Raw genomic sequence first — 104,014 nt, 5'->3', positions numbered from 1 at the left:
TTTGATGAAGTCGCACCAGGGACAGTCGAGGCCGTCGCCGCCCCCCCCCCCGGGGGCGGCGCGGCGCCCGCCCCCGCCCACGGCGGCCGGCGCCGTCGGGGTGTACGCCCGGGTCGACCTCGTGCGAGGCCCCGACGGCGCCCCGGTGGTCATGGAACTGGAGCTGATCGAGCCCAACCTCTTCCTGACGGCCGCCCCGGGCGGAGTCGACCGCTTCGTGGCAGCGGTCGCCGACCTGGTGGGGGCCGGTTGAACCGTTCCGTTCGACCTAACGCCGGTACACCCGGAGCTGGGACACCTCGTACGACATCTCGGTGGCCGAGGGATCCGGGGCGGGGTGGTACCTGCCGGCGCATACCGACAGGTTGACGATGAGGTAGGCGCGCCAGGTGCGGCCCACCCCCCTGCCGTCGCTGAAGACGCGGGCTCCGTTGACCCACCAGACGACCGAGTTGCGACCGAACTCGACCTTCAGGTCCACCCAACCGCCGGGTCGCACCGAGGGGTCGCGGTGGTAGCGGTGGGCCTCCCGTACGTGGTTGGACAGCTCCAGCAGGTCCGGGTTGTCGGGGTGGTACTCGAAGACGTCGATCTCCTGACCGCCGTCGCGCCAGGTCCAGATCGCGGGCCACGCTCCCCGCTCGACCGGCAGTTTCACGCGGGCTTCCAGTACGTCGCCGGTGCGCACCATGAAGCCCTCGTCGCTGCCCTCGGTGGTGAGCAGGCCGCTGTCCCACTTCCCGTCGGGGCGCAGGGTCGCGCGGAAGACGCCGCCGCGGCTGTAGGCGGGGTTGGCCGTGAGGTGGTCGAGCTTGTTGTCGCGCGGGTTGACCGGGCCGCCGCCGGGATACGCCCACGAGCGGCCGGCGATCCACTGGGTGGGGGAGGTGAAGTCGGCGGTGAAGACGGGAGCGCTGCGCGGCGTGATGACCGCCGATCCACCGCCCCCCTTGGGAGTGAGACGGCGCGTGAGGCGCCGCAGCCATCCGGGTGAGTCCGTGTCCATGAAACAGTTCTGCCCACGGCGAGTGGAATCCATCCTCCGTTTCTCACGGTACGTGATGGAATGAACGCGGTGCGCTACTTCTGCGGCGGGATCGTTGCCGGGGCGCGAGGGGGTGCGCGAGGATGGGCGCGTGTCCGACGTGAAGCGCGAACTCGACCAACTGATGAGGACGTTCCTCGGCGCGTTCGACAACACCGGAGGTGGTAGGCCGCGGTTGGAAGCGGTGCGGGAGGTGTTCATTCCGCAGGGCATGATCATCAAGAACGTGGGGGGCGAGACCGTCGTCCACGACCTCGACGGGTTCATCGCACCCCGGGAGAGGATCCTCACCGACGGCACCCTGACGGAGTTCCGGGAGTGGGAGGTCGACGAGCGGACCGAGATCTTCCAGTCGATCGCACACCGGTTCAGCGAGTACCGCAAGGCGGGTTGCCTCGACGGGACGTGGTTCGAGGGTCGGGGTCGCAAGACCACCCAGTTCGTCCGGACGCCCGCCGGTTGGCGGATGAGCTCGATGGCCTGGGACGACGCCCCGGCCGACCCCGCGTGCATCGGGCCGCTCGCGCCGACCGGAGAGTGAGCGGAGCCGGGAGCAACGCAACGCCCGGGTGAACGCCGTTCCCGGTGCGCGGGCCGCGATGGCCGTGGAGTGGTGGCCGCGGCGGCGGGTGGACGGGCGCGGACAGGACTGGACGGTCACCGCCGCCGCCGGGCATGGAATGTGGACACCGCCCGACCCGAGGCTGTGCGTCATGAACCAAGGACGCACGAAGGGCGAGCCCGCCGCCCCACCCCGTGGCCGCCACCGCGCTCCTCGCTCTGCCGCCGACCGCCCCGCCCGCCGACCCGCCCCGCCCGCCGTGCCGGCGGCGCCCGACGGGGGACCGCAGCCGCCTCCGATCCCTCGTCCGGAGTGCCGTCCGCTACTGGATGCTCGCCGTCGCGGGCGGCGGCGCCTACGTCCTCGCCGCGGCCCTCGAACACCGGCGCCTGCGCACCCCCGCGTGGCTCCCGCGCTCCGAGGGTCAGGGCCGCAGGCCGGCCCGCCTGAGGGCGACCCCGGCCAGTTCGCCGATGACCTCCCGGTCCCCGCGCCGCCAGGCGTCGGCGAAACCACCTTCCGGGGTCGGGAGCGCGGCGAGGTCGCCCAAGGGGCCGGTGAGGGCGCGCAGGGCGAGCAGGTCGGCGCCTGCGGGGGTGTCGCGCAGGCGCCCCACGGCGTTTCCGCGACGGATCCAGCGCAGGCGGGCGGGAAGCCACAGCAGCAGGACGACGGCCACCGGGACGATGATCAGGGCCGCCGTGGTCAGGCCGGCGACCTCGGCGACGGCGTCCTGGAGTGACTGCCCTGCTGCGGCGAACCCGTTACCGGCGTCGGCCGCGGACCGGAGCGGCTTGCGCAGCAGTCCGCCCACGAGCGGCACGTTCGCGGCCGCGTCGCCGGCGTTGCCGAGTTCGGTGGCGAGGCCCGTGCCCGAACTCTCGACCCGCCGCCCCGGCTCGGCCAGCATCATGATCGCGTCGTGGACGGTCAGGGCGAACCACACCGCGGCGGTGATCAGTGCCACGGCGATCACGTCCGCGAGGACCTGGCGGCTCCGACGGGCGGGGGTCTGTGCGTAGAGGCGCATCGGCGTGCTCCGAGTCAGGACGTCGAGGAGGACCGGCCCCGCCGGGCGGGACCCGGCCGGTCGCTCGACCGTACGCCGGACTCCGCCCTTCCGGTGCGCTGCGTCGACGAACGTCCCCGACGAGGCGCCACCGCGCGTCCACCGGAACCGGCCGCGCGCTCGCCCGCCCCCCGTGAGCGTGCGACCGCGCGGCCGGGGTCTCAGTACCAGCCGGTACAGCGCACGGTGCCGGTGGTGTCGTTCCAGGCGCAGGCCCGCATCACCCAGCCCGCGTCGTCGTAGGCCGGGGTGTGCGTGTCACTGCCGGAGGTGACCGTGGTCATGCCCATGGGGCCGGTCCAGGTCGCGCCTCCGTTGGCGGACCGGTCCACCCACACCTTGTCGCCGGGGTCGGCGTTGAGGATCCGGCCCCAGGCGCAGCGGCTGGAGGTGCTGTACCGCAGCTCGATCCGGATGGAGTCGACGCTGCCCGTCTTCTTCGTGACCGCGTTCGACGTCGAGCAGGCCAGGGCCGAGGCCGCGCCCGTCGTCGCGGCGGGCGCCGCCTGCGCCGCCGTACCGGTGAGCCCGAGTCCCGCCAACACGGCGACGCCCGCCGTCAGGACGCCCATCCTCTTGTTGATCCGCACGTGATCCCCCTGTGGTGACCGGTGAAGTGATCCGCACGCCGGGCGGCGTGCGTTCGGACCTCCGTACGGTCTCCCGGATGCCGCCGTCCGGGCGTCCACCGCACAGTGGACTCCGTGGGTAAACCCTCGCGTCAGGACCGCGCCCCGGACCCCTCCACCCCTGGTATGACGACCCCTTCGGGGGCCGCCGCGTACAGTGCGCCGATGCGCTTCAGGGTCTGGCCGGCGGACCGGCCCCGCTCCGTCGATCCGCGGTGGGCCGACGCCGCGTTGGCCTTGGGGGTGACCGCCGCCGCGGCCGTCGCCGGCCGGCAGTACACGCCGCCGGGCCGGCCCCCCTTCGACACCACCGCCTACCTGCTGACCGCGTGCGTCGCGCTGCCGCTCGCCGCGCGCCGGTCCGCGCCGGTGTTCGCGTTGGTGGCCTCCAGTCTCGGCTACGCCTGCTACCTCGCGGCCGGTTACCAACCCTCGCTGAACTTCTGGGCCCCCGCCGCGGCCCTGTACGGGGTCGCCGCCCGGCGTCCGCCCCGGACGGCCGCGGCCTGCGCCGCGCTGTGCGGGGCCGTCGTCCTGTGGAGCGGGCTGGCCGCCCCCGAGATCGGCCTGACCACCACGGTCGTGCAAGCCCTGGGCGTGCCGGCCGTGGTGTGGTTCTTCGGCAACGGGGCCCGCGTCCTGGACGAACGCAACGGGCAACTGGCGTCCCTGACCGCGCGGTTGCGTCGGGAGCAGGAGTGGCGCGAGCGGCAGGCGGTCGCCGAGGAGCAGCGGCGCATCGCCCGCGAACTGCACGACGTCGTCGCGCACCACATGGCCGTGATCAACGTACAGGCGGGCATGGCCGGTTACGTCTTCCCCACGGCTCCGGAGCAGGCCCGCGCGGCCCTGGGGACGATATCCGACACCAGTCAGGAGGCGCTGCGCGAACTGCGCCGCATCCTCACCCTGTTGCGCTCCGCCGCGGACATCGAGGACGGCGAGGCCGGCCGCGTCCCCTACGCCCCGATACCCGGGCTGGCCGGTCTGGCGGACGTGGCCGAGCGCGTGCGGGCCGCGGGGGTCGCCGTCGACCTACGGACGGACGGCACGCCCCGGCCGCTGCCGCCCGGCGTCGAGCTGTGCGCGTACCGGGTGGTGCAGGAGGCCCTCACCAATGTGATCAAGCACGCGCGGCACGCGGCCGTCACCGTCCTCGTCAGCCACCGCCCCCACGCGCTGCTGGTGACGATCACCGACGACGGCGCGGAGGGTGCCGACGACCGTCCGGAACCGGCCAACGTTGCGTCGGGACCCGGGCACGGGTTGATCGGCATGCGCGAACGGGCGAAGCTCTACGGCGGAACGGTCGAAGCCGGTCCACGGACCGAGGGGGGATTTCGCGTGTGCCTCACTCTCCCGATCGCGGCCGGGTCTGCGGCCGGACCGCGGCGGAACGGACCGCGGCGGAACGGACCGCCGGCATGATCCGGACCCTCGTGGTCGACGACCAGGTCCTGATCCGCGCGGGCCTCGTGGCGCTGCTGCGGGCGGCGCCCGGCATCGAGGTGGTCGGCGAGGCCGAGGACGGGGAGAGCGCGGTCGAAGCCGCCGTCCGCACCCGGCCGGACGTGGTCCTCATGGACATCCGCATGCCCGGCCTGGACGGCACCGCCGCGACCGAACGCATCCTCGCCCGGGCCGTGGACCCCCTGCCCCGGGTGCTGATCCTGACCACCTTCGACCTCGACGCGTACGTGTACGCCGCCCTGCGCGCCGGCGCCGCCGGGTTCCTCCTCAAGGACACCGGACCCGAGCGGTTGATCGAGGCGGTCACGGCCGTCGCCGAGGGCGACGTGCTCTTCGCCCCGAGCGTCACCCGCCGGCTGATCGAGGCCTACGTCAACCGCGCCGACCCGGTGCCGGACACCCCCGCGGGCCTGGACGTCCTCACGACCCGCGAGCGGGAAGTGCTGCGCCTGGCCGCGAAGGGGCTGTCCAACACCGAGATCGCCGAGCGGCTGTACATCGGCGAGGCCACCGTCAAGACCCACCTCAACCGGACCATGACCAAACTCGACCTCGACAGTCGCGCCCAGGCCGTGGTCGTCGCGTACGAGACGGGCCTGGTGGTTCCGGGCGCCCCGTAGCCGACCCGCGAGGTCAGGCGCCGGAGGCCCGGGAGCGGCCGCCGTCGGTGCACAGGGCCCAGATGATGAAACAGCTGATGGCGATGGAGATGACGGCCCAGATCGGCGTGTAGGGCAGCCACATGAAGTTGAGGACGATGCTGATGGCCGCCAGCACCACACCCACCGCTCGGGCCCACAGCGCGCCCTTGAGCAGTCCGGCGCCGACGACGACGAGCACGAGGCCGAGGATCAGGTGGATCCATCCCCAGGCCGTCACGTCGAACTTGAAGGTGTAGTCGCCCACCTGCGAGTAGACGTCGTCCCGGGCGATGCCGGAGATGCCCTTGATCACGCCGAGGACGCCCTCGATCAGGAGGAGGACCCCGGCGAACATGGTTCCGCTCGTGGCCCACGCGCTCCGGGCGTCGAACTCGTCACGTTCGCGGCCGCGCGGTGCGCCGGTGGGGGAGGTGGAAGGCGTTTGCTGTGCCACGGGAAGCTCCTTCGTGGGGCCGAGCGCCCGAAGGGGACGCCCGTCCAGCCTCCAAGGAGCGCCGTGCCCCTGACACCCGGACGCGTCCGTTCGGGTGACGGGCCGTCGTCCTCGCCGGAGGTCCGTCTCACTCCCTGATTACGGGATGGCACGCATTGGCGTTTTGTTTAAGCTGAGCGCCGCTCGTCCTCACGTCCCCAGGAGTCCCCGCATGTCCACGCCCCCGCAGCCGGGTTACGGCTATCCCCAGCAGCCCTACGGTCAGCAGCCGCCGCCCGCGCCGAAGCAGGGCATGAGCACCGGCGTGAAGGTCGCCCTCGGCTGCGGCATCCCCACCGTCCTCGGCCTGCTCCTGCTCGGCGGGTGCGCCCTGCTGGTCGGCGAGGCGGCCAACGAGGTGGGCAAGGAGCTGGACAAGAACTACGACAGCGCCTCGGTCGCCCCCGACGCCCAGGGCAAGCCCGGTGACGCGCCGAAGGCCGGCAAGGACGCGGACATCACCCAGGACGCGAAGGTCACCACCTGCGCGGTGGAGAAGGGCGAGTTCGACATCAAGGAACTCGTCGTCGCCGTCGACTACGTCAACAGCGGTGACCGCCGGTTCACCTACCTGGTCGAGGGCGAGATCCTCGTCAACGGTCAGAAGAAGGCCGACCTGACCTCGCTCGGCCAGAACCTCGCCCCGGGCCAGAAGTACACCGACGACAAGGCCGGCGTGCTCGGCTACGAGATCGCCCAGTCCGCGAAGGCGGGCGACAAGATCGAGTGCAAGATCCTCAAGGTGTCCCGCAACTCCTACTGAGTTTCTCCGCCTAGCCCCTTCGAGGCCCCCGCCGGTACGCCGGCGGGGGCCTCGTCGTCGTGAGCCGTGTCTCACCGGGGCGCCGGCGCTTGTATGTGCAACGAGTTGCATAGAAAGATTCGGGGCATGGCCCTTGAGCACGCGATCCTCGTCTCCCTGCTGGAGCAGCCGGGCTCCGGTTACGAGCTGGCCCGCCGCTTCGACCGGTCCATCGGGTACTTCTGGACCGCGACGCACCAGCAGATCTACCGCGTGCTCAAGCGCATGGAGGGCGACGGCTGGATCGACGTCCGAGAAGTGCCCCAGCAGGGTCGACCGGACAAGAAGGAGTACTCCGTCGCCGAGGCCGGCCGGACCGTCCTGTCCGCCTGGCTCGGCGAACCGATCCAGCCCGACAGCGTCCGGCACGAACTCGCCGTGAAGATCCGGGGGGCGGCCTTCGACGACGACCCCGCCGCCCTGATCCGCGAGGTCGAGCGGCACCACCTCGCGCACGCCGACCGGCTCACGCACTACCTGGCCGGCGAGCGACGCGATTTCACCGGCCCGGACGCCCCCGCCGCAACCGACGCGGGCCGCGAGCTCCAGCACGTGGTGCTCCGCGGCGGCATCGCCTACGAGCGGATGCAGCTCGCCTGGCTGGAGGACGTACTGGCCACCCTCCACCGGCTCGCCGAGCACTGACCCGCCCGGCTCCGGAGGCCGCCGGGAGCGGCCGCCGGCCCCGCCCCGTCACCATCCCCCGACCCGAAAGGCGCACACCGATGACCGACCCGCTGCTGTTCAACCCGCGCACCTACGACCCCGCGCACTTCGACCCCGAAACCCGCCGCCTGCTGCGCGCCACCGTCGACTGGTTCGAGGACCGGGGCAAGCGCCGGCTGATCGAGGACTACCGCACCCGTGCCTGGCTGGGCGACTTCCTGGCCTTCTCCGCGAAGGAGGGCCTCTTCGCGACCTTCCTGACCCCGGCGTCCGCCGCCGGCCCGCAGGAGACCGACAAGCGCTGGGACACCGCGCGGATCGCCGCCCTCAACGAGATCTTCGGCTTCTACGGCCTCGACTACTGGTACGCGTGGCAGGTGACCATCCTCGGTCTCGGCCCGGTCTGGCAGAGTGAGAACGCCGCGGCCCACCAGCGCGCCGCCGAACTCCTCTCCGAGGGGGAGGTGTTCGCCTTCGGCCTGTCCGAGAAGACCCACGGCGCCGACATCTACTCCACCGACATGCTGCTGACCCCGCAGGACGACGGGGGCTTCCTGGCCACCGGATCCAAGTACTACATCGGCAACGGCAACGCCGCCGGTCTGGTCTCCGTCTTCGGCCGCCGCACCGACGTGGAGGGACCCGACGGCTACGTGTTCTTCGCCGCCGACAGCCGCCACCCGGCGTACGGGCTCGTGCAGAACGTCGTCGACTCCTCGAAGTACGTCAGCGAGTTCCGCCTGGAGGACTACCCGGTCACCGCCGCCGACGTCCTGCACACCGGCCGCGCCGCCTTCGACGCCGCGCTCAACACCGTCAACGTCGGCAAGTTCAACCTCTGCACGGCGTCCATCGGCATCTGCGAGCACGCGATGTACGAGGCCGTCACCCACGCGCAGAACCGCGTCCTGTACGGCCGTCCCGTCACCGCCTTCCCGCACGTGCGCCGGGAGTTGGCCGACGCCTACGTCCGCCTCGTCGGCATGAAGCTGTTCAGCGACCGCGCCGTCGACTACTTCCGCTCCGCCGGCCCCGACGACCGCCGCTACCTCCTCTTCAACCCGATGACGAAGATGAAGGTGACCACGGAGGGCGAGAAGGTCATCGACCTGATGTGGGACGTCATCGCGGCCAAGGGCTTCGAGAAGGACACCTACTTCGCCCAGGCCGCCGTCGAGATCCGAGGGCTGCCGAAGCTGGAGGGCACGGTCCACGTCAACCTCGCCCTGATCCTGAAGTTCATGCGCAACCACCTGCTGGAACCCGCCGAGTACGCGCCCGTCCCGACCCGCCTCGACGCGGCCGACGACGCGTTCCTCTTCCGGCAGGGCCCGGCCCGCGGCCTGGGTTCCGTACGCTTCCACGACTGGCGTCCCGCCTTCGATGGGTACGCGGCCCTGCCGAACGTCGCCCGCTTCCGCGAGCAGGCCGACGCGCTGTGCGCGTTCGTCACCACCGCCGCACCCGACGAGGCGCAGAGCCGTGACCTCGACCTCCTCCTGGCCGTGGGCCAGTTGTTCGCCCTCGTCGTCCACGGCCAGCTGATCCTGGAGCAGGCCCGCCTGACGGACCTGGACCAGGACGTGCTCGACGAGCTGTTCGCCGTCCTCGTACGGGACTTCTCCGCGCACGCCGTCGAGCTGCACGGCAAGGACTCCGCCACCGCGCAGCAGCAGGCATGGGCGCTCGACGCGGTGCGCCGACCCGTCGTGGACGCCGACCGCTCGGCCCGCGTCTGGGCGCGGGTCGAGGCGTTGTCCGGGGCGTACGAGATGAAGCCGTAGCGGGCCGGGTCCGGACCGGGACCCGAACCCGGCCCCGTCGCGCGTGGCGACGGGGCCGGGGCGGCCGTCAGGCCTGGTCGCCCTCCAGCCCCTCCAGGCTGTCCATGAACGAGCTGACGGAGAACACCGCACGGCCGGGACCGGCCGGGCCGTAGCCGGGAGGGGAGCTCAGGCCGAACTCCTCCAGCGTCGCCCGGTAGGTCTCCAGCAACCGGATGTGGTATTCGAGCGGCGCGCCCAGCGGGTTGGCCTTGCCGAGCGGCGTCGTCGGCTCCGGGCACCAGGTGGTGAAGCGCGGCACGACGCCGTGCGACATGAAGTACCGCAGGCCCTCACGGGTCGACTCGATCGCCTCGCCGACCTTGGTGAAGCCGAAGGGCTCGGCCATCTCGATGCCCGCGACGAAGTTGGGGATCACGTTGCGCGGGCCGAACACCTCCGTGGACTCCAGGATCCGGCGGTGCCATTCGTCGCGGCCGACGTAGCGCTCCTTGCCCGGGCAGTGCAGTTCGAACAGGCGTCGGTCCCACACCTCGAAGTTGGGGTGGTAGATCCGGATGCCGTAGTCGTGGAAGCGCTGCACGTCGTCGCGGGGGAGGGCCTGGGCGACGACCTTCCCGGTCCAGCGGCCGGGGAAGCGCTCCTCGATGGCCTTCGCGTAGTGGCCGTAGAAATCGGCCTCGTCACGGCCGGCGACCTTGGAGGTGATCGAGCCTCCCGTGAGGGTGTAGGCCTTGGACGCGCCGGTCGTGTCGTACCGGTCGATGATCTCCAGGGCCTCCAGCACCTCCTCGACCGGCTTCACGCCGGTGTAGGGGCGACCCGCCGCCTTGTGCTGGCGCCAGTTGTGGTTGATGTCGCAGAACTGGCACTCCTCCTTGGCGCCGAAGTACTGGCACACCCGGAACACGGTCAGGTAGATCAGGTAGCCCCACTGGATCGTCGGCGCGACCTCCATCACGGACTTGCCGTTCGACAGCTTGTGCCGGTAGTACTCCGGCATCGGGGGCAGGCCGACGTCCGCGATCCGTGCGCCGTCCAGGTACAGGCCGAGCGTGCCGTCGTCGCCGCCGCGCACCACGTACGGGGAGTCCGGGTTGACCCGTACGGAGACGACGGTGCGGCGCAGGTCGTACGGGCCGCCGGTGAGGACGATCTCCTCGGGCGGCCGGTTGAGGGCGGCCGCGCCCAGCTCCGGCAGCGTGCGGTGGTCGAAGGAGAAGATGAAGTACGACTTCGGTTTGACGTCGCCGCTGCCGCCGTCGGCGGTGCCGCTGAGCGCGGACTCGTCGAAGGCCATGCCACCGCGCAGCAGGTCCTCCTTGATCACGGCTTCCCGGGGCACGTGGGGGAAACGGCCCATCAGGTCCTCGACCAGTGCGGTGCGGCTGACGCCGTCCGTGCCTTCTGCGTGCTGCTTCATTTCCGACTCCTCCAAGGTCGCGCGCCGGGGCGCGCGGGTGTGACGGCGGGCGCGGTGCCGTCGGCACGGTTCAGTTCGTCCGGACGTCCAGTGCCGGGGCCATCATCGCGAAGGCCCGCCCGGCCACCGCGGCCGGGTCCTGCCGGGCCTCGGCCCCGCATTCGCCGGCGCTCCACCGGCGCGGGGCCGCGTCGAAGGCGGTCAGCGCCATGCCGCCGGGCCCGCTGCCCCGTCGGCCGGGAACTGGACGACCACGTCCTCCTCGGACGGGGTGGGCGGTCACCGGCCCATCGTAACCTCATGCCTCGGACGGCATTCGGGCGCGTTGTGGCATCGAGTCCCGGCGACGTCGGAGCGTGCCGGCAACGCCGGATCCGGGCCGGACCACCGGCGGCGCGGCGGTCCGGGGCGGGCGGGAGCCGTCGGAGGGAGATGACCTACGGACGTGCGGTGCGCGTTCCCGGCTCCCGCTTGAGCCACCGGTCGACCAGGCTCCGCGCACCGGTGCGGGTGTCCGCCGGCGGGCGGGTGTCGGTGCGGGGGAGCGTCTTGGTGTCGACGTCGACCTCCGGCGCCGGCCGGGTCGCCCCGTCCGGGGTCGGCTGCTCCTCGACCGGGCGCGGCCGGCGCTGCCACCAGTGGTGCCGGCGCGGGTGTACGGCGCGGCCCATGCGGCGGCCGAGGAAGAGGTACCCGAGCAGGGCCCCCGAGGTGTTGAGGATGACGTCGTCCACGTCGAAGGCGCGCCCCGTGACCAGCGCCCCCTGGATCAGCTCCACGAGCATCATCACCACGGCCGTCGTGAGCGCAACCCGCAGCAGCCCGCGGGCCTGCGGCAACAGCACGGGCAGCAGCACCCCGAACGGCACGCCCAGCAGGATGTTCCCGCCGAGCTGCTTCACCGCGTCCTTGACGGACGCCCCTTCCATGTAGGCCTCGATCGACGCGCCCGGGTGGACGTTGCTGTGCACCAGGGCGGCCGAGGCCGCCGACGGCTCCAGGGTGACGCGGGCCAGGGCGATGCTGAAGAGGACCGTCCCCACGAAGGCGCCCAACATCGCGAGGACGCGCAGCGCCGGATGGGTGGGCGGCCGGCGCGGTTCCGGCGGGACGGACGGCTGCCTGCGCCGCCAGGCCCTGCGGCGGGGCTCGGCGGCGTTCTTCGGCTCGTGCATGGTCACTCCCTCGGGAACCGTACGGTTGCTGGCGGCCGTGTACCCCGCCGCGCGACGTCCACGCCCGCCCGCCGCGACCGGCATGGACATGGCATGGATGACCATGAATTGACGGGGCATCCGGTCCGCATGGAGACCACAGCGAACGACACCGCGCCGTCCGCCGGACCCGACGCGCGGCGCAGACGCCGACGCCGGGCGGTACGGGCCGCCGTAGCCCTGGCGGCCGTCGCCGTCCTGCTCCTGGTCGCCGGCCGGCTCCTCCAACTGCCCGGCCTCGGTGACCTCTTCGGGACCAGGACCCACGACCGGACCGGTCCCGCCGTCCTCACCTCCCTGCGCGACATGAGCCGGTTGGAGGGAGCGGCGGGTGACTACCAGGTCGTGGTGGACCTGGAACACGACGCCCCCTTCCTCCCGGACGCGGTCCGCGGGACCCGCACCCTGTACGTCGGAGCCGGCTCCGTCTCGGCCTACGTGGAACTGGGCGGACTCGACGAAAAGGCCGTCGCCGTCGACGCGGACCGGACCGCCGTGACGTTGAAACTGCCCCACGCCGCCCTCGGAACCCCCGCCCTGGACGCGAAGCGCTCGTACGCGGTGTCCAAGCAGCGGGGCCTGCTGGACCGGCTCGGCGACCTGTTCTCGGACAATCCCTCGGGCGAACAGGCCGTGCAGAAGGTCGCGGTCCAGCGGATCGACGAGGCGGCCCGCGCCTCCGGCCTGACGGGGCGGGCCGAACGGAACACCACGGCGATCCTGGAGGGCCTGTTGCGCTCGCTCGGCTTCGAGAAGGTCTCCATCTCCTACGCGTGAGCGCCGCCGACCGGGGCCCCGGCCGAGCTCACCGGCCCCGACCGGCGCCGCGCGGGTCGACCCGGTCGACCGGGTCGATCGGCGTGAGGACCCCGAGGCGGTCCTCGACCGCCTGCGCCGCCTCCAGGCACAGGTCCTCCCGGAAGGCCCGCCCGACGATCTGCACGCCGCACGGCAGCCCGTCGAAGACGCCGGTCGGCACGGCCACGGCGGGGACGCCCACGAAGCTGGTCACGGTGCACAGCCGCATCCCCGCGGCGACCCGGTCCCGGCCGGCCCGGTCGCGGGACTCCAGGCCCGGCTCGACGGGCGGCTCCGTGAACGAGGGCCCCACCAGCAACGGGTAGGAGTCGAGGAACTCCGCCCAGGAGCGCCGGATGTTCATCCAGGTACCCATCAGCCGGACGAGTTCCGCCGCGCTCGCGGGCGGGGTCCGTTCCATCGCCATCGCGATGTAGCGGTCTCCGCCCGCGCCGAGCAGCGTGCGCACCGCCGGCCAGGAGGGGGCGAACTCCGTCATGGTGATCCGGCCGTAGGCGTCGAGGGCCTCCTCCATGCGCGGAACGTCCGCCGGCTCGCACACCTCGTACCCGGCGTCCCGCAGCGCCCCGGCGGCGGCCTCGACAGCCGACCGGACCGCCGGGTGCACGCCGAGCCGGCCGGGGTCCGTCACCACGGCCACCCGCACCGGCTCCGGCAGGGCGCCGCCGTAGAGCGGTACCGGAACGGCCCGGGGGTCGCGCGGATCGGTGCCCGCCAGGACCTCGTACGCCAACCGCAGGTCGGCCACCCTCCGGGCCAGGGGGCCGTCGGTGACCAGCATCTGAGAGGCCGGTCCGGGGTCGTCGGGGCCCAGGACGCGGTGGTCCGCCGGGAACCGCCCCGTGGTCGGCTTCAGCCCCGCGACGCCGCAGAACTGGGCGGGGACGCGGATCGAGCCGCCGGAGTCGTTGCCCAGGCCGAGGGCGGCCATGCCCGTGGCGACGGCCACGGCGTCGCCCCCGCTGCTACCGCCCGGGGTCACGGCGGCGTCCCACGGGTTGACGGTGTCGCCGAAGAGCTCGCTGCGGGTGTGCATCCCCGCCAGGATCAGGGTGGGCACGTTGGAATGCCCGAGGGGAATGGCGCCGGCGGCGCGCAGCCGGGCCACCGGCGGTGCGTCGGCGGCCGCCACCAGGCCGCGGAAGCGGGGGACGCCGAAGGTGGTGGGCACGCCCTCGACCGGAGTGCTCTCCTTGACCGTGAAGGGCACCCCCGCGAGCGGCCCGAGCACCTCGCCGGCGGCCCGGGCGCGGTCGGTGCGGGCCGCGGCGGCGCGCGCCCGGTCGGCGATGACCCGGGTCACCGCGTTCACCGCAGGGTTGACCGCGGCGATGCGCTCCAGGTGGCTGTCGACCAGTTCCGCCGCCGACACCTCCCCACTGCGCACGGCCGCCGCCTGCCGGCCCGCCGACATCTTCCACAGGGCGTCACGCATGACCGTACCCGTCTTCCGTACTCGTTCCGATGCGCTTGTATCGGTACTGTATGCCGCCAACCGATACGAGCGCATCGAAAAAATGGCGGCCGGAGCCCCGCCTCCCACCCGCACCGCCCCCGGGCAGCACCTCACCCGGAGGGCCCACCCTGATGGACCGCCCGGTGGGCACCCACCAGGGTGGAGGTGGGCCACCTCCCGCCCCTGCCGGGCCGGGCGGCTCCCACAGCCGAGGAGACTGCCGATGCGCCGCTACCCACCGATCGCCGAACACGGCCTGATCGGAGACCTCCAGACCTGCGCGCTCGTGTCCTCCGACGGCGTACTGGACTGGTTCTGCTCCCCGCGCTTCGACTCGCCCAGCGTCTTCGCCGGCCTCCTCGACCACGACCGGGGCGGCCACTTCGCGATCACCGCCGACGCCGCCGACGTCACCACCCGCCAGCTCTACCTCGCCGACACCGCGGTCCTCATCACCCGCTTCCTCACCGCCGACGGCGTCGGCGAGGTCATCGACTTCATGCCCGTCAGCGGGGAGCACACCGCCACCGACCGCCACCAGGTGGTCCGCGTGATGCGGGTGGTGCGCGGGGTCGTGCGCTTCGCCCTGGAGTGCCGCCCCCGCTTTGACTACGGCCGGTCCCCCCACACCCTGACCCTGGACGCCGCCGGCGCCCGGTTCGACAGCCCGGACGCCACCGCCCACCTCCAGGCCGTCGGCCCGGTGCCGCTGGAGGCCGAGGGGAGCGACGTGCGCGCGTACGTCACCCTGGCCGCGGGCGAACGCGCCGCCGTCGTCCTGACCGTCCGCGACGCCGGCGGCGAGGCCCCCGAACCTCCGACCGTGGCGGGCACGACCGAGGCGTTCACCGCCGTGCACTCCTTCTGGCACGCCTGGATCGGCCGGTGCACCTACCGCGGCCGGTGGCAGCAGATCGTCAACCGCTCCGCCATCACCCTCAAACTGCTCACCTACGCGCCCACCGGCGCCCCCATCGCCGCCGCCACCATGGGCCTGCCCGAGCAGGAGGGCGGCGAGCGCAACTGGGACTACCGCTACACCTGGGTCCGTGACGCCTCGCTGTCGGTGCGCGCCATGCGCGACCTCGGCTTCACGCAGGAGGCCGACGCCTTCCGCGACTGGCTCGGGCAACGGCTCTACGACGGGGGCGCGCCCAACGGCGAACCGCTCCAGATCATGTACCGCGTCGACGGCGACCCCCACCTCACCGAGGAGATCCTCGGCCACCTGGAGGGCTGGCGCGGCTCGGCCCCGGTACGCGTGGGCAACGGCGCGGCCGACCAACTGCAACTGGACATCTACGGCGAGGCCGTCCACGCCCTCGCCCAGGTCGACCACATCACCCACGTGATCGGCTACGACGGCTGGAAGCGCTTCGCGGGCCTGCTGGACTGGCTGTGCGAGAACTGGGACCGGGCCGACGAGGGCATCTGGGAGACCCGGGGCGGCCGGCAACACTTCACCTACAGCCGCCTCATGTGCTGGGTGGCCTTCGACCGGGGCATCCGCCAGGCCGGGGCCAGCGCCCGCCCGGCCGACCTGCCCCGCTGGACCGCCGCGCGCGACGCCATCCTGGAGCAGATCATGACCCGCGGCTGGAGCGAGGAACGCGGAGCGTTCGTCCAGCACTATGACACGACCGTCCTGGACGCCTCCCTGCTGCTGATGCCCCTGGTCGGCTTCATCGCGCCGCAGGACCCGCGCTGGCTCGCCACCCTGGAGGCCATGGACGCCGAACTCGTCGTCGACAGCCTCGTCTACCGCTACGACCCGGCCGCCTCCCCGGACGGGCTGCGCGGCACCGAGGGCACCTTCTCCCTGTGCAGCTTCCTGTACGTGTACGCCCTCGCCCGCTCGGGCCGCCCGGGACAGGCGCGGTACGCCTTCGACAAGATGCTCACCTACGCCAACCACGTCGGGCTCTTCGCCGAGGAGATCGGACCCACGGGCGAGCAACTGGGCAACTTCCCCCAGGCCTTCACCCACATCGCCCTCATCACCGCCGCGCTCACCCTCGACACCGAGCTCGACGAGGCGGCCGGAAAGGGCTGAACCCCACCGGGCGCCGGTACCTCCCGGCGGGGGCCGCCGGAAGGACAGGCGATTTCCTGCCACCGCGACGTCGGGTTGGCCGGACAATCGTGGATCTCCCGCCCCGTATGTGGCAGTCTCGGGAAACCGCAGGGTGCGAACCGTGCTCCGCCGTCCCGTCGCGCCGGGGCGCCGACTTCGCCGAGCACCACCGACCGGAAGGCCGGTGACCGGAGTCCCTCCGCGGCAGCCGGGGCGACCGTACGGACAGCTGTACCCCGCCCCGCGACGAGGAACGCGGGAGGTTGTCCACCGGCGGCGGCCGGGAGCGTCACAGGTTCGTGGAACAGCGTCACAGGGGGAACTGGTGTTCAAGCAGCGGGAGATGCGGCGGTCGATCGCAGCCATGGCGCAAGCGATCGCCCATCTGGAAGCCCCCGTGGAGGGCGCGACGATCTGCCGCGCGCTCTGCGAGGCCATGGGCGATCGGCGCAACCGCGAGATCGAGTTCCGGACGACGTCCTTCCCGCCCGGCATGGCCAGCGGACTGGCGCTCGACCTCGGGTCGAGGGACCTCATCGTCGTGGAGGAGCGGACCGTACCCGAGCACCAACTCATCATCACCGGACACGAACTCCGACACCTGGAACTCGGCCACTGCCACCAGCACGTCACCGAGGGAACCGCGACCGCCCGCCTGCTGCGCCACGACTCGGACCTCCAGGACGTCGTCGCCTCCGCCCTGGCGATCGCCGGCCGCCAGATCCCTGCCCTCCTGCGGTCGGGCGGCACCGCGGCACGCCAACACGAACGCGAGGAACAGGCCGCTGAGCGGTACGGGCTCGAACTGGCCCACGCCGTACGGCACCTGCTGCGCGCACCCCTGCCCCACTTCCTCGACCGGGGCACCACCTCCGGCAGGATCGAGGTCGTCCTCGGCGGCCACGCCAGGCGGAGCTGACGCGACGGGCCCGGACCCCCGTCCGGCCGCGGCGCCGGGCGTCCCGGGCCGTTCCGTGCCGTAGCGGACGGGAGCGTCGATCACCCCTCCTGGAGGTAGGCGGCGATCATCGCGATGTCGTTCGCGACGCTCAGGATCCCGCTCGGGTCGGGCGTCGGCGTGGCGGCCCCGGTGACGCCCGCGTAGAACACGTCGAACCGGCCGTCACCCCGGTCCAGGTACCCGGCGATGGTCATCGCCCCCACCCCCAACCGGTCGTTGAGCGCGTCGTACCCGACGGCGGCCCCCGTCTTGGCGAACACCTTGCCGCGGGCCGGGCAGTCCCGGCAGTTGGTCGCGAGCAGCCCGTCGACGCCGAGGATCGGCAGCGCCTCCCGGAACCGCCGCGCGTCCGGGGTGCCCATCCAGTACGTCAGCATCTGGATCTCGGCCCGGGGCGTCGCCCGGTCCACGGGGTTCCCGCCCCGGCCGTCGAGCAACCGCACCTGCTCGCGGTCCACGCCCGCCCCGTCGAGGAACCTCGCCAGGACCGGGAAACCGTCCATGCAGGCGTGGCTTCCGGCCTCCACCGCCATCAGGCAGATCCCGAGGTTGGCGCCCAGGTTGTGGCTGACCTTCAGGATGAGCTCGGCGTAGTCCGCGTAGGGCGGCGACGTGTACACCGCCACCCGCGGGCTCCCCTCGTACGTCCGGGGCAGCGCGGCCACCGGGTTGGGCCCGGCCGCGTCCGCCGTGACCCGCACCCCGACCCGCCCGAGCGCCTCGATCAGCACGCGGCGCCCGAAGGCCGCCGGGTCGGCGACGGGGGACACCCGCAGCACCGGCGCGGCGCCCACCGCGATCGTGCCGGACAACCGGATCCGGGTGCCGTTCTCCGAGGCCGTCACGTCGATGGCGCCCGCTTCGCCCGCCGCGACCGTCCGCACCGTCGACGTCACCCGGTACGGGGCGACCCGTGGCCGCCAGTCCAGCCGGGCGGGGGCGTCCGGGCGGTCCCCGGGGGTGGTCAACAGGTCGATCAGGTTGTCGTTGATGATCAGCGGGGTGGGCATCGGGTCGAGCGTCGGGTCCGGTGCGAAGAGCCGGCTGTCGACGACCACGTCCCCCTCGACCCGGGCGATCCCCGCATCCCGCACCTGCCGGGCCAGCCGGTCGATGCCCGCCAGCGGGTCCTCCGGGGTGAGCGTCGCGCCGGGGACGTCGTTGGCGTAGGTGTGGTCGAGGTCGGTGAACGCCACCGTGCCGTCGGGGCGGGTCCTGCCGCCCATGGTCAGGTCGCCCTGCGCGACCAGGGCCAGGTTCCCGTTCAACGTGGCGCCGTCCCGCTCGCCCACCGCGTGGACGGGCGTCTCGAAGCGGTGCCCGGCGCCCAGGGTCTTCCACGGCCCGGACACGCTGAACAACTTCGCCGTGGAGCCCGGGATGAAGACCTGGTCCGCGAACATGTCGTGCACCACCCGACCGCTGCCCGCCTCGACCTGGAGGAGGCCCCACTGCGCGTTGCGGTACTCGGGCTTGCGCATGATCTCCGTGATGCGGGGGTCGAGCGGGTCCGAGCCGGGCTCGGCCGACACCGAAGGGGTCGGTGCGGCCGGTGGGGTCGGTGTGATCGGCCCCGACGCCGCACCCGAGGTCAGCGCGGCCAGCAGGAGGGCCGAGCAACCGGCGACCACCCGCCGTCGCGGGGACCACCTGGAGCCCTGCTGCCATGTCCGCGGGCCCTGTCCTGGGGCCCGGGAGTCTGTTTCCGCCATGCGGCACGCCCCGTTCGTCTCGACGGACTCCGGCCGCACCGGCGGGCCGGGCCCCACCCCCGGGATCAGACCAGCCTGGCACGCCCGCCCGGGGCGCGCACTCCGCCCGGGCGGTGCGGCGAGGTCAGGACCGCCACGGTGGGCCGCGCCCGCCCTACTCGGCGGGCGTACGGCGGCCTCGGGGGTCCCGGTGCTCCCCGTGACCGGTCAGGCGGTCACCGAGCGGGCTGCGCCGGTAGAGGACGTGCCGCCCGTCGCGGGCCCTGGTGACGAGGCCGGTCGCGTGCAGCACGCGCAGGTGCTGTGACACGGCGCTCGGGGTGACACGGAGACGGCGGGCGATCTCCACGGTCGGCAACGGCTCTTCGAGCAGGACGAGCAGCCGCGCCCGCGGCGCCCCCAACAGGGAGGCGAGGGCGGGCGCGGTGACCACCGGCGCGGATTCCCACAGCGTCGCCACCCCGCGGCTGGGGTAGGCGAGCGTCGGCGCTTCGTCCTGATCGACCGGCGGCGCCGGCTTGTGGGCGAACACGGACGGTACGAGCAACAGCCCCCGGCCCGAGGCCTTGACGTGGTGCCGGCTGACCATCCGGTCCACGTACAGGACGCCCCCCTGCCAGCGCAGATTCGGATGCATGTCGGCGAACAACAACCGGGCCCCACCCAGGGCCAGTTGTCGGGCCCGGTAGGTCATGTCCGCCTCCAGGACCAACCGCATGCGCGGCCACACCGGTTCGACGGCGACCGTGAAGTACCGGAGCAGCAACGCGCAGAGCTCGTCCCGCAGTCGAGCCACCGGGGCGTCGTCGGCGGCGAGGGCGTCGCGCAGTGCTCCGGGCAACGGATCCGGCGCGTGCGCGGCCAGCAGGTCGCGGCGGACCACGGCCGGGGGAGTACGGAGTACGACGGCCAGTTCGTCCGCGAACGACGCGTCGAAGCGGGTGGGCCGCGGCGTGAAAAAATCGGGCAGGGTGCGCCGTACCGGCATCAGCGACATCAACGTCTCGACGTCGGTCGCGTCCAACCCGCCGAGGACGGACCGGCGCCAGGGCAGGTGCAGCGCGGACAGCCCCGGCTCGCGCAGGACCCGAAGGCTCAGCACGGTCTCGTACAGCGGAGAGAGCGCGAACCGGGTGTCCGCGAGATCCTCCACGCCGAGTTCAAAGGTGATCATTAAGCGCCACGCTACATTCATTGGCGCTCGTGCGGGGGTGCCGTGAACTCGTCCCCATGACACCCACACCACCCGCGCGGCGCCCCGCCGGCGCGCTGCGGCCCCACCCCGCCGGCCCCGGGGCGGTGCGCTGACATGGACCGCCGGACGCTCCTGTTGCTCTCCCTCGCCTGCGCCGTCGGCGTCGGCAACGTGTACTTCCCCCAGGCGATCGGCCCCCTCGTCGCCACCGGACTGGGCGCGTCCCCCGATTCCGCGTCCCTGATCGTGACGGCCACCCAGATCGGCTACACCGCCGGCATCTTCCTCCTGGTGCCGCTGGGCGACCGGCTCCCGTACCGGCCCCTGTTGGTCACCCTGTTCGCCCTCACCGGAGCGGGCCTGCTCGCCGCGGGCTGCGCGCCGGCGCTGCCGCCGCTCGTCGCCGCGAGCGCACTCGTCGGCGTCACCACGGTGGCCGCCCAACTCATCGCCCCGCTGGCCGCCGGGCTGGTGGGCGAGGAGCGCCGTGGCGCGGTCATGGGCACGCTGCTCAGCGGCTCGCTGGCCGGGATGCTGCTCGCCCGCACCTTCGGCGGCACGCTCGGCGAACGGCTGGGCTGGCGGGCCCCCTATCTGGTCGCCGCCGCGGTGGTGCTGCTCCTGGCGGTCGTCCTCGCCCGCACCCTGCCGGCCACCGCCCCGCCCCTGCGTCGCCCGTACCCGGCGCTCCTGGCCGAACCCCTCCGACTGCTCCGTACCGAGCCGGAACTGCGCCGCTCCTGCCTCTACCAGGCCACCGTCTTCGCCGGATTCTCGGCCGTCTGGACCTGCGCGGCGCTCCTGCTGACCGGTCCCGCGTACGACCTGGACGTACGGGCCGTGGGACTGCTGGCCCTGGTCAACGCGGTGACGGTCGTCTGCACCCCGTACGCCGGACGGCAGGTCGACCGCAGGGGAGCCGACGCGGTCAACCTCGTCTGCCTGTCGGCGGTCCTCGGTTCGGCCGCGCTCCTGGCGGCGGGTTCGGGCGGCGGACCCGCGGGCCTGACCGCTCTGGTGGCCGGAACCCTGCTGCTCGACGTCGCCATGCAGTCCGGCATGATCGCGAATCAGGCCCGCGTCCTGGCCCTGCGCCCCGACGCCCGCGCCCGCCTCAACACCGCCTACATGACCTGCGCCTACCTGGGCGGCAGTGCGGGCTCCTGGCTCGGCGTACGGGCCTACGGCCTGGCCGGCTGGGGCGGGGTGTGCGCGCTGCTCGCGGCCCTCGCCGGGATCGGGCTCACCCGCCACCTGACGGCGACCCGCCCCGGCAGCCGACCCCGGCCGGACCCGTCGGACGCACGGCCCGGACCCCCCACAACGACGGCGCCCGCCGGCGGTGAGCGCCGGTGAACGCCGTGCGCGGCGTCAGTCGCCGCCGCCACCGCCTCCGCAGCCGCCCCCGCCACCGCAGGACGAGCCGCCACCGCAGCCGCCACCGCCGCCGTCCCCCCATGACCCGGACCGCCGCCTGCGCGACGACCCTCCGCGCCGACGGTTCCCCCGGGTCACCGAGAAGAGGACCACGACGAACCCGAACACGAAGATCATCAAGATCTCCATCACGCCACCCCCCGTACTCATTCCAACCGGATTGTATGAGCGGTATCCCCGCCCCGGCCGAGCGCTACGACGGACTTGAGCAACTCCAGAGCTTCGTCTGCGGAGGCCGCCCGGGCGGCGCCCGCACGGGTGGTGGGGAGGCGCCCGCACGGGTGCCGGGGCGGCGCACAAGGGGGTGCCCGGGCAGGTGCCCACGCAGGTGCCCACGCGGGTCCTGAGTAGGCGTACTCACGACAGCGGGCCGGGCCGCTCCCGATGATGGGCAACGACCCATCCGCACCGCCGCACCAGCGAGGTCCCGTGCTCACCCGTATCGCCGACGCCCTCTTCCCCGCCTTCGGCAGCCTCTCCGTGACGGCCGACCCCGCGGACCCCGCCGACTCGCTGCCGCGGGGCGCCTGCGTGCTCGTCGCGAACCACACCTCCCTCTGCGACCCCGTCGTCGTCGCGGCCGCGCTGCGCAGGCTCGGCACGGAACCCGTGATCATGGCCGCCGCCGGGCTCTGGCGGATCCCCGTCCTCGGTGCGGCCCTGGCCCGCGACGGGCACATCCCCGTCCACCGCGGCACCGCCCGCGCCGCCGAGGCGCTCGACCGGGCGGCGCGGGTCATCGCCGACGGACGTTCCGTCCTGCTGTACGGCGAGGGACGGCTGCCGACCCGCCGTGACCCGGGAGAAGAGGCCCCGGGTCCGTTCCGCAGCGGCGCGGCACGCCTCGCGCTGGCCGCCGGCGTGCCCCTCGTACCGGTGGGTCAGGCGGGCGCCCGACGGCTGTGCTCCGGAGGCACCGTCAAGCAGCTCGCCGGCGCCCTCACGGCGCCCGCCCGCCGCCCCCGTCTCCATGTGCACGTCGGTGCGGCCCTGAACCTGCCCGCTGCGGTTCCCGAGGCGAGCGCCCACGCCCATCGGGCCGTCACGGCGGCCTGGCGGACCGCGGTCGACGCCCTGGCCGCGTCCGGCGTTCGCTGACGTCGGTCCGCGTCGCCCGCCTTCACGGCCGGGCGCCCGCCTCCGGGCCGTCGGCCGGGCGGCGGGCGCGTCGAGTCATGGGGGAGAGGGGGTTAGGGGTGGTGGGGTCGTGCGGACCCTGGTTCAGGTGATGTCGGCGGAGACGGACCGGTCGGTGTGACCCTGGACGGCCGTCCGGAAGGCCTCCATGCAGGGGGTGCAGTAGCGTTCGGCAGCCGCCTCCCCGGCGGTGCTCCGGGCGGTGGCCGAGGGGGGCGCGTGCCGGCCGCAGAGGGTTCCCGAGGGGCCCTCCTTGGCGAGGACGTGCCACAGGAGTTCGCCACGGCCGTCGGGTGAGTCCGCGCGCATTTCGTACATGAGAATGCCCTTCGCGCTGGCTGGGCGGGCGAAAGGTCGCCCGTCGTCCATGAGAGCCCGGTTCGGCCGCAAGGGCCACTCGGCCTCGGCCGCCCGGGGGAAACCGTGGCGCGGGAGGTTTGAATCCCGCTCCGGCCGTACGTGAAACCGGCCGTTCGGGCGGGCCCGGCCGCGCGGGCGAGCGCGGGCGCCCCGGGCGGCGCCCGCGCCGTGGGGGCCGCCGGGGTCGCTCCCGCATTCGGATGAAACGCGCGCGGCGGGGTGGTCGCGGGTCACGGCGCCGGGGGTGGGGGTGGGCGAGGATGAGGGGCGGGCTGCCGAACGGGACCGTTGTCCGGTCCGCCCCGAGGACGGGCAGCGCTCCGTGACGGCAGCCCGCTCGGTCGCGGCCACCCCCCCGTCGTCGCCACCGCACCACCGGTGGCGATGGGCCCGACCTCCAACGTTCCACACCCGCAGCACACATGACGATGCGTCACCCCAATCACCTCGTTCCCCTGCGACGAAAGCTTGACCTCAAGCCCGGTTGAGGTCGCAAGGTTGCCCCAACGGCGGGCGCCGGAAGGTCCGGAGGCCCGAGCGGAGGGGGAACGTCATGCGCGTGACGGAGGTACGGGAGTTCGGTGGCCCGGAGGTACTGGTCGTGGGGGAGGCGCCCGAGCCGGTTGCGGGACCGGGGCAGGTGCTGGTCGCCGTAGCCGCCGTGGACACCATCTTCGTGGAGACGCAGGTGCGCGGCGGCTGGGGCCGGGAGTACTTCCCGCTCACCCTGCCGTACGTCCCGGGCGGCGGTATCACCGGCGTGGTCCGCGCGACCGGGGAGGGCGTTGACCCCGCGTGGACCGGACGCAGGGTGGCGGTGTCCCTCGGGCACACCGGCGGGTACGCGGAGTTCGCCGTGGCGAGCGCCGACGCGCTGGTCTCCGTACCCGACCAGGTCTCCCTCACCGACGCGGCGGCCCTCGTGCACGACGGCGTGACGGCGGCCAAGTTGCTGGAGGTTACCGGGCTCCGGGTTGGCGAACAGGTGCTGGTCATGGGGGCCTCGGGCGGCATGGGCACCGTACTCGTCCAGCTGGCGAAAGCGGCGGGCGCGCGCGTGGTCGGGGTGGCGCGCGGCGACCGGAAGACCGATTTGGTACGGGAGTTGGGGGCGGACGCCGTCATCGACGCCGCCCGACCGGACTGGGTGGAGGCGGCCCGGACCGCTCTCGGCGACGCGGGCGCCGACGTCGTCCTCGACGGGGTGGGCGGTCACGTCGGCGTCGCGGCATTCGCGTTGACGGCGGCCGGCGGCCGGTTCTCCGCCCACGGCGCCCCCACGGGCGGCTTCGCCCCCGTGGACCCGGACGAGGCCGCCGCCCGAGGCGTTCGACTGCTCGGCATCCAGGACGTGCAGATGTCGGCCGAGGAGCACACCGACCTGGTGGCGCGAGCCCTGCGGGCCGCGGCGGACCGGACGCTGCGCCCGGTCATCGGCGCCACCTTCCCCCTGGAGCGCGCGGCGGCGGCGCACGAGGCGATCGAGTCCCGCACACTCCTCGGCAAGGTCGTGATCACCGTGTGACGAGGGCCGGCCAGGTATGGACCTCGGCGCCGCCGGCCCGCGTCGAGGGGTGCTGCCGTGGTGCTGTTGACGTGGATCGCCGAGGTGGCGGACGAACCCCTGGTCCTGGAAAGCGCCGACCGGGGCCGGAAGTCGGCGACGAACACGTGGTGGCCGAGCGCGGACGAGGAGGACAGGGCGTCCCTGTCGGTCGCCGCGGTGGTGTCGGCGTTCGTGCGCGTGCCGCGCCTCACCCCGGGTGCGGGGCCCCGGAAGGCTTCCGGTCCGGTGGTGGTCCGGCGGCGGCGATGCGCTCCAGGTCCGTCATGAGGGAGTCCAACCACGAGGTGGTCGCGTAGTACAGGCGGGGCGCGCCGGGAGGTTCAGCGGCGAAGCCGTCGTAGGTCGGATCGCGCAGCGGGATCGCGGCGTACGGGGTGTCGCCGCCCGGGTCGAGTCGGGCCGACACGAGCAGCATCCGTCCCGCGACCCGGTCGCCGAGCGCGGTGACCGAATGCGCCGGCTCCCGCCCCATGGGCGGGGCGACGATCCGCTCGGGCGGTACGAGCAACCTGTCGGCGCCCCACAGCGTGTGGTGGCCGACCATCAGCGTGGCCTGCCAGTCCCGCCCCGACGCCGTCCGCCCCGCGGGTTCGCTCTGGTACTGCGCGTACGCGGACTCCGCCAGGATCAGCGCGGTGCGCAGCGAACGGTGGCCCGGGGCGCCGGCGACCGGCACCCGTACCCCGCCGGCGGCGATCTGGGTGGTGGTGGCCACGACGATCTCCGCCGCACCCCGCAGCAGCACCGCCACCGACCGTCGCAGTTCGGCCTGTGCGCCGCGCGGCCAGGCCAACAGGCCGAACACGGCGCCGATGGCGCTGCCTGTCAGTACGTCCAACAGCCGGAACTCGGCGAGCTGCCAGGTCGCGGGAGCCAACTGCGCGAACACCAGGGCGACCACCAGGGTGAACATCGCCTGGGCCCAGCCGACGCCCTTGACCGGCCCCAGCGTGAACGCGACCAGCATCAGCGGGGGCAGCGCCGCCGCGTACACGGCGATGTGCGTGCCCACGACGGCCAGCAGCACCGCCGCGACGAGGGCGCCGGCCAGGGTTCCGATGAGGGCCACCCGGACCGTGGAGCGGGTCTCCTCCACCGTCGTACGGGTCAACGTCAAGGTCGCCAGCAGCACCCAGAACCCGTGCGGCAACGTGTCCTCCCCGGCGATCACCCGCGCGGCCGCCAGCGCCAGGCTGAGCCGCACCGCGTTCTGGAATAGCACCGACCGCCGCGCCGCGTGCCCCGACAACCGGAACCACCACAACCGGGGAGCGCGCATCGTGGCGTACCAGAACCGGCCCGGCGCCGCCTGCGCCGCGCCCGCCCGGCCCGCCACCGCGATGCCGGCCGCCGTCGACATCGCCAGCGCGGCGTCGGCGGCCTCCAGGACCGCCGCGTGCCGGCGCAGCAGCGCCGGGGACGGATCCACCGCCGGGCCCCCCGCCAAGGCCGTACGGGCGCGCAGCAGCTCGGTGTGCGCCGCCACGGAGGTCGTCCGGCCGCGGAGCCGGTCGGACGTCTCCGCGGCGGCGTCCCGTACCGCCCGCAGTACTTCCAGGTCGGCCTGTCCCGGCTCCGCGCCGGCGACCGGCGGCAGCAGGGTGAGCCGGTTCAGCAGGGTCCGGGTGGTGAGGCCCGTGTGGGACAGGGCCCGCTCCCGTACGCCCGGCCCGGCCGGCCGCTCGGCCTCCGGCACCTGCGAGGGCCGCAGACGGGTCCCCGCCTCCTCGGCCACGCGCGCCAGCGGCTCGGGCACCGCGTACGGGGCTTCGGCCAGCGCCTGGGCGCAGCCGCGCGCGGTGTCGGCGGCCCGCGCGGCCAGCGCCACGTACGACACCGTCGGGGGATCGGGGAACAGGAACATCTCCGCCAGGAACAGCAGGGCGATGCCGACGGTCGTGCCCAGCAGTCGCTCGTCCAGGGTGTCCGGAGCGTAGGGCGGGAACGACGGCAGGATGTACATCAACTGCAACCCGGGCGCGGCGCCCGCGGGCCGCGGGCCGCCCACGGCGCTGAACGCCAGGGCGAAGCCCACGACCAGCATGCCCAGGACCGCGCTCCAGGTCCGTACGGACAGATAGGTGCCGATGGTGATCAGCACGCAGCAGACGGGCAGGAGCGGGAGCACCACCGCGGCGCGCTGGCGGCCCGTGCCGGGGATGTGCGACAGCCCGGCGAGGGCCACCGCCGCGAACAGCGCGTACGTCGCGCCGGTGGCCGAGCCGAACCCGTAGAGGAGCAGGTAGAAACCGGCACCGGCGGCCACGGTCACCCGGATCGACCGCCGGGCCGCCGCCGCGTAGGCGACGGGCAGTCGGCCCTTGCGGACGCCGCCCGTGTCCTGCGGATCACCACCCATGTCCCCAGGATCACCCCGCACCGGCCGACCGGCACGCGGCGGAGCGGGCGGCCCGCGCGGAGCGGCCGGCCCGCGACAACGCCGGGAAAAGCGGGCGCGCCGTCGTACGGCAGCCCGTCGGGGGTGACGGCGCGCCGTGGTGCGGGAGCCCGCCCCGTGCGCTACAGTGATCTTGTTCCTGCGGCCGCGAACAGCGGCGGCGGGACCTGCGTTGGTGGTCCAAGGAAAGACGCCCCGCTTCCCGCGGGGAAATGTAGGTGCAAGGCCTGCCCAGCGCTCCATGCGGAAAGCCCCGTTCTCCTCACGGAGACCGGGGCTTTCCGCCGTCCCGCCCCGACGCCTACGGCCGGGTGGCGGTGACCAGGTAGTAGTCCAGGACCCGTTCCTCCCAGGCGGCCAGGAAGTTCCTGGGCCAGGTGCCGGGGCCCCACACCCGCGCCAGCCAACGGTCCCAGCCGGGCCAGACGTGCGGGCCGATCGAGCGGCTGCGGACGTCGACGAGCCCCGCGCCGGTCAGGGCGTCGGCGAGTCGGGACACGGGCCGGGCGATGTCCAGGCCGCTGGCGTACGAGTCGAGCAGGCCGGCGAGCCGCTCGGCCTGGGCGGCGGTGCCGTCGACGGTGAAGAAGCCGGCGAGTGCCAGCCGGCCCCCGGGGCGCAGCACGCGGGCCGCTTCCCGGGCGAACGCGTCGAGGTCCGGGAAGTGCTGGACGGCCTCGACGCTGTAGAGGCAGTCGAACTCCCCGGCCCCGAAGGGCAGGTTCTCGGCGGCGCCCAGGGCGAACCGCAGCCGGTCCGGTTCGGCGGCCAGCAGCGGGGCGTTGGCCTCCCGGGCCCGCCGGAGCTGCTGGGGGTGGATGTCGACGCCGGTGATGGCAGCCGGCCGGTACTCCTCCAGGGCCAGCGCGCAGCCGACGCCGAGGCCGCAACCGACCTCCACGACCCGCCCGCCGCCCGGGGCGGCGGCGTCCAGGACGTGTCGGTAGAGGTCCTGCTCGCTGCGGATCCGGTCACCGTCCGACAGGGGCCCGTCGATGTCGACGGCCTTCCAGTAGCCGAAGTTGATGAACCCTCCGGTGAACACGGGCACGGAACTGAGGTCGGCCGGTCCGTACGTCTCCCACACCGCGGGCCGGACGGCCGGATCGGACTGCTGTCGGGACTCGCCTGTCAACGCCCCACCACCTCCGCGGACTCGGGGGCCGGTGCGGTCCCCGTACTGCCCAGTGTGGCCCGCGCGGCCCCGCTCCGACAGACCGCCCCACCGGCGTCGCCAGGACTCCCGCGACCGATCGGGTCGAGGCGGCCGGTGGACTCGTGCGAATCCACCGGCCGGGCATCCGGCCGCTCCGGAATCTCGTGGAATCACCCAGTGGGTCTCCCGCCGCCCGCGCGGATACGTTCGTGCGATGCGTGATCCACGGAGTGGCGGTATGGCGGGTGCGGTGGTGTCCGTACTGGTGGCGGCGGTGCTCTGGGGCACCGTGGGGCCCGCTCAGATCTGGGCGGGCACCGGCGCCCACCCGGTGTCCCTGGGGGCGGCCCGGATGCTGCTCGGTGGGCTCGTGCTCAGCCTGCTTACGGTACGCCCGGCCGGGCTGCGGACCCTGCGCCGGCCCGGCGCGGGCCGGTGGCTCGTGCTGAGCGTGCTGGTGACGGCCGCCTTCCAGGTCTGCTTCCTCCAAGCGGTGGAACGGACCGGCGCCGCCCTCGCGACCGCCGTCGCCTTCGGGACCGTGCCCGTGGTCAGCGGCCTGTGCGCGCGTCTGCTCTCCGCCGAACGGCCGACCATACGGTGGCTGTGGGGGACGGGCTGCGCGGTGCTCGGGATCGGCCTGTTGCTGCTGCCGGGCAGCGGGGCGCGCGCCGACGGGGTGGGCGTGGTCTGCGGCGTCGTGGCCGGAGCGAGCTTCGGCGTGTACATCGCCGCGACGAAGGCACTGGGCTCCCTGGGCGTCGACCTCGGGGCCGCGGCGCCGGTGAGCGTGCTGTGCGCGGGGCTGCTGGTCTCCCCGTACCTGCTGGTGGCCCCGGAGGGCCTGACCGCCCCGCGGGCGGTCGCGCTGATCGGCTGGCTGGGCCTCGGGACGACGGCCCTCGGCTACCTGCTGTTCACCCGCGGTGTGGGGCGCCTCGGCGCGGCCACGACGGGCACGCTGAGCCTGACCGAACCGCTCGTCGCCACCGTGCTCGGCGTGGTGTTCCTCGGCGAACGCCCGGGACCGCCCGCCGCGGCGGGCGGCGCCCTGCTGCTGGCCGGGCTCGTCCTCGTCTCCCTGCCCGAGCGGCGACGGGCGGTCGAACCGGACCCGGCGGACGCCCCGCAAGGAGCGGCCACCGGGTCCGGCGCACCCTAACGGTCCTGGTAGGACGTCATGTTGTCGCGCACCCGGGACGAGAAGAACATCGGTCCGATCGCATCGGCCCAGGCCATGCCCTCCAAGGTCAGCCCGAACGTCCCGTCCGTCTCCCGCACCCACCTCTTCTCCACCAGCGCGCCGAGCTGCGGCGCGAAGTCGTCCTCGAAGCGCGTCGCGAACTGCTGCTCGTAGCCGGCGGCGTGCAGACCGGTCGACTCCAGGAGCTGCTGGAGGACGTACATGCGGCGCCGCTCACCCTCGTCCATCCGAAACGCCCACTGCGCGCGCCGGAACTGCTCGGTCGGGGTGGCGATGTAGTCGTCGATGATGCGCCGCACCTCGGGCACGGCCACCGCGTAGTCGGTGGTGTAGTGCAGATCGGTGGTGAACGAACGGGCGCCGACGCCGAGTCCGACCATGCCGGCCTGCTGGTTGTACTCGCTGATGCTGCTGCCGTCGGCGTCCTCCACGGCCGCCGTCCCGATCCGCCGGAAGACCCGCATCGACGTCTGCTCGTACCCCGCCGACAGCAGGTGGTCGCGGCCGAAGCGGTAGAGCCGCAGCCGCTGGTCGTTCCAGTCCTGCAGGGTCTTGGCGTGCCTGCTGCTGAGCCCGGTCAACGGGCGCACGTACAGCGGGTACAGGTAGATCTCCTCCGGCTCCCACGCGAGCGCGGCTTCCAGGGACACCTTGAAGGTGCGCTCGGTCTGGCCGTCGATGCCGTAGATGAGGTCGATGTTGAGGATCGGGAACCGGGCCTCCTTCAGCAGGGCGAGCGCGCTCTCCACCTCCTCGCGCTTCTGCGGACGGACCGCGGCCCGCGCCTCCTCGTCGATGAAGGACTGCACGCCGATGCTCAGCCGGGTCGCGCCCCGCTCGGACAGGACGGCGATCCGGTCGGCGGTCGCCGTCGCCGGCGAGGTCTCCACCGACCACGAGGCGGCCTTCAAGTCGGCACCCATGACGTTCTCGCTGATGTCGCAGAGCCGCGTCAGCTCCTGCGCCGTCAGGTACGTGGGCGTCCCGCCGCCGAACGCGGCGAGCGTGAACCGGATCGGAGCGCCCTGCGCCTCCAACGCCTCCCGGGTCACCCGGGCCTGGCGCTCCAAGGTGCGCAGGAAGTCGCTCGTGACCTCCTCCGGGGCTCCGGTGCGGGTGAACAGGTTGCAGAACCCGCAGCGCATCTCGCAGAACGGTATGTGCGCGTAGAGCGACAGCGTGTCGAGCCGCTCCTTGCTCCACAGCTCGCTCAGCAACGGACCGTCCTCCAGCAGGCGGTAGGCCTTCTGGTGCGGATAGGCGTACACGTACTGCTCGTAGGGGGTTTCGGGCTCGGTGAGCGGGAGGGAACCCCGGAGGGCCGGCATCGGGAGCGGAACGGTCTTCGACATAGCGGGAACTGACTCGCTTTCGGATCGAACGGGCTCACTGTTCGTGACAGGGCGTCACTTTAGGTCGCCCCCCGCGCCGATCTCTGTAGTGGAATTCCCATGGAATGGCTTTCGCCGTATGGAGGTTCATATGTTCTTTCCGGAAGTAGGTCGCCTTCCTCCGTGAATGTCACCACCTGCGGGGTTCGGGAGGGTGGCGGTGCGCCGCTCGCCGGGATATTCGTGTCCGCCATGACCATCAAGAGACACCACACGATCACCAGGAAGCTCCTCATCGCGGCGGGCGGCGGCGGCGACGCCATCACGGCAGCGATGGTGCACTCCGCCCTGCACGGGGCCGCCGCCCCCGCCCTCGTCCTGACCTACGCCTGGGAGCGCCTCGTCGTCGACCCGGTCCCCGGGCCGCGCCGGACCACGGACTTCACCGGTACGCAGCCGGCCGGGCCCGATCTCGCCCTGGTCACCCCCGCCACCAGGCCCGTCGCTCCCGCCGGTTCGCTCCTGCCGCCGCTGGCCGCCGCGTTGCGCCCCCGGCTCGGGCTGCTGGACCCGTACGCCGGCGCGACCGGCCTCGCCCGGCAGATCGCGGCGGCCGCCCACTGGTGCGGAGCCGACCGGATCGACCTCGTCGACGTCGGCGGCGACATCGTGGCCCACGGCGACGAGCCCACCCTGCGCAGCCCCCTCGGCGACGCCCTCGCCGTCGCCGCGTGCGCGGCCACCGGCATCCCGACCACCGTGTACGTCGCCGGGCCCGGCCTCGACAACGAGGTGCCGCCGGCCGCCCTCATGCCCCGATTGGGCGCGCCCGCCTTCGCCCTCACCGCCGAGCACACCGAGGGCGTGCTCGGGGTGTTCGACTGGCACCCCTCCGAGGCGAGCGCCGTGCTCGTCGCCGCCGCCCGCGGGATACGCGGAGTCTGCGGCACCCGCGACGCCCCCGCGCCCCTCGTCCTGGACGAAGCCTCCCGAGGCGTCCACCGCCTCACCCTGCGGCGCACACTCGAACTCAGCCCACTGGCGCGCGCCTTGGCCGGCTCCACGTCCCTTGACGCCGCCGAGGAGGCCTCCCGTACGGTGTGCGGATTCTCCGAGATCGAACGCGAACGGCAACGCGCGGCCCATCCTGACGGGGTGCGGGCGCCGCAGGCTCCTGCCACGCCCCGGAGCGCCGAGACCGTCCGGGCCGGTTTCGCCGCCTGGGAACGCGCCGCGCTGGCCGAGGGCATCGCGTACGTCACCACCCGCCGGATCGTCGAGGAACTCGAACTCGGTCCCGCCGAAGCCGGGTTGTTGCTCGACGAGCTGCGCACCGGATCCCCCGAACGACGGGCCGCACCCCTGTGGAAACTGGCGGCCGAGCGAGTCCGGGTGCCGGCGCCGGGAGCCGTTCGGCCGCCGGACGCGGCCCGATGACGGCCGTACCCCGCCGACCCCCGCGCCGCCGCGGAGCAACCCGTAGGGTGCACAGGTGAGCATTTACGTGGTTGTCGGATTCGGGGCCGCCGGGGCGGCCACCGCCCGCCTGCTCGTACGACAGGGGCATGCGGTAAGGGTCGTGACCCGATCCGGCCGCGCGCCGGAGCCCGGCATCGAGCACGTCGCCCTGGACGCGGCGGACGCCGCCGGATTGGCCGGGGTGGCGGCGGACGCCGACGCGATCATCCACTGCGCCGCGCCGCCGTACGACCGTTGGGCGAGCGACCTGCCGCCGCTGACCGCTTCGGCGTGCGCGGCCGCGGAGACGACCGGCGCGGTCCTCGTCCTGCTCGGCAACCTCTACGGATACGGGCCGGTGGACGGCCCGATGACCGAGGCGCTGCCGCTGTCGGCGACCGGCCCCAAGGGGCGGGTCCGGGCCGCCGCCTGGGAGCAGGCCCGTACGCTGCACGAGCAGGGCCGGATCCGGGCCGCCGAGGTCCGGGCGTCCGACTTCTTCGGACCCGGCGTGGTCGACGGCGGCCACCTGGCCGCACGCGTCCTACCGCCGCTGCTGCGGGGCCGGCCCGTCTCCACGCTCGGCGACCCGGACGTGCCGCACAGCTGGACCTACCTGCCCGACGTGGCCGGGGCCCTGGCCGAGGCCGCCGGTACGGAGCGGGCCTGGGGACGGGCCTGGCACGTTCCCACCGAACCCGCCCTGTCGGTGCGGCAGATGGTCGACCGGCTGGCCGCCGAAGCGGGCACCGGGCCCATCGCGGTACGCGGACTGCCCTCGGCGGCGCTGGCCGTGGGCGGGCTCTTCTCGCCGCTGCTGCGCGAACTGAAGGAGGTCCGCTACCAGTTCACGCGGCCGTTCGTCATCGACGCGAGCGCCTGGGAGGCCGCCTTCGAGGTCCGGGCCACGCCGTTCGACCAGCAGGCCGAGGCGACGGTCGACTGGTGGCGGGAGAGAATGGCCGACACGGGCCCACGACCCTGACGGCGAGCGGGACCCCGCCTCGCGGGCCGGTCGTACGACCCGGGGGCGTACGGCCCGCCGCCGGGCGGCGGTGAGCGGCCGGGTCAGAACAAGGTGCGTTCGATCCGGCTGAGCATGTCCGTCCTGCGGGACGGCTCGCCCGTCGCGGCCGGGGCGCACTGCGCGGGGGCGCGACCCACGCGCTGGGAGAGGAGGTAGGCGATGACCTCGGCCTCCTGCTCCTGGACGTCGTCGTAGGTCGCGCGCAGGAGCATGTCGCGCACGAGGTCGGGATCGAGGTGGGGGAAGAGGAAGCGGGAGCTCGTCTCGTCCAGCCAACCGGCGCCGCGGTGGCGGCAGATGATGTGACCCAGCTCGTGCAGGACGATGTGCTCCTGGTGCGCGCCGGTCGTGTGGGCGTCGTAGAAGATCAGGTCCTCGTCGCGCGCGGCGACCCACATCCCGCACGGCTGGGACGCGGGCATCGGCATCGGGATCAGTGTGATGGGGCGTTCGCGGAAGCCGCCGACGTAGCGGCAGAGTTCGGCCACGTCGGCCCCCTCGGGCAGGCCGAGCGCGGCGATCCGCCGTGCGCCGTCCTTGCGGAGCTGTTTGAGGCGGCTGCGACGGTCGTGGTCGGCGGGCCGGCCCTTTCCCGGGACCCTCACTCCGGGTCCGCGGGGTCCGCGGGGTCCGAAGGATCGGTGACGGGCGGCAGGCCCTGCATCTGGCGGTACTGATCCATGATGGCCGTGATGGCTTGGAGGTTCTCCTTCTTCATCCCGGCCGCGCGCATCGCCACGGAACGCACGCCGGCCTGGCGCAGCGCCTCGATCGCGGCGACCTCGCTGAGCACGGACTCGGCGACCTCGTCGTCGAAGAAGTAGGCGACGGACACCCCGAAGAACTTCGCGAGGGCGGCCAGCAGATCGGGGGAGGGGTTGGCGCGCTTGCCCGTACGGAGCTGGGACAGGTACACGCCGCCGGCCTTGAGATCGGGGTTGGCCCGCTTCAGCTCGTCGGCGACCTCCGCGTTGGTCCAGTGCCTGCCCTTGGGGCGAACCGTCTTGAAGAGGTTGTCCAGGCGCACCGCCAGCACGGGCCGGTCATCAGTCTCGGGCACGGTGCATCTCCCTTCCCTCCACCTCCTCGGCATTGCTCTCAGCTATCCGTCAGTTTTGCAGATTAGCGGTCAGTTGACAATCTGCCCGCAGTCCGTCACCGTGGACCTCGCCGATAGCTGTCAGCTAACTTTGCCCACGGGGGTGGCCGAGTTGGCGAACAGGGGCGTTCGGCGCGTTCAGGGCCGGCCCTCGGGGGATGGGGGCCGGCCCTGAACCGTTCCGTCCGTGCGCCGGCCCGCTCGGTGACGCACTGGTAGGGGGCTCACCCACCGGGGGCTCACCTGCCGAAGGCGGCCCGCCGAGGCCTCACTTGCCGAGCGCGCGCTTGAGGGCTGCCTTGTCCATCGAGGAGCGGCCCTTGATGTTGCGCTGCTTGGCCTCGTTGTAGAGCTGATCCTTGGTGGGTCCCTGCGCGCCGCTGTGCGAGTGCAGTCCGCCGCGCCGGGACGAAGACATGTCCTGGAGCGAGGACCGGCTGGCGGTCTTGGACTCGCCCGCACGGGCCCGCTCCTTGTTGACGGTGCGCGCGGCGATCTCCTTGGCCCGCCCGGGGCTCTCCCCGCGCTCCTCGGCGCTCTCCTTGATGTGCTCGTACTGCCGTTCACGCTTGGGGCTGGAACCGCGCGGCATGGTGACTCCTCGGTTCGGCTGCGGGTCTCTGCGTGCTGCGCCTACCCGGGGCGTACGGCCGCATTCGCGCGTCGGCGCCGGGCGGGGAGGGCTGGGTCAGGCCCCCTCGTCGTAGGTGCCCGCCTGGACTTCGAGGGCGAGTTGTTGCAGCACCTCGATCGAGGAGACGTCGGTGCGGCCCGCGTCGTGCGCGATGGCGAGGCTGGTGAAGGCGAGGCTGAACCCGGACACCATCGTGTGCAGGGCCGGACCGAGCGCCACCGCGACCACCCGGGCCACCTCCTGGGGGGAGGCGTCGGCGGGTACCTTGATCGACGGGAGCATCTCGTTCAACAGCTGCGTGGCGACCCCGGCGGTCGGCCCGAAGTCGTCCTCGTCCTCCTCGCCGGCCTCGACCGTCCGCCGGATGTCCTGGGCCTCGGTCAGGATGCCGATCACTCGCTTGAGGACTTCAGCGCGTTCCATTCCCGCAGGGTAGCCCCGGGACGGCCGCCGGGGCAGGCCGTGTTCGGATGTTGGCGGGCCCCGCCCCGGCGGTCGGGGACGGCCGTTGTCAGTGCCGTCCCGCATGATCGGCGCGTCGATTCTTCCAAGGGGACGGTGGCGCCATGCCGATCACGAACGAACAGGTCTCGAAGCACGCGTTCCTGCGGCTGCTCTACGCGGACTCGTACTACCCCGATCAGGTCGTCGACAAGGCCAGGGCGATCCTGCTGCGGCTGTGCGAACGGATCGAGGCCGAGCGGCCCGCGGACCTGCCGGCCCTGTACGCGCTCACCCACGCCGCGACGGAGGAGTTCAACCTGCTGGAGGCGGATTTCGACGCCGCCGGGAGCTGCATCGAAACGGTGGCGCGGGAGGAGATCGCCGAGGACTTCTGGCGCGTCGCCGCTGCCTACGGGTTCCAGGACGCGGACATCGAGGAGCTGATCGCCCCCCGCGAATGGTGAGGCCCCCCGTGCCCGCGCCGTCGTGTCCGCCGGCGCCGTCACGTCGGGCGCGGTGTCAGCTGTGGGCCTGGCCGTAGTGGCGGGCGAACTCCTCCCGCTGAGCGGGATCACCGACGTACTTCGCGCGGTCGTACTCCGGCGCGCCCTTGATCTGCTCCTTGGTGCGGTCGACGTGGACCACCCGCTCGGCGGTGTCGATCCGCCGGATCGTGCCCGCCGGCAGCAGGACGTGCCTGCCGAAGATCCAGACCCCGGTGTCCACGACGAGGTAGGAGGCCCCGACGTCCTCGGAGTGCTTGTCGATCTTCCCGATCGTGCCGTCCGTCGCTTCGACCTTGTAGCCGATCAGGTCGAGGCCGGGCTCGTGGCCCGCGTCGCGGTGGTAGCCCCAGATGTCTTCCGCCGTCATGGTTCCCGCCTCACTTCGACCGCGTTCCCGGTCCGTCGTCCTTGCCCTTGCGCGGACCCGCCCAGCGCTTGCGTCCCGAGCCCGCGTCCTGCGTCGGCTCCGGCCGGTCGAGGCGGGCCGCCTCGTCCGTGTCGGCGGCGCGGGTGCGCTCGTCATCGGGACGGCCCGTGCGCGGTGGGCGCGGGGCGTGGTGGCCGTCGTGCGGTGGGACGCCTCCGGCGCCGCCCTGCTCTTCCATGGCTGCCTCCTACGGTGCCGCCCGGGCCGTGCCCCCCGGTGCTCCCGGTCTGCGAGTCCGCCCCAGGGGCGGCTGCCCGCCCGACCCCGGGCGAAACCCCACGGCGACGCGCGGCTGCATCGAGGGCCAGGGCGTTACGGAACGCGACCGGCGGGTAGGGGTGGCGTACGGGGTGCGGCTCGGCCACCCAGGCTGCGACGGGGTCGCACCCCGGCCCCGCCGCGAGACCCGCGTGGCGCCCGCGTACGGGCTACGCGCGCGCCGGGTAGTCCGTGTAGCCGCGGGCGTCGCCGCCGAAGAAGGTGGCCGGGTCCGGCGTGTTGTACGGGCCCTCGGTGCGCAGCCGGTCCGGCAGGTCCGGATTGGCGAGGAAGAGGGCGCCGAAGGCCAGCAGGTCCGCGGTGCCGTCCTCGATCAGGCCGAGCGCGCGGTGGTCGGTGGGTCCCTCGGTGGCCGGGTTCAGGACGAGCGGCCCGCTGAACTGCTTGCGCAGTGCGAGGGTCGCCTCCCGGGCGTCGGGCCCGGACTCCAACACGTGCAGGTAGGCGAGGCCCAGCCCGTCGATCTCCTTGACCAGCGTCTCGTAGACGGGCTGCGGGTCGGGCTCGGAGATGTCGTTGTACGGGTTGCCGGGGGAGACGCGCAGCGCGGTGCGTTCGGCGCCGATCGCCGCGGCGACGGCCTTGACCACCTCGACGGCGAAGCGGATGCGGTTCTCGGTCGGGCCGCCCCACTCGTCCGTCCGCAGGTTCGTGCCCGGCGCCAGGAACTGGTGGATCAGGTAGCCGTTGGCCCCGTGCAGCTCGACGCCGTCGAAACCGGCCTCCACGGCGTTGCGGGCCGCCTCGGCGTAATCGGAGATCGTCGCCCGTACCTCGGCGTCGGTCAGCTCGCGCGGCGTGACGAAGTCCTTGAGGCCCTCACCGGTGAACACCTGGCCCCGGGGCGCGATCGCGGAGGGGGCGACCGGTACCAGGCCGTCGGGCAGCAGGGACGGGTGGCCGATCCGGCCCGAGTGCATCAGCTGGGCGAAGATCCGGCCGCCGGCCGCGTGCACGGAGTCGGTGACCCGGCGCCAGGCGGCGATCTGCTCCGCGTTGTGCAGGCCCGGGGTGAAGGGGTAACCCTGTCCGACGGTGGAGGGCTGGATCCCCTCCGAGATGAGCAGTCCGGCCGAGGCCCGCTGGGTGTAGTACTCGGCGAGGAGGTCGGTCGCGAGGCCGCCCTGCGCCGCGCGGCTGCGGGTCATGGGGGCCAGGGCGATGCGGTTGGGAAGGGTGTCGCCCGCGATGCGTACCGGGTCGAAAGCGCTGGTCATGTTCGCCTCACAGATTATTGGTCGGCCAATGATTGGCTGTGGAAGCAGCGTACCTCATTACTTGGCCGGCCAAGGTAAATCTTTCCGGGCGGGTAAAGTTCATGGCGAAGGCCATGGACCGGACCCGCCGGTCCCCACCGAGGGAGGAGCGCCGCCATGACCGCGGAAGCCGCTCAGGAACCGCGCGCCACCCCCGAGTGTTCGGCGCCCCGCGCCGTGCTGGAGGGGCCGGTGAGCCACGCGATCAGCCGGGTGGCCCGCCTCCACCGGATCGCGGCGGGCCGGGCCCTGCGCGACCTGGGGCTGCACCCGGGGCAGGAGTTCCTGATGATGCACCTGTGGGACAACGGCGCCGTCCGCCAGTCCGAGCTCATCAAGACGGTCGGCCTGGACCCCTCCACCGTGACCAAGATGCTCCAACGCCTGGAACACGCCGGTCACGTGCGCCGCCGCCCCGACCCCTCAGACCGGCGGGCCTCGCTGGTGGAGGCGACGGACAGCAGCTGTGGCCTGCTCGTCGAGGTCCGCCGGGCCTGGGGCGAGCTGGAACGTCAGACGCTGGACGGCCTCGACGGGGCCGAACGCACCGAACTGGCGCGCCTGCTCGGCAAGGTGGAGGCGACCCTGTGGTCGGAGGTGGCCCGCGGCGGGGGCGCCGAATGCGGTGCGGCGGCGGGCGGCGAACCGGGCCTGTGCTGAGGTCCGTCCAGGCCGACGGACTGAGGTCCGTCCAGGCCGACGGGCGGGCAGCGCGCGGCCGTTCGGCCTGCGTTCGCGCCGTGGCCGCAACGCCGCCTCGGGCTCCCTGGGTCCGTCACACGCAGGGGAAGGCCTACCTCGGCCGCTTCTCGGTCGCCGGCGGAACCGCGACCGACGACCGCGAGGACACCGGCGGCATCGACGCCACCACCGCCCACCTCGGGCCGGCCTTCCCGCAGGGCGTCTTCATCCGCCAGGGCGGTTGCCATGGCGCCCCCGGCCAAAGCGGCAACCAGAACTTCAACTTCGTCCCGCTCCAGCGCATCACCGCGCTCTTCGGCTGACGGCCGCCGGCCTTCGCGCCCGGGAGCGCCGGCGCCGGCCGGCGCCGCCGTCACGGGCCGGTACGTCCGGCCTCGTACGCGGCGATCGCCGCCTCCACCCGGTTTCCGGCGCCGAGCTTGCCCGGGGGGCCTCCACCGCGCCCCCGACCAGCGCCGGCCCGGCGGCGATCTCGGTGTGGGAGAGCCCGGGCGCGACCTGGGCAGGACGTCGTGTCCCCGCCCGTGAGCCGTTCCCCCGGCCGCCGGGGCGGCGGCCCGCCCCGCGACCGGCCGCTGCTCCGCGGCCGGCGCCCGGTGCCGCCCGGTGGTTTCCGGAGGTGGGGGCGGGTAGGCGCCCCTGCGGAGACCGCTGACCTCCCCGCTCCGGCTGAGACGCGGGTCCCACAGCACCCGCGACGGCGCCCGGGGCGGTCCTCACCCCGATCGGAGGCCCCGCCATGGCCCGTACGCAGACCTCGCCGGAATCCCGATGTACGGGACGCCGCCCCGGCCGCCGCACCGGATCCGGCGCCGTGCTCGTCCGCGACTCCCGTCACGCCACCCCGTACGGCAGCACGCCCCTGCGCCCACGGCACGCGACCCCGACGGCGTCCTGCGTTCCCTCCGTCGCCCGCACCCGGTGAGGCCGCCATGTCACCGCGCCTGCTCCTCGTCGCCGGAGCCGCCTGTACCGTCCTGCTCGCCCCCGCCGCGGTTCCGGTGGCCGCCGCCGGCGACCCGGCCGAGGCCCGGGCCCGCAGTACCGGGACGGCCGTGATGTCCATCCCCGCCATCGGCCTGGAGGACCTGCCCGTCGTCCCGTACCAGGGCAGCCCCGACGACGCGCCGGGCACTCGCATCCAGGACCGGGGCCTCGCCGCCAGCCCGCACGGCCCCGAGGGCGGGGTCGGCCCCGGCGAGGTCGGCAACTACATCGTCACCGGCCACCGCGTCGCCGCCGGCGGACCGCTGCGGGACCTGCCGGCGCTGCCGGCCGGCTCCTCGGTGTTCATCACCGCCGACGGCGTGACGTACCAGTACACGATCAGCACCACCCGGACCACTTCCTTCCGACAGCCGGATTCCATGGCGGCGCAGCGCGCCGCGGTGCCCGGTTCGCCCGGCGCCGTGCCCGTCCGGGCGATGATCACCGTCACCACCTGCCTCACGCCCGAGGACGACGCGGCGGGCAACTTCTGGCGCGACGCCCAGAACAACCCCGAACACCGGCTCGACAAGATCGGCGTCCTCACCTCAACCAAGTCCTGACCGGCCCCCCCGCGGCCCTTTCGTACCCGACGCGGTGACGTCACGCAGGCGCGCCCGCGCGGCCCCGGGCTCAGCCGTCCCAGGCGGGTAGGTAGGCGCCGAGGAGGGCGAGCACCAGCACCCACGCGGCGAGCGTCACCGCGGCCGCGCCCACGCGGGGCAACAGGTGGTCGTCGTCCTCGGCCGCCGCGGCGGCTCGGCGCGGGGTCGGCACCCGGGCGCCGGACACGGCCACGACGCACGCCGCTCCGGTGGCCGCCTCCGACCGCTCCGGCTCGGCGAAAGCCCCCTCCGCCGGGCGCGAGGCCTCCGCGCAGTCCTGCTCCGGTGCGCCGCACCCGGGTGCGCGGCGGGCGGGCGGGGCCGTCGGGCGGGGCCGGCCGTCGGCGTGCTGGGCGAGGCCCTGGAGGAAGCGCCGGTAGGCCTCGCGGCGCTTGCCCGTCGGGGTGGTGCGTCCCGACTCCCAGGAGCGGACGGTGGCCGGCCGGACGCCGAAGACGAGGGCCACCTGGTGGGGCGTCAGGCCCCACGCCTCCCGCAGCCTGCGGCGTTCGTGGGGCTCGGGGAGGAGGGGGCGGCGGGTCGCGGGGCGGGCGGACGGCCGGGACAGCGTGTGCGAAGTCTTCATACCCGTAGGACAATCCGCCCGGTAGTCCGTGACGAGGACGGGCGCGGATTCACCCGTACGCCGAAACGCCCCTCGTACGAGGCCTGCGGCGCTCCGAGGCACCCGCAAGGTCCGGGCGCAAGGGGGTCGAGCACCTGCCCATTCCCGTGCCGCACGACTCCACGGACGGACCGGCTCCGGGACCTGCGCTCCGACGCCGGACACGGTCGACTGACGGGGTCCCGACGGCGTCCCCCGGCTTAGGCGGAGGGGGGCGTCGCGGGCGGCGGATCGTGCTCGGGCAGCAGCCCCAGGATGTCGAGGAGCGTCTGGAGGTCGGCGCGGTCGGTGGCGTGGGCGGCGACGGCCCTCCGGGCCGCCGCGCGGTCGCCCTTCCCGAACGGGGCGAGCAGGGACGGGTCGTCACAGGCGAAGGGGTCTTTCATGCCGCTGATGCGACCAGGCTCCCGGCCGATCCGCAGCCGGGCTTGCTCCACTTGGCCGCCGGTACCGCGCCGCGCACCCGGGTCGGGTCGTGCCGTCGGCAGGGGCGCCGGCGGTGAAGATCCGATCCAGGTGGTGGTGCAGGACGGCGACGGCCGATTCCGGGCCGCGTTGGCCGAGGAGGACGCTGGTGCCCGTCGTCGCGGTCATGGCGAGCAGGTTGACCGCCTCCGTCCGCGCGTTCGCGTCGGGATCGGCCGGCGCAGCCTGCTCGTGCGCCCGCAGCGTCAGTTGGAGCGGGTGGCGCGGCTGATCCCCGGGGCCAGGGCCGAGATCATCGCCGCGACCGGACACCGGCCCCAGATCGACCACCCCGACGTGGTCAACGCCCGGATGCGGGCCTTCAGGGAGGACGTCGACTCCCTCGACCCGCACCCCGGCGGCGTCGACGGGTGAACCGCGGGACGCGTCGCCCGTCGACGGGCGGGCCCCGGGCGGCCCTCGAAGCACCCTCAGATGATGTGGATGCGCTCCAGGGCCCCTGCCGTGTCCCGGATCATCAGCTCGTTGCCCTTGGCCCGCTCGCCCTCGATGAAACCGAGGAGCAGGACCGCGCGGTTGATGACGTCGGACTTGCTGACGCCGCTCGCCGCCGTGAGCTCCGAGACGATGGTGACCGCGGGCGGGCAGAGGGTCACCGAGTAGCGCTCGCTGTCGGGGTGGGAGGGGAGCTGGTCCATGGGACTGCCTTCCGGTCAGTGGGCTTGTGCACCAAGGATGCACCGCAAGTGCGCGGATTCGCACCGGATTAGGGGCGACCGCGAGGGCGCATCCGTGGCAGAGATGAAGGGCGCATCCGGTGGCAAAGGAAAGAGGACAGATCCTGACCGCTTCCCGGGGCAGTATGGACCTCATGCAGAAGACCTCGGCGCGGTTGCTGGCCCTGCTCTCCCTCCTCCAGGCACGCCGTGACTGGCCGGGGGCCCTCCTGGCGCAACGGCTGGACATCAGCCCGCGCACCGTGCGCCGCGACGTCGACCGGCTGCGCGAACTCGGCTATCCAGTGGTCGCCTTCAAGGGCCCCGACGGCGGCTACCGGCTCGACGCCGGCGCCGAACTGCCGCCGTTGTTGTTCGACGACGAGCAGGCCGTCGCGCTCGCGGTCGCCCTGCAGAGCGCCGCCGGTAGCGGCGCGGGCACCGAGGAGGCCGCGGCACGTGCGCTGACCACCGTCCGGCAGGTCATGCCCGCCCACCTGCGCCACCGCATCGACGCGCTCCGGATCACCGCCATCGAACAGCCGGACACAGCTACCGACGCCGTCGCCGGGGGCGTGCTCGTGACGCTCGGCGCAGCCGTCCACGCCCAGGAGGTCCTGCGCTTCGACTACGCGACCCCGGGCCTGACGGAGGCCGAACCCGGGGACGGACCCGGGGAGGGACCCGGTGGGCGCCGGGCCGCGACCCCACCGCGCCGAGCGGAGCCGCACCACCTCGTGACCCGCGCGGGCCGCTGGTACCTCGTCGCCTGGGACCTCGACCGCGACGACTGGCGCACCTTCCGCGTGGACCGGATCACCCCGCGCATCCCCACGGGGCCCCGCTTCGCCCGACGGGAACTACCCGGCGGCGCCGATGTGGCCGCCTTCGTCGCGGGCCGCTTCCGGGGCACCGACGGCTCGGGGGAGTGGCCCTGCCGGGGCGAGGTGATCCTCGACCTGCCCGCCGGCGTGGTCTCCCGCCACATCCGCGACGGCCTCGTCGAGGCACTCGGCACCGACCGCTGCCGGCTCGCCCTCGGGTCCTGGTCGTGGTCCGGCCTGGCGTCCGTCATCGGCAGGTTCGACGCCGACATCGAAGTGGTCGGCCCGCCGGAACTGCGGGAGGCCTTCGCCCACCTGGCCCGCCGCTACGCCGCCGCCGCGCAACCCGCACCGGCCGCCCACGAGGCACGCGGCGGAGGAAGGGAGTCAGCTCCCTGATCGGCGGGTAGTCGTCCTTCGAACGGACGGAACGGCGGCGGTCAGGGGGTCGCGCACATGTCCCGGAGCAAGGTTCCCGATTACGTGACCGGCCGCCACGGGCCGCACTGGACGCATTCCCTGCGCGCGGCCCAGCGGGCGGGCGCCGTGATCGTCGCCGACGACTCCGGCGAGTCCGTCCGTTACGAGCGCGCGGACGGCGGACCCGGCCGGTTCCGTCCCTGGATCGACGCCCACGGCACCCGCTACGACAGCCACGACGTCCACCCCGAGTGGTGACGCGGTGGTGGCGCCGGGGTGACGCCCTCCGCGCGGCCACCCGCCGTCGGCGATCGAGGTCGAGCCCGGCTCCTCAGCCGCGCGGGCGGCGCCGGCGCAGCGTGGTGTGCGCGAGGCAACCGGCCGCCGCGCCGACCACGTACCAGAACAGGTCGGGGGCGTTGAAGGTGGAACCGAGTACGAGGCGGGCGATGACGCTCCGCCGGGACAACTCCGCCGGCACCGGACCGAGCTGCAGGAACTCGACCGTCCAGCTCGCGGCCAGGGCCACGGCGGCCGCCCGCAGGGGCGTCACCCGCGGGGCGATCAGGACGACCAGCGTCAGCAGGAGCACGGTGTACAGGGCGTCCCCGCCGTACTTCGCGACGTCTCCGCCGGCCACGGCCCTGAGCCCCAGACCCGCACCGACGGTCACCGCCGCGGCCAGGGCCGCCGCCGCACGGGTGCGCGCCGGATCGGCGACGGCGGGGAGGTCCGGGCTCGTGGCGGGGGAGATCACCGGGCCATCCTGCCCGACGCCGCCGCGTTCTCCCCGCCCCGGGCCCGGGCCGCCCCGTCTCAGTGGCGGCCCCGCCAGCGGGCGATGAGCTCGGCGGGAGTCCGCGGCGAGGGGTTGCGTTCGGCGGGCCAGTCCTCCTCCGGCGTGAGCGGAACGTTCGGCATGAGGTAGCGCATGCCGTCCCTCTCCAACACGCACAGGGGTTCGCCGCCCGGGACGTCGGGGCGTTCGAGACGGATCAGGAACGGCTGCGGGCCGGCGCCCGCGATCTCACCCCGCAGCAGGGTGGCCTTCGAGCGGCTCGTCCGCGCCGAACACACGGTCTTCCCGTCGACGAGGACCTCGACGTACCGGTGCCGGAGGTCCCGGACGACGGTGATCGAGTGTCCGTCCTGGTCCAGGTGGAAACGGTGACGGTCCACCACAACGACCTCCCGGGGGATGTGCCTGCCACCAGCCTAGAACGCCCCGCGTCGCCGTACCCGCCGGTCATTCCGCCGGCCTCATGGAGTACGGGTACGCAGGCCCGGCCTCCTGCCGGCGGAGTCGACCGTGGGCCGCGGCCGGCGCCGCCCGGCCGTCGGCGAGGGCCTGTCCGTCCGCCACTGAGCGGGCCGGAACGGCGCCGACGGTCCGGGTGGCCTCCGGATCAGTAGCGCAGGGCCCTGGCGGTCTCGGCCTTCGCCGTGCCCGCCAACTTGTGCGTGCTCTTGGCGACGCCCTGCCCGGTGCCGTTGCCCGCGACATCGGAAACGGTCAGCACGACCGTGTCGAGCTGGTTGCCGCTCTCGTCCTTGTAGTCCACCTGCACCGCGAACGACTTCGTCGAGGCGTCGGTGTTCTTCACCGAGACCGGGACGACGGTGTACCCCTCGCCGTCGGTCGACACGGCGCCCAACGTCACCTCGTCCTTGGCGTCGACACCGTTCTTGATCTCGGCGAACTTGTCCTGGGCCACCGCCGCCGCCGACGACGCCGCGTCCGCGGCGGCGGACGCCGCGGAGGACACCTTGGCCCCGGCCGACTGCACGGCCGACGCCGCCTTCGACGCGGCGTCCGACGCCGAGCCCGACCCGTCGGAACACCCCGCCGTACCGCAGATCGCCATCACGATCACCGCACCCGCCGCCAGACCACGCCTCACCACGACCACCAGCCTCTCCACGACACTCTGTTTGCCGTCCATCCAACGTCGCCCCGCGCCCACACCCGGGCCGACCCGGCAACGCAACCGGGTGAACGCCCGACGCCCGACCGGTCGCCGGCGCCGGTCGCCGTCGTACGGACGGTCTCAGCCGTCGTACGGACGGTCTCAGCCGCCGTACGGGGGCGGGGCGCCGGCGGCGGAACCGGTGGCGGAACCCGTGGCCGGGTCCGCTTCGCGCCACATGGGCCAGAGGGTCGGCCCGTCGCCCGGCAGCCGGATCTCACCCGTGACGCGGAATCCGAGCCCCTCGTAGAAGGGAACGTTGGTCGCCTTGCTCGACTCCAGGTAGGCGGGCTGCCCGAGCCGGTCGCAGGCGGCGAGTTGCTGGCGGACCAGGGCGGAACCGACACCCGCCCCCTGGACCACGGGGTCGCAACCCAACGTCGGCAGGTACCAGTGCGGGACGTCGGGGTGCGCCTCGTGCATCGTGTTCTGGACCTCCGCGGCGCGCCCCAGCCCGCCCGGGCCGAAGACGCGTACGTACGAGGGCATGGCGGCCAGTTCCCGCACCGCGGAGGTCCGCCACCGGCCCGGCGCCGACCACAGCGCGGCCCCCAACAACCGGCCGTCCCCGGTCGCGGCCACCCGCACCCCGCCGGTACGCGGCCGCTGCTGCCGCTGTGCGCACCTGAACCAGCGGGCCATCCGCTGCTCCCGGTCGGCCGGGCCGGGGACCAGCCACGCCATGACGGGGTCGTCGGCGAAGGCGCGGGCGAGCAGCGCGGCGACCGCGCCCGCCTCGGCCCGGCCCGCGCAACGGATCCCGTACCCGGCGGACAATAGCGCTGTACGTGCGTTCATGGGGCCACGGTAGGGAGCGCGCCCGCTCGACCCCGCCGCGCGCGCGGGGACACGCCGGACCGCCACCCGAGGTGGTGCGCGGCCGGCGCGTGCGCCCGGAGCAGCGGCCCGTGCCCGTAAGGGAGATCTGTGCGGGCGTACCCGTCGACCGCGCGGCCGGGGCAGAATCCACGGTGTGATCATCACTGCGCGCGAACTGAACCGGGCGACCCTCAGTCGCCAACTGCTGCTCGGACGTGAGCCGTTGTCCGTCTCCGACGGGGTGCGGCGGGTGGTCGCGCTCCAGGCGCAGGAACCGGCCTCGCCGTACCTGGCCCTGTGGAACCGGCTCACCGACTTCGCGCCGACCGCGCTCGACGACGCGTTCACCGGACGGTCGGTGGTCAAGGCCACCCTGATGCGGATCACCCTGCACGCCGTGCACGCCGAGGACTATCCGGTCCTCCGCGCGGCGATGCAGCCCACCTTGTACGCGTCCCGGCTCGGCTCCCGCTTCGCCGGCGCGGGCCTGACCCCGGCGGACGCCGACGAACTGCTTCCGGAATTGCTGGACTTCGCCCGTCGACCGCGTACCTCAGCGGAGATGCGGGCCTGGGCGGAGGAGAGGGTCGGCGCGGCGCGGCGGGACGGGGCGTGGTGGGGGTTGAAGGGGTACGCGCCGCTGCACCACGCCCCGACGGGAGCCACCTGGTCGTTCGGCCCCCGCCCGTCCTTCGTCGCGGCCGGCCCCACATCGCGACCGGCGGCCGTACCCGTACCCGTACCGGCGAGCCGGGAGGTGGAGCCCGGGGCGCTGCGCGCCCTGATCCTGTGCTACCTGGCGGGGTTCGGGCCCGCCTCGGTCGCGGACGTCGCGCAGTTCGCCATGGTGGGGCGGACGGCCGTCCGCGCGGCCCTCCGAGCCCTGGACGGCTCGGTCGAGCCGCTCCAAGGGCCCGACGGGGAAGCGCTGTTCGACCTCCCGGGCGCCTCCAGGCCGGCCGCCGACACTCCTGCACCGCCCCGGCTCATGGCCATGTGGGACAGCGTCCTGCTGGCCTACGCCGATCGCGGCCGGGTGATACCGCCGGCCTACCGTCCGCTGGTGATCCGGCGCAACGGCGACGTGCTGCCGACCCTGCTGGTGGACGGCCACGTCGCCGGGGTGTGGCGCCCGGTGGACGGCGGCGTCGAGGCCACGGCCTTCCACCCCCTGTCGTCCGCCGACTGGGACGGCCTCGCCGAGGAGGCCCGCTCCCTGACGGCCCTCCTCGCCGACCGCGGGACGATCGTCTACGGCCGCTACCACCACTGGTGGTCGAAGCTGCCCGACGCGGAGACGCGCCTCCTCCGGCCGTAGCCCGCGCCCGCCGGGTGAAGCTCCTGCGTGCCCGGGAGGAGGCCCGCTCCCTGTGGGTCGACGAGTGGATGCAAGCGGTTGGGGCCGGGCCCGCCGGCCGGCGCCGGGCGGGTCGGCGGCGGATCGCGGCCGGCGGTGGGGGACCTCCCACGTCGCTGGGGCGGTCGACGGGGTGGTCGACCGCCCCTGCCCGATGTCGCGCACGACCGCTGCGAGCGGCCGGCCTCGCGCTGCCGGCGCTCCGTCAGTGGGCGGCGAGGCGAGCGAACTCGGCCCCCTCCGACGCGCCGGGAGCGGTGCCCGCGTCGGCCGACGTAACCTCACGGAAAAGTCACGGGAGACGGCGGGTCACTCCAATGGCCCGCAACGCTCCCGACCGCGCCCGCGCCGTCCGCCTCCCCTGGTCCCCGGCCGGACTGTCGGATCAGTCCCGCAGGAGCAGCACCAGAGCCGCCAGTACGACGGCCAGCGCGAGCGCGAGGACGCCGTACGACACCCGGTGGTGACGGAGCACCGGCAGGAACCGGTCCAGGGCGAAGCGGCCCGGTCCGGTGAGGGCGAGGGTGACGCCGGCGGCGAGGATCAGGGACTCGAACTCGACCCCCTCCATGCCGACCACGTCGCCGGTCCACTTGGTGCTGATGGCGTTGATCATGATGCCGACGACGGCGGCGGCCGACAGGGGGGTCAGGAGACCGAAGACGAGTCCCAGACCGCCCAGGGTCTCGGTCAGGCCCGCGATCACGGCCATGGTTTCGCCGGCCGGATAACCGGCCTTGCCGAAGAACATGCCGGTGCTCTTGACGCCGGGACCGTCGAACCACCGGAACAGCTTCTGGGTTCCGTGCACGAACATGATCGCGCCGAGTACGAGGCGCAGGACGGGCAGGCCGATGTCGTACGGCGTGGTGGTGTTGCCGGTTCCGGAGAGGGGGGCGGCGGGGTAGGCGCTCGCGGCCATGGTGGCCCTTTCTGTCGGGGGAGTGATGCCAGCCGTGCCCACACTGACGAAAGATCGACCGAAATGCCCGGTATCCGGGTGTGCGAGTCGCCGTCCGGCCGGCGGGGGCCGGCGCTTTCCGTCGCCCCCCACGGGCCGCCCCCCCGACCCTGCCCGACCGCCTCAGCCCCGAGGCGTCACACCGAGGGCCTCGAACCGCCCCGGCGGCGTCGGACGCGCACCGTGGCCGCCGCCGGTAGCATCCCGAGCGCGACGGGCAGGAGCAGGGCGTTCGGGGCCCCGGTGAGGGGGACCAGGGCGACGCGGGGCAGCCCCGCGACCAGGACCGCGGGCGCCGTACGCAGTCGGGGGAACGCCGCGCCGCCGGCGCCCGTCGACGACCTCCTCGGTCGGCGCGCCGGCGACCGAGGTCCGCCGGTCACCACCTTCGGTGCGGGTTCGCGACGCCGCTCCCGGCTGCGGGCGCCTCGCACGCGCCCCGGCGCGGTTGCCCCTGTGCGAACCCACCTTCGCAAACCGGAGCGAAGCGTTCGGGCGGATTCCGCGTCCCCACGGTTCCCGGCACGGGGACTCGTACGCGGTGCGTCCCGGACCCGGGCCGTTCCGGGCCGGCCCCGGCCGTGGAACCCTGAACCCATGGGGTTACGACCGGTGTTCGGGGAAGAGTTGCGGGCCGAGCTGGGAACTCCCCGGCGCTGGCGCAGACTGGGCAGCAGCCCCCGCTCGCGCGTGTGGCGCGTCGAGCTGCCGGGGACGACGGCGGTGGTCAAGCAGCTCGTCGACGGCCCGGAGGCCGACGACCGCTACGCCCGCGAGGTCACCGCCCTGCGGCTCGCCGCCCGGGCGGCGAGCCCCGTGGCGCCCGCGCTCCTGGCCGCCGATCCCGCCGCCCGCGTCCTCGTACTCGAACACCTGGCGCACCGGCCGCCGGCCGGGGACTGGACGGTCGACTACGCGGCGGCGCTCGCCCGCCTGCACGCCACCGCCGGCCCGGCGGACGCCGGTGCCCTGCCCCGGTGGAAGGGCCCGGGCCGCGCCGACATCCACTCCTTCCTCGCCCTGGCCGCCACCCTTCGCGTCCCGGTCGCCACCGGCGTCGCGGACGAGCTCGACGCACTGGTGGAGCGGCTCGGGCGGGCGCCCGGACACGCGCTGCTGCACGGCGACCCCTGTCCCGGGAACGACCTCCACACGCCCACCGGCACCCGGTTCGTCGACTTCGAACAGGCCTCCCTGGGCAGCGGGTTGATGGAGCTGGCCTACCTCCGCATCGGATTCCCCACCTGCTGGTGCGTCACCGCGGCGCCGGCCCCGATGCTCGAACGCGCGGAGAACGCCTACCTCACCGCGTGGCACGCCGAGACCGGTACGCGGATCCGGGACGCCGAGCTGCGCGACGGACTCGCCGACGCCTGCGCCGGATGGCTGCTGCGCGGCGACGCGCTCGTGGAGCGGGCCCGCCGCGAGGCCGCCGACCACCTGGCCCGGGTACCGCGGCGGGACTGGAAGTGGGGCACGGCGACGGCCCGCCAACGGCTCGTCCACCGGCTCGGGGTGGTCGCCCGGACGACCGCCGGCCACCCCGAGCTCGCCGGTGTCGGCGGCCTGAGCCGCGCCATGCGGCAACAGGCCCTCGCCCGGTGGCCCGCGCTGCGGCCCGTGCCGACAAAACGGCCGTAGCGGTCTGCCGCCACCGCGTCCCATGATCCGCCGTCCGAAATTCCGTGCTCGTTGCTCTCTGGTGATGGGCGGTTCCGGCGTGTAGCTTCAGCTCAGCTGTCGTGGTTCGCAGTTCCTGCCCGCGCCCTGGCGTGGGCGTTTTGCTGTGCAGTGCCGGACCAGGGCGATCACCTCCGGGTCCGCGCGGTGCGGATCCGACATCGACTGAGAGGCATGACCATGGCCAGCGGAACCGTGAAGTGGTTCAACTCCGAAAAGGGCTTCGGCTTCATCGCGCAGGACGGCGGCGGCCCCGACGTCTTCGCGCACTACTCGAACATCAACTCCACCGGCTACCGCGAGCTCCAGGAAGGTCAGGCCGTGACCTTCGAGATCACCCAGGGCCAGAAGGGCCCGCAGGCGGAGAACATCACCGCCGCCTGATCTCAGGCGCAGCTGTGTCCACCCGCCCCGGAGCCCACGGCTCCGGGGCGGTCCCGGATCCGCGGGCGGAGTGGTCAAGAGCCGGTAGGCGGCGTCAAGAGCCGCCGAGTGCGGTCGGGTGGCGTCAAGAGCCGCCGAGTGCGGTCAGGTGGCGTCAACGGCCGCCGGGACCGCCGCCCGACCCGGAGGACATCTGATCGAAGCCCGCTCGAACATCGCTCGCGATCCGTCTCCTGGCGAACGCGCTGCGCCGGGCGCGCGCGGGATGGCACCATCCGTGGCATGGCAGATGACAGCGGCGCCCTCTTCGAGGCGGGCCAGACGGGACTCATCATCCTGACCCCGGAGGCCGAGCCGACCCTCCAGGGATGGCGCGAGCGGCTCGATCCGTCGGCCCGGGTCGGAGTGCCGGCGCACGTCACCGTCCTCTTCCCGTTCCTCGACGCGAGCCGGCTCGACGCGGGCGTCGACGCCGCCCTCGCGGACCTCGTGGGACGCCACCAGCCGTTCGACCTGCGGTTCGCGAGCAGCGGACGGTTCCCGGACGTGCTGTACCTGGTACCCGAGCCCGACGCGCCGCTGCGCGGGCTGACCCGGTCGATCGTCGAGCGGTGGCCGGAAGCTCCGCCGTACGGGGGTCGGTTCGTCGACATCGTGCCGCACCTGACCGTCGTCCACGGGCAGGAGGACCCCGTCCTGGACGCCATCGAGGTCGACCTCGCCGACACGCTCCCGTTCACGTGCCACGTGTCGTCGGTCGAGCTGATGGTGTACGACGGGTCGCGATGGCGGGAACGGTCGTCGTACGCACTGGGCGGCTGAGTGACGCGCACGCGCACGCGCCACGGTCCGCCGTACCCGGTCCCGTCCACCGCGCAGGCGTGCTCAGTCGGGGAAACGGCCGCAGAGCCAGTTGCCCGGTTCGGCGGGGTCGTCGCTGGTCCAGAACTGGAGCCAGAGTCGCGCGAACTCCTCCCGGCTGAGGTGGCCGTCACCGTTCAGGTCGAGGAGCTCGAAGACGCCCGTGAGGTCAGCGGGTTGCCCGTTCCACGTCTCGACGAGACCACGGTGCTCCTCCGGGGAGATGCGGCCGTCGCCGTTGGCGTCCACGGCGTCGAAGACGGTGTCGGCCGTCGCGGTGACGTCCGAGACCATCGCGGGGAGTTGGTCGACGAGGGACAGCAGTTCGCCCATGTCGACCGCACCGTCACCGTTGGCGTCCCCCGCGTCCAGCAGCGCCGCCCACCAGCCCATCAACAGGGCCTCCACCCGCCTGCGCAGATCCGTCCCCGGCCCCACCGCCGGCAGCCGGCTCCAACGGGCGACCAGTGCGGTGAAGTCCTCTTCCCGTAGGTAGCCGTCACCGTCCGCGTCGAACGCGGCGAACATCCCCCTGAGCTTGCGCTCCTGAAACGCACTGGCCACGAGCGACCTCCCTCGACGCCGAACCGATCCGCGAACGCCGCCCGGGGCGAAGCGGGTTGGGGGGCGGCGCGCGTAACTATAGGTGGGGACGCGCCGCCGCCCCCACGGGCACATGTGGACGAACGTTCACCCCGTCGATCGGGAGCCGCCGACACGGAACGGTGCGGCGGGTCGGGCAAGGGCCACCTCGCGGCGGACTGCTTCGCGGGCCCGGGGCCGTGCATCGGAGGGGTACCGGTGAGCGCTCGGTCGTGCATCGACCTCGTGCGGTCGGCGGCGCCGTAGGGGCCCACCGCGTCGGATTCCCGCGGCGCCCCGGACCGGCGCCGGTCGGCGGTTCGGGTGAGGTCGTCAGCCGCCGGCCGGGCCGGTTCGGTGGGCCGTGAGCAGCAGGTACTCCCACTCCATGACCCCGTCGTGGGTGTTCTCCTCGGCCAGCGCGTCCAGCGCGCCGTCCAGCTCCGCGGCCCGGTCGGCGTCCTCCCCGAGGGCGCGGTAGACCGCGATGGTGGGGCCGTAGCAGGCTTTGAAGAAGGTACGGAAGGCTCCTGCCTCGGGGAAGGCGTCGACCCGGACGGTCCGCCGTTGGGCGTCGACGTCCGTGACGCGGTCGCCGAGGAGCCCGTACACGTGCTCCTCCTCCCCCCAGAGGGGCGGCGGCTGGGCTCCCGGCGGCGGGGGCGGCGCGTACGGCTTCATCGTGGCGAACATCCGGCCGACGAAGCCCTGCGGGGTCCAGTTCGCCAGGCCCACCGTCCCCCCGGGGCGGCAGACGCGCACCAGCTCGTCGGCGGCGAGCCGGTGGTGCGGGGCGAACATGATCCCGAACGAGGACATCACGACGTCGAACTCACCATCGGCGAAGGGCAACTGCTCCGCGTCCGCCTCGCGCCACTCCAAACGGGCGCCGCGCACCCCTGCCAGGTTCCGGCCGACTTCGAGCAGCTCGGGGGTGAGGTCGCTCGCCACGACATCGGCCCCCGCCAGGGCGGCGGGGATGGCCGCGTTGCCCGCGCCGGCCGCCACGTCCAGCACCCGGTCGCCCGGCCGCACACCACACGCCCCGACGAGCTCGGCGCCCACCTCCGGGATGACGTGGGACGCCACGGACGGATAGTCGCCCCAGGACCACATGGCCCGGTGCCGGGCCTTCAGCGCGCGATCGGCACCGACCGCGTCGATCCCCTCGGACATGACCCACCTCCAGGGCTCGGACCGACCCTTCATCCGAGCGTATGCGTCAGCGGCCGCACGCGCAGGCCGGGCGCCGTGGTGGGGCCGCTGACGCGCGGCGACGGGGACGGGGCCGCCCTCCGCCCGGGGCCGGTGCGGCCGGGCCCTGTCGGCACCGTCGCGCGAGGCAGCCCGCGGCTTCGAGTTTCGGTCAATCACGGGCCGATTTGGCTGACTTGGTGCGACTGATGCCCTTTCAGGCAAATCTGACCGAGGATCATCCCACTTCCGTCGCTCCGTCCCTCCATGATTCTTGGGGATGACCGGTGGGCCGCCTCGGGGACGCGGCACGCAGCGGTGGGCAGCGGCGTGGGAGGGCGGAAGTGACACACGTACTGGTCGAACGCGAGGGCGTGCTGCGAGCCGCGACCGGCGCCCTGGCACGGGCGCGCACCGGCAGGGGAAGCTGGCTGATGCTGACCGCGCCGCCCGGCCGGGGTCGTACCGCCGTCCTCGACGCGGTCGCCCGCGTCGCGAGCGCTGACGACGGCGTGTGCGTACGGTCGGCGCGGTGCGCACCCGAGGAGACGGCCTTCCCCTTCGCCCTGGTGCGCCAAGTCTTCCCCACCACCGACGGAATCCCCTTCGCAGACCCCGCCGACGGGCAGGAGCAGCAAATCTTCCACCGGCTGCTGGACCTGCTCGCCCGAGCCGCCGACGACCGGCCCGTCCTGCTCACCGTCGACGACCTGCACTGCGCGGACCCGGTGTCCCGCCGCTGGACCGGGTACCTGGCCCGCAGGATCGCCGCGCTGCCGGTGCTGCTGCTGGCCACCGCCGAATGCCGTGAACACATGGACGCCGGTTTGCTGCCCCGGGCCACGGGCGTGTGCCACCCCCTGCCCCCACTGGGGCCGCGAGCCGCCGCGAGGCTGGCGCACGAGCACGGGCTACCGCCCGAACGGCACGCGATGTGCTGGGACGCGACCGGAGGCAACCCGGCCCTCCTGCAGGCGCTCCTGACCGACTTGGCGCGTCCCCCGGACCCCGTCCACCCGGCCGTTGGCCCGGACACCGTCGACGGACCCCGGCTCGTCCGGTACCGGGAAGCGGTCGCCCGCTGGATCCGCCACCGTGCCGACGATGAAACCCGACGCACGGTCCTCGCGCTCGCCGTGACCGCCCAGTGCTCCGCAGCGACCGGCCCGGCCCTGCTCCGGGAGGCCCTGCCCTTGCTGGCGACCCGGCGGGCGGCGGCCGGCGCGCCGAGCGCGTCGTCGTTGGTCCGGATGCTCTCCCACCCGCTCGCCCTGGACGCCGTACTGGACGCGGCCGACCCCGCCGAGCTGGCGGCCCTGCACACCCGCGCCGCCCGGCTGCTCCACGACGGCGGAGCCCCCGCCCCGCAGGTCGCCGCCCGGCTGCTGCACCTGGACCACCCCCACGAGGGGTGGATGGCGCGGTGCCTGGAGGACGCCGCCGACGACGCCGTCCGCGCCGGGCACACCGAAGAGGCCGCCGCCCTGCTGCGCCACGCCCTACGGGCCCGGCCGGCGCTCGCCCGGGAACGGTACGCCGACCTCACGCTGCGCCTGGGATCGCTGGAATTCCCGTACAGCGCCGAGGCGGGCATCCGCAGGCTCCGCGCGGGCATCGCCCTGCACCCCGACCGTCAGGAACGCGCCACCGCCGCGCCCGCCCTCGGCGCGGCCCTCGCCGCCGGCGGCCGCACGGACAGTGCGCTGAGCGTGCTGCACCGGGCGTGCGACGGCGCCGGCGACGACGAACTGGCGCACGTCCTGCGCACCGTCACCGCCCTCATCTCCTCGCACGACGCGGTCGCCTGGCGCCACGCCGTGGCGGGCCTGCGCGCCCTCGCGCCCACGGCCCCGATCACCGTCGAACCGTTGGTCTGCTCACTGATCACCGAGTACGAGACCGGCGCCGGTCTCCTCTCGGCAGCCGAGGTACTGGCACGGATCCGGCCCCGGCTCGCCGCGGCGCCCGTCCACCCGCTGCTGCGCACGGCCTGGCTGGGCAGCGCCGCCACCCTGCTCCAATGGGCGGACCGCTTGGAGGACGCCCGAGCACTGGCCGCGCAAGGACTTCCCGTACCGCCCGCGCCGCCGGACCTCACCGACGCCGGCCTGCAGTGCCTGCTGAGCGTCCGGGCGGAAGCCACGCTCTGGGCCGGGGACTTCCGGCGCGTAGTGGCCGAGAACACCCAGCTGGCCCACACCTGCACCGGTCGCGGCATCCGCGCGCCCCACCTGGTCTCCATGGTGGCGCTCGCCCGGTACGAACTCGGGCAGCGCGACCAGGCCTGGCAGCTCCTCTCCACCCCCGACACGACCACCGCCGACAGCTCCTGGGAATGGAACGAACTGCGCTACGCCCGCGCCCTGCTCCACGGCATCGAAGGACGCTGCGAAGCCGCCCTCGCCGCATACCTCGCCTGCGGCACGGGCCAGAGCGCCCGCGACTTCGTCAGCCCCGTGGCCACGCCGTGGCGATCCGGCGCCGCCCTCGTCCTGGCGCGCCTCGGCCGCCCCGCCGAGGCCCGGGAGCTGGCGGAGGAGGAACTGCACCACGCGCGCCGCTGGGGAACCGCCCGTACGGTCGGCCGGGCGCTCCGGGCCCACGCCGCGGCCGTCGGCGGCCGACGGGGCCTGGACTCGCTCGTCGAAGCGTCCGCCCTGCTGGTGGGGGCACCCGCGCCCGTGGAACGCATCGAGACGCTGATCGACCTGGGACGGGCCCGCATCGCGGCCGGGTTCGGCCGCCGGGGCCGCGACGACCTGCGCGCCGCCGACGCCGAGGCGGTGCGCCTGCTGTCCCCCGCGCGGGACGCCGGTGGCGCCCCGGACGACGTGCTCGGTGCGGAACGCGACCCTCGGGTCGGGTACGGACAACTCGGTGTCGATCCGGATCCCGCGCCGACCGGCCGACTGCTGGGGGCGACGCGCGCCGCGCTGCGCGCCGCGAACGCCCGTACCACCACGCGTGCCACGACCGGTCCGAGCGCACTCACCGGCGCGGAACGCCGGGTCGTGGACCTCGCCGCCCTCGGGCACACGAACGCGCAGATCGGCGAGGCGCTGCACCTGACGCGGCGCACGGTGGAGTCCCATCTCACCAGCGCGTTCCGCAAGCTCAAGGTGACCCGCCGGACCCAGCTCGCGTCGGCCTGGCCGGGGACCCCGCCGGGGGACCCTGAGGGGCGGGGGCGCCGACCACGACGGCGGGTCGGGCGCCGTGTTCGTGGTCTTCCACGATGTGTGCGGAGGGTGCCGGCGGACAGAGTGAGCACCGCGCCGGCCCGCCCCCACGGCCCGGCGCCACCTACGCCATCACCGGCGCCGGCGCTTTCGCGGCGGGGCCTCGTACGAAAGGTACTCGGCATGAACTTCACGAAGCGCACGTCCACCCGCTCGGCGCTGATCGCCCTGATCGCGGTCGCCGGGACGTCCCTGCTCCCCGCGACCGCCGCCGAGGCGCGCCCCGTCACGACTCCTGCGGCGCAGACCGCGTCGGACATGGGCGCGAGCCTGGCCCCCAACCAGCTGTGGCAGCTGCGCAAGCGGGGCAGCCGGTTCGAGATCGTCAACCACCACAGCGGCATGTGTCTGAAGGTCAAGAGCGGCTCGAACGACAACGGCGCCCCGGTGGTCCAGGCCGAATGCGGCACGCCGAGCGAGGGGTTGTGGAAGTCAGAGGTCACGGACGGAGGCAACTTCATCCAGCTGCGCAACGCCAACTCCGGCAAGTGCCTGGACATTTCCGGCGGCAGGGCGACGAGGGGTGCCAAGATCGTCCAGTGGGACTGCAACGGCGGCTTGAACCAGAAGTGGTGGGACACGGACAACATCGACGCCAACAACGGCTACTGGATCAGCGGCGCCACCCCCAGTGGCGCCCCCACCTGGATGTGCCTGGACATGCCCGGCCTGAGCACCAGCTCCGGCACTCAGGCCGCCATGTGGGAGTGCTCCTAGCGCGTGTTGTGAGAGTCTCGCCCGGCCCGCGGCGTCCGGCGCCACTTTCAAAACGCGCCCTGGCCGACGGGTGCCCCACCTGCCCGGCAGGGGAGGGCAGGACCGTGGGCGGGCTCCGATGAGGGCGCCGGGCGACGGGGAGAAGGGCGGCGGATGTCGGCCGACGCCCCCTCCGCCGGCCGGGTTCGCCGCGTCGGTCACGAGGTGCCCCCGCGTTCCGGTCCGCCGATCGGTGCGCCGACCGTGCCGGGAGAGCTTCCTCGCGGCCGCCCGCTCAGCTCCCGGGCCGGTGCGGGGCCCGGGCGTAGCGGCGTAGGAGCGGGTCCAGGTAGTCCACGTGAGGTCCGGCCAGGTCGGCCAACTCGTCCGGGGAGCGCACGAAATCGATCGCGTCGAGTTCCGCGTCGCGGCCCGCCGCGCCCTCCGCCGCCACCACGGCGGTGAACCGCTCGCGCAACTCCGCCTCCGGTCGGCTCGGGGCGAGGTGGGTCAGCCCGACGCTGCCGCGCGCGCCGCGGGTGGCCGCCCACAACCGCAGTCGCTTCGGCTCGACGTCGACCCCGATCTCCTCGACCAGTTCGCGCGCCGCCTGCCCGCACAGCGAGGGCTCGTCCAGCACTTCATCGGCTCCGGGCGGCTCGACGGCCCCGCCGGGGAACTGCCACCGTCCTGGAGTGGCCGTCCAGGACGACATCCGCCCCATGAGCACCCGCCCTTCGTGTGTCGGTTGGACCACGTTCACGAACAGGGACGGCAACGCCTCCGCCCCGGGAACGCGACGCAGCACCCGGTGCCGGTACGTCACCGCGGCCCAACGCAGGAACAGCGTGTCGGGATCGACCCGTTGGAGTTCCACGCACGCGACCACCGGCCCGTCGAACATGGCCGGATTGCCCCGCACCGTGCTCTCCCACACCCGGTCCCGCGCGGCTTCGACGTCGGGGGACAGCGCGGGCGCCGCGCCCTCGGCGAGCCGAAGGCAGCTGACCTCGTAGAGTTCCGGACCCGGACGCGGAGTGTCGCTCACTCACTCATCGTAGCGGCGCCGACCGGCAACCCACGGGCCTGGCAAACGGGTTCACAAGGACCTCGGACCCCGGGGGCAGGGCGGTTGCGAGTTGCCGGATCACACGGATCGCCCGCGTCCGGGGGAGTGGGTGCGGCGGGGGTGGGGGCGCGAGACCCGTGACCGTCAGGTGCCTGCGTCGGCTGATCACATCGAGGTTCGGTGTCCGCCTCGTCCTCCCGGCTCTTCGATGCCCCGCGGGAGCGCATGGGCCGGGTTGTCGGGGCGCCCCCAGTGCGCCCGGGGACGGGCGGTCCCTCTGCCCGGGGGCCGACCCCTCCCGGCGTGCGACTGACCGTGCAGTCATGGCGGCACCCGCAGGCGGCGGTGTGGTGACCCCGCCGTTCCGACGCGTTGCGGGAGCCGGGGCGCGGGCGCAACCCCCAACTTCCCTGATTGTGACCCCCCTTGACCACGACGCCCCTACGATCAGGCGCATGAGACCAGTGATCGCCCCGCTGCCGGGCGGCACGCCCGCACAGCTCGGGGGGTACCGGATCCTGGGGGTGCTCGGGTCCGGTGGCATGGGGACGGTCTATCTCGCCCGGCGTCGCGGCCGGCCCGTGGCCCTCAAGACCATTCGCCCCGAACTCTTCCGGGACGCGGACCTCCGCGCGCGGTTCGGGCGCGAGGCCGCAGCGGCGGCGGCGGTGCGCAGCCCCTTCGTCGCCGCGGTCCTCGGATCCTCGGCCACTGAACAAGTGCCCTGGCTCGCAGCGGAGTTCGTACCCGGAGCTACCCTCGCCGAAGGGGTGCGGCGGCACGGGCCACTGCCGACGCCCGCCGTGTGCGTGCTCGCCGGCGCCCTCGGCAGGGCGCTGACGGCCCTCGGTGGAGCCGGTGTCGTACACCGCGACCTCAAGCCGTCGAACGTGATCCTCGGCGCCGACCGGCCCCGCGTGGTCGACTTCGGGATCGCCCGGGTGGTCGGCGACGCGACCTTGACCGCCACCGGGCAACGTCCCGGAACCCCCGGTTACATGTCGCCGGAACAGGTCGTGAAAGGGCCCCTCGGGCCGCCGAGCGACGTCTTCTGCCTCGGCGCGCTGCTCGTGTTCGCGATCACCGGCCGGCACGCCTTCTTCGACGGCGACCCGGTCCGCTCGGACTTCCGCATCGCCTACGAGGACCCCGACCTCGCCGCGGTGCCGTCCGAACTGCTCCCCGTGGTGCGCGGCTGTCTGGAGAAACGACCGGCCGACCGGCCCACCGCCGCCGAGGTGACCGAGGACCTCGACCCGCGGGGCGCTGCCCTGCGTCCCGCGAGCCGCTGGCTCCCCCCTGCGGTGGCCGCCGACGCCGCCGCGATGCGGCGAGCCGCCGCCGCGCTGGGCGCCGGACCCCGGCTGCCCGCCCGGCGCCGACTCCTCGCAGGCGCCGGCGCGGCCGTACTCCTCACCTCGACCGGAGCCGGCGCCCTCCTGCGACACCAGGCCCGCGACGACTCCGCGGGGCCGCCCGCCCCCGCCTGGAGCGGCCCGCCCGGCACTGTTCCGCAACCGCTGTGGACGTACGACGGCGCCGCGGCCGCACCGGCCTTCGGGCCGATCGGCGCCCGCGGGACGGTGTGGTTCGCGGACGGCGACGGCGCGACGGCCCCGCACGATCCGGTCTCCGGCGCACGCCGCGGCCGCGGCCCGACGGCCGGCGCCCTCGTCGGCGGCCCCCGGCCGGTCGCCCAGGCCCCGGACGGCGCCCTGCTCTTCCTGGACGCCGCCACCGGCGCGGTCCGCCATCGCGTGCCCGGCGGACCGGGCGCGCTGCTCGCCGCCGACGCGGACCAGGCGTACGTCCTGGACGACGCCGGACGCGTCGCCGCCGTCGGACCCGCGGACCGGGGCGCGCGCTGGCGGGTGGCGACTCCGGTGCCCGGCCCCACCCTCGTCGCGGCCACGGGACAAGGGCTGCTGCTCCTGGCCTCCGCCACCGGCGGAGTGGCGGCCCTGTCGGTCTCCGACGGCCGCCTCGCGTGGCGCCGACCCGCCGGCAGCGACGGCCGGTGGACGGCCCTGTCCGCGCGTGCCCTGGTCGTGGGCGGCGGCGGCCACCGGGCCCTGAACTGCCTGGGCAGGTCCGACGGCCAACAGCTGTGGACCCTCCCCGCCGACGACACCGGCGGCTTCGGCGCGCCCGCCCTGACCGGCGACACCGTGTACGTGGCGGACGGCCGGCAACTCCGCAGCGTCGACGCGAGGACCGGAGCCCCCGCCTGGACCCTGCTCGCGCCCGACGAACTGGCCCAGGACCACGCCCCGTTGGTTTCCGGATCCGCCGTCTTCGTACCGTTGCGCAAGCCCGAACTCGGCATCCTCGTGGTGGACACCGCGCGGGCGGCCGAACAGTACGTCTTCGCACCGGCCCCGGCAGCCGACGTCCGCACCGGGACGCCCTGGCGGGGAGCGGTCGCCCGGGGCGCCGCCGTGTGGCAACGCGGCAGCACCGTCCGCGCCCTGCCGGGCATGTGACCGGTCCCGGACCGGGACCACGAGGGGGAGGGGAACGCATGGCACGCGGACATCTGGGGGCGGGGCTCTCGCCCGAGGATCCGAGGACCGCCGGGCCGTACCGGCTGCCGGCCCGCTGGCCCGGCCCCAGGCCGGCCCCGCCGCACCACGGCATGTACGTCGGCCGCGACGGTGCCCACGGGCACGCGGTGGTCTGCCTCCTACCACCGGCCGCGTACGCGGCGGCCGAGGAGTTGCACCGCGTTCCCGCGCCGGGAGTGCCGGCCGTGCTGGGGCTGCGGACGGGGACCCTCCCTTCGTGGGTGGCCCTCGCCTACACCCCCGCCGTGTCCCTGGCCGACATCGCGGGCGGGCCCGGGCCGGGAGGCGGCGTCCTGTCCCCGGAGCGGGCGGTGGGGGTCGCCGGGGAGGTGGCCGCCACCCTGGCCGCCCTGCACGCGCGGGGCATCGGGTACGGCGCCGTGGCACCCGAGGGGGTGTGGCTGACCACGGGACGCCCGCTGCTGATGGCCCTGCACGCCTGCCGCACGCTCCCCGTACCCGGACCGGTACCCGAGGACGGGGACGGGGACGAGGACGGGGACGAGGACGAGGACGAGGACGGGGACGGGGCGGACGGTGCGCGGCGACGGCGGGCCGCCGGGCCCGCGCGGGAGGAACCGCAGAGCCGGGTGTCGACCGTGCCCGCCGCCTTCATGGCCCCGGAAGTGGCCGCGGGCCGACCCTCCTCCGCGGCTGCCGACGTGTACGCCCTCGCCGTCCTGCTCATCCACACGGCCACCGGCCGGCTGCCCTTCGGGGACGGCCCGCCTCCCGTCCTCGCCTACCGGGCCGCCCACGACCGGCCCGAACTCCCCGCGCTCCCCGCCGAGCTGGGCGGGGTCGTGGCCGCGGCGCTGGCCCCCGCCCCGGCCGACCGCCCCACGGCCGCCGAACTGCACCGTGCGATGACGCTCCAGGGGAGGGAGGCGGCAGGACCGGCCACCGACGGCCGGGCACCGACGGGACAGGACGACCCGCCGCAGCCGGGCTCGCCGCACCCGGGCCCGCCGCCCGGCCGGGTCGTGGCGGCACTGGCCGTACGCGCCCAGGCCATCGCCGACCTGGAGACGGAAACCCCGGACGCCGACACCCCGCGATCGGACGCCGCCGCCACGGACGCCCCCGACTCGGACGACCTGCGCCCGGCGAACAGCCCCGCCTCCACGGACGAGGCCGCGCCACGGGGCGACGTACGGCGTCCCACTCGCGCCCCGCACGCGGATCCGGCAGCGAAACCGCGCGAGGAACCGGAAGCGGAACCGGAAGCGCATCCGGACGGCCATCCGGGCACCGCCCCGCAGGGACGCGCGCAGGGCGATCCCCGAAGCCGTTCCACCCCGCCGAGGACCGCGCCGCCCCGTACTCCCACCACGCTGGTTCCCGCCCCCACCCGCCGCCGACTCCTCACTCACCTCCTCGCCGGGGCCGCCCTCGGAGCGTCCGGCACGCTCGCCTGGTCGGCGCTCACCGCGGGCGACGGCCGCCCCGGACCGTCCTCCGGAGCCGGCGCCGCCCCGGGGACGGCGCCCCGGGTGCCCGGGATGCCGCCGCCCGCGCTGTGGCGCTTCGACGACAACACGGCCCGTACGCAGCTCCTCCCGGTCAGCGGCGCCGACCGGTTCCTGATGCTGCGCGGCGACGTCCTGTACGGGCACGACCTGCGCACCGGCAAGGAGGCGTGGCAGCTGCCCGGCGTGAGCGGCAACGCCCCACCCGTCCGGGCGCCCGGCGACCGCGTCCTGGTGACCACGCGCGAGGGCCTGTCGCTCTGCGCGCTGGGGGACGGGCGGACCCAGTGGCTGCAACGCATCGAGAACCTCTCGACGGTGCTCGCCGTCGAAGGCGCCACCGCGTGGTTGGTGGTGGGGGACGGCAATCCGACCGGTGGACACCTGCTGGCCGCCTTCGACCTGGACCGGCGCGAGGAACTGTGGCGCACGCCGATGCCGAGCGGGTTCGACTTCCGGTTGGGCGCCTTCGTCGGCCCGCGGATCGTCGTCGTGGAGGTGCAGGTGCCCCAGCAGCGGTTCCGTGACGTCACGGCCGTCCGGACGCTGGCGATCGCCGGATTCGACCGGAGCAGCGGGAGGATGCTCTGGAACCGCACCTTCGGCGACGTGCACGGCGGGCCCGCCTCCACGGTCGACCCGGCAGGCGGCGGGCGACTGTTCCTCCTCTCCAAAGGCCACGCGCAGGCCTACGACCTGGAGTCCGGCACCCGGGTGTGGGAGTCGCCGGCCGTGGTCGCCGGCACCAACGCCCCGCCGCTGCTCGCCGGCGGCACCCTGTACCTGACGGACGACGGCCGGGGTCCCCTCGTCGCCGTCGCGACGGACTCCGGACGGACGCTGTGGGAGCAGAGCCTCGACGAGAACCTGGAGTGGTTCATGCTCGGCCGGATGGCGGCGAGTTCGTCCGGCCGGACCCTGTACCTGTCGACCCTGAACCAGATCACCGCGACCTCCCTCCCCTCGGGCAAACGCCTGTGGCAGACGGGACTTGCCGGGGTGGAGGCCCGCGAGCCGTTCCAACTCGTCACGACCGCGACTGCGTTGCTCATCGGGCGCCCGTCGGTGGTCGTGGCCCTCCCGACGGACTGACACGGCCCCCGCGCCCCTCGCACACCCCCGCCCCCGCCCCCGCAGGCCCGTCGCGAAGGATCCCACCGGTCATGTCCACGCTCCTGCCCCTGCTGCCCGACGACCCCGAGCGGCTCGGGACGCACACCCTCCTCGGCCGGTTGGGTGGCGGCGGCATGGGAACCGTCTTCCTGGCCCGGACCACCGGCGGCCGACTGGCCGCCGTCAAGACCGTACGGGCCGACCTGCGCGACCGGCCCGGCTACCGGGAGCGGTTGGCCCTGGAGGCCGAGGCCGCGCGGTCCCTGGGAGCGGAGCACACCGCCGCGTTCCTCGGCGCCGACCCGGACACGGCGACGCCGTGGCTGGCCACGGCCTACCTCATCGGCCCCTCGCTGACCGAGGCGGTGGCGGCCGGGGGACCACTGCCCGAGCGGGCCGTCCGTGGACTCGGCTCCGCCCTCGCCGCCGCCCTCGGGGCCCTGCACCGTGCCGGACTCGTCCACCGGGACCTCAAGCCGTCCAACGTACTGATCACCGCGCAGGGTCCCCGGCTCATCGACTTCGGGATCGCCCAAGCACCCGGCAGCCCCCGCCTCACCGAGGCGGGCGGCGTCGCCGGCACCCCGGCCTACATGTCCCCCGAACAGGCGCGCGGCGGGCCACCGGGCCCGGAGGGCGACGTGTTCGCCCTCGCCGCGGTCCTGGTGTTCGCAGCCACCGGGCACGGCCCCTACGACGCCCGCGGCCGGCAGAGCACCCTGCAACTGCTGCGCGACGGAGCCGCCCCCGACCTGGCCGGCGCCCCCGATGGGCTGCGCGACACGCTCGCCGCCTGCCTGTCGGCGGAGCCGGGGGAGCGGCCGCGACCGGACCAACTACGTGCGCAGTGGGGGCCGTTCGACGCCGGCGAGTTCGCCGACCTGCTGCCGCAGCGGCTCCTCACCGACCTGTCGCGGCGGATCGAGGAGGTCGCCGCCGTCGCGACCACCCCCCTACGAGCTCCCGCCCCGCGGCCCGGCCCCGCCCGCCGCACCGTGATCGCGGGTACGGCGGCTGCCGCGCTCACCGCCGTCGGCGGCGTCTCGGCGCTCTGGTTCACCGGCACCCTCCCCGGCACCGGCGCGGGCCCCGGAGCGGCTTCCGACGGCCCGAGAACGAGCCCCGCACCGGGGCGGACCAGCCGCCCGCCCGGCACTCCGCCGGCCCCGCTGTGGTCGGTCGCCACCCCGTTCACCGCCACCCCGGCCGTGGCGGTCGACAAGGCGCTGATCCACGTGGGCGACGTCCTGCGCGGGATCTCCACCACCGACGGCCGGATCCTGTGGGAGGCGCAGACCGCCAAGGCCGACACGGCCGTGTTCGGCGACCACCTCGTGGGCCTCGTCTTCGACGAGGACGACAACGCGAGCGCGGGCCGGTTGGATCCGCTGACCGGTCGGCTCGCCCCCGACGCGGCCGGCCCGGCCGTCCTCGGCGAACTCGCCTTCACCACGGGGCTGCTGGCCGCCGACGCCGCATGCCTCTACCTGAAGGCGTACTACCGCTCCGGTGAGCCGGAGGACCAACCCTGGCTGGTCGCCTACGACGTGGACGCCCGGAAGGTGCGCTGGCGCCAACGCATCGAAGGCGCGGTCCTGGACCGGGACGATTCCCTCATGATGTCCGCGATCGTCTCCGGCGGTCGGCTGATCGCCTCCGACCCCGGGCGCGTCATGGCCTTCGACCTGCGCGACGGCCGGCTGCTCTGGGCGACCCGGGTACGGACCGACCAGCAGGCGAAGTCACCCGACGGATCGGGCGGCTTCAACCGCCCGGTCGCCTCCGACCGCCACGTCCTCGACTTCGAGGAGAGGATCACGGCGGTGGACCTGGCGACGGGAGCCCCGGCCTGGACGCTGGAGCCGGAAGGCACGAAGCTGCTGAGTGCGCCCGTCTGCGTGAACGGCGCGGTGTACGTCGCGGACGGCTCCTTCCAGGCCTTCGACGAGGCGACCGGCAAGAAGCTGTGGACCCACGACCCGGGCGGGTACGTCTCCATGCTGGCGCCGCCCGCCCCCTTCGGCGGCGAGCTCTACGCGGCGGTCGGGAGCGGCGATCAAGCCGTCGTCGCCGTGGACGTCGAAAAGCGCCGGACCGCCTGGACCGTGTCCGCGGGAGCCGTCAACATGCCGGACGGACCCACCATGATCGTCCAGCACGGCAACCGGCTCTACCCCCAGAACACCGACCGCATCGCGGCGATCCCCCTGGACTGACCTCTGCGCTGCCCGGCCCCGGCACCCCGGGCCACGTCACCACCCCGCGACGGCCGCACGACGGCTGATCGAACCGCCGCGCCGTCACGAGCCGCGGGCCGCGGCCCGCCCGGTTGAGGCGCGTGGGGCAGGGCAGGCGCAGGGGAGTACGGACGTGCCCGCACGCCCTACGGAAGGGACTCCCAGGTGAACGCGATGGACAGGACCGTGGCACGCCGATCCGAAGACCCCGGCCGACCCGGTGCACCCGAACGCCCGGGACCCACACCGAGCGGTCCCGACCCGACCCCTCGGGACCCCGGGACCTCGGGCCCCGGTGACACACCCCCCGGCCACGGAGAGCCGCCCGCCGGGCCCGCGCCGGCGCCCGACGAGCAACCGGCGGTTCCGGAACCGCCCGACTGAGCCGTGGTTCGAGCCCGATCGAGCCCGTCAGGAAAGGCCGCCCGACGCGCGGCGTGTGCGAAGGCCGTCGCAGGAACAGAAGCCCGTTGAAAGTACGGAAGCCCGGAAGTACGACAGAAGGAGGTGGACCTGGTGCGCATCGCTTTTCTGACCGCGCTCGAAGGCGTCGAGGAGATCGAACTCACCGAACCGTGGAAGGCGGTCGAGAAGGCCGACTGGAACCCGCAACTGGTTTCGACGGGCCCCGGCAGGGTCCAGGCGTTCCGTCATCTCGACAAGGCCGGCACCTATCCCGTCGACCACGTCCTCGCCGGCGACAGTTCGGACGGCTACGACGCCCTGGTGCTGCCCGGCGGCGTCGCCAACCCCGACGCCCTGCGCACGGACGAGAAGGCCGTCGGCTTCGTCCGGGACTTCTTCACGGCCGGCAAACCGGTGGCGGCGATCTGCCACGCCCCCTGGACGCTCGTGGAAGCGGACGTCCTGCGCGGCCGCACCCTGACCTCCTGGCCGAGCCTCGCCACCGACATCCGCAACGCCGGCGGCACCTGGGTCGACGAGCAGGTGAAGGTCTGTCGGGCCACGCCCGCGACGCTGGTCACCAGCCGGAACCCGGACGACCTGGAGGCCTTCTGCGCGGCGTTCGTCCAGGAGTTCCGCGACCACGCCTCCTGACGCCGGCCCACCCCCTCCCGTCCCCGCACCGCAACGGAGAAACCATGGGCACTCCTCCCAACGACCCCGTCCCCCCGTCTCCCACCCCCACACCGGGCCCCGGCCCCGGTCCCGGACCGGGGCCGCTCCCGGGGCCGGTGCCCGGCCCCGGCGGCCCGGACCCGGTGCCGCCGGCCCCGCCCCGGCCCGGGCCCGACCCGCAGCCCCCGCCCGCACCGGGACCCGACCCCTTCCCGCAGCCGGGCCCGCTCCCCGGACCCGGACCCGCTCCCGAGCCGGCCACCTGAGCGGGGCACCGCGCCGCGCGTGGCCGACGTCCCGCCGGGTAGGCGCCCCTTGACCGGAGCCCCGTCCAGGCGCCCCGGCCCGACGAAACGGAGTGATCGGTATGCGCACCGCAGCGGCAAGGGCGATGGGCGTGGCCACCCTCGGGTACGGAGTGGCGGTCGCCTGCAGTCCCCGCGTGTTGGCCCGCCCCTGCGGCCTGTCGGACAAGGGATCCACCGGCCTGCTCATCCGGGCCCTGGGAGTGCGTGACGCGGTGATCGGCGCCGCCATGGTCGCGCTGCCCGAAGGCCCCGCCCTGCGGACAGCCGTCCTGGGCCGGGTCACGGTCGACGCCGGGGACGCCCTGCTGTTCGGTACGTTCCTGGCCGGCCGGAGGGAACGCTCCGTCGCGGCCGCCGCCGCCCTCGGGTGGGCGGCCCTGTGCGGATGGACGCTGACCGGCGACGGCCGGTCGGCGGCGCCGCTCGTCGAGGACGCGGCCAACGTCGCGGTGCGCGCCGCCCAGTCGGTGGCCCGCGCGGAACTCTGACCGTACGGACTCGCCGCGCGGGGTGGGTTTGTACGACTACAAGGCGGGCAGCCGCGCGTCATCGAACGGTGGGCCCCGGGACGGAGGCCGGAGATGTCAACAAGCATGCTGATCGTCATCATCGTCGTCGCTGTGATCGTGGTGGCGGCCATCGCCACCCTGGTATCGATGCAGGCCCGACGACGCCACTTGCAAAGTCGGTTCGGACCCGAGTACGAGCGCGCGGTCGAGGAGCAGGGCGGCCGGATGGCCGCCGAACGCGACCTCCGCGCCCGTGAGGAACGGCACGACAAGCTCGACATCAAGGAACTGCCCGCCGAGCGGCGGCAGCAGTACGCGCAGGAGTGGAGCGGCGTCCAGGAGCACTTCGTGGACCGCCCCGAAGGCTCCCTGTCCGAGGCCGACGAACTCGTTTCGCGACTGATGAAGGAGCGCGGCTACCCCACCGAGGGGTACGGCGGTGCCGTACGCGACCTGTCGGTCGAACACGGCCGCACGCTGGAGCACTACCGGGCCGCGCACGCCGTCAAGGAGCGCAGCGGGAACGGACAGGCGACGACCGAGGAGCTCCGAGGGGCGATGGTTCACTACCGCGCCCTGTTCGAGGAACTGCTCACCGACCAGAGGAGCGGGTGACATGCGGATACAGGACGAGAACGCAGGCGAAGGACGGGGCGGCGACCCCGGCCTGACCACCGAGGACCTCGCTCATCCGGGCGGCGCCGAACGCGGCCAGGCCCCGGTGTATCCGGGCGAGGCCACCACGGCCTTCGGCGACGGGGGAACCCGCGGCGACGAGTACGACCGGGCGGACCCGGACGACCGCGCGGCCGAACCCGTCACCCCCGTGACCGCGGACGCGGACGTCGACGCGACCGCGGACGTGGACGCGACCACGGACGACCTGAACACGACCCGGAACCGCGACGCGGCCACGACCACGGCGCACGACACGGACGCCGCCGACGACACCGACCCGCTGCTCCCGAGCAGCGAGGCGGAGGGGTTCCGCAAGAACTGGAGCGACATCCAGAGCCGCTTCGTCGACGACCCGCAGGAGGCCGTGAGGTCGGCGGACAGCCTCGTCGCCGAGGTCATGCAGACGCTGGCCGGTTCCTTCGCGGCGCACAAGCAGGGCCTGGAAGGCCGGTGGGACCGCGGCGAACAGGTGGCGACCGAGGACCTGCGGCTGGCGCTCCAGCACTACCGCTCGTTCTTCAACCGGCTGCTCAAGACCTGAGCCGGCGCACTGCCCGGGCAGAACACCACACAGCCTCGCGCGGACGGCCACGGCCGTCCGCGCGAGGCTGTGTGGTGTGCGGGGCCCGCCGTCCCGCAAAGCGCTCACGCCCGGACGACGCGGTCCGCGAGAGCGTCCAGGCGCTGGTGGAGCGTACGGTCCGCGGCGAGCGGCGCGGTGTCCGCCCCCGCCCCGTCCCGCAACCCGGCGAGGAACTCGCCGATCGCCTCCACGGAGGTGTGCAGGGGCTCCCAGGAGAGCTCCTCCCTCGCCCGGGTGGAGTCCATCAGCGGCAGGTGCAGCACCGCGTCCAACAGGTCCGGGGAGGCGGGCACCAGGTGCAGCCGCCACGCCGCCGCGAGGGCGGCCCGCACCGGACCGGCCGGCATCGACAGGGGCCGCGCCTCGAACAGCCGCGCCAGCACGTCGGAGTCCAGCGGCGGTTCGGCCGCCAGGTTGAAGGCGCCCCGTACCGGCAGGGCGACGGCCGCCCGGTACGCGCTCGCCGCGTCATCGGTGTGCAGGGCCTGGAAGCGCAGCCCCGGCAGACCGGGCACCACGGGCACCAACCCCGGCCGTACCAGACGGCCCGGCAGCAACCGACCCGCGAAGATCCGTCGCTGCTCGGAGGCGGCCTCCCGTTTGAAGAGGAAGCCCGGCCGCATCCGCACCACCCGGATCTCCGGATGCTTGATCTCGTAGGTGTCGAGGACCCGTTCGAGGTACGCCTTCTCCCGCGTGTAAGCGGCCTGCGGCCAGCCGTGCGTGGGCCAGGACTCGTCCACCGCACGGTCCTTGGGACCGGGGGAGTACGCGCCGACCGAGGAGGCGTGCACGAGCGCCGGTACGCCCGCGGCGGCCACCGCGTCGAAGACGCGCAGGCTCCCGAGGACGTTGGTGCGCCAGGTCTCGGCCGGGTGATGGGTCGGTTGGAACTTCCAGGCGAGGTGGACGACGGCGTCCGCGCCGATGAACAGCGGTACGAGGTCCTCGCCGCCCGGCTCGATGTCCACGGCCTCCCACCGCGATTTCGGCGGCCGCCAGCCGGGGACCCGTCGGGCCAGGCCCAGCACGGACTCCACGCCGTGATCCTCCGTGAGCGCCCGTACGACACTCGTCCCGACGTTGCCGGTCGCCCCGACGACCACGACGCGCAGACCGGCTCCGCCGGTCCCTCCGGGGCCTTCCTCCACTGTCCGACGCATGGGCGGGTGCCTCCCTTTCCGGGGACGGCGTCCGCGGCCCGCCACGGGGCGCCCCGTGCCGTCGGGCACGGCGCGGACACACGCGGGGCGCCTACCCGTACGGTCCGACCGCACTCCACCGGTCCGGGCACTCCACGGGCGCCGGGCGATTCCGGCGCGGCGGGACGGGTACGCGCTTGCCATGACGTCCACGAAGCCGCCGCCGCCCGCCCCCACCGGGCACGCGGCACCCCAGGCCCTGAGCCCGCCCGTGCCCGCCGAGGGCCCCCTGCCCAAGGACCACACCCAGGCGATCCTGGAGACCACCAAATTGGTCGCCGCCCTGCTCAAACGGTCGGGGCTGCCCTTCGCCCTGGCCGGCAGCGTGGCCGCGTTCGCCCACGGACTGCCGGCCATGTTCCAGCACGACACCGACTTCTGCGTCCGTCCCGAGGACGCCGACGCGGTCATCAAGGCCTTGGACGAGGGCGGCATCGAAATGCGCCGCGCCCCCGAGGACTGGCTGGTCAAGGGCCGTTCCGGTGGGGAGGAGATCGACCTGATCTTCGAGCTGGAGCGGCGGCCGGTGAGTACGGAACTCCTGGCCCGGGCCGACGTGAAAGCGGTCGACTCGGTGTGGATGCCCGTCCTCGCGCCCACGGACCTCATGGGCAGCCGGCTCGCCGCGCTCTGCGAGCACTACTGCGACTTCGGTGACCTGCTGCCGATGGCACGCATGCTGCGGGAGCAGATCGACTGGGCCCGGCTGGAACGGGACCACGGGTCCGAACCGCTGCCCGACGCGTTCCTGTACCTGCTGGAACGGCTGCGCGTCATCGAGGCGAGGAACACCGGAGCCGAGAGCACCGGAGCCGAGAACACCGACGGCAGGAACACCGGAGCCAGGAACACCGACGGATCCGGGTCGGCCGGACCGGGACGGGAGGAGAGCTGATGACGTCCCACGACATGGTGGAGTACCGGATCGAGCACCTGCGCGACCGGCTGGCCCGCGAGGACATCGCGGAGTTGGGCGTACGCGTGGAGGCGCGCGGATCGGGAGCGCTGATCTCGGGCAGTGTCACCAGCCCGGAGTGCCGGGCCGAGGTGCTGAGGCTCGCCGCCGAGGAACTGGCCGGACTGGACTGGCACGAGGACCTGATGGTCAGTCGACCCGCGCCGCCCGACCGGGCGGAGGAGCTGTCGTGATCCGGGTGGCGGCGGTCGGGGACATCCACCTGGGCCCCGGCAGCGCCGGCTTCCTGCGGCCCGCCTTCGACACCCTCGGCGACTGCGCGGACCTGCTGCTGTTGGCCGGTGACCTGACGCGGCACGGCACCAGGGAGGAGGCCAGGGTGGTCGCCGGCGAGGTGGCCGGGCTGGCCGTCCCCGTCGTCGCGGTGCTCGGCAACCACGACTACCAGAGCGACCAGGAGGAAGCCGTCGCCGAGGAGCTCACGGCCGCCGGGGTGCACGTCCTGGAGGGCACCGGAGTCGTCCTGGACCTCGACGGCACACGGGTCGGCGTGGCGGGGACCAAGGGCTTCGGCGGCGGCTTCGCGGGCCGCAGCGGCAGCGATTTCGGGGAACCGGAGATGAAGGCCTTCATCCAGTACACCCGCACCTGCGCGGGAGGCCTGGAGAAGGCGCTGCACGGCCTCGAAGAGGCCGGGAGCGACCTGCGCATCGCCCTCACGCACTACGCGCCCGTCCCCGACACGCTCGCCGGGGAACCCCTGGAGATCTACCCCTTCCTGGGCAGCTACCTCCTCGCGGAGGCCATGGACGGCGCGGGGGCCGACCTCGCCGTCCACGGCCACGCCCACTCGGGCACCGAACACGGCATGACGGCCGGCGGGGTGCGGGTGCGCAACGTGGCGATGCCGGTCATCGACCGGGCCTTCGCCATCTACCACCTGTCGCCCCACGCACCCCTTCCGACCGGATCCCCGGACCGCTCCGCTTCCTGAGAGCGGTCCGCTACGTGAGCCCCTGCGGCCTTTCCTCCGGCCGCGGGGGCTCGGTGTCGTCCCCGCGTGCCTCCGCGCCCTCGACGGGGAGGGCCGTCCCGTCCCCGTCGGCGTCCTGCCCCACGGCCTCGGGACCGTCGCCCGGTTCCGCGTCCTCGTCGGCCGCGTACGCGCGCAGGTGCACGATCACCGTATTGGCGACGGCCACCAGCGGGACGGCGACGACCGCGCCGCCGATGCCGGCGACCAGCCCGCCCGTGGCCACGGCCAGGAGCACCGCCAGCGGGTGCAGGCGTACCGCCCGGCCGAGGATGAACGGCTGCAGGATGTGGCCCTCGATCTGCTGGACGACGAGCACCACCACCAGCGCCATCAGGGCCGTGAACACGCCCTGGGTGACCAGGGCGACGATCACCGCGAGCGCCCCGGAGGCCACGGCGCCGACCAGCGGCACGAACGAGGCCAGGAAGATCACGACGCCGATGGGCACGGCCAGGGGCACGCCCAGGAAGTAGATGCCCACGCCGATGAACAGGGCGTCGATCAGGGCGACGATCATCGTTCCGCGTACGTAGGCGGTCAGCGTCCGCCAGGCCCGCGGACCCGCGTCGGCCACGCCCGGACGGGCGGCGGACGGGAGCAGCTTCAGCGTCCACTGCCACACGCGCGGGCCGTCGTAGAGCAGGCACAGCGTGCAGAACATCGCCAGCAGCATGCCGGTGATGATCTCGACCAGGACGGTCACGCCCTGCAGGCCGGTCGAGGTGATCTCGCTGGTGCTGGTGCCGATCGCGTCGTTCAGCTTCTGGGCGACGTCGTTGATCTGCTGCTCGGTCACGTGCAGCGGACTGTCGATCAGCCACCGCTTCAGTTCGGCGATGCCCTCCTGGAGGCGGCCGGACAGGGTGTCGAGGTTGTCGAGCACCTGCCATACGACGAACCAACCGACGAGACCCAGTACGAGGAACCCCCATATCGCGGTCACCGCGGTGGCCAACCCCTGCGGCAGCCCCCTGCGGTGCAGGCGGGCGACGGTCGGCTGGAGCAGGGCGGTGACCAACAGCGAGACGACGAAGGCGAGGGCGACCAGCCGGACCGCGCCGATCACCCGCATCACGACCCACAGGGCGGCGGCGAGGACCAGGAACCGCCAAGCCGCCTCCGCGGCCACGCGGACGCCCCAGGGCACCGCCCGCGCCGGGTCCGGGACCCGCGTACGGGCCCTGCGGAGCTGGGCCATCCGCTCGGCCTGCTCCGCGTACTCGGCCTCGTACTCGGCGTTGCGGCGCGCCAAGGCCCGCGCGCGCCGTTCGCCGACCGCGTTGGCGCCGTTCTTCACGCGGTCGAGCCACGTATTGGTACCGGGCATCCGGACCATCCCTTCTCGTCGCTGGCCTTCTGCCCCCAATTCCCGAGATCAGCCGAACCGGTTCCGCAGCCGTTCCGGGCGGGGTCCGAGGACGATTCCGGACGCGATTTCCGCCGCAGCAGCAGCCGCAGCCGCTGCTGCCGCCGGCTGGAGCGGGGTCCGTCGAGCCCGGTGTGGGACGGCCGGGCGAGGGCGGGTAGGCGCCGGACATGAACACACACGCCCTCGACGCCCCGGTCCCCGACAGGCACCCGCACGCCGGGCGGCCCTCGGCCCTGAGCGCCGTCGCGACCCACTGGCTCAAGGGCCTCGACCGGCTCGAACGGACCACCGTCGCCGACCCCGTCATCCGGCGCCTCCAACGGACGGTCCGCTCGCTCCCGCTGGGCGGCGCGCGCGACGTGCTGCGCGGCCGGCCGCTGGGTCACCCCCTGCATCCGATCCTGGTCCAGGTCCCCATCGGCTGCTGGTTGTCGGCCGGAGTGCTGGACGTCGTACCGGGAGCGGGCCGCGCCGCGACGACCCTGACGGCCGTGGGCCTGGCCGGTGTCGCCCCGGCGGCGGTGGCGGGGTGGGTCGACTGGGCGGACCTGCCGCCCCGACAGGCCCGGGTCGGACTGGCCCACGCGGCGGCGAACGCCGCCGCGGTCACCTGCTACGCGCTGTCCCTGGGGGCACGCCTGCGCGGTGGTCCGGTGAAGGGCCGGCTGTGGTCGGTGGCCGGGCTGGCGGCGGTCGCCGTGACGGGCGCGCTCGGCGGGCACGTGGCGTACCGGCAGGCCGTCGGAGCCGACCCGACCCCGTGAGGAGGCGCCCCCGAACGGGGTCCCGCCGGGGCAACGACCCCCGGAGCGGCCCCGTTTGACCCGGGGGGCCCGGGGCAGACGTGCGGCATGTCGGAGACCTCACAGACGGTGAACACGCAAACCGTCACCACCAAGGTGCCCGCGCGGCTGGACCGGTTGCCCTGGTCCCGGTGGCACTGGATGATCGTCATCGGACTGGGCACCGTCTGGATCCTGGACGGTCTCGAAGTCACCGTCGTGGGCAGCATCGCCAGCCGCCTCTCCGAGGACGACAGCGGCCTGTCCATCACCGACGCCCAGGTCACGGGCCTGGCCGCCGCCCTCTACGTGGCGGGAGCCTGCGCAGGCGCCCTGTTCTTCGGCCGTCTCACCGACCTCTTCGGCCGCAAGAAGCTCTTCCTGATCACGCTCGCGGTCTACCTGGCCGCGACGGCCCTGACCGCCCTGTCCTTCTCCTCCTGGTGGTTCTTCCTCTTCCGTTTCCTGACCGGCTTCGGCATCGGGGGCGAGTACGCGGCCATCAACTCCGCGATCGACGAGCTGATCCCCAGCAAGTACCGCGGCCGCGTCGACCTCATCATCAACGGCAGTTTCTGGCTGGGCGCGGTCGCGGGCGCCCTGCTGTCCGTCGTCGCCCTGAACACCGAGATCTTCGCGCCGTCGGTGGGCTGGCGGTTGACGTTCGCCCTCGGCGTCGTGCTCGGCCTGGTCATCCTGCTCGTACGACGGCACGTCCCGGAGAGCCCGCGCTGGATGATCATGCACGGCCGGGCGCAGGAGGCCGAGGACCTGGTCGCCGACGTCGAACGACAGATCGAGGCGGAAACCGGGAAACCGCTGCCGGAGCCGGGGGCCGCCATGACCGTCACCGTGCGCCGCAGCATCGGTTTCGGGGAGATCGCGAAGACCGTGTTCCGCACCTACCCGAAGCGGGCCGTGCTGGGCCTGTCCCTCTTCGTCGGTCAGGCCTTCCTCTACAACGCGATCACCTTCGGCTTCGGTTCCATCCTGGTCACCTTCTTCGACGTGTCCAGCTCCGTGACCGGCTACTACTTCGCGGTCATCGCCGTCGGCAACTTCCTCGGGCCGCTGCTGCTGGGCCGGTTGTTCGACACGCTCGGCCGTCGCCCGATGATCTCCGGCACGTACATCCTGTCCGGTCTGCTGCTGTTCGGTACGGCCTGGCTCTTCGGCGCCGGCCAACTCACCGCCCTGACCATGACCGCGTGCTGGTGCGTCGTGCTCTTCTTCGCCTCCGCCGGGGCGAGTTCGGCCTACCTGACCGTCAGTGAGATCTTCCCGATGGAGACCCGCGCGATGGCGATCGCCTTCTTCTACGCCATCGGAACCGCCGCGGGCGGCATCTCCGGACCGCTGATCTTCGCCGGCCTCACCTCCAGCGGCGTGGTGGCCGACGCGGCCCTCGCCTTCTGCATCGGGGCCGCGCTGATGGTCGCCGCGGGGCTGGTGGCCGTCTTCTACGCGGTCGCCGCCGAGGGCCGCTCCCTGGAGGACATCGCGACCCCCCTCTCGGTCCGCACGCCGGAGCCGTCCGACATGGCGAAGGACCCGGCGTGACGGAGGGACGCTCGCGCCGCCGCGAAACGGTGTGAACCTCGACGCGGGGGGCCCGGTGGGGCGGGGATTCCGCGCCCCACCGGGCCCTTTTCGTGGGCGTCGCGTCGTCAGCGCCGGGTCAGGTCCCTGAGCGCGGTGTTGAGTTCGAGCACGTTCACGCGGGGCTCGCCCATGAAGCCGAACGTACGACCCTGGGTGTGGTCCGCGACCAGCTTCGCCACCCGGTCGACGTCGAGGCCGCCGCGCTCCGCGACGCGGTGGACCTGGAGCGCGGCGTACGCGGGGGAGATGTTCGGGTCGAGCCCGGAGCCGGAGGAGGTGACGGCGTCGGCCGGCACGTCCCGGGGGCTGACGGTGTACGAGGCCGTGGTGTTGTCCGCGACGACCGCGGCCTTGGCGTCCTCGACCAGCTTCACCAGGTCCGGGTTGTCGGCGGCCTTGTTGGTGGCACCGGACAGGATGAGTGAGTACCGGGTGTTGACGCTGTTGGTTCCGAGGCCGTGGGACGGGCGCGGCTGGAACCACCGGAGGTCCGGCTCGGGGGCCTTGGCCGGGTCGCCGGTGTCCTCGTCCGGCAGGTCGTAGGTCTGGCCGATGAGCGCCGAGCCGACGACCCGCCCGCTGCCGTCCTCGATCCGCGAGCCGTTCGCCCCTTCGTGGAAAGCGGCCTGCGCGATGCCGGTGACGGCGAGCGGGTAGAGCACCCCGCACAGCACCGTCAGCACGAGGAGCGCGCGCAGGCCCGCGCCGAGGAGCCGTGCGGTGTTTCCTGCAGAACTGTTCATGGTGTCAGCACGTTCCTGTTTCAGCGCAGTCCGGGGACGAGGGAGAGGAGCATGTCGATGAGCTTGATCCCGATGAACGGGGCGATCAGGCCGCCCAGCCCGTAGATCCCGAGGTTGCGGCGGAGCATCCTGTCGGCGCTGGTGGGCCGGTACCGGACGCCCTTGAGGGCCAGCGGCACGAGCGCGATGATGATCAGCGCGTTGAAGACGACGGCCGAGAGGATCGCGGACTCGGGGGAGGCCAGGCCCATGACGTTGAGCTTGTCGAGGCCCGGGTGGACCACGGCGAACATCGCCGGGATGATCGCGAAGTACTTGGCGACGTCGTTGGCTATGGAGAACGTCGTCAGCGCGCCGCGCGTGATCAGGAGCTGCTTGCCGATCTCGACGATCTCGATGAGTTTGGTGGGATCGGAGTCCAGGTCCACCATGTTCCCGGCCTCCTTGGCGGCCGAGGTACCGGTGTTCATCGCGACGCCGACGTCCGCCTGAGCCAGGGCCGGGGCGTCGTTCGTACCGTCCCCCGTCATCGCGACGAGCTTGCCGCCCGCCTGCTCCCGCTTGATCAGGGCCATCTTGTCCTCGGGAGTGGCCTCCGCGAGGAAGTCGTCGACGCCGGCCTCCTCGGCGATGGCCCTGGCCGTCAGCGGGTTGTCGCCCGTGATCATGACGGTTTTGATGCCCATGCGGCGCAGTTCCTCGAACCGCTCCCGCATGCCGTCCTTGACCACGTCCTTCAGGTGGACGACGCCCAGGATCCGGGCGCCCCGCGCGTCCTCGACGGCGACCAGCAGCGGCGTACCGCCGGCCTCGGAGATCCGATCGGCCAGGGGCCCGGCGTCCTCGGCGACCTGCCCGCCCCGCTCCCGCACCCAACCGATGATCGAACCGGCCGCGCCCTTACGGGTTTTCCTGCCGTCGGCGTCGACGCCCGACATCCGGGTCCGGGCGGTGAAGTCGATCCACTCGGCGTGCGCGAGCTCGCTCCGGTGGCGTTCGCGCAGCCCGTACGCCTCCTTCGCGAGGACCACGATCGAGCGACCCTCGGGCGTTTCATCGGCCAGCGACGACAACTGCGCGGCGTCCGCCAGTTCGGCCGCCGTGGTGCCGCTGACGGGGACGAACGCGCAGGCCCGGCGGTTGCCGAGGGTGATCGTGCCGGTCTTGTCGAGCAGCAGGGTCGACACGTCACCCGCGGCCTCCACGGCCCGCCCCGACATCGCCAGGACGTTGCGCTGGACGAGCCGGTCCATGCCGGCGATGCCGATGGCGGAGAGCAGCGCGCCGATCGTGGTCGGGATCAGGCAGACCAGCAGCGCGGTGAGCACGATCATCGACTGCTCGGCGCCGGCGTGGATCGCGAACGGCTGGAGGGTGACGACCGCGAGCAGGAAGACGATCGTGAGGGACGCCAGCAGGATGTCGAGTGCGATCTCGTTCGGCGTCTTCTGCCGGGCCGCGCCCTCTACGAGGGCGATCATGCGGTCGATGAAGGTCTCGCCCGGCTTGGTGGTGATCTTGACGACGATCCGGTCGGAGAGCACCTTGGTGCCTCCGGTCACGGCGCTGCGGTCGCCGCCCGACTCCCGGATGACCGGCGCCGATTCGCCGGTGATGGCCGATTCGTCGACCGAGGCGACACCCTCGACGACGTCGCCGTCGCCCGGAATGACGTCGCCGGCCTCGCACACCACCAGGTCGCCGACGCGCAGTTCCGTACCCGGAACCGGCTCCTCGCCGCCGCCGCCGTGGAGCAGTCGCCGGGCCACGGAGTCGGTCTTGGCCTTGCGCAGGGTGTCGGCCTGGGCCTTGCCCCGGCCCTCGGCGACGGCTTCCGCGAGGTTCGCGAAGATCGTGGTGAGCCACAGCCAGACGGTGATCGCCCAGCCGAACCAGTCCGTCGGGTCCGCCAGGGCCAGCAGCGTCGTGACGACGGAGCCGACGAGGACGACGAACATGACCGGGGACTTGACCATGACGCGCGGGTCGAGCTTGCGCACCGCGTCGGGGAACGCCTTGACCAGCGCCCTGGGTTCGAACAGGCCCGCGCCGACGCGTCCGGCCGGCGTGCGACCGGCGGGCCGGTCCTCGTGCGGGGCACGGGTGGGGGTGATGGTGCTCATGACGCGAGCCCTTCGGCGAGCGGCCCCAGCGCGAGGGCGGGGAAGTAGGTGAGTCCGGTGATGATGAGGATCGTGCCGACGAGGAGGCCCGCGTAGAGCGGCTTGTCGGTGCGCAGGGTGCCCGCCGTGGCCGGCACCGGCTGCTGCTCGGCGAGCGAGCCGGCCAGTGCCAGGACGAAGACCATCGGCAGGAAGCGGCCGAGGAGCATCGCGATGCCGATGGTGCTGTTGAACCACTGGGTGTCGGCGTTCAGGCCCGCGAAGGCGGAGCCGTTGTTGTTGGCGCCCGATGTGTAGGCGTAGAGGATCTCGGAGAAGCCGTGCGCACCGCCGTTGGCCATCGACCGGCCCGGCGTCGGCAGCGCCATCGCGGCGGCGGTGAAGCAGAGCACCAGCGTCGGCGTGACGAGGATGTAACAGGCGGCGAGCTTGATCTGGCGGGTGCCGATCTTCTTGCCCAGGTACTCGGGGGTGCGGCCGACCATCAACCCGGCGATGAACACCGCGATGATCGCCATGATCAGCATGCCGTAGAGGCCCGAGCCGACGCCTCCGGGCGCGATCTCGCCCAGTTGCATGCCCAGCATGGTGATCCCGCCGCCGAGGCCGGTGTAGGAGGAGTGGAAGGAGTTGACCGCGCCGGTCGAGGTCAGCGTGGTCGCGACGGCGAAGATCGACGATCCGGCGATGCCGAAGCGGGTCTCCTTGCCCTCCATCGCCCCGCCGGCGGCCTGGAGCGCCGGGCCGTGGTGCGCGAACTCCGTCCACATCATCAGCGCGGTGAAGCCGAGCCAGAGGGCGGCCATCGTCGCCAGGATCGCCCAGCCCTGGCGCAGGTTGCCGACCATCCGGCCGAAGGTGCGGGTCAGCGAGAAGGGGATCAGCAGGATCAGGAAGATCTCGAACAGGTTGGTGAAGGGAGTCGGGTTCTCGAAGGGGTGCGCGGAGTTGGCGTTGAAGTAGCCGCCGCCGTTCGTCCCGAGTTCCTTGATGACCTCCTGCGAGGCCACCGCCCCGCCGTTCCACTGTTGCGTGCCGCCCATGAACTGGCCGACCCCGTGGATCCCGGAGAAGTTCTGGATGACTCCGCAGGCGACCAGGACCAGCGCGCCGATCACGGACAGCGGCAGCAGGACGCGTACGGTCCCGCGCACCAGGTCGGCCCAGAAGTTGCCGAGTTCACCGGTGCGGGAGCGCGCGAAGCCCCTCACGAGGGCCACCGCGACGGCCATGCCCACGGCCGCGGAGACGAAGTTCTGCACCGCCAGGCCGCCGGTCTGCACGACGTGGCCCATGGCCTGCTCGCCGTAGTAGGACTGCCAGTTGGTGTTCGCCACGAAGGACGCGGCGGTGTTGAAGGCCTGGTCCGGGTCGATCGACACGAAGCCGAGCGACCCGGGCAGGCTGCCCTGGAGGCGCTGCAGGCCGTACAGGAAGAGGACGCTCACGGCCGAGAACGCCAGCACGGCGCGCAGGTAGGCGGGCCAGCGCATCTCGGCCCCCGGGTTGGCGCCGATGGCCTTGTACATCCACTTCTCCGGCTTCCAGTGCTTCTCGGAGGAGTAGACCCGGGCCATGTGGTCGCCGAGCGGTCGGTAGGCCAGTGCGAGGGCGGCGATCAGCGCGAGCAGCTGGAGCACACCAGCGGTTACGGGGCTCATGGCGGTGCTCAGAACCTCTCCGGGAACAGGAGGGCGAGGATCAGGTATCCCAGCAGGGAGACGGCGACGGCGAGGCCGACGAAGTTTTCCACGGTCACAGCTTCGTCACCCCCTTGGCGATGAGGGCCACCAGCGCGAAGACCGCGATCGTGGTGGCGACGAAGGCCGGATCGGCCATCGTGAGCTCCTGGATGAAGTGATGAAATGGAATGGGCCTGTGTGGCCGAAGACGAGCAAACCGCGAGCTCAGCCGGGTGTTGAGCCACCTTGACGGGCTCCATACGGGGGTACCGGAACTCTTGACGCGGCCCTGACGCGACAGCCGGCCGGGCGGAGTCGAAGGGGCAGCTCAGTGCCCGACGTCCCGGCTGCGGAAGTCGGCCAGGGTCTCCCGGCGGACCAGCGGCCGGGCCCTGCCGTCCCCGACGGCGACCACCGGGGGACGGCCGACCATGTTGTAGCCGGACGCCATCGACAGCTGGTACGCGCCCGCCATCGGTACGGCGAGCAGGTCACTCGGGTCGACGTCGCGCGGCGGCGACCGCTCCGCTCCGGCGCGGCTTTGGAGATCCACCACCACGGCGGCACCCGAAACGGTCACGAGGACGATGCCGACGTTCGCGGTCCGGCCGATGCGCTCGCCGAGGATCAGCAGCCCCACCAGGGCCCCGTGTCGATGTGACACGGGTCACAGGGTCTGGTCGATGAGTTCTCCGCGCGGGCCGGGTCAACCCTGGGACCGCACCGACAGCGACAGCGAAGGACACGACGCCATGACCGACACCGTGAAGGGCCCCGCCTCCTACTTCCCCTCCATCGAGAAGAAGTACGGCCGCCCGGTGGCCGAGTGGAAGGCGCTCATCGGCGCGTCCCCGCTCACCCGACACATGGAACTCGTCTCCTGGCTCAAGACGGAGCACGGCCTGGGCCACGGCCACGCCAACGCCCTCGTCGCGCACACCCTGGCCGAAGCCGACGGAAAGTGACGCGGCGCCTCCCGTCGGCGGCACCGCCGGCGACCGTCAGGGGCATTGGAGTGGCGCCGGTACGGCCGATGGCGTGGCTTCCGCGCCCGCCGGAACGCCTTCCTAAGGTCGGCGGGTGACGGGGGCCGGTCGCAACAGGTGGGTGAGTCGTGGAACGCATGACGGCACGAGCACGAGCACGAGCAGGAGCAGGAGCAGGAGCACGAGCGGGTACGCGCGGACGGCTTACGGCCGGTACCCGCCCTACGGCGACGTGGACACGGACCCGGCGGCTGGCGGCCGTGACCGGCCTGCTGATGCTCTGCGCCCTGCCGACCGCACCCGCCGGCGCGACGGACGCGGTCGACGGACGCTCCCCGGCAGGTCCGCCGCTGTACGTCAGCGACTACGGCAACAACCGGGTCGTCACCCTGCCGGTGGACGGGGGCGAGCAGATGACCGTACCCCTCGACGGGCTGGTGCGCCCGACCGGCCTAGCCTGGGACGCGGCCGGCGCGCTCTACGTCTCCGACACCGGGAACAACCGGGTGGTGACACTGCCCCCGAACGGTGGCGGGCAGGTCACCGTGCCCACCGTCGACCTGTCCCGCCCGCTCGGCCTCGCCGTCGACGCCGCCGGGAGCCTCTACATCGCGGACAGCTTCAACGACCGGGTGGTGAAGGTGCCCGCCGGCGGCGGCCCCCAGACGACCGTCCCCACCAGTGGCCTGCTGCACCCCTGGGGCCTGGCGCTGGAGCCCGACGGTGACCTGTACGTCTCCGACTTCGTCAACGACCGCGTCGTGAAGGTCGCCGCGGACGGCAGCGGCCAGACCACGGTGCCCACGGTCGGTCTGTCCCAGCCGACCGGCCTCGCGCTCAACGCGGCGGGCGATCTCTACGTCTCCGACAGCGGCAACAACCGCGTGGTGAAGGTGTCCGCGGCCGACGGGCAGCAGAGCACGGTTCCCGTCACCGGCCTGAGCGATCCGCTGGGCCTCGCGCTCGACGGCTCCGGCGGCCTCTACGTGGCCGACGGCTTCGACAACCGGGTCGTCCGCGTACGGGAGACGGGCGGCGGCCAGGTCACCCTCGCCTCCGACGGGCTCAACACGCCGACCGGCCTCGCCTTCCCGCCGAGGAAGCCCCGGCCGGGCGCGGACGGTGCGCGGGGCACGGTGGACAAGGGGCTCTCGAAGCTCCGCTGACCCGTCTCCGCACCGCGGGGCACCCGGGCCGGTACCGAACGTCCGGTCAACGGGCCGGGCGGCCCCCCTCGCGAACCGCGTCGGGGGCGTCCGGAAGCCGCACCGTGACGAGGAGTCCCCCGGACGGCCGGGGGACCAGGTCGAGGGTTCCGCCGTGGGTGCGGACGATGCTGTGCACGAGGGCGAGACCGAGGCCGACACCGGCGTGCTCGTCGGTGCGCACGCGTTCGGCTCCCCGTCGGAAGGGCTCGGTGAGGGTCGGGACCACGTCGGCCGGCACCGGACGGCCGGTGTTCTCGACCCGCAACACGCTCGCGTCGTGCTCCGTCCCGGTGTGGACCGTCACGGAGCCGCCTGCGGGCAGATTGTGGACGACGGCGTTCTGCACGAGGTTCGTCACCATGCGCAGCAGCAGTTCCGCGGAGCCGGGCGTCCGGGTCGCTCCACCGGTGACGTCGAGCGTGATGCCGCGCTGTTCGGCGAGGGGGAGCACGGTTTCGGCGGCCTCCTCGGCGACGAGGGAAAGGTCGACGCTCTCGCGGGCGAAGTTCCCGCGGTCGCTGCGGCTGAGCAGCAGGAGGGCCTCGATGAGGTCGATCGCGCGCGTGTTGACCACCTGCAGGCGTGCGAGCAGCGCGTCCCGGTCCCGGGTGGGATCCCGGCGGGCGACGTCGAGCAGCGTCCGGGAGACGGCCAGCGGGGTGCGCAGTTCGTGCGAGGCGTTCGCGGCGAACCGCCGCTGCTCGGCGTCGTGCGACTCCAGCTGTTCGAGCATCGCGTCGAACGTGTCGGCGAGTTCACGGAACTCGTCCAGGCGGCCCTCCATGCGGACCCGGTGGGACAGTGACCCGGAGCCGGCCGTCCGGGCCGCGGCCGTGATCCGGTGGAGCGGCGCGAGCATCCGTCCGGCGAGTACCCACCCCCCGACGAGACCGAACACGAGCAGGAAGGCCATCGCCACGGCCGCCGCGGGCGCGAAGGTGCGCACGAGGAGGTACCGGTTGGGCGAGATCCCGAGCAGGCCCTTGGTGTTGTCGGGTACGTACCGCAGCAGGAACACCCACACCACGGCCAGCAGGAGGGCCCCGGCGACGGCGAGGAACCCGGCATAGCTGAGGGTGAGCTTCAGCCGAGCACTGGGCCCCGGTCGCCTAGGCATCCGTACCGTCGGGGCCGGTGATGTCGTGGTCGGCCGCGATGCGGTAGCCGACGCCGGGCGCCGTGGCGATGGCCCATGGTTCGCCGAGCCGTTTGCGCAGGGCGGAGACGGTGATGCGGACGGCGTTGGTGAAGGGGTCGGCGTTCTCGTCCCAGGCCCGCTCCAGCAGTTCCTCCGTACTGACGACACCCCCCTCGGCGGCGACGAGCACGTCGAGCACGGCGAACTGTTTGCGGGTGAGCGCGACGTACCGTCCGTCGCGGAAGACCTCCCGGCGGAAGGGGTCGAGCCGCAGGCCCGCGATCTCGCGCACCGGGGGACGGGCGTACGCGCGCCTGCGGTCGAGCGCCCGCAGCCGCAGGACGAGCTCCCGCAGCTCGAACGGTTTGGTGAGGTAGTCGTCGGCGCCGAGCCCGAACCCGGACGCCTTGTCGTCGATCCGGTCGGCAGCGGTGAGCATCAGGATCGGGATGCCGCTGCCGGAGGCGACGATGCGCCGCGCGACCTCGTCGCCGGAGGGGCCGGGTATGTCGCGGTCGAGGATCGCGAGGTCGTAGGAGTGGACGCCGAGCAGTTCCAGGGCGGAGTCGCCGTCGCCGGCGATGTCGGCGGCGATCGCCTCCAGCCGCAGGCCGTCACGGACGGCCTCGGCGAGGTACGGCTCGTCCTCCACGATCAGTACGCGCATGCCCGCCACCCTAGGTGGTCGCCCCCGCCCGGGTGCGCCACCAGCGGCGTGACGCCAGCCCGGCGAGGACGGCGCCGACGGCGTTGACCAGTACGTCGTCCACGGAGGACACGCGGTCCAACCGCAGGACGTACTGCGCGGTCTCGACCACCACCGAGCAGCCCGCCCCGAGGGCGAGCAGTCGCGGTACGGACGCGACGGCCGCGCACCGCATCGGGGCGAAGAACCCCAACGCCGCGAAGACCAGCAGGTTCCCGGCGATGCCGAGCGGCCCCATCGTGACCAGGTCCAGCAGCGGCACCAAACTCACCCGACCGGGGACGACGCCCGCGCCGGCGCCCGGCATCAGGATCATCCAGACGAACGGCACCGTCCCGTGGACCGTCCCCACCTCGGCCAGCGACGTCCGCCACGCCGCCGTGATCCCGGCGGCGCGCCGCCGGCGGGCCAGCGCCCACACCAGCAGCAGGGACAGCGGCAACGTGAGCAGGGTCATGAACACAACACCGTTGAAGGTGTCGAAGCAGCCGTGCCACCGACCGGACAGGCACCTCGGGGCGGACATCAGGAGCATTCGCCGCATCAGGAACGCGGCGCCGACCACACCGAGGAACGCCAGGCCGAGGAACACGAACCCGCGCCGGCGGCGGGGAGGCGCGGACAGGGACAGGGACACGTCGTGGGTCATGGGCCCATGGGACACGAGGGGTCGTTGCCCGGGCGTATGCGGTTTTCGATACACCCGCGATACACGGCCGCCGCGTGCGCCGAGGACGCACCGCCGGCGACCTTCAGCCGCGCCCGGTCAGAACGTCCACCGGGTGTGGCTGTACACCCCGTCGTCGCGGCCGAAGCCGTACGCCGCGGTCGGCGCCACCGCGAACACCACGGCGTTCCCCGTGCGGAACGCGTCCCCGATGCCGTGGAAGGTCCCCTCGGGGGAGGTGATGTGCGCACCGTACTTCGCCTCGTACGCCGCGATCACCTCCTCGAGCGCCGCCGGATCCGAAACCGGCTCCGCCATCCCCTCGATGACCAGGTCGAGCCCCTCGGAGAGGGAGTTCCCGCCGGTGGTCACCGCGCAGTGGCCGTCGTGGGCGAGGTTCCTCGCCTTCTGTTCCCCCGGACCGGTCGAGAAGTACAGCACTCCCTCGTGCCAGGCGGCGATGACGGGGGTGACGTGCAGGCGGCCGTCGGGCCGCACCGTGGACACCCAGAAGATCTCGGCGGCGGCCAACTGCCGCCGCGCCCGCTCCCAGTCGGTGGCGGTGACGTCCTCCGCGCCCGGGCGGGGGTTGAGAGCCGAGCTGTAGCGCGCGTCGAGTTCGGTGGTGCGGGGGGTGGTGGGTCCTTGATCCGGCATGGCGGGCTCCTTCCTCACCCCATGGTCGACCGACCGTCCCCGCGGCGGCCACCGACACGCCCGCGCCCGCCCTCCTCGCGGACCGTCCGCCGCTCCGATCCGCATGCCCGCGCCGACCGACTCGCGGGTAGGTTGGACGCGTGATCGATTTTCTGCGGGACACCCCGGTCGAAGGCCGCCTCGACGTCGTCTGGCACGCGGGGTGGCCCTCGCCCCGGCATGACCCGGCGCCGGAGATCCAGGTCCACGCGTACACCGAGCACACGGTGATCCTGCGCCAGAACAAGTCCGTGCACTACGAGGCTCCGTTCCTGTTCCTCCTCTTCGGCAATGACCGCGCCCTGCTCCTGGACACGGGCGCCTCCGCCGAAGCCGCCCACTTCCCGCTGCGGGCAACGGTCGACACCCTCGTGGCGGACTGGTTGGCCCGCCACCCGCGGCCCGGATACGGCCTGCTGGTCGCCCACACCCACGGGCACGGCGACCACACCGCGGCGGACGGCCAGTTCGCGGACCGGCCGCTCACCACGGTCGTGGGCGCGGGCCTGGACGAGGTCACGTCGTCCTTCGCGCTGGTGGACTGGCCGCACCGGACCGGGGAGCTCGATCTGGGCGGCCGGATCCTCGACCTGCTGCCCGGCCCCGGCCACCAGGAGGCCGGACTGGTCTTCCACGACCGGCACACCGGGCTGCTACTGACCGGCGACTCCGTCTACCCGGGCCGGCTCTACATCGAGGACCGGGCGGCGTACTCGGCCACCGTCGACCGGCTGTTGGACTTCTGCGCGACCCGCCCCGTCCGCCACGTCCTCGGCTGTCACATCGAGATGACCACCAGGCCGGGCGAGGACTACCCGCGCGGCACCACGCACCAGCCGGACGAGCCCCCGCTCCAGCTCACCACCGGCCACCTGCACGCGCTGCGCCGGGCCCTCGACGAGACGGCGGACGGCCGGGGCGCCCACCCGTACGACGAGTTCGTCCTCGTCTACCGGGACTGACGGGACCGGCCGGCGGGCCCGGCCGCCACGCGGTCCGCCTCCGGTGCCGGTTCGGTCGCGTCCCTGTCGGCCGGCCTCCCCCCGGTCGATGCCGGCGCGGCCGGGCCCTCGTACACACCGGGACGATCCGTCCAGAACGCGCCGGACACCGCGCGCCGGGCCAGCATCACCACGGTGCCGACGAGGCTCAGGCCGAGGGCGATGACCAAGGGCGGCCCGAGGCCGAACCAGGACGTCCCGCCGGCCGAGTTGGCCGGGTCCGCCATGTCGGCGACCGCTTCGACGAGCAGCCAGATCAGCATCACCGCGCCGATGACGGGACCGGCGCCGATGAACAGGAACTCGCGTACTCCCGCCGTCAGCCGGCGCCGGTGGTAGACGGCGCAGGCGATGCCGGTGAGGGCGTAGTAGAAGGCGATGAGCAGGGAGAGCGCCGTCAGGGAGCCGGCGAGGGCGTTCTCGCTGATCCGGTGGATGAGCAGGTACCAGACGGTGGCCGTGCCGGCGACCCACCACGTGCTGACGGCGGGGGTGCGGTAGCGGCCGTGGATCCGACCGAACCGGCTGGGCAGGGCGTGCCTGCGCGCCATGGACAGCGCGGTACGGGAAGCCGGGATGATCGTCGTCTGGGTGGAGGCGAGCGCCGAGGTCGCCACGGCGAGGAGGACGACCCAGTCCCAGCCGCCGAGGACCTCCCGGGCCAGCGAGGCGAACACGGCCTCCTCGTCGTCGGCGTGCGCGCTCAGATAGGCGGTGCCCGCGAAGGCGACGACGGCGAACGCCACCGAGACGTACGTGGCCAGCAGCACCACCGTCGACCAGATGCCGGCCCTGCCCGGGGTGGAGGAGGGATCCGTCGTCTCCTCGGAGAGGTTGACGGCCGACTCCCAACCCCAGTACACGAACACGCCGAGCAGCAGCCCGCCCGTCAGCGCCGTGCCCCCGGCCCCGAACGGGTTGAGCCAGCCGGCGGCGGGACGTACCGCGTCGAGGGAGCCGGTACCGGAGAAGACCTTGTGGAGGGCGACGGCCGCGAAGACGAACAGGCAGACGGTCTGCAACAGGACGAGGACGTTCTGCAGACGCGCCGCGGTCTGGGTGTCCCGTACGCACAGCGCGGCCATCGCCACGATCAGCAGCACGGTCAGCGACTGGCGGACCAGGGTGTTCGCGGCCCAACCGTCGAGTCCGACGGCCAACAGGCCGAAGTGCACGGCCACGTCCGCCAGCGAACCCACCACCAGGACGCCGGTCATCGTGATCGCCCAGCCGCCGAGCCAACCGGCCGTCGGCCCCAGGGCGCGGGTCACCCACGAGAAGGTCGTGCCGCAGTCCGGATCGGCCCGGTTCAGGTAGTAGAAGGCGGAGGCGATGAGCACCATCGGCACGAATGAGGCGAGCATCACCCCGGGAGCGTGGACGCCGACCAGGGCGACGATCGGTCCGATGACGGCGGCCAGTGAGTACGCCGGCGAGGTGGCGTTGAGCCCGATGGCGAGGGCGTCGACGAAACCGATCGCATCGGGTCTGAGCGTGGCGGCCGGCGTCCGCGGGGTGTCTTCGACCATGGTCCCTCACTGTGCGGTGTGAACGGGGCGTGAATGCGACGAGGAAACCCGTGTCCCGTACAGGGGGTCAATGGTGTTGGCATAAGCGAGCCCCGGCTCAGCGCGCGGGCAGGTCGCCCAGTTCGCGCGCGGCGCTGTCCAGGAGCATCTCCAGCGCGACCGGGTAGGCGCTGTGCGGCATCCGGGCGGCCAGCAGCCCGACGGTGGCCGCGATGTTCGGGTACGCGTCGGCGGGCAACCGGGCGTACGTCGACTCCCAGCGCTCCTCGTCCGCCTCGCGGGCTTTCGCCGTCAGCGCGAACGGGCCGGCGTCGAGCGCCGCGAAGGCCAGGCACTGGTCGATGTAGGCGTGGTAGATCCGTACGGCGTCGTCGTCGGGGAACCCCGCGCCGCGCAGGCTGCCGAGGATCGCCTCGTCGGCGGCGATCTCCCGCGGCCGACCGGTCACCCGGCTCGCGGTCAGCAGCGCGGCCTGCGGATGCGCGAGGTACGCGCCGTGGATGCGGAGCCCCAGGGCGCGCAGGTCCTCACGCCACCGCCCGGTCGGCACCCACCCGGAGAGCGCCCGGCCGATCAGCTCCTCGCCCATGGCCAGGGTCAGGCCGTCCATGCCGTCGAAGTACCGGTACAGGGTGCTGGGGTCCGCGCCCAGGGCGGCGCCGAGCCGCCGGGCCGACAGCCCCGCGCTGCCGTGCTCGCGCACCATCCGCAGGGCGGTTTCGACGATCAACCGCTCGGAGAGCACCGTCCCCTGCCGGGTCGGACGCCGCCGCCTGCGCGCGTCCTCCGGGATCACGTCCTTCGCCATCGCCCGCCCTCTCCGTCGTTTTCCCTACGGCCGCGCGCCACGCCGCGGGCGCCCGGCCGAGCTTATGCCAACACCATTGACCTTAGCTCGTGGCGGCGGGTTCCATCAGACCCCGAGGCACACGCCTCACAGAGAAAGGACCTCGCCATGCGTGTTCTGCTCGTGGGTGCCGGCGGTGTCGGCAGTGCGATCACCCGGATCGCCGCCCGCCGCGACTTCTTCGACCACTTCGTCGTCGCCGACTACGACCTCGGCCGCGCGCAGGCCGCCGTCGCGGCCCTCGGGGACGCGGAACAGCGCTTCAGCGCCTGCCGCGTCGACGCCTCCGACGAGGCGGCGGTCACCCGACTGCTGACCGAGCACGGGTGCGACGTCCTGATGAACGCGACCGACCCGCGCTTCGTGATGCCCCTGTTCAACGCGGCGCTGGCGGCGGGCAGTCACTACCTCGACATGGCCATGTCCCTCTCCCGCCCGCACCCCGAACACCCGCACGGCGAGTGCGGGGTGAAGCTCGGCGACGAGCAGTTCGAACGGGCCGAGGAATGGGAGAAGTCGGGCCGGCTGGCGCTCGTCGGCATGGGCGTCGAGCCGGGACTCTCCGACGTCTTCGCCCGCTACGCGGCCGACGAACTCTTCGACGAGATCGAGGAGATCGGCATCCGTGACGGGGCGAACCTGGCCGTCGAGGGCTACGACTTCGCCCCGTCCTTCAACATCTGGACGACGATCGAGGAGTGCCTGAACCCGCCCGTGGTGTACGAGCGCGAGCGCGGCTGGTTCACCACCGAGCCGTTCAGCGAGCCGGAGGTCTTCGACTTCCCGGAGGGCATCGGTCCCGTCGAGTGCGTCAACGTCGAGCACGAGGAGGTCCTCCTCATCCCGCGCTGGGTGGGGGCGCGTCGGGTCACCTTCAAGTACGGCCTGGGCGACGACTTCATCGGCAAGCTGAAGACGCTCCACGCCCTGGGCCTGGACTCCACCGAGCCGGTCACCGTCCGCGGCGAGCACGGCCCGGTCCGGGTCTCGCCCCGCGACGTGGTCGCGGCCTGCCTGCCCGACCCGGCCGGTCTCGGCGACCGGATGACCGGCAAGACCTGCGCGGGCACCTGGGTCAAGGGCACCAAGGACGGCCTGCCGCGCGAGGTCTACCTCTACCACGTGGTCGACAACCAGTGGTCCATGCGCGAGTACGGCTCCCAGGCCGTCGTCTGGCAGACCGCCGTCAACCCGGTGGTGGCCATGGAACTCCTGGCCGGCGGCGTGTGGTCCGGGTCGGGCGTCCTCGGCCCCGAAGCGCTGCCGCCCCGACCCTTCCTCGACCTGCTCACCGCGTACGGCTCGCCCTGGGGCCTGCGCGACCAGGCCGCCGCGACCCCGGCGGCGCCGGGCCGGTGAGTCGGGCGTAAGGATCTCGTCGTCGTTTCCCTGTGGCGACGCCGTCCGCCCACCCCGTTGAATGGGGGAAACGATCAGTGGGTTCGGCAGGGGAGCGGCAATGGTGAACGGCAAGCGGCGCGGACGGTTCTTCATCGCGGGACTGGTGACGGCCCTGGTGCTGTTGGGCGTGGGCGTGTACTGGTTCCAGCCGTGGAAGCTCTGGCAGGACGACCGCGTGGACGAGGCCCTGCCGACGGCCATGAAGCCCGCACCGTCCGCGCCCGCCCCACCGTCGGGCGCCGCCGCCCCCGCCGCCCCGCCGCTGCGGACCGTGGCCCGGGGTGACCTGATCAGCCACGAGCACACCACCACGGGCACGGCGAAGCTCATCCGCCTCGCGGACGGTTCGCACACGCTCCGGCTGGAGAACCTCGACACCAGCAACGGGCCGGACCTGCGCGTGTGGCTGACGGACGCCCCGGTCAAGGAGGGCACGGCGGGCTGGCGCGTCTTCGACGACGGCAAGCACGTCAGCCTCGGCAAGCTGAAGGGCAACAAGGGCGACCAGAACTACGAGGTACCGCCCGACCTCGACCTGTCCGCGTACAGCAGCGTCGCCATTTGGTGCGACCGCTTCGACGTCTCCTTCGGCGCGGCGGAACTGACCCGGGCCTGAGGACTGCGGTTGCGGAGGAGCCGTGGGGGCGACAGCGTGGAGCCGCAGGCAACCCATCCCAGCCGTTGCGAGGAGTCGCCGTCATGGGCGGTATGCAGGACAAGCGTCAGGAGCCCGGCAAGGGCCGCGAGGAGCAGCAGCAGGAGCGCACCGGGCGACCCGGGCGGGAGCGCACGGACCGCCCCGAGCAGGACCCCGTTCACCCCGGCACGAGCGCGGTGAAGGCCCGGGGGAAGAGCCCCGAGGAGCTCAAGTACCCCCGCCAGGACGAGAACCCGCGCGAGCGGGACGAGGACGAGAGGCGCGACGGGGAATCCTGACCCCGCACATGGGCCCGTACCGTCGTGCCGTACCGGCGAAGCAGTCATCGGCACGGCACGACGGCGTTCGGGGACCGCTACCCGGTCGCCGGGGCGCCCGGGGTGAAGGTCACCGGCAGGCTCTGGGGGCCGCGCAGGCCGCCCGGCCGCCAGGGGATCTCGTCCGGCGGTACCGCGAGGGCGAGGCCGGGGAGCCGGCGCAGCACCGTACCGATCGCGATCTGGCCCTCCAGTCGGGCCAGGGGGGCGCCCAGGCAGTAGTGGATGCCGTGCCCGAACGCGAGGTGGGCGTTGTCCTGTCGGGTGATGTCCAGGCGCTCGGGATCCGGGAAGCGCGCCGGGTCGCGGTCGGCGAGGGCCGAGCCGATCAGTACGGTCGCGCCGCGCGGCACGCTCACGCCCGCGATCTCGACGTCCTCCCGCGCGAACCGGGCGATGCCGGGGCTGACCGGGCCGTCGTAGCGCAGGAACTCCTCGACCGCGTCCGGCAGCAGGGACGGATCCGAGCGCAGCAGGTCGAGCTGGTCGGGGTGGGCGAGCAGGGTGGAGATGCCGCCGCCGATCAGGTTGACCGTGGTGACGTAGCCCGCGGCGAGCAGCAGGAACACCATCGCGACCAGCTCGTCCTCGGTGAGCCGCTGTTCCTCGTCCCGGGCCGCCACGAGGTCGCTGAGCAGGTCGTCGGCCGGGCGGGCCCGCTTGTCCCGGATGAGTTCGGTGACGTAGGCGCGCATGTGCAGCCACGCCTCGTTCACCACGGCGGGATCCGGCGGCCCCGCACCCCGCATGATCAGGCGATCGGTCCAGTGCTGGAAGTCGTGGCGGTCGTCCACCGGCACCCCCAGCAGTTCACTGATCACCGTGACCGGGAGCGGCAGCGCGAAGTCCGCGACGAGGTCGGCGCGGCCGGTCGGTACGACCGCGTCCAGCAGCCGGTCGGTGAGGGCCTGGATCCGCGGCCGCATCCCGGCCACGCGACGGGCGGTGAACGCCTTGGAGACCAGGCGGCGCAGGCGCGTGTGGTCCGGCGGATCGCTGCGGAGCATGTTGCTCAGCATCGACTCGCGCTCGGTGCCGGGCAGCTGCCGCAGCAGCCGGGTGTCGGCGGCGTCGCGTACGTCGCTGCTGAGGCGGGGGTCGGACAGGGCCGCCAGGCCGTCCTCGTAGCGGGTGACGAGCCACGCCTCCAGGCCGCCCGCGATGACGGTCCGGCGCACGGGGCCGTCCTCACGCAGTTGCCGGTACAGCGGGAACGGGTCCGCGACGAAAGCCGGGTCGGCGTAGGGCAGGTGGACCGGCCGCTCAGTCATGGTGCCTCCCAGGGTGTCTTCCACGGATCAGCGGGTGCGTCGGTTCGGCGGGCGCCGGGCAGCGGGCGTGCCGGCTCAGCGGAGCGACTCCTTCGGGGGACGCTCGCGCAGGGCCCCGTAGGCGAGGAAGTACGCCGGGACCCGGTTCAGCCACCGGGAGTCGGTGATCAGATCGGTCATCCGCCGGGCCCGCCGGGGGTCACCGAACGCGGTGCGGCCGGCCAGCAACGGCTCGATGACCTGCCGGTGGGCCATGCGCTGGAGCCCCTGGGTGACCACCGTGGTGGGCAGCCGGCGCTGCTGTACGCGGCGCACGTCCCGGAGCCCCACGGCGCCCTCCCGCAGCGGCCGTACGAGATGGCGGGCGGCGGCGACGGCGTCCTGGACGGCGAGGTTGATGCCGATGCCGAAGACCGGCGACATGGCGTGGGCGGCGTCACCGATGCACAGCAACCCGGGTCGGTGCCAGCGCCGCAGCCGCTCCAGCCGGACGTCGAGCAGTTTGACCTCGTCCCAGGACGTGAGGGCGTGGGCCCGGTCCGCGAGCCAGGGGGCCGCCTGCGCGAACCGGGCGTTGAACCGCTCCAGGCCCTCGGCGCGCCGCGCGACATCGGTCCCCTTGGGAATCAGCGCCGCGCACTGCCAGTAGTCGCCGCGGTCGATGAGCGCGGTGAAGAACCGGTCTCCCACGCCCCCCACCAGCCCGCTGGGATCGTCCTCGTGGCGCGGCAGGCGGAACCACCAGGCGTCCATGGGGCACGGAAAGCGCTCCAGCCCCAGTTCCGGCAGCGCCCTGGCCAACGAACCGCGGCCGTCGCAGGCCACCGTCAGATGGGCCCGGATCTCGCCGGCTCCGCCGTCCGCGGTCCGGTACCGCACGCCCACGACGCGTCCGCCCTCCATCAGGAAGGACGTCGCCCCGGTGTTCATGCGCAGCCGGAAGGAGGGCTCGCGGCGTGCCTCGTCGGCGAGGAGGGCGAGCAGGTCCCACTGCGGCACCATCGCGATGTAGTTGTACGGGCCCGGCAGCGCCCCGATGTTCCCGACCGTGACGAGCGAGCCGTCCGGGCCGAGGGGCAGCTGGACGGAGGTCACCCGGCGCTGCGGCAGCCGGGCGAACCGTTCCGCGAGACCGATGTCGTCCAGCAGCGACAGGGTGGAGGGGTGCACGGTGTCGCCGCGGAAGTCGCGCAGGAAGTCCCCGTGCTTCTCCAGTACGGTCACCTCCACCCCCGCCCGCGCCAGCAGCAGGGCCAGCACCATCCCGGCCGGTCCGCCTCCCACCACGCAGCACGTCGTGCGTTCCACGGCCATCACTCCCTCCGCGGGACCGGGCGGGCCCCACAGGACATATACCGCAATCGGGGCTACTGGGCCCGTAAGGCGGTGGGGCCGGGCGGCCCGGTGCCGTGCCCGACCGCACCCAGGAGGCAGCAGGCCGCCCCGGTACGGAACCGAGGCGTGCCGGGGTGGGGCGTGGGTAGGCGCCGGGCATCCCGGGCTCTCGGAGCCACCCGCGTCAGCGCGGGGCGCGTCGCCGAGGGTGCGGGGAACGGACGTGGCCGTCGAGATGAGGAGGACCCATGTCCGCACACATCCCGGACCCGGAGCCGTCGGACCCGGCGTCGTCGGATCCGGCCGTGGGGCCCGCGTCCCCCCTGCCCACCGCTGGTGGGGTGCCGCCGGGAGAGACCCCGCCGGGGGAGTCCAGCACCGGCTCGGGGGCGGGTCCGTACCGGCCGCTCACCCGCGGCTGGGGCATGGGGCCGCTCGTGGTGATCTGCCTGCTGGCGTTCGCCTGCGCCCTGTTCTTCCTGGCCTACGCGGTCTTCCTGGACCTCTGAGCAGCGTCGTCCGCCGCGTCCGAGCCCGAGACCCCCGGTTCGCCACAGGTCCGGGACGGATGAAGCCCGTGCCGCGTACCCGATCGCGGCGGACCCCGGCATATGTTTCATGAGCACCCGGAGCCCGTGAGCCCCGGAGCATCCCCGCCATGCCCGCCATCCCGGACTCCCCCCGCTGCCGCCTCGGAACGAAAGGGCAACGCATGTCTGAGCCCGGTCTTCGGACACAGCAACCCGCCCCCGCGCCGGCCCGATCGGCGAAGCCGTTCCCGGGACACTTCCCGGGCCACGACGCGGTCGCGCGCGCCCTGGGCCTGCTGATGGCGTCGACGCCGTGCACGGCCCGGCACGCGCGCCTGATCCTCGCGACGGCCGCCGACCTCGCCCAGGTCACCGTTGCCGAGCTGGCCTGCGCGATGGCGACGGCGCCCGGCGAGGGCCCCGCGTCCGCACCGGGACGCGTCGTGCGCGCCCTCCACCGCGCGGTGGCGGCGGCCCGCACCCCGGCCGCGCCGACGCCGGGCGCTACACCGCCGCCCAGCCGGACCCGGACCGAGGAGGTCCTCTCCCGGCTGCGGGGCTGCCAGGCCCGCCTCACGCACACCCCGCACGACCCCGGCGCCCTACGCGCCATGGACGACGCCGCCCACACCCTCTGCGTCCTCATGGGCCGCCCCAGCGCCCACGAAGCGGTACTGGCGGCGGAGCGCCACCTGGCCGAGGCGACCTGAAACGCGCCACCGCCCCACGAGCCCCCACCCGGCGGCGCTCAGAACGTCAGTCGGAACAGCGCGCCCCCGACCGGTGGCCCTCAGAACGTCAGTCGGAACAGCGCGCCTCCGCCCGGAGCGGCCTCCGCCGTCAGCTCGGCGGCGTGGGCCCGGGCGATCTGCCGGGCCATGGCCAGGCCCAGCCCCGACCCCGGCAGGGCGCGGGCCGCCCCGGCCCGGTAAAACCGGTCGAATACGTACGGCAGGTCCTGCTCCGAAATCCCCGGCCCGTGGTCGCGGACGGTCAGCTCCGCGCCCCCACCGGCGCCGGCCGCCACCAGCTCCACCTCCACGGGCAGCCCGCCCCGGCTGAACTTCGCCGCGTTGTCGAGCAGGTTCCCCAGCAACCGGCTCAACCGTGCCGGCACCCCCGGCACCACGACCGGCTCGGCGGGCACCCGTACCCGGAACGGGACGTCCGGCCAGTGCGTCCGCGCGGCCTCGGCGCAGTACTCCACCAACGCGCCGAGCCGGACCTGCTCCACCAGCGGCTGCGGCTCCTCGTCGCGCGCCAGCTCGATCAGGTCGTTGACCAGCCCCGTCACCTCCCGGAGCTGGCGGCCCAGCGCGGCCGACGCCCGCTCCCGCTGGTCCCCGGTGAGCCGATCGCCGCGCGCCAACAGCTCGGCGTTGGTGCGCAGCGCCGTCAGCGGGGTGCGCAACTCGTGCGAGGCGTCCGCGACCAGCCGACGCTGGGCGGTGACCGACGCCTCCAGCTCGCCCAGCATGGTGTTGAAGCTCCCGGCCAGCCGGGTGATCTCGTCCTCCCGCCCCGGTGGCGGCAGCTCGATCCGGTGCCGCGGGTCCCGGGTGGCGGCGATCCGCTCGGCCGTCGCGGTCAGCCGGGTCACCGGCGCCAGCCCGGTCCGCGACACCCAATGGCCGAGGACGGCGGCCAGCAGCACCCCGGCCGCCGCCGTCGCCACGAGCCACCGGGCGGCGTCCTCGATGCCGTCCTCGACCGTGTCCGCCCGCAGCGCCACCTGGAGCGCCCGCCCCTTGGCGTAGTCGGTGGTGAGCATCCGGGCGGCATACCCGGACAACGTGATGTTCGTGTAGTACGGGGCCCGCCGACCGGCGGCGACCTCCCGCGCGGCCGGGCTCACGGGCAGCAACCCCGGCGCGGCCGGGTCGGCGGCGGGATCCGCGGCCACCACCTCCGCGCACGCCGGAGCCGCCAGGTAGCGGCACTCCCCGGCCAGGGTGCCCGGCGCCGCCCCCGGGTCGCGCTGGGCGGCGAGCCGCGCCGACTGGGTCAGGCTGAGGTCGAGCTGCTGGTACAGCGCGGAGCGCACCACGACGAACGCCGCCGCGCACACCCCGACGGCCACGAAGGCAACGGCGGCGGTGACGGCCAGCGCGAGCCGGGTCCGCAAGGGACGCCGCCTGCGCCAGGCACCGCCGAGCCGCCGACGCCCGCCGCTCACGCCGCGTCCAACCGGTAGCCGACCCCGTGCACGGTGTGGACCAACCGCGGCTCCCCACCGGCCTCCAACTTCCGGCGCAGGTACCCGACGTAGACGGCCAGCGAGTTGGAGTCCGGCCCGAAGTCCCGCCCCCACACCAGCTCCAGGATCGACTCGCGCGGGAGCACCTGACCCGGGTGACGCAACAGGAGTTCCAGCAGGGCCGCCTCGGTACGACTGAACTCCAGCGGCCGCCCACCCCGCCGCCCGGTCCGGGTCGCCGGATCCAGGACGAGGTCGGCGAACCCGAGCGGGGCGCCCCCCGCCGGCCCGGGCGAGGCCCGGCGCAGCAGCGCCCGTACCCGGGCGACCAGCTCGTCCAGCGCGAACGGCTTGACGAGGTAGTCGTCCGCCCCGGCCTCCAGCCCGTCGACGCGCTCGCTGACGGAGTCGAGCGCGGTCAGCACGAGGACCGGCGTACGGTCACCCAGCGCCCGCAGCCGCCGGCACACGGCCAGCCCGTCGAGCACCGGCATCATCACGTCGAGGACGACCGCGTCGGGCTCCCAGGTCGCCACCCGGGAGAGGGCCGCGAGGCCGTCCGCCGCGCCCCGGACCTCGTACCCCTCGACGGAAAGACCGTCCTCGACGGCCGCCCGCACCTCGGGCTCGTCATCGACGACGAGGATCCGCGGCCCGGGGGCGCCGCCCGCGCCGCCGGCGACTCCCGTACTGCCGGCGATTCCCGTACTGCCGGGCTCGTCCGTGTTGTCCGAACTGTTCATGGGGGACAGCCTGCCAAAGCCGTCTGAGAGAACCTCTTAGAACGTTCTTAGGGCGCACCGGGAGTGTGCGGCCATGACCACACCACAGACACCCGCGGCACTCTCCGTCGTGATCGGTGCGGGCGGCACCGGCGGCCACATCTATCCCGGCCTCGCCCTCGCCGAGGCACTGCGCGCCGCCGTGCCGGGCGCCGTGGTCTCGTTCATCGGGACCGAGCGGGGCCTGGAGACCGAGCTGATCCCCGGCGCCGGATACCGCCTGCACACCGTCGACATGATCCCCTTCGACCCCGCCCTGGGGGCCAAGCGCTACCTGTTGCCCGCCGCCCTGCTGCGCTCCGCGCACCAGGCCCGCGCCGTGATCCGCGCCCAGGGCGCCCAGGTCGCCGTGGGCATGGGCGGCTACCCCAGCGCGCCCGCCGTCCTCGGGGCCCGCCTGGCCGGGCTGCCGGCCGTGATCCACGAGTCCAACGCCGTCCCCGGCCGCGCCAACCAGTTCGCGGCCCGCCTCACCCCGCACATCGCCGTGGCCTTCGACCGCAGCCGCGGCCACCTCTCGGGCGGCGCCCGGGCACTCACCACCGGAATGCCGATCTCCGCCGCCCTCTCCGGCCTCGCCGAACTGCCCGGAGCGGACCGGACGGCCCTGCGCGCCGACGCCCGGCGGGCGCTCGGCATCCCCCGAGGGCGACGGCTCGTCGTCTTCAACGGCGGCAGCCTCGGCGCCGTCCGCCTCACCCGCGCCGCGACCGCGCTCGCCGGGTTGTGGCAGTACCGCGACGACGTACAACTCCTGGTCAAGACGGGCCCGGCCACGCTCCCCGACACGATCGCCGACCTCGCCGCCTCCGGCGGGCAGCGCATCGCCCGCGCGGTGCCGTACCTGGACCGGATGGACCTCGTCTACGCGGCCGCCGACCTCGTGGTGTGCCGCGCCGGCTCGGCGACCGTCGCCGAGCTGGCGGCCACCGGCGTCCCCGCCGTCCTGGTGCCCTACCCGCACGCCCCCGGCGACCACCAGACCCACAACGCGCGGGTCCTGACCGACGCCGGCGCCGGACTGCTGCTGTCCGACGCCGAAACCACCGCCGAACGCCTCGCCGGCCTGATCGGCGCGCTGCTGGCCGACCCGGCCCGGCTGAGGGCGATGGCCGGCGCCGCCGACCCCGGCCCGCACGCGCGGGCCGCCGAACTGCTGGCCGCGGAAGTCCTCCGCGTCGCCGGCTTCGTCCCCACACCCCACCTGGAGCGCATATGAACCAGAACAGCTGGACCGGCCGCACCGTCCTCGTCACCGGAGCCGAAGGCTTCATCGGATCGACACTGGTGGACCTGCTGGTGGCCCGGGGCGCACGCGTACGGGCCTTCGTGCACTACAAGCCGTACGCCGAGAAGGGCCACCTGGCCCGCTACCTCGCCGACCCGGACGGCCCCGTCGAAATGTGGGCCGGTGACGTCCGGGACGCGGGCCGGGTCAGCGACGCCGTCGAAGGCTGCGACACCGTCCTCCACCTGGCGGCGCTGATCGGCATCCCGTACAGCTACGCCTCACCGGGCGCGTACGTGCAGACCAACGTCACCGGCACCCAGAACGTCGCGGAGGCCTGCCGCCGGCACGGCGTACGCCGCCTCGTGCACACCTCGACCAGCGAGGTCTACGGGACGGCGCTGACCGTCCCGATCTCCGAGAGCCACCCCCTGCAACCGCAGTCCCCGTACTCCGCGTCGAAGATCGGCTCGGACATGATGGCACTCTCCTTCCACCACGCCTTCGAACTTCCGGTGACGGTGGTGCGCCCCTTCAACACGTACGGGCCGCGGCAGTCGGCCCGCGCGGTCATCCCCACGATCCTCGCCCAACTCCACGCCGGCTCCCGCGAAATCCGCCTCGGCTCGCTCACCCCGACCCGGGACTTCACGTACGTCACGGACACGGCCGAGGGCTTCCTGGCGGTGGCCGAGTGCGACCGGGCCCTGGGCGAGGTCGTCAACCTCGGCACCGGCGAGGAGATCTCCGTCGGCGACCTGGCCGAGGCCCTGATCAAGGCCTCCGGCCGGGACGCCGAGGTGGTCGTCGACCCGGCCCGACTGCGCCCCTCGGGCAGCGAGGTCCAGCGCCTCCTGTCGGACAACCGCCGCGCCCGGGACTGGGCGGGCTGGCAGCCCCTGGTCGGCCTGGAGGAGGGCCTGCTGCGCACCTCGGACTGGATCGCGGCGAACCCCGGTCTCTTCGCCCCGAACCGCTACGCGGTGTGACTCCGCGGCGGGGCCGACGCCGACCCCCGTGCTTGACGACTTGTCAGATCGCCGGTCAAGCTGCGGGGCCTCGGGTGCTGACAAGCTCGGGGCACGGCCGACGGCCGCGTCCGCCCGGCTCCTGCTCGGAGCGGGGTACGTCTCATGACGGGCGCCGTCGGCCGCTCGCCGCCCGCGCCGCGTGACCAGGTGGCAACCGCGCCGGGCGGGCCGCCGGGCTCAGAGGGGCTTGAGGCGGGTGCGCAGGAGGCAGAACTCGTTGCCTTCCGGGTCGGTCAGGACGTGCCAGCTCTCGGTGCCGCTCTGGCCGACGTCGGCGGGCCGGGCCCCGAGGGCCAGGAGTCGTTCCAGCTCGGCGTTCTGGTCCCGGTCGGTGGGGTTGACGTCGATGTGCAGGGGGAGTTTCCCGGACCGGGGGTTGCTGCTGGGGCTGAGGACGAGCGTGGGCTGCGGACCACCGAAACCGGTGCCGGGCGGCCCGATCTCGATGCTTCCGTCGTCCTCCCGGCCCAGTTCGACGTAGCCGAGGACCTCGCCCCAGAACGCGGCGAGCCGCTCCGGGTCGGCGGCGTCGATGACCAGCTCACTGATGCGGGATGCCATGACGGCCAGTGTAGGTGGTCGGGGTCCGCACGTGCCGTTGGCCGACGGCGACATCGCGGCGCGTGCGGCACCCATGGTTCGACCCGTGCGGCGCGGCACGGCGCGGCACGGCGCGGGACGATACGGCGGGGTGCACGGCGGCCGCGGGCGGCTGAAGCGTCGCGTGCGGTCAGGAGTTCCCGAGGGCGTCTCCGTCCCTCCGGCGTCAGGACGGAGGAACTGAGCCCCGGGCGGGCCCGGTTATGGGTGGGCCCGCCCGGCGGTCGGACGTCCGGTCAGTCGTCCAGGGCGTCCAACACCCGACCCAGGTCCACGAACTTGAAGCCCGTGGCGGTGCGCGGCCCGTCCTCGGGGCCGTCGTGGCCGTCCTGCACCACGAGGAGACCGCGGGGGAACACGCGGCCGAGGGGCTGGTTCAAGGCCGCGGCCCCGTCGCACTCCTCCGAGCCGTCGAGGGTGCGGGAGCGTGCGGTGATCCGTACGCCGCCCTCGTAGGCGTGCTCGTCCTCGCGCTCACGGTCGTAGAAGGCGAAGGTGTCGTCGCCCTGGCTCGACGCCATGAGGTAGCCGTCACCGTCGCCCTCGTCGACGATGGTCAGCCCCTCCACGTCCGCGGACAGGCGACGGCCGCCGAAGCCCGGGTCGGCGCCCGCCGTGCACTCCTCGGTCGCCTCGTCGTAGACGGCGGGAACGCCGTACTCGCGGACGCGGTCCACCAGCACCGGCGCCGACGTCAGATCGGCGGGCATCCGCCAGATGCCGACGTCCTCCTGGCCGGCGTAGAGCGTGCCGTTGGCCGGGTCGACGACCATGCCCTCGACCTGCGGCCGTTCGCCCGGCTCACCGCAGGGGGTCCAGGACGATCCGTTCGGCAGCCGGAAGGAGGAGGGCAGGTCCAGGGTCCGCACCAGGTGGTATCCGACCGTCCCGCCGGCGGAGGCCGTCAGTTCGAGGAGGGCGACGCGGGTCTCGTGGCGGCGGCTGACCAGGGCGTAGACGCGGCCGGTGGCGCGGTCCGTCCAGGTCGCCAGGCCGTACGCGGTGCGCTGGTCGTTGATCTCCTCCTGCGAGCCGGAGAAGACCGCGGGGACGCCCGGAGCGGTGACGTCGGTCAGCGGGCCACCGGGCCGGTCGCGGTCGACGCGGTAGACGCGCAGCCGGTCGTTACCGCGGTCGGTGACGACGGCGAGGTCCGCCCGGCCCGTGGACAGGCGCATCCTGTGGACCAGGTCGACGTTGTTGAACCGCCCCGGCGCGTCGTCGGTGCCCGGCCCGCCGGGCGCGGCCAGCGCCTGCACCTGGCGCGCGGCGAGGTCGTAGACGCGGAGCCCGCCCTCCTTGGCCGTGGCGACGACCAGGCTGCGACCGGGATCGGCGTCGTTGCGCCAGATGGCCGGGTCGTCGGCGTTGGCGTTGCCGCCCTCCTCGTCGTCGAACAGCGTGGCGGTCTCGGCCACCGGGGTGACGGCGGGCAGCGAGCCGCTTCCGCGCCCCTGCGCCGCGGCCGGGGCGGCCACGGTGAGACCGGCGAGCACGGCCAACGCCGCGGTCAGCGCGAGGGCGGTCGCGACGGGGCGGGCGGGACGGGTACGACGAGGGCGATCAAGACGGTGAAGTTCCACCAGGCGTCTCCAGCGGTCGGTCGACACGTACGGGCAATGGCGGCTGAAGACTGGAGCCCGCGCGTTACGGGCTCGTCGTCACCGGGCGACGAACAGCCAAGTACGACATGAACACGACGTGCCGGGGTGCCGTGTCCCTTGCCGACGCTGCGGACCACCCCCGGTGCGAGGCCGCGCGGTGGGTCATGCCGCCGGCCGAAGGGCTGCCCGGTGGCTCCGTACCCACGACGCCCTCGCCCGCGCCCTGGGCGGCCGGCCCGACTGAGCGTACGCACGAACCACGGGGGCTCCGCGCCCCCGTGGTGTCCGTCCGTCCGGTTCTCAGTACGTGTGTCCGACGTGGGCGAGGGCCTGCTTCAGCAGCACCCCGTGGCCGCCGGGCATCTCGTTCTGCACGGCCGGGGAGGCCGCCTCCTGGGGGCTGAACCAGACCAGGTCGAGCGCGTCCTGGCGGGGGCGGCAGTCACCAGTCACCGGGACGATGTAGGCGAGGGACACGGCGTGCTGGCGCGGGTCGTGGTACGAGGTGATGCCCGCGGTGGGGAAGTACTCGGCAACGGTGAAGGGTTGGAGGGAAGAGGGGATCCGGGGGAGGGCGACCGGTCCGAGGTCCTTCTCCAAGTGCCGCAACAGCGCGTCCCGTACCCGCTCGTGGTGCAGGACGCGGCCGGAGACCAGGGTCCGGCTTACCGTTCCTGCCTGACCCATGCGCAGCAGCAGCCCGATGCTGGTGACTTCGCCGCTGTCGTCCACACGTACGGGCACGGCCTCCACGTACAGGATCGGCATCCGGGTCCGGGCTGTTTCCAGTTCGTCGGAGGTCAGCCAGCCGGGCGTGGTTTCGGTCGTGTCAGACATTGCTTGAGCATACGTTCCTGGTGGGGCGCCCGCAGTATTCGGGGCCGGTTCGCACAGGGCAGTTCGAGCAGCGTTCGGGCGGCGCCGAATTCGGCCTGACGGAGCGGCAGCCGCACGGCGCTCGCTCGCCGCCCTTGCCTCGCCCGGCCCGGGCGCCGACGTGGACCACGACGTGCCGGTAGCCCGCACGGGCCGTGACGGATACGGCCGCACGAGCCGAGCCCGGCCGTACGTGATGACGCGGCCGCCCCTTGACTACCGGGTCTCCGTCGACACCGGGTCGAGGAAGAAGAGGCACTGCTTCGCGTGGAACTCGCCCACCACGGCGACGAAGCGGAACGTATCGCCGGCACGGATGGCGGTGGGGACGTTCCCGCCGGTCAGCTTCAGTTCGAGGACGTTGACGTCCTCGAACTTGAAATCCGGGCCGGTCACCGTCTTCGGTCCCTGGTCGCCGGGGCCCAGGAGGACGTCGTAGCGCGTGTCGTGGTCACCGTGGGGAGCCATGTGCACGATCGAGCCGTCGAAGGCGACCGTCCTGCCCCTGTACTTGGTCGCGAAGTCCGGGTTCGCGCTGTCGCAGGAGTCCGCCGTCTTCAGCAGCGCCGCGAACTCCGGGTTGTTCTGCGGCGTGATCACCTCGGGGGCAGCCGACCCGGCCGGGGTCGGAGTCGACGTGCCGGACGGTCCCGCGCTCGCGGTGGCCACGGCCGGCTGCTTCGACTCGTCCTTCTTCCCGCCTCCCCCCTCAAACGCCGCGCCCACGCCGATGACGACGGCCAGCAGCACGAAGCCGCCGATCGCGGCGCCGATCAGGAGCCGCGGCAGGGGCTTCTTCGGTCGGCGGAACTCGAGGGTGGAGCGGAGCATGCCGGGGGTCTGGTCGACGAGTTCCCAGCCGTCCTTCCGCAGTTTCGAGATCACCGAGCCGTCGGTGCCGCGAACCGTCTGCACGGTCTTGTACTCGTACCTGATCTCGTCGGCCATGCGGCTCCGCGCCCCCTGAATGAACTGCTCGTACCAACTGCCACGCGAGCATAAGGGACTTCGGGAGGAAGACGGCATCGTCGGATCGCATTCCACCCCGAGCTCGCGTTGCGATCGAGGAGCACCCGGACGCCATTTCACCCCCCGGATGCCTCCGGGCGGGGTCATGCCGGTCGGGGGTCATGCCGGGCGGGCCGGAGCGGGTGCGGCGAGTTCGGTGTCGGCCCGGGCGGTGACGTGGGTCAATGCGCGGGCGGCGACTTCGCGTTCGGACGTCGGGAGGTCGCCGTACAGCCGCTCGGTCAGCACGGCCACCGCGTCGGTGAACGCTCGCTGGAGCTCGGCGCCCCGATCGGTGAGGGACGGTCGGGCGCCGGCGAGCAGCCCCGCATCGGTGAGTTCGTCGAGCAGGGTGTGAGCCCGCGCCGGGTCGATCTTGAGCGTGGCGGCCACGCGGTCGACGGCGCCGGCGCGGTCGAGTCCGTCGGCGATCGCCTTGAGGGCGACGGACCGGTGGAAGGTCAGGCCGTGGGAGGCGAGGAGCCGGTCCCGCACGGCGGCGATCGCGTGGTAGGCGATGCCGATGGTCCGGCCGTCGAGGAGAGGAACGGGG

At 73.6% G+C, this 104,014-nt stretch carries 103 protein-coding genes and 3 pseudogenes (1 of these 106 running past the window's edge); 51 read left to right on the top strand and 55 right to left on the bottom strand.

The window, feature by feature from the left end; all coding sequences use genetic code 11:
• Positions 1-253: pseudogene (locus AB0D46_RS03920) on the top strand (hypothetical protein); the annotation flags it as partial.
• Positions 254-268: 15 nt separating this feature from the next.
• On the opposite strand, the gene AB0D46_RS03915 reads toward AB0D46_RS03920, so the two are convergent.
• Complete coding sequence (locus AB0D46_RS03915) at positions 269-1,006, bottom strand: beta-glucanase (RefSeq protein ID WP_362875669.1); 738 nt, start codon at positions 1,004-1,006, stop codon at positions 269-271.
• A gap of 130 nt (positions 1,007-1,136) precedes the next feature.
• Between AB0D46_RS03915 and AB0D46_RS03910 the strand changes: the two genes are divergently transcribed.
• Entirely contained in the window at positions 1,137-1,586 is a 450-nt protein-coding gene (locus tag AB0D46_RS03910) for a DUF4440 domain-containing protein (protein WP_362875668.1), read from the top strand.
• Between the two features lie 445 nt (positions 1,587-2,031).
• Here AB0D46_RS03910 and AB0D46_RS03905 read toward each other — a convergent pair whose 3' ends face one another.
• On the bottom strand, positions 2,032-2,637 hold the full coding sequence (locus AB0D46_RS03905; protein ID WP_362875667.1) for a hypothetical protein: 606 nt from the start codon (positions 2,635-2,637) through the stop codon (positions 2,032-2,034).
• A gap of 200 nt (positions 2,638-2,837) precedes the next feature.
• On the bottom strand, positions 2,838-3,266 hold the full coding sequence (locus AB0D46_RS03900) for a DUF2690 domain-containing protein (RefSeq protein ID WP_362875666.1): 429 nt from the start codon (positions 3,264-3,266) through the stop codon (positions 2,838-2,840).
• Positions 3,267-3,470: 204 nt separating this feature from the next.
• On the opposite strand from AB0D46_RS03900, the gene AB0D46_RS03895 reads away from it, so the two are divergent.
• Both AB0D46_RS03895 and AB0D46_RS03890 read left to right on the top strand, forming a co-directional pair.
• Positions 3,471-4,733, top strand: coding sequence for a sensor histidine kinase (locus tag AB0D46_RS03895; protein WP_362875665.1), 1,263 nt, complete (start codon positions 3,471-3,473; stop codon positions 4,731-4,733).
• On the top strand, positions 4,730-5,395 hold the full coding sequence (locus AB0D46_RS03890; protein ID WP_362875664.1) for a response regulator transcription factor: 666 nt from the start codon (positions 4,730-4,732) through the stop codon (positions 5,393-5,395). Before AB0D46_RS03895 ends, AB0D46_RS03890 begins: the two co-directional genes overlap by 4 nt.
• Positions 5,396-5,408: 13 nt before the next feature.
• On the opposite strand, the gene AB0D46_RS03885 is transcribed toward AB0D46_RS03890, so the two are convergent.
• Positions 5,409-5,870, bottom strand: a complete 462-nt coding sequence (locus AB0D46_RS03885; RefSeq protein WP_362875663.1) for a hypothetical protein — start codon at positions 5,868-5,870, stop codon at positions 5,409-5,411.
• Between the two features lie 211 nt (positions 5,871-6,081).
• Between AB0D46_RS03885 and AB0D46_RS03880 the strand changes: the two genes are divergently transcribed.
• The 3 genes from AB0D46_RS03880 to AB0D46_RS03870 all read left to right on the top strand — a co-directional run bounded on the left by AB0D46_RS03880 (position 6,082) and on the right by AB0D46_RS03870 (position 9,161).
• Positions 6,082-6,672, top strand: a complete 591-nt coding sequence (locus tag AB0D46_RS03880; protein ID WP_362875662.1) for a hypothetical protein — start codon at positions 6,082-6,084, stop codon at positions 6,670-6,672.
• A gap of 126 nt (positions 6,673-6,798) precedes the next feature.
• Entirely contained in the window at positions 6,799-7,356 is a 558-nt protein-coding gene (locus tag AB0D46_RS03875) for a PadR family transcriptional regulator (RefSeq protein ID WP_362875661.1), read from the top strand.
• A gap of 80 nt (positions 7,357-7,436) precedes the next feature.
• The gene (locus AB0D46_RS03870; RefSeq protein WP_362875660.1) at positions 7,437-9,161 is read left to right on the top strand and encodes an acyl-CoA dehydrogenase family protein; all 1,725 of its coding nucleotides are present in this window, start codon (positions 7,437-7,439) and stop codon (positions 9,159-9,161) included.
• 67 nt (positions 9,162-9,228) lie between these two features.
• Here AB0D46_RS03870 and AB0D46_RS03865 read toward each other — a convergent pair whose 3' ends face one another.
• The 3 genes from AB0D46_RS03865 to AB0D46_RS03855 form a co-directional block, all read right to left on the bottom strand.
• A complete protein-coding gene (locus AB0D46_RS03865; RefSeq protein ID WP_362875659.1) occupies positions 9,229-10,584 on the bottom strand; it encodes a radical SAM protein in 1,356 nt (451 codons plus the stop codon).
• Between the two features lie 70 nt (positions 10,585-10,654).
• Entirely contained in the window at positions 10,655-10,795 is a 141-nt protein-coding gene (locus AB0D46_RS03860) for a hypothetical protein (protein ID WP_362875658.1), read from the bottom strand.
• 226 nt (positions 10,796-11,021) lie between these two features.
• The gene (locus tag AB0D46_RS03855) at positions 11,022-11,759 is read right to left on the bottom strand and encodes a VanZ family protein (protein ID WP_362875657.1); all 738 of its coding nucleotides are present in this window, start codon (positions 11,757-11,759) and stop codon (positions 11,022-11,024) included.
• A 93-nt stretch (positions 11,760-11,852) separates the two neighbouring features.
• Between AB0D46_RS03855 and AB0D46_RS03850 the strand changes: the two genes are divergently transcribed.
• Positions 11,853-12,575 (top strand): DUF4230 domain-containing protein, encoded by a 723-nt coding sequence (locus AB0D46_RS03850; protein ID WP_362875656.1) that lies wholly within the window; start codon positions 11,853-11,855, stop codon positions 12,573-12,575.
• Positions 12,576-12,603: 28 nt separating this feature from the next.
• Here the strand turns inward: AB0D46_RS03850 and AB0D46_RS03845 are convergent, their stop codons facing one another.
• The gene (locus AB0D46_RS03845; RefSeq protein ID WP_362875655.1) at positions 12,604-14,052 is read right to left on the bottom strand and encodes an amidase; all 1,449 of its coding nucleotides are present in this window, start codon (positions 14,050-14,052) and stop codon (positions 12,604-12,606) included.
• A gap of 244 nt (positions 14,053-14,296) precedes the next feature.
• On the opposite strand from AB0D46_RS03845, the gene AB0D46_RS03840 reads away from it, so the two are divergent.
• Positions 14,297-16,126 carry a glycoside hydrolase family 15 protein gene (locus tag AB0D46_RS03840; RefSeq protein ID WP_362875654.1) on the top strand — a complete coding sequence of 610 codons (1,830 nt, stop codon included), beginning with the start codon at positions 14,297-14,299 and terminating at the stop codon, positions 16,124-16,126.
• Positions 16,127-16,472: 346 nt separating this feature from the next.
• Positions 16,473-17,066, top strand: coding sequence for a toxin-antitoxin system, toxin component (locus AB0D46_RS03835; protein ID WP_362875653.1), 594 nt, complete (start codon positions 16,473-16,475; stop codon positions 17,064-17,066).
• A gap of 80 nt (positions 17,067-17,146) precedes the next feature.
• Here the strand turns inward: AB0D46_RS03835 and AB0D46_RS03830 are convergent, their stop codons facing one another.
• Both AB0D46_RS03830 and AB0D46_RS03825 read right to left on the bottom strand, forming a co-directional pair.
• Positions 17,147-18,820, bottom strand: a complete 1,674-nt coding sequence (locus tag AB0D46_RS03830) for a D-alanyl-D-alanine carboxypeptidase (protein ID WP_362875652.1) — start codon at positions 18,818-18,820, stop codon at positions 17,147-17,149.
• Positions 18,821-18,974: 154 nt separating this feature from the next.
• On the bottom strand, positions 18,975-19,994 hold the full coding sequence (locus AB0D46_RS03825) for an ArsR family transcriptional regulator (protein ID WP_362875651.1): 1,020 nt from the start codon (positions 19,992-19,994) through the stop codon (positions 18,975-18,977).
• Positions 19,995-20,129: 135 nt separating this feature from the next.
• Between AB0D46_RS03825 and AB0D46_RS03820 the strand changes: the two genes are divergently transcribed.
• The gene (locus AB0D46_RS03820) at positions 20,130-21,371 is read left to right on the top strand and encodes an MFS transporter (RefSeq protein ID WP_362875650.1); all 1,242 of its coding nucleotides are present in this window, start codon (positions 20,130-20,132) and stop codon (positions 21,369-21,371) included.
• 510 nt (positions 21,372-21,881) lie between these two features.
• Positions 21,882-22,550, top strand: coding sequence for a lysophospholipid acyltransferase family protein (locus AB0D46_RS03815; protein ID WP_362875649.1), 669 nt, complete (start codon positions 21,882-21,884; stop codon positions 22,548-22,550).
• A gap of 123 nt (positions 22,551-22,673) precedes the next feature.
• Here AB0D46_RS03815 and AB0D46_RS03810 read toward each other — a convergent pair whose 3' ends face one another.
• A complete protein-coding gene (locus tag AB0D46_RS03810; protein WP_362875648.1) occupies positions 22,674-22,907 on the bottom strand; it encodes a hypothetical protein in 234 nt (77 codons plus the stop codon).
• A gap of 595 nt (positions 22,908-23,502) precedes the next feature.
• Between AB0D46_RS03810 and AB0D46_RS03805 the strand changes: the two genes are divergently transcribed.
• Positions 23,503-24,474, top strand: a complete 972-nt coding sequence (locus AB0D46_RS03805) for a zinc-binding dehydrogenase (RefSeq protein WP_362875647.1) — start codon at positions 23,503-23,505, stop codon at positions 24,472-24,474.
• A gap of 229 nt (positions 24,475-24,703) precedes the next feature.
• Here the strand turns inward: AB0D46_RS03805 and AB0D46_RS03800 are convergent, their stop codons facing one another.
• Together AB0D46_RS03800 and AB0D46_RS03795 are read right to left on the bottom strand one after the other, a co-directional pair.
• Positions 24,704-26,875 carry an FUSC family protein gene (locus AB0D46_RS03800; RefSeq protein ID WP_362875646.1) on the bottom strand — a complete coding sequence of 724 codons (2,172 nt, stop codon included), beginning with the start codon at positions 26,873-26,875 and terminating at the stop codon, positions 24,704-24,706.
• Positions 26,876-27,215: 340 nt separating this feature from the next.
• Positions 27,216-28,049, bottom strand: coding sequence for a methyltransferase domain-containing protein (locus AB0D46_RS03795; protein ID WP_362875645.1), 834 nt, complete (start codon positions 28,047-28,049; stop codon positions 27,216-27,218).
• 235 nt (positions 28,050-28,284) lie between these two features.
• On the opposite strand from AB0D46_RS03795, the gene AB0D46_RS03790 reads away from it, so the two are divergent.
• Positions 28,285-29,232 carry a DMT family transporter gene (locus AB0D46_RS03790; RefSeq protein ID WP_362875644.1) on the top strand — a complete coding sequence of 316 codons (948 nt, stop codon included), beginning with the start codon at positions 28,285-28,287 and terminating at the stop codon, positions 29,230-29,232.
• Here AB0D46_RS03790 and AB0D46_RS03785 read toward each other — a convergent pair.
• On the bottom strand, positions 29,229-30,626 hold the full coding sequence (locus AB0D46_RS03785; protein WP_362875643.1) for an STM4012 family radical SAM protein: 1,398 nt from the start codon (positions 30,624-30,626) through the stop codon (positions 29,229-29,231). The two genes, AB0D46_RS03790 and AB0D46_RS03785, sit on opposite strands and share 4 nt — an antisense overlap.
• A 231-nt stretch (positions 30,627-30,857) precedes the next feature.
• Here AB0D46_RS03785 and AB0D46_RS03780 point away from each other — a divergent pair, with 231 nt between their 5' ends.
• Both AB0D46_RS03780 and AB0D46_RS03775 read left to right on the top strand, forming a co-directional pair.
• Positions 30,858-32,042, top strand: a complete 1,185-nt coding sequence (locus AB0D46_RS03780; protein WP_362875642.1) for a DUF1152 domain-containing protein — start codon at positions 30,858-30,860, stop codon at positions 32,040-32,042.
• A 55-nt stretch (positions 32,043-32,097) separates the two neighbouring features.
• Positions 32,098-33,048, top strand: coding sequence for an NAD-dependent epimerase/dehydratase family protein (locus AB0D46_RS03775; protein WP_362875641.1), 951 nt, complete (start codon positions 32,098-32,100; stop codon positions 33,046-33,048).
• An 83-nt stretch (positions 33,049-33,131) separates the two neighbouring features.
• Here the strand turns inward: AB0D46_RS03775 and AB0D46_RS03770 are convergent, their stop codons facing one another.
• The 4 genes from AB0D46_RS03770 to AB0D46_RS03755 form a co-directional block, all read right to left on the bottom strand.
• Positions 33,132-33,695, bottom strand: a complete 564-nt coding sequence (locus AB0D46_RS03770; RefSeq protein WP_362875640.1) for a toxin — start codon at positions 33,693-33,695, stop codon at positions 33,132-33,134.
• Positions 33,692-34,150 carry a helix-turn-helix domain-containing protein gene (locus tag AB0D46_RS03765; protein ID WP_362875639.1) on the bottom strand — a complete coding sequence of 153 codons (459 nt, stop codon included), beginning with the start codon at positions 34,148-34,150 and terminating at the stop codon, positions 33,692-33,694. The genes AB0D46_RS03770 and AB0D46_RS03765 overlap by 4 nt, the downstream gene beginning before the upstream one ends.
• A gap of 307 nt (positions 34,151-34,457) precedes the next feature.
• Positions 34,458-34,781, bottom strand: a complete 324-nt coding sequence (locus AB0D46_RS03760) for a plasmid stabilization protein (protein ID WP_362875638.1) — start codon at positions 34,779-34,781, stop codon at positions 34,458-34,460.
• A gap of 96 nt (positions 34,782-34,877) precedes the next feature.
• Positions 34,878-35,246, bottom strand: coding sequence for a hypothetical protein (locus AB0D46_RS03755; protein ID WP_362875637.1), 369 nt, complete (start codon positions 35,244-35,246; stop codon positions 34,878-34,880).
• A gap of 143 nt (positions 35,247-35,389) precedes the next feature.
• On the opposite strand from AB0D46_RS03755, the gene AB0D46_RS03750 reads away from it, so the two are divergent.
• A complete protein-coding gene (locus AB0D46_RS03750) occupies positions 35,390-35,731 on the top strand; it encodes a DUF5713 family protein (RefSeq protein WP_362875636.1) in 342 nt (113 codons plus the stop codon).
• A gap of 55 nt (positions 35,732-35,786) precedes the next feature.
• On the opposite strand, the gene AB0D46_RS03745 is transcribed toward AB0D46_RS03750, so the two are convergent.
• The 3 genes from AB0D46_RS03745 to AB0D46_RS03735 form a co-directional block, all read right to left on the bottom strand.
• Positions 35,787-36,140: a PRC-barrel domain-containing protein gene (locus tag AB0D46_RS03745; RefSeq protein WP_362875635.1), complete on the bottom strand. Its 354-nt coding sequence runs from the start codon at positions 36,138-36,140 to the stop codon at positions 35,787-35,789.
• Between the two features lie 10 nt (positions 36,141-36,150).
• Positions 36,151-36,378, bottom strand: a complete 228-nt coding sequence (locus AB0D46_RS03740; RefSeq protein ID WP_362875634.1) for a hypothetical protein — start codon at positions 36,376-36,378, stop codon at positions 36,151-36,153.
• Positions 36,379-36,628: 250 nt separating this feature from the next.
• Positions 36,629-37,696 carry an alkene reductase gene (locus tag AB0D46_RS03735; RefSeq protein WP_362875633.1) on the bottom strand — a complete coding sequence of 356 codons (1,068 nt, stop codon included), beginning with the start codon at positions 37,694-37,696 and terminating at the stop codon, positions 36,629-36,631.
• Between the two features lie 156 nt (positions 37,697-37,852).
• On the opposite strand from AB0D46_RS03735, the gene AB0D46_RS03730 reads away from it, so the two are divergent.
• From AB0D46_RS03730 to AB0D46_RS03715, 4 genes are all read left to right on the top strand, one after another.
• Positions 37,853-38,395: a MarR family winged helix-turn-helix transcriptional regulator gene (locus AB0D46_RS03730; RefSeq protein WP_362875632.1), complete on the top strand. Its 543-nt coding sequence runs from the start codon at positions 37,853-37,855 to the stop codon at positions 38,393-38,395.
• Between the two features lie 80 nt (positions 38,396-38,475).
• Complete coding sequence (locus tag AB0D46_RS03725; RefSeq protein WP_362875631.1) at positions 38,476-38,739, top strand: phytase; 264 nt, start codon at positions 38,476-38,478, stop codon at positions 38,737-38,739.
• A 437-nt stretch (positions 38,740-39,176) separates the two neighbouring features.
• Entirely contained in the window at positions 39,177-39,362 is a 186-nt protein-coding gene (locus tag AB0D46_RS03720; protein WP_362875630.1) for a hypothetical protein, read from the top strand.
• A gap of 7 nt (positions 39,363-39,369) precedes the next feature.
• Complete coding sequence (locus AB0D46_RS03715) at positions 39,370-39,987, top strand: sortase (RefSeq protein WP_362875629.1); 618 nt, start codon at positions 39,370-39,372, stop codon at positions 39,985-39,987.
• 70 nt (positions 39,988-40,057) lie between these two features.
• Here the strand turns inward: AB0D46_RS03715 and AB0D46_RS03710 are convergent, their stop codons facing one another.
• The 3 genes and pseudogenes from AB0D46_RS03710 to AB0D46_RS03700 all read right to left on the bottom strand — a co-directional run.
• Positions 40,058-40,615, bottom strand: coding sequence for a helix-turn-helix domain-containing protein (locus tag AB0D46_RS03710; RefSeq protein WP_362875628.1), 558 nt, complete (start codon positions 40,613-40,615; stop codon positions 40,058-40,060).
• Positions 40,616-40,854: 239 nt separating this feature from the next.
• Complete coding sequence (locus AB0D46_RS03705; RefSeq protein ID WP_362875627.1) at positions 40,855-41,040, bottom strand: hypothetical protein; 186 nt, start codon at positions 41,038-41,040, stop codon at positions 40,855-40,857.
• Positions 41,041-41,155: 115 nt separating this feature from the next.
• A pseudogene (locus AB0D46_RS03700) lies at positions 41,156-41,281 on the bottom strand (TetR/AcrR family transcriptional regulator); the annotation flags it as partial.
• 30 nt (positions 41,282-41,311) lie between these two features.
• Here AB0D46_RS03700 and AB0D46_RS03695 point away from each other — a divergent pair.
• Positions 41,312-41,494, top strand: a complete 183-nt coding sequence (locus tag AB0D46_RS03695; RefSeq protein WP_362875675.1) for an alpha/beta hydrolase — start codon at positions 41,312-41,314, stop codon at positions 41,492-41,494.
• Positions 41,495-41,550: 56 nt separating this feature from the next.
• Here the strand turns inward: AB0D46_RS03695 and AB0D46_RS03690 are convergent, their stop codons facing one another.
• Positions 41,551-41,778, bottom strand: coding sequence for a hypothetical protein (locus tag AB0D46_RS03690; protein ID WP_362875626.1), 228 nt, complete (start codon positions 41,776-41,778; stop codon positions 41,551-41,553).
• A 173-nt stretch (positions 41,779-41,951) separates the two neighbouring features.
• On the opposite strand from AB0D46_RS03690, the gene AB0D46_RS03685 reads away from it, so the two are divergent.
• Entirely contained in the window at positions 41,952-43,019 is a 1,068-nt protein-coding gene (locus tag AB0D46_RS03685) for a WYL domain-containing protein (protein ID WP_362875625.1), read from the top strand.
• Between the two features lie 57 nt (positions 43,020-43,076).
• On the top strand, positions 43,077-43,298 hold the full coding sequence (locus tag AB0D46_RS03680; RefSeq protein WP_362875624.1) for a hypothetical protein: 222 nt from the start codon (positions 43,077-43,079) through the stop codon (positions 43,296-43,298).
• 73 nt (positions 43,299-43,371) lie between these two features.
• Here AB0D46_RS03680 and AB0D46_RS03675 read toward each other — a convergent pair whose 3' ends face one another.
• From AB0D46_RS03675 to AB0D46_RS03660, 4 genes are all read right to left on the bottom strand, one after another.
• Positions 43,372-43,794 (bottom strand): DUF2809 domain-containing protein, encoded by a 423-nt coding sequence (locus tag AB0D46_RS03675; RefSeq protein WP_362875674.1) that lies wholly within the window; start codon positions 43,792-43,794, stop codon positions 43,372-43,374.
• Between the two features lie 62 nt (positions 43,795-43,856).
• The gene (locus AB0D46_RS03670; RefSeq protein ID WP_362875623.1) at positions 43,857-44,219 is read right to left on the bottom strand and encodes a hypothetical protein; all 363 of its coding nucleotides are present in this window, start codon (positions 44,217-44,219) and stop codon (positions 43,857-43,859) included.
• Between the two features lie 227 nt (positions 44,220-44,446).
• Positions 44,447-44,983 carry a hypothetical protein gene (locus AB0D46_RS03665; protein WP_362875622.1) on the bottom strand — a complete coding sequence of 179 codons (537 nt, stop codon included), beginning with the start codon at positions 44,981-44,983 and terminating at the stop codon, positions 44,447-44,449.
• Between the two features lie 126 nt (positions 44,984-45,109).
• Positions 45,110-45,805 carry a GNAT family N-acetyltransferase gene (locus tag AB0D46_RS03660; RefSeq protein WP_362875621.1) on the bottom strand — a complete coding sequence of 232 codons (696 nt, stop codon included), beginning with the start codon at positions 45,803-45,805 and terminating at the stop codon, positions 45,110-45,112.
• A 175-nt stretch (positions 45,806-45,980) separates the two neighbouring features.
• Here AB0D46_RS03660 and AB0D46_RS03655 point away from each other — a divergent pair, with 175 nt between their 5' ends.
• Positions 45,981-47,144, top strand: coding sequence for a winged helix DNA-binding domain-containing protein (locus AB0D46_RS03655; protein WP_362875620.1), 1,164 nt, complete (start codon positions 45,981-45,983; stop codon positions 47,142-47,144).
• A 424-nt stretch (positions 47,145-47,568) separates the two neighbouring features.
• Here the strand turns inward: AB0D46_RS03655 and AB0D46_RS03650 are convergent, their stop codons facing one another.
• Entirely contained in the window at positions 47,569-48,105 is a 537-nt protein-coding gene (locus tag AB0D46_RS03650) for a DoxX family protein (RefSeq protein ID WP_362875619.1), read from the bottom strand.
• A gap of 636 nt (positions 48,106-48,741) precedes the next feature.
• On the opposite strand from AB0D46_RS03650, the gene AB0D46_RS03645 reads away from it, so the two are divergent.
• The 3 genes from AB0D46_RS03645 (at position 48,742) to AB0D46_RS03635 (ending at position 51,030) form a co-directional block, all read left to right on the top strand.
• Entirely contained in the window at positions 48,742-49,785 is a 1,044-nt protein-coding gene (locus tag AB0D46_RS03645; protein ID WP_362875618.1) for an aminoglycoside phosphotransferase family protein, read from the top strand.
• Between the two features lie 219 nt (positions 49,786-50,004).
• A complete protein-coding gene (locus AB0D46_RS03640; protein ID WP_281208001.1) occupies positions 50,005-50,208 on the top strand; it encodes a cold-shock protein in 204 nt (67 codons plus the stop codon).
• 282 nt (positions 50,209-50,490) lie between these two features.
• A complete protein-coding gene (locus AB0D46_RS03635) occupies positions 50,491-51,030 on the top strand; it encodes a 2'-5' RNA ligase family protein (RefSeq protein ID WP_362875617.1) in 540 nt (179 codons plus the stop codon).
• Between the two features lie 63 nt (positions 51,031-51,093).
• Here AB0D46_RS03635 and AB0D46_RS03630 read toward each other — a convergent pair whose 3' ends face one another.
• Both AB0D46_RS03630 and AB0D46_RS03625 read right to left on the bottom strand, forming a co-directional pair.
• Positions 51,094-51,633 (bottom strand): EF-hand domain-containing protein, encoded by a 540-nt coding sequence (locus AB0D46_RS03630; protein ID WP_362875616.1) that lies wholly within the window; start codon positions 51,631-51,633, stop codon positions 51,094-51,096.
• Between the two features lie 351 nt (positions 51,634-51,984).
• Positions 51,985-52,827: a class I SAM-dependent methyltransferase gene (locus AB0D46_RS03625; RefSeq protein WP_362875615.1), complete on the bottom strand. Its 843-nt coding sequence runs from the start codon at positions 52,825-52,827 to the stop codon at positions 51,985-51,987.
• A 362-nt stretch (positions 52,828-53,189) separates the two neighbouring features.
• On the opposite strand from AB0D46_RS03625, the gene AB0D46_RS03620 reads away from it, so the two are divergent.
• Positions 53,190-56,801: an RICIN domain-containing protein gene (locus AB0D46_RS03620; RefSeq protein WP_362875614.1), complete on the top strand. Its 3,612-nt coding sequence runs from the start codon at positions 53,190-53,192 to the stop codon at positions 56,799-56,801.
• A gap of 274 nt (positions 56,802-57,075) precedes the next feature.
• Here AB0D46_RS03620 and AB0D46_RS03615 read toward each other — a convergent pair whose 3' ends face one another.
• Positions 57,076-57,828: an NUDIX hydrolase gene (locus tag AB0D46_RS03615; protein ID WP_362875613.1), complete on the bottom strand. Its 753-nt coding sequence runs from the start codon at positions 57,826-57,828 to the stop codon at positions 57,076-57,078.
• Positions 57,829-58,304: 476 nt separating this feature from the next.
• On the opposite strand from AB0D46_RS03615, the gene AB0D46_RS03610 reads away from it, so the two are divergent.
• The 7 genes from AB0D46_RS03610 to AB0D46_RS03580 all read left to right on the top strand — a co-directional run bounded on the left by AB0D46_RS03610 (position 58,305) and on the right by AB0D46_RS03580 (position 68,348).
• Entirely contained in the window at positions 58,305-60,332 is a 2,028-nt protein-coding gene (locus tag AB0D46_RS03610) for a serine/threonine-protein kinase (RefSeq protein WP_362875612.1), read from the top strand.
• Positions 60,333-60,370: 38 nt separating this feature from the next.
• Positions 60,371-62,974 (top strand): PQQ-binding-like beta-propeller repeat protein, encoded by a 2,604-nt coding sequence (locus tag AB0D46_RS03605; RefSeq protein WP_362875611.1) that lies wholly within the window; start codon positions 60,371-60,373, stop codon positions 62,972-62,974.
• A gap of 71 nt (positions 62,975-63,045) precedes the next feature.
• Positions 63,046-65,211: a PQQ-binding-like beta-propeller repeat protein gene (locus tag AB0D46_RS03600; protein WP_362875610.1), complete on the top strand. Its 2,166-nt coding sequence runs from the start codon at positions 63,046-63,048 to the stop codon at positions 65,209-65,211.
• 537 nt (positions 65,212-65,748) lie between these two features.
• On the top strand, positions 65,749-66,291 hold the full coding sequence (locus tag AB0D46_RS03595; RefSeq protein ID WP_362875609.1) for a type 1 glutamine amidotransferase domain-containing protein: 543 nt from the start codon (positions 65,749-65,751) through the stop codon (positions 66,289-66,291).
• 388 nt (positions 66,292-66,679) lie between these two features.
• Complete coding sequence (locus tag AB0D46_RS03590) at positions 66,680-67,108, top strand: hypothetical protein (RefSeq protein WP_362875608.1); 429 nt, start codon at positions 66,680-66,682, stop codon at positions 67,106-67,108.
• 93 nt (positions 67,109-67,201) lie between these two features.
• Positions 67,202-67,744, top strand: coding sequence for a hypothetical protein (locus tag AB0D46_RS03585; protein ID WP_362875607.1), 543 nt, complete (start codon positions 67,202-67,204; stop codon positions 67,742-67,744).
• Between the two features lies 1 nt (position 67,745).
• A complete protein-coding gene (locus AB0D46_RS03580) occupies positions 67,746-68,348 on the top strand; it encodes a hypothetical protein (protein ID WP_362875606.1) in 603 nt (200 codons plus the stop codon).
• A 104-nt stretch (positions 68,349-68,452) separates the two neighbouring features.
• Here AB0D46_RS03580 and AB0D46_RS03575 read toward each other — a convergent pair whose 3' ends face one another.
• Positions 68,453-69,553, bottom strand: a complete 1,101-nt coding sequence (locus AB0D46_RS03575; RefSeq protein WP_362875605.1) for an NAD-dependent epimerase/dehydratase family protein — start codon at positions 69,551-69,553, stop codon at positions 68,453-68,455.
• Between the two features lie 181 nt (positions 69,554-69,734).
• Between AB0D46_RS03575 and AB0D46_RS03570 the strand changes: the two genes are divergently transcribed.
• Genes AB0D46_RS03570 through AB0D46_RS03560 form a run of 3 tightly spaced genes read left to right on the top strand, consistent with a single transcriptional unit; the run spans position 69,735 to position 71,502 of the window.
• The gene (locus AB0D46_RS03570; RefSeq protein WP_362875604.1) at positions 69,735-70,487 is read left to right on the top strand and encodes a hypothetical protein; all 753 of its coding nucleotides are present in this window, start codon (positions 69,735-69,737) and stop codon (positions 70,485-70,487) included.
• Positions 70,487-70,741, top strand: a complete 255-nt coding sequence (locus tag AB0D46_RS03565) for a hypothetical protein (RefSeq protein ID WP_362875603.1) — start codon at positions 70,487-70,489, stop codon at positions 70,739-70,741. The genes AB0D46_RS03570 and AB0D46_RS03565 overlap by 1 nt, the downstream gene beginning before the upstream one ends.
• Positions 70,738-71,502 (top strand): metallophosphoesterase, encoded by a 765-nt coding sequence (locus AB0D46_RS03560; protein WP_362875602.1) that lies wholly within the window; start codon positions 70,738-70,740, stop codon positions 71,500-71,502. Before AB0D46_RS03565 ends, AB0D46_RS03560 begins: the two co-directional genes overlap by 4 nt.
• Positions 71,503-71,512: 10 nt before the next feature.
• Here the strand turns inward: AB0D46_RS03560 and AB0D46_RS03555 are convergent, their stop codons facing one another.
• Entirely contained in the window at positions 71,513-72,880 is a 1,368-nt protein-coding gene (locus AB0D46_RS03555) for an AI-2E family transporter (RefSeq protein ID WP_362875601.1), read from the bottom strand.
• Between the two features lie 200 nt (positions 72,881-73,080).
• On the opposite strand from AB0D46_RS03555, the gene AB0D46_RS03550 reads away from it, so the two are divergent.
• Together AB0D46_RS03550 and AB0D46_RS03545 are read left to right on the top strand one after the other, a co-directional pair.
• Positions 73,081-73,677, top strand: coding sequence for a DUF2231 domain-containing protein (locus AB0D46_RS03550; protein ID WP_362875600.1), 597 nt, complete (start codon positions 73,081-73,083; stop codon positions 73,675-73,677).
• Between the two features lie 87 nt (positions 73,678-73,764).
• Positions 73,765-75,255: an MFS transporter gene (locus AB0D46_RS03545; protein ID WP_362875599.1), complete on the top strand. Its 1,491-nt coding sequence runs from the start codon at positions 73,765-73,767 to the stop codon at positions 75,253-75,255.
• 107 nt (positions 75,256-75,362) lie between these two features.
• Here AB0D46_RS03545 and AB0D46_RS03540 read toward each other — a convergent pair whose 3' ends face one another.
• The 5 genes and pseudogenes from AB0D46_RS03540 to AB0D46_RS03520 all read right to left on the bottom strand — a co-directional run.
• Positions 75,363-76,040 carry a potassium-transporting ATPase subunit C gene (locus AB0D46_RS03540; RefSeq protein WP_362875598.1) on the bottom strand — a complete coding sequence of 226 codons (678 nt, stop codon included), beginning with the start codon at positions 76,038-76,040 and terminating at the stop codon, positions 75,363-75,365.
• Between the two features lie 20 nt (positions 76,041-76,060).
• Positions 76,061-78,163 carry a potassium-transporting ATPase subunit KdpB gene (gene kdpB / locus AB0D46_RS03535; RefSeq protein ID WP_362875597.1) on the bottom strand — a complete coding sequence of 701 codons (2,103 nt, stop codon included), beginning with the start codon at positions 78,161-78,163 and terminating at the stop codon, positions 76,061-76,063.
• Entirely contained in the window at positions 78,160-79,824 is a 1,665-nt protein-coding gene (gene kdpA, locus AB0D46_RS03530; protein WP_362875596.1) for a potassium-transporting ATPase subunit KdpA, read from the bottom strand. Before kdpA ends, kdpB begins: the two co-directional genes overlap by 4 nt.
• 8 nt (positions 79,825-79,832) lie before the next feature.
• A complete protein-coding gene (kdpF, locus tag AB0D46_RS03525; RefSeq protein ID WP_362875595.1) occupies positions 79,833-79,922 on the bottom strand; it encodes a K(+)-transporting ATPase subunit F in 90 nt (29 codons plus the stop codon).
• A 251-nt stretch (positions 79,923-80,173) separates the two neighbouring features.
• Positions 80,174-80,359 (bottom strand): annotated as a pseudogene (locus tag AB0D46_RS03520) (diaminopimelate decarboxylase); the annotation flags it as partial.
• Between the two features lie 238 nt (positions 80,360-80,597).
• Between AB0D46_RS03520 and AB0D46_RS03515 the strand changes: the two are divergent.
• Complete coding sequence (locus AB0D46_RS03515; RefSeq protein ID WP_362875594.1) at positions 80,598-80,810, top strand: DUF4287 domain-containing protein; 213 nt, start codon at positions 80,598-80,600, stop codon at positions 80,808-80,810.
• Between the two features lie 281 nt (positions 80,811-81,091).
• Positions 81,092-81,997, top strand: coding sequence for a hypothetical protein (locus AB0D46_RS03510; protein ID WP_362875593.1), 906 nt, complete (start codon positions 81,092-81,094; stop codon positions 81,995-81,997).
• A gap of 46 nt (positions 81,998-82,043) precedes the next feature.
• On the opposite strand, the gene AB0D46_RS03505 is transcribed toward AB0D46_RS03510, so the two are convergent.
• From AB0D46_RS03505 to AB0D46_RS03490, 4 genes are all read right to left on the bottom strand, one after another.
• On the bottom strand, positions 82,044-83,156 hold the full coding sequence (locus AB0D46_RS03505) for a HAMP domain-containing sensor histidine kinase (RefSeq protein ID WP_362875592.1): 1,113 nt from the start codon (positions 83,154-83,156) through the stop codon (positions 82,044-82,046).
• Positions 83,149-83,844, bottom strand: a complete 696-nt coding sequence (locus tag AB0D46_RS03500; protein WP_362875591.1) for a response regulator transcription factor — start codon at positions 83,842-83,844, stop codon at positions 83,149-83,151. The genes AB0D46_RS03505 and AB0D46_RS03500 overlap by 8 nt, the downstream gene beginning before the upstream one ends.
• Positions 83,845-83,854: 10 nt before the next feature.
• On the bottom strand, positions 83,855-84,532 hold the full coding sequence (locus AB0D46_RS03495) for a VanZ family protein (RefSeq protein WP_362875590.1): 678 nt from the start codon (positions 84,530-84,532) through the stop codon (positions 83,855-83,857).
• A 117-nt stretch (positions 84,533-84,649) separates the two neighbouring features.
• Positions 84,650-85,207 (bottom strand): pyridoxamine 5'-phosphate oxidase family protein, encoded by a 558-nt coding sequence (locus AB0D46_RS03490; protein ID WP_362875589.1) that lies wholly within the window; start codon positions 85,205-85,207, stop codon positions 84,650-84,652.
• A 140-nt stretch (positions 85,208-85,347) separates the two neighbouring features.
• Here AB0D46_RS03490 and AB0D46_RS03485 point away from each other — a divergent pair, with 140 nt between their 5' ends.
• On the top strand, positions 85,348-86,208 hold the full coding sequence (locus AB0D46_RS03485; protein WP_362875588.1) for an MBL fold metallo-hydrolase: 861 nt from the start codon (positions 85,348-85,350) through the stop codon (positions 86,206-86,208).
• Here the strand turns inward: AB0D46_RS03485 and AB0D46_RS03480 are convergent.
• Together AB0D46_RS03480 and AB0D46_RS03475 are read right to left on the bottom strand one after the other, a co-directional pair.
• Positions 86,196-87,776, bottom strand: coding sequence for an APC family permease (locus AB0D46_RS03480; RefSeq protein WP_362875587.1), 1,581 nt, complete (start codon positions 87,774-87,776; stop codon positions 86,196-86,198). The two genes, AB0D46_RS03485 and AB0D46_RS03480, sit on opposite strands and share 13 nt — an antisense overlap.
• Before the next feature lie 97 nt (positions 87,777-87,873).
• Positions 87,874-88,584, bottom strand: a complete 711-nt coding sequence (locus tag AB0D46_RS03475) for a TetR/AcrR family transcriptional regulator (protein ID WP_362875586.1) — start codon at positions 88,582-88,584, stop codon at positions 87,874-87,876.
• A gap of 147 nt (positions 88,585-88,731) precedes the next feature.
• Between AB0D46_RS03475 and AB0D46_RS03470 the strand changes: the two genes are divergently transcribed.
• From AB0D46_RS03470 to AB0D46_RS03460, 3 genes are all read left to right on the top strand, one after another.
• The gene (locus tag AB0D46_RS03470) at positions 88,732-89,982 is read left to right on the top strand and encodes a saccharopine dehydrogenase C-terminal domain-containing protein (protein WP_362875585.1); all 1,251 of its coding nucleotides are present in this window, start codon (positions 88,732-88,734) and stop codon (positions 89,980-89,982) included.
• A 100-nt stretch (positions 89,983-90,082) separates the two neighbouring features.
• Positions 90,083-90,640, top strand: coding sequence for a DM13 domain-containing protein (locus tag AB0D46_RS03465; protein WP_362875584.1), 558 nt, complete (start codon positions 90,083-90,085; stop codon positions 90,638-90,640).
• Positions 90,641-90,723: 83 nt separating this feature from the next.
• A complete protein-coding gene (locus tag AB0D46_RS03460) occupies positions 90,724-90,960 on the top strand; it encodes a hypothetical protein (protein ID WP_362875583.1) in 237 nt (78 codons plus the stop codon).
• Between the two features lie 77 nt (positions 90,961-91,037).
• On the opposite strand, the gene AB0D46_RS03455 is transcribed toward AB0D46_RS03460, so the two are convergent.
• Positions 91,038-92,270 (bottom strand): cytochrome P450, encoded by a 1,233-nt coding sequence (locus AB0D46_RS03455; RefSeq protein WP_362875582.1) that lies wholly within the window; start codon positions 92,268-92,270, stop codon positions 91,038-91,040.
• A gap of 75 nt (positions 92,271-92,345) precedes the next feature.
• Complete coding sequence (locus AB0D46_RS03450) at positions 92,346-93,584, bottom strand: FAD-dependent oxidoreductase (protein ID WP_362875581.1); 1,239 nt, start codon at positions 93,582-93,584, stop codon at positions 92,346-92,348.
• Positions 93,585-93,853: 269 nt separating this feature from the next.
• On the opposite strand from AB0D46_RS03450, the gene AB0D46_RS03445 reads away from it, so the two are divergent.
• Both AB0D46_RS03445 and AB0D46_RS03440 read left to right on the top strand, forming a co-directional pair.
• On the top strand, positions 93,854-94,114 hold the full coding sequence (locus AB0D46_RS03445) for a DUF6480 family protein (protein WP_362875580.1): 261 nt from the start codon (positions 93,854-93,856) through the stop codon (positions 94,112-94,114).
• A gap of 203 nt (positions 94,115-94,317) precedes the next feature.
• On the top strand, positions 94,318-94,845 hold the full coding sequence (locus tag AB0D46_RS03440; RefSeq protein WP_362875579.1) for a DUF5133 domain-containing protein: 528 nt from the start codon (positions 94,318-94,320) through the stop codon (positions 94,843-94,845).
• Between the two features lie 80 nt (positions 94,846-94,925).
• Here AB0D46_RS03440 and AB0D46_RS03435 read toward each other — a convergent pair whose 3' ends face one another.
• The gene (locus AB0D46_RS03435) at positions 94,926-96,311 is read right to left on the bottom strand and encodes a HAMP domain-containing sensor histidine kinase (RefSeq protein WP_362875578.1); all 1,386 of its coding nucleotides are present in this window, start codon (positions 96,309-96,311) and stop codon (positions 94,926-94,928) included.
• Positions 96,308-97,075 (bottom strand): response regulator transcription factor, encoded by a 768-nt coding sequence (locus tag AB0D46_RS03430; protein WP_362875577.1) that lies wholly within the window; start codon positions 97,073-97,075, stop codon positions 96,308-96,310. The genes AB0D46_RS03435 and AB0D46_RS03430 overlap by 4 nt, the downstream gene beginning before the upstream one ends.
• 73 nt (positions 97,076-97,148) lie before the next feature.
• Between AB0D46_RS03430 and AB0D46_RS03425 the strand changes: the two genes are divergently transcribed.
• Both AB0D46_RS03425 and AB0D46_RS03420 read left to right on the top strand, forming a co-directional pair.
• Positions 97,149-98,333, top strand: a complete 1,185-nt coding sequence (locus tag AB0D46_RS03425) for a UDP-N-acetylglucosamine--N-acetylmuramyl-(pentapeptide) pyrophosphoryl-undecaprenol N-acetylglucosamine transferase (RefSeq protein WP_362875576.1) — start codon at positions 97,149-97,151, stop codon at positions 98,331-98,333.
• Positions 98,330-99,331: an SDR family NAD(P)-dependent oxidoreductase gene (locus AB0D46_RS03420; protein WP_362875575.1), complete on the top strand. Its 1,002-nt coding sequence runs from the start codon at positions 98,330-98,332 to the stop codon at positions 99,329-99,331. The genes AB0D46_RS03425 and AB0D46_RS03420 overlap by 4 nt, the downstream gene beginning before the upstream one ends.
• 219 nt (positions 99,332-99,550) lie before the next feature.
• Here AB0D46_RS03420 and AB0D46_RS03415 read toward each other — a convergent pair whose 3' ends face one another.
• The 5 genes from AB0D46_RS03415 to AB0D46_RS03395 form a co-directional block, all read right to left on the bottom strand.
• Positions 99,551-99,934, bottom strand: coding sequence for a VOC family protein (locus AB0D46_RS03415; RefSeq protein WP_362875574.1), 384 nt, complete (start codon positions 99,932-99,934; stop codon positions 99,551-99,553).
• A gap of 275 nt (positions 99,935-100,209) precedes the next feature.
• Positions 100,210-101,556, bottom strand: a complete 1,347-nt coding sequence (locus tag AB0D46_RS03410; protein WP_362875573.1) for a phytase — start codon at positions 101,554-101,556, stop codon at positions 100,210-100,212.
• A gap of 321 nt (positions 101,557-101,877) precedes the next feature.
• Complete coding sequence (locus tag AB0D46_RS03405) at positions 101,878-102,414, bottom strand: NUDIX hydrolase family protein (protein ID WP_362875572.1); 537 nt, start codon at positions 102,412-102,414, stop codon at positions 101,878-101,880.
• 255 nt (positions 102,415-102,669) lie between these two features.
• Entirely contained in the window at positions 102,670-103,401 is a 732-nt protein-coding gene (locus AB0D46_RS03400) for a DUF4839 domain-containing protein (RefSeq protein ID WP_362875571.1), read from the bottom strand.
• A 180-nt stretch (positions 103,402-103,581) separates the two neighbouring features.
• A protein-coding gene (locus AB0D46_RS03395) for a hypothetical protein (protein ID WP_362875570.1) crosses the window boundary here: on the bottom strand, positions 103,582-104,014 show its 3' portion. 35 nt of this gene lie beyond the right edge of the window; 433 of the gene's 468 nt are visible here — the last part of the coding sequence; its start codon lies beyond the right edge, outside the window; the stop codon is at positions 103,582-103,584.

Source organism: Streptomyces sp. NPDC048383 (assembly GCF_040651775.1).
In the GTDB taxonomy this organism is placed as follows: domain Bacteria; phylum Actinomycetota; class Actinomycetes; order Streptomycetales; family Streptomycetaceae; genus Streptomyces.
This window is presented reverse-complemented; position numbering and strand designations above follow the sequence as displayed.

Bases quoted from the DNA above. Each gene is read 5' to 3' on its own strand.
- AB0D46_RS03915 (WP_362875669.1), bottom strand. From the start codon at position 1,006: ATGGACACGGACTCACCCGGATGGCTGCGGCGCCTCACGCGCCGTCTC.
- AB0D46_RS03905 (WP_362875667.1), bottom strand. From the start codon at position 2,637: ATGCGCCTCTACGCACAGACCCCCGCCCGTCGGAGCCGCCAGGTCCTC.
- AB0D46_RS03895 (WP_362875665.1), top strand. From the start codon at position 3,471: ATGCGCTTCAGGGTCTGGCCGGCGGACCGGCCCCGCTCCGTCGATCCG.
- AB0D46_RS03890 (WP_362875664.1), top strand. From the start codon at position 4,730: ATGATCCGGACCCTCGTGGTCGACGACCAGGTCCTGATCCGCGCGGGC.
- AB0D46_RS03880 (WP_362875662.1), top strand. From the start codon at position 6,082: ATGTCCACGCCCCCGCAGCCGGGTTACGGCTATCCCCAGCAGCCCTAC.
- AB0D46_RS03875 (WP_362875661.1), top strand. From the start codon at position 6,799: ATGGCCCTTGAGCACGCGATCCTCGTCTCCCTGCTGGAGCAGCCGGGC.
- AB0D46_RS03870 (WP_362875660.1), top strand. From the start codon at position 7,437: ATGACCGACCCGCTGCTGTTCAACCCGCGCACCTACGACCCCGCGCAC.
- AB0D46_RS03865 (WP_362875659.1), bottom strand. From the start codon at position 10,584: ATGAAGCAGCACGCAGAAGGCACGGACGGCGTCAGCCGCACCGCACTG.
- AB0D46_RS03860 (WP_362875658.1), bottom strand. From the start codon at position 10,795: ATGGCGCTGACCGCCTTCGACGCGGCCCCGCGCCGGTGGAGCGCCGGC.
- AB0D46_RS03855 (WP_362875657.1), bottom strand. From the start codon at position 11,759: ATGCACGAGCCGAAGAACGCCGCCGAGCCCCGCCGCAGGGCCTGGCGG.
- AB0D46_RS03850 (WP_362875656.1), top strand. From the start codon at position 11,853: ATGGATGACCATGAATTGACGGGGCATCCGGTCCGCATGGAGACCACA.
- AB0D46_RS03845 (WP_362875655.1), bottom strand. From the start codon at position 14,052: ATGCGTGACGCCCTGTGGAAGATGTCGGCGGGCCGGCAGGCGGCGGCC.
- AB0D46_RS03840 (WP_362875654.1), top strand. From the start codon at position 14,297: ATGCGCCGCTACCCACCGATCGCCGAACACGGCCTGATCGGAGACCTC.
- AB0D46_RS03830 (WP_362875652.1), bottom strand. From the start codon at position 18,820: ATGGCGGAAACAGACTCCCGGGCCCCAGGACAGGGCCCGCGGACATGG.
- AB0D46_RS03825 (WP_362875651.1), bottom strand. From the start codon at position 19,994: ATGATCACCTTTGAACTCGGCGTGGAGGATCTCGCGGACACCCGGTTC.
- AB0D46_RS03820 (WP_362875650.1), top strand. From the start codon at position 20,130: ATGGACCGCCGGACGCTCCTGTTGCTCTCCCTCGCCTGCGCCGTCGGC.
- AB0D46_RS03810 (WP_362875648.1), bottom strand. From the start codon at position 22,907: ATGTACGAAATGCGCGCGGACTCACCCGACGGCCGTGGCGAACTCCTG.
- AB0D46_RS03805 (WP_362875647.1), top strand. From the start codon at position 23,503: ATGCGCGTGACGGAGGTACGGGAGTTCGGTGGCCCGGAGGTACTGGTC.
- AB0D46_RS03800 (WP_362875646.1), bottom strand. From the start codon at position 26,875: ATGGGTGGTGATCCGCAGGACACGGGCGGCGTCCGCAAGGGCCGACTG.
- AB0D46_RS03790 (WP_362875644.1), top strand. From the start codon at position 28,285: ATGCGTGATCCACGGAGTGGCGGTATGGCGGGTGCGGTGGTGTCCGTA.
- AB0D46_RS03785 (WP_362875643.1), bottom strand. From the start codon at position 30,626: ATGTCGAAGACCGTTCCGCTCCCGATGCCGGCCCTCCGGGGTTCCCTC.
- AB0D46_RS03780 (WP_362875642.1), top strand. From the start codon at position 30,858: ATGACCATCAAGAGACACCACACGATCACCAGGAAGCTCCTCATCGCG.
- AB0D46_RS03760 (WP_362875638.1), bottom strand. From the start codon at position 34,781: ATGCCGCGCGGTTCCAGCCCCAAGCGTGAACGGCAGTACGAGCACATC.
- AB0D46_RS03755 (WP_362875637.1), bottom strand. From the start codon at position 35,246: ATGGAACGCGCTGAAGTCCTCAAGCGAGTGATCGGCATCCTGACCGAG.
- AB0D46_RS03750 (WP_362875636.1), top strand. From the start codon at position 35,390: ATGCCGATCACGAACGAACAGGTCTCGAAGCACGCGTTCCTGCGGCTG.
- AB0D46_RS03745 (WP_362875635.1), bottom strand. From the start codon at position 36,140: ATGACGGCGGAAGACATCTGGGGCTACCACCGCGACGCGGGCCACGAG.
- AB0D46_RS03740 (WP_362875634.1), bottom strand. From the start codon at position 36,378: ATGGAAGAGCAGGGCGGCGCCGGAGGCGTCCCACCGCACGACGGCCAC.
- AB0D46_RS03735 (WP_362875633.1), bottom strand. From the start codon at position 37,696: ATGACCAGCGCTTTCGACCCGGTACGCATCGCGGGCGACACCCTTCCC.
- AB0D46_RS03730 (WP_362875632.1), top strand. From the start codon at position 37,853: ATGACCGCGGAAGCCGCTCAGGAACCGCGCGCCACCCCCGAGTGTTCG.
- AB0D46_RS03720 (WP_362875630.1), top strand. From the start codon at position 39,177: ATGGCCCGTACGCAGACCTCGCCGGAATCCCGATGTACGGGACGCCGC.
- AB0D46_RS03715 (WP_362875629.1), top strand. From the start codon at position 39,370: ATGTCACCGCGCCTGCTCCTCGTCGCCGGAGCCGCCTGTACCGTCCTG.
- AB0D46_RS03710 (WP_362875628.1), bottom strand. From the start codon at position 40,615: ATGAAGACTTCGCACACGCTGTCCCGGCCGTCCGCCCGCCCCGCGACC.
- AB0D46_RS03705 (WP_362875627.1), bottom strand. From the start codon at position 41,040: ATGAAAGACCCCTTCGCCTGTGACGACCCGTCCCTGCTCGCCCCGTTC.
- AB0D46_RS03690 (WP_362875626.1), bottom strand. From the start codon at position 41,778: ATGGACCAGCTCCCCTCCCACCCCGACAGCGAGCGCTACTCGGTGACC.
- AB0D46_RS03685 (WP_362875625.1), top strand. From the start codon at position 41,952: ATGCAGAAGACCTCGGCGCGGTTGCTGGCCCTGCTCTCCCTCCTCCAG.
- AB0D46_RS03680 (WP_362875624.1), top strand. From the start codon at position 43,077: ATGTCCCGGAGCAAGGTTCCCGATTACGTGACCGGCCGCCACGGGCCG.
- AB0D46_RS03665 (WP_362875622.1), bottom strand. From the start codon at position 44,983: ATGGACGGCAAACAGAGTGTCGTGGAGAGGCTGGTGGTCGTGGTGAGG.
- AB0D46_RS03660 (WP_362875621.1), bottom strand. From the start codon at position 45,805: ATGAACGCACGTACAGCGCTATTGTCCGCCGGGTACGGGATCCGTTGC.
- AB0D46_RS03650 (WP_362875619.1), bottom strand. From the start codon at position 48,105: ATGGCCGCGAGCGCCTACCCCGCCGCCCCCCTCTCCGGAACCGGCAAC.
- AB0D46_RS03645 (WP_362875618.1), top strand. From the start codon at position 48,742: ATGGGGTTACGACCGGTGTTCGGGGAAGAGTTGCGGGCCGAGCTGGGA.
- AB0D46_RS03640 (WP_281208001.1), top strand. From the start codon at position 50,005: ATGGCCAGCGGAACCGTGAAGTGGTTCAACTCCGAAAAGGGCTTCGGC.
- AB0D46_RS03635 (WP_362875617.1), top strand. From the start codon at position 50,491: ATGGCAGATGACAGCGGCGCCCTCTTCGAGGCGGGCCAGACGGGACTC.
- AB0D46_RS03625 (WP_362875615.1), bottom strand. From the start codon at position 52,827: ATGTCCGAGGGGATCGACGCGGTCGGTGCCGATCGCGCGCTGAAGGCC.
- AB0D46_RS03610 (WP_362875612.1), top strand. From the start codon at position 58,305: ATGAGACCAGTGATCGCCCCGCTGCCGGGCGGCACGCCCGCACAGCTC.
- AB0D46_RS03605 (WP_362875611.1), top strand. From the start codon at position 60,371: ATGGCACGCGGACATCTGGGGGCGGGGCTCTCGCCCGAGGATCCGAGG.
- AB0D46_RS03600 (WP_362875610.1), top strand. From the start codon at position 63,046: ATGTCCACGCTCCTGCCCCTGCTGCCCGACGACCCCGAGCGGCTCGGG.
- AB0D46_RS03590 (WP_362875608.1), top strand. From the start codon at position 66,680: ATGCGCACCGCAGCGGCAAGGGCGATGGGCGTGGCCACCCTCGGGTAC.
- AB0D46_RS03585 (WP_362875607.1), top strand. From the start codon at position 67,202: ATGTCAACAAGCATGCTGATCGTCATCATCGTCGTCGCTGTGATCGTG.
- AB0D46_RS03580 (WP_362875606.1), top strand. From the start codon at position 67,746: ATGCGGATACAGGACGAGAACGCAGGCGAAGGACGGGGCGGCGACCCC.
- AB0D46_RS03575 (WP_362875605.1), bottom strand. From the start codon at position 69,553: ATGCGTCGGACAGTGGAGGAAGGCCCCGGAGGGACCGGCGGAGCCGGT.
- AB0D46_RS03570 (WP_362875604.1), top strand. From the start codon at position 69,735: ATGACGTCCACGAAGCCGCCGCCGCCCGCCCCCACCGGGCACGCGGCA.
- AB0D46_RS03565 (WP_362875603.1), top strand. From the start codon at position 70,487: ATGACGTCCCACGACATGGTGGAGTACCGGATCGAGCACCTGCGCGAC.
- AB0D46_RS03555 (WP_362875601.1), bottom strand. From the start codon at position 72,880: ATGGTCCGGATGCCCGGTACCAATACGTGGCTCGACCGCGTGAAGAAC.
- AB0D46_RS03550 (WP_362875600.1), top strand. From the start codon at position 73,081: ATGAACACACACGCCCTCGACGCCCCGGTCCCCGACAGGCACCCGCAC.
- AB0D46_RS03545 (WP_362875599.1), top strand. From the start codon at position 73,765: ATGTCGGAGACCTCACAGACGGTGAACACGCAAACCGTCACCACCAAG.
- AB0D46_RS03540 (WP_362875598.1), bottom strand. From the start codon at position 76,040: ATGAACAGTTCTGCAGGAAACACCGCACGGCTCCTCGGCGCGGGCCTG.
- kdpB (WP_362875597.1), bottom strand. From the start codon at position 78,163: ATGAGCACCATCACCCCCACCCGTGCCCCGCACGAGGACCGGCCCGCC.
- kdpA (WP_362875596.1), bottom strand. From the start codon at position 79,824: ATGAGCCCCGTAACCGCTGGTGTGCTCCAGCTGCTCGCGCTGATCGCC.
- AB0D46_RS03515 (WP_362875594.1), top strand. From the start codon at position 80,598: ATGACCGACACCGTGAAGGGCCCCGCCTCCTACTTCCCCTCCATCGAG.
- AB0D46_RS03505 (WP_362875592.1), bottom strand. From the start codon at position 83,156: ATGCCTAGGCGACCGGGGCCCAGTGCTCGGCTGAAGCTCACCCTCAGC.
- AB0D46_RS03500 (WP_362875591.1), bottom strand. From the start codon at position 83,844: ATGCGCGTACTGATCGTGGAGGACGAGCCGTACCTCGCCGAGGCCGTC.
- AB0D46_RS03495 (WP_362875590.1), bottom strand. From the start codon at position 84,532: ATGACCCACGACGTGTCCCTGTCCCTGTCCGCGCCTCCCCGCCGCCGG.
- AB0D46_RS03490 (WP_362875589.1), bottom strand. From the start codon at position 85,207: ATGCCGGATCAAGGACCCACCACCCCCCGCACCACCGAACTCGACGCG.
- AB0D46_RS03480 (WP_362875587.1), bottom strand. From the start codon at position 87,776: ATGGTCGAAGACACCCCGCGGACGCCGGCCGCCACGCTCAGACCCGAT.
- AB0D46_RS03475 (WP_362875586.1), bottom strand. From the start codon at position 88,584: ATGGCGAAGGACGTGATCCCGGAGGACGCGCGCAGGCGGCGGCGTCCG.
- AB0D46_RS03470 (WP_362875585.1), top strand. From the start codon at position 88,732: ATGCGTGTTCTGCTCGTGGGTGCCGGCGGTGTCGGCAGTGCGATCACC.
- AB0D46_RS03465 (WP_362875584.1), top strand. From the start codon at position 90,083: ATGGTGAACGGCAAGCGGCGCGGACGGTTCTTCATCGCGGGACTGGTG.
- AB0D46_RS03460 (WP_362875583.1), top strand. From the start codon at position 90,724: ATGGGCGGTATGCAGGACAAGCGTCAGGAGCCCGGCAAGGGCCGCGAG.
- AB0D46_RS03455 (WP_362875582.1), bottom strand. From the start codon at position 92,270: ATGACTGAGCGGCCGGTCCACCTGCCCTACGCCGACCCGGCTTTCGTC.
- AB0D46_RS03450 (WP_362875581.1), bottom strand. From the start codon at position 93,584: ATGGCCGTGGAACGCACGACGTGCTGCGTGGTGGGAGGCGGACCGGCC.
- AB0D46_RS03445 (WP_362875580.1), top strand. From the start codon at position 93,854: ATGTCCGCACACATCCCGGACCCGGAGCCGTCGGACCCGGCGTCGTCG.
- AB0D46_RS03440 (WP_362875579.1), top strand. From the start codon at position 94,318: ATGTCTGAGCCCGGTCTTCGGACACAGCAACCCGCCCCCGCGCCGGCC.
- AB0D46_RS03430 (WP_362875577.1), bottom strand. From the start codon at position 97,075: ATGAACAGTTCGGACAACACGGACGAGCCCGGCAGTACGGGAATCGCC.
- AB0D46_RS03425 (WP_362875576.1), top strand. From the start codon at position 97,149: ATGACCACACCACAGACACCCGCGGCACTCTCCGTCGTGATCGGTGCG.
- AB0D46_RS03420 (WP_362875575.1), top strand. From the start codon at position 98,330: ATGAACCAGAACAGCTGGACCGGCCGCACCGTCCTCGTCACCGGAGCC.
- AB0D46_RS03415 (WP_362875574.1), bottom strand. From the start codon at position 99,934: ATGGCATCCCGCATCAGTGAGCTGGTCATCGACGCCGCCGACCCGGAG.
- AB0D46_RS03405 (WP_362875572.1), bottom strand. From the start codon at position 102,414: ATGTCTGACACGACCGAAACCACGCCCGGCTGGCTGACCTCCGACGAA.
- AB0D46_RS03400 (WP_362875571.1), bottom strand. From the start codon at position 103,401: ATGGCCGACGAGATCAGGTACGAGTACAAGACCGTGCAGACGGTTCGC.